The 107,796-nt window shown below is 70.1% G+C and carries 99 protein-coding genes, 1 tRNA gene, 3 pseudogenes and 1 riboswitch; of the genes and pseudogenes, 49 read left to right on the top strand and 54 right to left on the bottom strand.

Annotation, left to right across the window (positions count from 1 at the left end; translation table 11 throughout):
- Nucleotides 1-1,902, top strand: a pseudogene (locus ACFP2T_RS20155) (DUF5941 domain-containing protein); the annotation flags it as partial.
- Nucleotides 1,903-2,150: 248 nt separating this feature from the next.
- Nucleotides 2,151-4,460 carry a bifunctional glycosyltransferase/CDP-glycerol:glycerophosphate glycerophosphotransferase gene (locus tag ACFP2T_RS20150; protein WP_377424087.1) on the top strand — a complete coding sequence of 770 codons (2,310 nt, stop codon included), beginning with the start codon at nucleotides 2,151-2,153 and terminating at the stop codon, nucleotides 4,458-4,460.
- Nucleotides 4,461-4,499: 39 nt separating this feature from the next.
- On the opposite strand, the gene ACFP2T_RS20145 is transcribed toward ACFP2T_RS20150, so the two are convergent.
- Nucleotides 4,500-4,856 (bottom strand): winged helix-turn-helix transcriptional regulator, encoded by a 357-nt coding sequence (locus ACFP2T_RS20145; RefSeq protein ID WP_377424085.1) that lies wholly within the window; start codon nucleotides 4,854-4,856, stop codon nucleotides 4,500-4,502.
- Between the two features lie 124 nt (nucleotides 4,857-4,980).
- On the opposite strand from ACFP2T_RS20145, the gene ACFP2T_RS20140 reads away from it, so the two are divergent.
- Nucleotides 4,981-6,096, top strand: a complete 1,116-nt coding sequence (locus ACFP2T_RS20140) for an NAD(P)/FAD-dependent oxidoreductase (RefSeq protein ID WP_377424083.1) — start codon at nucleotides 4,981-4,983, stop codon at nucleotides 6,094-6,096.
- 83 nt (nucleotides 6,097-6,179) lie between these two features.
- On the opposite strand, the gene ACFP2T_RS20135 is transcribed toward ACFP2T_RS20140, so the two are convergent.
- Nucleotides 6,180-7,832: a glycosyltransferase family 2 protein gene (locus ACFP2T_RS20135; RefSeq protein ID WP_377424081.1), complete on the bottom strand. Its 1,653-nt coding sequence runs from the start codon at nucleotides 7,830-7,832 to the stop codon at nucleotides 6,180-6,182.
- A 156-nt stretch (nucleotides 7,833-7,988) separates the two neighbouring features.
- On the opposite strand from ACFP2T_RS20135, the gene ACFP2T_RS20130 reads away from it, so the two are divergent.
- The 6 genes from ACFP2T_RS20130 (at nucleotide 7,989) to ACFP2T_RS20105 (ending at nucleotide 17,238) form a co-directional block, all read left to right on the top strand.
- Nucleotides 7,989-10,226, top strand: a complete 2,238-nt coding sequence (locus ACFP2T_RS20130) for a glycosyltransferase family 2 protein (RefSeq protein WP_377424078.1) — start codon at nucleotides 7,989-7,991, stop codon at nucleotides 10,224-10,226.
- Nucleotides 10,227-10,383: 157 nt separating this feature from the next.
- Nucleotides 10,384-11,697, top strand: coding sequence for an ABC transporter ATP-binding protein (locus ACFP2T_RS20125; protein WP_377424501.1), 1,314 nt, complete (start codon nucleotides 10,384-10,386; stop codon nucleotides 11,695-11,697).
- Between the two features lie 102 nt (nucleotides 11,698-11,799).
- Nucleotides 11,800-12,264 (top strand): DUF4442 domain-containing protein, encoded by a 465-nt coding sequence (locus tag ACFP2T_RS20120; protein ID WP_377424076.1) that lies wholly within the window; start codon nucleotides 11,800-11,802, stop codon nucleotides 12,262-12,264.
- Between the two features lie 139 nt (nucleotides 12,265-12,403).
- Nucleotides 12,404-13,927: a multicopper oxidase family protein gene (locus ACFP2T_RS20115; RefSeq protein ID WP_377424074.1), complete on the top strand. Its 1,524-nt coding sequence runs from the start codon at nucleotides 12,404-12,406 to the stop codon at nucleotides 13,925-13,927.
- A gap of 112 nt (nucleotides 13,928-14,039) precedes the next feature.
- On the top strand, nucleotides 14,040-14,807 hold the full coding sequence (locus ACFP2T_RS20110; RefSeq protein ID WP_377424072.1) for a beta-phosphoglucomutase family hydrolase: 768 nt from the start codon (nucleotides 14,040-14,042) through the stop codon (nucleotides 14,805-14,807).
- 58 nt (nucleotides 14,808-14,865) lie between these two features.
- The gene (locus ACFP2T_RS20105; RefSeq protein WP_377424070.1) at nucleotides 14,866-17,238 is read left to right on the top strand and encodes a glycoside hydrolase family 65 protein; all 2,373 of its coding nucleotides are present in this window, start codon (nucleotides 14,866-14,868) and stop codon (nucleotides 17,236-17,238) included.
- Nucleotides 17,239-17,271: 33 nt separating this feature from the next.
- Here ACFP2T_RS20105 and ACFP2T_RS20100 read toward each other — a convergent pair whose 3' ends face one another.
- The 7 genes from ACFP2T_RS20100 to ACFP2T_RS20070 all read right to left on the bottom strand — a co-directional run bounded on the left by ACFP2T_RS20100 (nucleotide 17,272) and on the right by ACFP2T_RS20070 (nucleotide 21,309).
- Nucleotides 17,272-18,300 carry a coiled-coil domain-containing protein gene (locus ACFP2T_RS20100; protein ID WP_377424069.1) on the bottom strand — a complete coding sequence of 343 codons (1,029 nt, stop codon included), beginning with the start codon at nucleotides 18,298-18,300 and terminating at the stop codon, nucleotides 17,272-17,274.
- A gap of 3 nt (nucleotides 18,301-18,303) precedes the next feature.
- A riboswitch (cyclic di-AMP (ydaO/yuaA leader) is annotated at nucleotides 18,304-18,434 on the bottom strand.
- Between the two features lie 420 nt (nucleotides 18,435-18,854).
- Complete coding sequence (locus tag ACFP2T_RS20095; RefSeq protein WP_377424500.1) at nucleotides 18,855-19,076, bottom strand: transposase family protein; 222 nt, start codon at nucleotides 19,074-19,076, stop codon at nucleotides 18,855-18,857.
- Between the two features lie 220 nt (nucleotides 19,077-19,296).
- A complete protein-coding gene (locus tag ACFP2T_RS20090) occupies nucleotides 19,297-19,722 on the bottom strand; it encodes a hypothetical protein (protein ID WP_377424067.1) in 426 nt (141 codons plus the stop codon).
- The gene (locus ACFP2T_RS20085; protein WP_377424065.1) at nucleotides 19,697-20,356 is read right to left on the bottom strand and encodes a hypothetical protein; all 660 of its coding nucleotides are present in this window, start codon (nucleotides 20,354-20,356) and stop codon (nucleotides 19,697-19,699) included. Before ACFP2T_RS20085 ends, ACFP2T_RS20090 begins: the two co-directional genes overlap by 26 nt.
- On the bottom strand, nucleotides 20,353-20,613 hold the full coding sequence (locus ACFP2T_RS20080; protein WP_377424062.1) for a hypothetical protein: 261 nt from the start codon (nucleotides 20,611-20,613) through the stop codon (nucleotides 20,353-20,355). The genes ACFP2T_RS20085 and ACFP2T_RS20080 overlap by 4 nt, the downstream gene beginning before the upstream one ends.
- A gap of 17 nt (nucleotides 20,614-20,630) precedes the next feature.
- Nucleotides 20,631-20,894 (bottom strand): hypothetical protein, encoded by a 264-nt coding sequence (locus tag ACFP2T_RS20075; protein ID WP_377424060.1) that lies wholly within the window; start codon nucleotides 20,892-20,894, stop codon nucleotides 20,631-20,633.
- 187 nt (nucleotides 20,895-21,081) lie between these two features.
- Entirely contained in the window at nucleotides 21,082-21,309 is a 228-nt protein-coding gene (locus ACFP2T_RS20070) for a winged helix-turn-helix domain-containing protein (protein ID WP_377424058.1), read from the bottom strand.
- Between the two features lie 387 nt (nucleotides 21,310-21,696).
- On the opposite strand from ACFP2T_RS20070, the gene ACFP2T_RS20065 reads away from it, so the two are divergent.
- The 3 genes from ACFP2T_RS20065 to ACFP2T_RS20055 are packed head-to-tail and all read left to right on the top strand — an operon-like array spanning nucleotide 21,697 to nucleotide 24,337.
- Nucleotides 21,697-22,008, top strand: a complete 312-nt coding sequence (locus tag ACFP2T_RS20065; protein WP_377424056.1) for a DivIVA domain-containing protein — start codon at nucleotides 21,697-21,699, stop codon at nucleotides 22,006-22,008.
- A complete protein-coding gene (locus tag ACFP2T_RS20060) occupies nucleotides 22,005-22,271 on the top strand; it encodes a hypothetical protein (RefSeq protein ID WP_377424054.1) in 267 nt (88 codons plus the stop codon). Before ACFP2T_RS20065 ends, ACFP2T_RS20060 begins: the two co-directional genes overlap by 4 nt.
- Nucleotides 22,268-24,337, top strand: a complete 2,070-nt coding sequence (locus ACFP2T_RS20055) for a hypothetical protein (protein WP_377424052.1) — start codon at nucleotides 22,268-22,270, stop codon at nucleotides 24,335-24,337. The genes ACFP2T_RS20060 and ACFP2T_RS20055 overlap by 4 nt, the downstream gene beginning before the upstream one ends.
- Before the next feature lie 22 nt (nucleotides 24,338-24,359).
- Here the strand turns inward: ACFP2T_RS20055 and ACFP2T_RS20050 are convergent, their stop codons facing one another.
- Nucleotides 24,360-24,566, bottom strand: coding sequence for a hypothetical protein (locus ACFP2T_RS20050; protein ID WP_377424049.1), 207 nt, complete (start codon nucleotides 24,564-24,566; stop codon nucleotides 24,360-24,362).
- Nucleotides 24,567-24,782: 216 nt separating this feature from the next.
- Between ACFP2T_RS20050 and ACFP2T_RS20045 the strand changes: the two genes are divergently transcribed.
- On the top strand, nucleotides 24,783-25,448 hold the full coding sequence (locus ACFP2T_RS20045; protein WP_377424047.1) for a dienelactone hydrolase family protein: 666 nt from the start codon (nucleotides 24,783-24,785) through the stop codon (nucleotides 25,446-25,448).
- A gap of 38 nt (nucleotides 25,449-25,486) precedes the next feature.
- Nucleotides 25,487-26,182 carry a TIGR04222 domain-containing membrane protein gene (locus ACFP2T_RS20040; RefSeq protein WP_377424045.1) on the top strand — a complete coding sequence of 232 codons (696 nt, stop codon included), beginning with the start codon at nucleotides 25,487-25,489 and terminating at the stop codon, nucleotides 26,180-26,182.
- 8 nt (nucleotides 26,183-26,190) lie between these two features.
- Here ACFP2T_RS20040 and ACFP2T_RS20035 read toward each other — a convergent pair whose 3' ends face one another.
- Genes ACFP2T_RS20035 through ACFP2T_RS20025 form a run of 3 tightly spaced genes read right to left on the bottom strand, consistent with a single transcriptional unit; the run spans nucleotide 26,191 to nucleotide 29,096 of the window.
- Nucleotides 26,191-26,985, bottom strand: a complete 795-nt coding sequence (locus tag ACFP2T_RS20035) for an FAD:protein FMN transferase (protein WP_377424499.1) — start codon at nucleotides 26,983-26,985, stop codon at nucleotides 26,191-26,193.
- A gap of 40 nt (nucleotides 26,986-27,025) precedes the next feature.
- Nucleotides 27,026-27,520 carry an FMN-binding protein gene (locus ACFP2T_RS20030; RefSeq protein ID WP_377424043.1) on the bottom strand — a complete coding sequence of 165 codons (495 nt, stop codon included), beginning with the start codon at nucleotides 27,518-27,520 and terminating at the stop codon, nucleotides 27,026-27,028.
- A 34-nt stretch (nucleotides 27,521-27,554) separates the two neighbouring features.
- The gene (locus ACFP2T_RS20025) at nucleotides 27,555-29,096 is read right to left on the bottom strand and encodes a ferredoxin reductase family protein (protein WP_377424042.1); all 1,542 of its coding nucleotides are present in this window, start codon (nucleotides 29,094-29,096) and stop codon (nucleotides 27,555-27,557) included.
- Nucleotides 29,097-29,695: 599 nt separating this feature from the next.
- On the opposite strand from ACFP2T_RS20025, the gene ACFP2T_RS20020 reads away from it, so the two are divergent.
- From ACFP2T_RS20020 to ACFP2T_RS20010, 3 genes are all read left to right on the top strand, one after another.
- Nucleotides 29,696-32,797 carry an AfsR/SARP family transcriptional regulator gene (locus ACFP2T_RS20020; RefSeq protein WP_377424039.1) on the top strand — a complete coding sequence of 1,034 codons (3,102 nt, stop codon included), beginning with the start codon at nucleotides 29,696-29,698 and terminating at the stop codon, nucleotides 32,795-32,797.
- 58 nt (nucleotides 32,798-32,855) lie between these two features.
- The gene (locus tag ACFP2T_RS20015) at nucleotides 32,856-33,605 is read left to right on the top strand and encodes a helix-turn-helix transcriptional regulator (protein ID WP_377424037.1); all 750 of its coding nucleotides are present in this window, start codon (nucleotides 32,856-32,858) and stop codon (nucleotides 33,603-33,605) included.
- A gap of 93 nt (nucleotides 33,606-33,698) precedes the next feature.
- Nucleotides 33,699-34,148, top strand: a complete 450-nt coding sequence (locus tag ACFP2T_RS20010; protein ID WP_377424034.1) for a nuclear transport factor 2 family protein — start codon at nucleotides 33,699-33,701, stop codon at nucleotides 34,146-34,148.
- Nucleotides 34,149-34,196: 48 nt separating this feature from the next.
- On the opposite strand, the gene ACFP2T_RS20005 is transcribed toward ACFP2T_RS20010, so the two are convergent.
- Together ACFP2T_RS20005 and ACFP2T_RS20000 are read right to left on the bottom strand one after the other, a co-directional pair.
- Nucleotides 34,197-34,607: a VOC family protein gene (locus ACFP2T_RS20005; RefSeq protein ID WP_377424032.1), complete on the bottom strand. Its 411-nt coding sequence runs from the start codon at nucleotides 34,605-34,607 to the stop codon at nucleotides 34,197-34,199.
- Complete coding sequence (locus tag ACFP2T_RS20000) at nucleotides 34,604-35,524, bottom strand: AraC family transcriptional regulator (RefSeq protein WP_377424029.1); 921 nt, start codon at nucleotides 35,522-35,524, stop codon at nucleotides 34,604-34,606. Before ACFP2T_RS20000 ends, ACFP2T_RS20005 begins: the two co-directional genes overlap by 4 nt.
- A 131-nt stretch (nucleotides 35,525-35,655) precedes the next feature.
- Here ACFP2T_RS20000 and ACFP2T_RS19995 point away from each other — a divergent pair, with 131 nt between their 5' ends.
- Nucleotides 35,656-36,282, top strand: coding sequence for an NADPH-dependent F420 reductase (locus ACFP2T_RS19995; protein WP_377424026.1), 627 nt, complete (start codon nucleotides 35,656-35,658; stop codon nucleotides 36,280-36,282).
- A 12-nt stretch (nucleotides 36,283-36,294) separates the two neighbouring features.
- Here the strand turns inward: ACFP2T_RS19995 and ACFP2T_RS19990 are convergent, their stop codons facing one another.
- From ACFP2T_RS19990 to ACFP2T_RS19960, 7 genes are all read right to left on the bottom strand, one after another.
- Entirely contained in the window at nucleotides 36,295-37,527 is a 1,233-nt protein-coding gene (locus ACFP2T_RS19990) for an AI-2E family transporter (RefSeq protein WP_377424024.1), read from the bottom strand.
- A gap of 223 nt (nucleotides 37,528-37,750) precedes the next feature.
- Nucleotides 37,751-38,725, bottom strand: a complete 975-nt coding sequence (locus ACFP2T_RS19985) for a hypothetical protein (RefSeq protein WP_377424021.1) — start codon at nucleotides 38,723-38,725, stop codon at nucleotides 37,751-37,753.
- Between the two features lie 161 nt (nucleotides 38,726-38,886).
- Nucleotides 38,887-39,570, bottom strand: a complete 684-nt coding sequence (locus ACFP2T_RS19980) for a response regulator (RefSeq protein ID WP_377424019.1) — start codon at nucleotides 39,568-39,570, stop codon at nucleotides 38,887-38,889.
- On the bottom strand, nucleotides 39,543-40,697 hold the full coding sequence (locus tag ACFP2T_RS19975; protein ID WP_377424017.1) for a hypothetical protein: 1,155 nt from the start codon (nucleotides 40,695-40,697) through the stop codon (nucleotides 39,543-39,545). Before ACFP2T_RS19975 ends, ACFP2T_RS19980 begins: the two co-directional genes overlap by 28 nt.
- Entirely contained in the window at nucleotides 40,687-41,919 is a 1,233-nt protein-coding gene (locus ACFP2T_RS19970) for a sensor histidine kinase (RefSeq protein WP_377424014.1), read from the bottom strand. The genes ACFP2T_RS19975 and ACFP2T_RS19970 overlap by 11 nt, the downstream gene beginning before the upstream one ends.
- A gap of 190 nt (nucleotides 41,920-42,109) precedes the next feature.
- A complete protein-coding gene (locus ACFP2T_RS19965) occupies nucleotides 42,110-43,156 on the bottom strand; it encodes an L-dopachrome tautomerase-related protein (protein ID WP_377424011.1) in 1,047 nt (348 codons plus the stop codon).
- A 131-nt stretch (nucleotides 43,157-43,287) separates the two neighbouring features.
- On the bottom strand, nucleotides 43,288-43,809 hold the full coding sequence (locus ACFP2T_RS19960) for a winged helix-turn-helix transcriptional regulator (RefSeq protein ID WP_377424007.1): 522 nt from the start codon (nucleotides 43,807-43,809) through the stop codon (nucleotides 43,288-43,290).
- A 65-nt stretch (nucleotides 43,810-43,874) separates the two neighbouring features.
- Between ACFP2T_RS19960 and ACFP2T_RS19955 the strand changes: the two genes are divergently transcribed.
- From ACFP2T_RS19955 to ACFP2T_RS19945, 3 genes are all read left to right on the top strand, one after another.
- A complete protein-coding gene (locus tag ACFP2T_RS19955) occupies nucleotides 43,875-45,284 on the top strand; it encodes an MFS transporter (RefSeq protein WP_377424004.1) in 1,410 nt (469 codons plus the stop codon).
- 31 nt (nucleotides 45,285-45,315) lie between these two features.
- Nucleotides 45,316-45,801, top strand: a complete 486-nt coding sequence (locus tag ACFP2T_RS19950; RefSeq protein ID WP_377424002.1) for an NUDIX domain-containing protein — start codon at nucleotides 45,316-45,318, stop codon at nucleotides 45,799-45,801.
- Nucleotides 45,802-46,036: 235 nt separating this feature from the next.
- Nucleotides 46,037-46,657 (top strand): DedA family protein, encoded by a 621-nt coding sequence (locus tag ACFP2T_RS19945; RefSeq protein WP_377424000.1) that lies wholly within the window; start codon nucleotides 46,037-46,039, stop codon nucleotides 46,655-46,657.
- Nucleotides 46,658-46,669: 12 nt separating this feature from the next.
- Here ACFP2T_RS19945 and ACFP2T_RS19940 read toward each other — a convergent pair whose 3' ends face one another.
- The 6 genes from ACFP2T_RS19940 to ACFP2T_RS19915 all read right to left on the bottom strand — a co-directional run bounded on the left by ACFP2T_RS19940 (nucleotide 46,670) and on the right by ACFP2T_RS19915 (nucleotide 53,194).
- Nucleotides 46,670-46,897 (bottom strand): hypothetical protein, encoded by a 228-nt coding sequence (locus ACFP2T_RS19940; protein ID WP_377423997.1) that lies wholly within the window; start codon nucleotides 46,895-46,897, stop codon nucleotides 46,670-46,672.
- A 92-nt stretch (nucleotides 46,898-46,989) separates the two neighbouring features.
- A complete protein-coding gene (locus tag ACFP2T_RS19935; protein WP_377423994.1) occupies nucleotides 46,990-47,451 on the bottom strand; it encodes a hypothetical protein in 462 nt (153 codons plus the stop codon).
- A 139-nt stretch (nucleotides 47,452-47,590) separates the two neighbouring features.
- Nucleotides 47,591-49,177 carry an alpha/beta hydrolase gene (locus ACFP2T_RS19930; RefSeq protein WP_377423991.1) on the bottom strand — a complete coding sequence of 529 codons (1,587 nt, stop codon included), beginning with the start codon at nucleotides 49,175-49,177 and terminating at the stop codon, nucleotides 47,591-47,593.
- A 267-nt stretch (nucleotides 49,178-49,444) separates the two neighbouring features.
- Nucleotides 49,445-50,848 carry a glycoside hydrolase family 10 protein gene (locus tag ACFP2T_RS19925; RefSeq protein ID WP_377423989.1) on the bottom strand — a complete coding sequence of 468 codons (1,404 nt, stop codon included), beginning with the start codon at nucleotides 50,846-50,848 and terminating at the stop codon, nucleotides 49,445-49,447.
- A 724-nt stretch (nucleotides 50,849-51,572) separates the two neighbouring features.
- Nucleotides 51,573-52,853, bottom strand: coding sequence for an RNA polymerase sigma factor (locus ACFP2T_RS19920; RefSeq protein WP_377423987.1), 1,281 nt, complete (start codon nucleotides 52,851-52,853; stop codon nucleotides 51,573-51,575).
- A complete protein-coding gene (locus ACFP2T_RS19915) occupies nucleotides 52,850-53,194 on the bottom strand; it encodes a YciI family protein (RefSeq protein ID WP_377423985.1) in 345 nt (114 codons plus the stop codon). Before ACFP2T_RS19915 ends, ACFP2T_RS19920 begins: the two co-directional genes overlap by 4 nt.
- 447 nt (nucleotides 53,195-53,641) lie before the next feature.
- Here ACFP2T_RS19915 and ACFP2T_RS19910 point away from each other — a divergent pair, with 447 nt between their 5' ends.
- The 5 genes from ACFP2T_RS19910 (at nucleotide 53,642) to ACFP2T_RS19890 (ending at nucleotide 57,871) form a co-directional block, all read left to right on the top strand.
- Nucleotides 53,642-54,466 (top strand): RraA family protein, encoded by an 825-nt coding sequence (locus ACFP2T_RS19910; RefSeq protein WP_377423983.1) that lies wholly within the window; start codon nucleotides 53,642-53,644, stop codon nucleotides 54,464-54,466.
- Between the two features lie 52 nt (nucleotides 54,467-54,518).
- Nucleotides 54,519-55,523, top strand: coding sequence for a mannonate dehydratase (locus ACFP2T_RS19905; protein ID WP_377423981.1), 1,005 nt, complete (start codon nucleotides 54,519-54,521; stop codon nucleotides 55,521-55,523).
- Between the two features lies 1 nt (nucleotide 55,524).
- Nucleotides 55,525-56,370: an NAD-dependent epimerase/dehydratase family protein gene (locus ACFP2T_RS19900; protein WP_377423979.1), complete on the top strand. Its 846-nt coding sequence runs from the start codon at nucleotides 55,525-55,527 to the stop codon at nucleotides 56,368-56,370.
- Nucleotides 56,371-56,447: 77 nt separating this feature from the next.
- The gene (locus ACFP2T_RS19895) at nucleotides 56,448-57,056 is read left to right on the top strand and encodes an ArsR/SmtB family transcription factor (protein ID WP_377423977.1); all 609 of its coding nucleotides are present in this window, start codon (nucleotides 56,448-56,450) and stop codon (nucleotides 57,054-57,056) included.
- 56 nt (nucleotides 57,057-57,112) lie between these two features.
- Nucleotides 57,113-57,871, top strand: coding sequence for an SRPBCC family protein (locus ACFP2T_RS19890; protein ID WP_377423974.1), 759 nt, complete (start codon nucleotides 57,113-57,115; stop codon nucleotides 57,869-57,871).
- On the opposite strand, the gene ACFP2T_RS19885 is transcribed toward ACFP2T_RS19890, so the two are convergent.
- Complete coding sequence (locus tag ACFP2T_RS19885; RefSeq protein WP_377423972.1) at nucleotides 57,849-58,331, bottom strand: MerR family transcriptional regulator; 483 nt, start codon at nucleotides 58,329-58,331, stop codon at nucleotides 57,849-57,851. The genes ACFP2T_RS19890 and ACFP2T_RS19885 overlap by 23 nt on opposite strands.
- A gap of 55 nt (nucleotides 58,332-58,386) precedes the next feature.
- On the opposite strand from ACFP2T_RS19885, the gene ACFP2T_RS19880 reads away from it, so the two are divergent.
- Both ACFP2T_RS19880 and ACFP2T_RS19875 read left to right on the top strand, forming a co-directional pair.
- Nucleotides 58,387-59,364: an SDR family NAD(P)-dependent oxidoreductase gene (locus ACFP2T_RS19880; protein WP_377423970.1), complete on the top strand. Its 978-nt coding sequence runs from the start codon at nucleotides 58,387-58,389 to the stop codon at nucleotides 59,362-59,364.
- Between the two features lie 50 nt (nucleotides 59,365-59,414).
- Nucleotides 59,415-60,200: a protein phosphatase 2C domain-containing protein gene (locus ACFP2T_RS19875; protein WP_377424497.1), complete on the top strand. Its 786-nt coding sequence runs from the start codon at nucleotides 59,415-59,417 to the stop codon at nucleotides 60,198-60,200.
- Between the two features lie 84 nt (nucleotides 60,201-60,284).
- On the opposite strand, the gene ACFP2T_RS19870 is transcribed toward ACFP2T_RS19875, so the two are convergent.
- Complete coding sequence (locus tag ACFP2T_RS19870; RefSeq protein WP_377423968.1) at nucleotides 60,285-62,825, bottom strand: ABC transporter permease; 2,541 nt, start codon at nucleotides 62,823-62,825, stop codon at nucleotides 60,285-60,287.
- Nucleotides 62,822-63,604, bottom strand: a complete 783-nt coding sequence (locus tag ACFP2T_RS19865; RefSeq protein WP_377423965.1) for an ABC transporter ATP-binding protein — start codon at nucleotides 63,602-63,604, stop codon at nucleotides 62,822-62,824. Before ACFP2T_RS19865 ends, ACFP2T_RS19870 begins: the two co-directional genes overlap by 4 nt.
- A 110-nt stretch (nucleotides 63,605-63,714) precedes the next feature.
- On the opposite strand from ACFP2T_RS19865, the gene ACFP2T_RS19860 reads away from it, so the two are divergent.
- The 3 genes from ACFP2T_RS19860 to ACFP2T_RS19850 all read left to right on the top strand — a co-directional run bounded on the left by ACFP2T_RS19860 (nucleotide 63,715) and on the right by ACFP2T_RS19850 (nucleotide 66,385).
- Nucleotides 63,715-65,034: a sensor histidine kinase gene (locus tag ACFP2T_RS19860; protein WP_377423963.1), complete on the top strand. Its 1,320-nt coding sequence runs from the start codon at nucleotides 63,715-63,717 to the stop codon at nucleotides 65,032-65,034.
- Nucleotides 65,016-65,672, top strand: coding sequence for a response regulator transcription factor (locus ACFP2T_RS19855; RefSeq protein WP_377424496.1), 657 nt, complete (start codon nucleotides 65,016-65,018; stop codon nucleotides 65,670-65,672). The genes ACFP2T_RS19860 and ACFP2T_RS19855 overlap by 19 nt, the downstream gene beginning before the upstream one ends.
- A 74-nt stretch (nucleotides 65,673-65,746) precedes the next feature.
- Nucleotides 65,747-66,385 (top strand): RICIN domain-containing protein, encoded by a 639-nt coding sequence (locus ACFP2T_RS19850; RefSeq protein WP_377423961.1) that lies wholly within the window; start codon nucleotides 65,747-65,749, stop codon nucleotides 66,383-66,385.
- Nucleotides 66,386-66,446: 61 nt separating this feature from the next.
- Here the strand turns inward: ACFP2T_RS19850 and ACFP2T_RS19845 are convergent, their stop codons facing one another.
- On the bottom strand, nucleotides 66,447-67,445 hold the full coding sequence (locus ACFP2T_RS19845) for a zinc-dependent alcohol dehydrogenase family protein (protein WP_377423959.1): 999 nt from the start codon (nucleotides 67,443-67,445) through the stop codon (nucleotides 66,447-66,449).
- A 102-nt stretch (nucleotides 67,446-67,547) separates the two neighbouring features.
- Here ACFP2T_RS19845 and ACFP2T_RS19840 point away from each other — a divergent pair, with 102 nt between their 5' ends.
- Nucleotides 67,548-68,480 carry an AraC family transcriptional regulator gene (locus ACFP2T_RS19840; RefSeq protein ID WP_377423957.1) on the top strand — a complete coding sequence of 311 codons (933 nt, stop codon included), beginning with the start codon at nucleotides 67,548-67,550 and terminating at the stop codon, nucleotides 68,478-68,480.
- Between the two features lie 67 nt (nucleotides 68,481-68,547).
- Here the strand turns inward: ACFP2T_RS19840 and ACFP2T_RS19835 are convergent, their stop codons facing one another.
- A complete protein-coding gene (locus tag ACFP2T_RS19835) occupies nucleotides 68,548-69,414 on the bottom strand; it encodes an EamA family transporter (RefSeq protein ID WP_377423956.1) in 867 nt (288 codons plus the stop codon).
- A 447-nt stretch (nucleotides 69,415-69,861) separates the two neighbouring features.
- Between ACFP2T_RS19835 and ACFP2T_RS19830 the strand changes: the two genes are divergently transcribed.
- From ACFP2T_RS19830 to ACFP2T_RS19815, 4 genes are all read left to right on the top strand, one after another.
- The gene (locus ACFP2T_RS19830; protein WP_377423954.1) at nucleotides 69,862-71,670 is read left to right on the top strand and encodes an IPT/TIG domain-containing protein; all 1,809 of its coding nucleotides are present in this window, start codon (nucleotides 69,862-69,864) and stop codon (nucleotides 71,668-71,670) included.
- 188 nt (nucleotides 71,671-71,858) lie between these two features.
- Entirely contained in the window at nucleotides 71,859-72,974 is a 1,116-nt protein-coding gene (locus tag ACFP2T_RS19825; RefSeq protein ID WP_377423952.1) for an Ig-like domain-containing protein, read from the top strand.
- Nucleotides 72,975-73,074: 100 nt separating this feature from the next.
- Complete coding sequence (locus ACFP2T_RS19820) at nucleotides 73,075-73,467, top strand: hypothetical protein (protein ID WP_377423950.1); 393 nt, start codon at nucleotides 73,075-73,077, stop codon at nucleotides 73,465-73,467.
- A 3-nt stretch (nucleotides 73,468-73,470) separates the two neighbouring features.
- Entirely contained in the window at nucleotides 73,471-74,313 is an 843-nt protein-coding gene (locus tag ACFP2T_RS19815; protein ID WP_377423947.1) for a PhzF family phenazine biosynthesis protein, read from the top strand.
- Between the two features lie 182 nt (nucleotides 74,314-74,495).
- Here ACFP2T_RS19815 and ACFP2T_RS19810 read toward each other — a convergent pair whose 3' ends face one another.
- Nucleotides 74,496-75,014: a polyketide cyclase gene (locus ACFP2T_RS19810; RefSeq protein ID WP_377423945.1), complete on the bottom strand. Its 519-nt coding sequence runs from the start codon at nucleotides 75,012-75,014 to the stop codon at nucleotides 74,496-74,498.
- Nucleotides 75,015-75,589: 575 nt separating this feature from the next.
- Here ACFP2T_RS19810 and ACFP2T_RS19805 point away from each other — a divergent pair.
- Together ACFP2T_RS19805 and ACFP2T_RS19800 are read left to right on the top strand one after the other, a co-directional pair.
- The gene (locus ACFP2T_RS19805; protein ID WP_377423943.1) at nucleotides 75,590-76,330 is read left to right on the top strand and encodes a VOC family protein; all 741 of its coding nucleotides are present in this window, start codon (nucleotides 75,590-75,592) and stop codon (nucleotides 76,328-76,330) included.
- Between the two features lie 175 nt (nucleotides 76,331-76,505).
- Nucleotides 76,506-77,168 carry a Type 1 glutamine amidotransferase-like domain-containing protein gene (locus tag ACFP2T_RS19800; RefSeq protein WP_377423941.1) on the top strand — a complete coding sequence of 221 codons (663 nt, stop codon included), beginning with the start codon at nucleotides 76,506-76,508 and terminating at the stop codon, nucleotides 77,166-77,168.
- A gap of 171 nt (nucleotides 77,169-77,339) precedes the next feature.
- On the opposite strand, the gene ACFP2T_RS19795 is transcribed toward ACFP2T_RS19800, so the two are convergent.
- Nucleotides 77,340-77,696 carry a VOC family protein gene (locus ACFP2T_RS19795; RefSeq protein WP_377423938.1) on the bottom strand — a complete coding sequence of 119 codons (357 nt, stop codon included), beginning with the start codon at nucleotides 77,694-77,696 and terminating at the stop codon, nucleotides 77,340-77,342.
- A 178-nt stretch (nucleotides 77,697-77,874) separates the two neighbouring features.
- On the bottom strand, nucleotides 77,875-79,005 hold the full coding sequence (locus ACFP2T_RS19790) for an FAD-dependent oxidoreductase (protein WP_377423935.1): 1,131 nt from the start codon (nucleotides 79,003-79,005) through the stop codon (nucleotides 77,875-77,877).
- Between the two features lie 24 nt (nucleotides 79,006-79,029).
- On the opposite strand from ACFP2T_RS19790, the gene ACFP2T_RS19785 reads away from it, so the two are divergent.
- From ACFP2T_RS19785 to ACFP2T_RS19770, 4 genes are all read left to right on the top strand, one after another.
- On the top strand, nucleotides 79,030-79,791 hold the full coding sequence (locus ACFP2T_RS19785; RefSeq protein ID WP_377423932.1) for a TetR/AcrR family transcriptional regulator: 762 nt from the start codon (nucleotides 79,030-79,032) through the stop codon (nucleotides 79,789-79,791).
- Between the two features lie 50 nt (nucleotides 79,792-79,841).
- Nucleotides 79,842-80,390, top strand: a complete 549-nt coding sequence (locus tag ACFP2T_RS19780; RefSeq protein ID WP_377423929.1) for a MerR family transcriptional regulator — start codon at nucleotides 79,842-79,844, stop codon at nucleotides 80,388-80,390.
- Nucleotides 80,387-80,638, top strand: a complete 252-nt coding sequence (locus ACFP2T_RS19775; RefSeq protein WP_377423927.1) for a hypothetical protein — start codon at nucleotides 80,387-80,389, stop codon at nucleotides 80,636-80,638. The genes ACFP2T_RS19780 and ACFP2T_RS19775 overlap by 4 nt, the downstream gene beginning before the upstream one ends.
- Before the next feature lie 419 nt (nucleotides 80,639-81,057).
- Nucleotides 81,058-81,130 (top strand) — tRNA-Arg (locus tag ACFP2T_RS19770).
- Nucleotides 81,131-81,328: 198 nt separating this feature from the next.
- Here ACFP2T_RS19770 and ACFP2T_RS19765 read toward each other — a convergent pair.
- The 3 genes from ACFP2T_RS19765 to ACFP2T_RS19755 are packed head-to-tail and all read right to left on the bottom strand — an operon-like array spanning nucleotide 81,329 to nucleotide 84,675.
- The gene (locus ACFP2T_RS19765; protein WP_377423924.1) at nucleotides 81,329-82,714 is read right to left on the bottom strand and encodes a tyrosine-type recombinase/integrase; all 1,386 of its coding nucleotides are present in this window, start codon (nucleotides 82,712-82,714) and stop codon (nucleotides 81,329-81,331) included.
- Complete coding sequence (locus ACFP2T_RS19760) at nucleotides 82,711-82,896, bottom strand: helix-turn-helix transcriptional regulator (RefSeq protein WP_377423921.1); 186 nt, start codon at nucleotides 82,894-82,896, stop codon at nucleotides 82,711-82,713. Before ACFP2T_RS19760 ends, ACFP2T_RS19765 begins: the two co-directional genes overlap by 4 nt.
- Nucleotides 82,897-82,917: 21 nt before the next feature.
- Nucleotides 82,918-84,675, bottom strand: coding sequence for a replication initiator (locus ACFP2T_RS19755; RefSeq protein WP_377423919.1), 1,758 nt, complete (start codon nucleotides 84,673-84,675; stop codon nucleotides 82,918-82,920).
- Nucleotides 84,676-84,716: 41 nt separating this feature from the next.
- Between ACFP2T_RS19755 and ACFP2T_RS19750 the strand changes: the two genes are divergently transcribed.
- Complete coding sequence (locus tag ACFP2T_RS19750; RefSeq protein WP_377423916.1) at nucleotides 84,717-85,073, top strand: CPCC family cysteine-rich protein; 357 nt, start codon at nucleotides 84,717-84,719, stop codon at nucleotides 85,071-85,073.
- A gap of 166 nt (nucleotides 85,074-85,239) precedes the next feature.
- A complete protein-coding gene (locus tag ACFP2T_RS19745) occupies nucleotides 85,240-85,470 on the top strand; it encodes a hypothetical protein (RefSeq protein ID WP_377423914.1) in 231 nt (76 codons plus the stop codon).
- A gap of 392 nt (nucleotides 85,471-85,862) precedes the next feature.
- Here ACFP2T_RS19745 and ACFP2T_RS19740 read toward each other — a convergent pair.
- The 3 genes and pseudogenes from ACFP2T_RS19740 to ACFP2T_RS19730 all read right to left on the bottom strand — a co-directional run.
- Nucleotides 85,863-86,330: pseudogene (locus tag ACFP2T_RS19740) on the bottom strand (FtsK/SpoIIIE domain-containing protein); the annotation flags it as partial.
- A gap of 82 nt (nucleotides 86,331-86,412) precedes the next feature.
- On the bottom strand, nucleotides 86,413-86,835 hold the full coding sequence (locus ACFP2T_RS19735; RefSeq protein WP_377423912.1) for a hypothetical protein: 423 nt from the start codon (nucleotides 86,833-86,835) through the stop codon (nucleotides 86,413-86,415).
- Between the two features lie 124 nt (nucleotides 86,836-86,959).
- On the bottom strand, nucleotides 86,960-87,691 hold the full coding sequence (locus ACFP2T_RS19730; protein ID WP_377423910.1) for a GntR family transcriptional regulator: 732 nt from the start codon (nucleotides 87,689-87,691) through the stop codon (nucleotides 86,960-86,962).
- A 524-nt stretch (nucleotides 87,692-88,215) separates the two neighbouring features.
- On the opposite strand from ACFP2T_RS19730, the gene ACFP2T_RS19725 reads away from it, so the two are divergent.
- Nucleotides 88,216-89,250, top strand: a complete 1,035-nt coding sequence (locus ACFP2T_RS19725; RefSeq protein ID WP_377423907.1) for a hypothetical protein — start codon at nucleotides 88,216-88,218, stop codon at nucleotides 89,248-89,250.
- A 250-nt stretch (nucleotides 89,251-89,500) separates the two neighbouring features.
- On the opposite strand, the gene ACFP2T_RS19720 is transcribed toward ACFP2T_RS19725, so the two are convergent.
- Entirely contained in the window at nucleotides 89,501-89,743 is a 243-nt protein-coding gene (locus ACFP2T_RS19720) for a hypothetical protein (RefSeq protein ID WP_377423905.1), read from the bottom strand.
- The gene (locus ACFP2T_RS19715) at nucleotides 89,736-90,014 is read right to left on the bottom strand and encodes a hypothetical protein (protein WP_377423903.1); all 279 of its coding nucleotides are present in this window, start codon (nucleotides 90,012-90,014) and stop codon (nucleotides 89,736-89,738) included. Before ACFP2T_RS19715 ends, ACFP2T_RS19720 begins: the two co-directional genes overlap by 8 nt.
- Nucleotides 90,015-90,608: 594 nt before the next feature.
- On the opposite strand from ACFP2T_RS19715, the gene ACFP2T_RS19710 reads away from it, so the two are divergent.
- The 3 genes from ACFP2T_RS19710 (at nucleotide 90,609) to ACFP2T_RS19700 (ending at nucleotide 94,952) form a co-directional block, all read left to right on the top strand.
- Nucleotides 90,609-91,919, top strand: a complete 1,311-nt coding sequence (locus ACFP2T_RS19710; protein ID WP_377423900.1) for a hypothetical protein — start codon at nucleotides 90,609-90,611, stop codon at nucleotides 91,917-91,919.
- A gap of 15 nt (nucleotides 91,920-91,934) precedes the next feature.
- A complete protein-coding gene (locus ACFP2T_RS19705; protein ID WP_377423897.1) occupies nucleotides 91,935-92,489 on the top strand; it encodes a GNAT family N-acetyltransferase in 555 nt (184 codons plus the stop codon).
- 906 nt (nucleotides 92,490-93,395) lie between these two features.
- On the top strand, nucleotides 93,396-94,952 hold the full coding sequence (locus tag ACFP2T_RS19700) for a hypothetical protein (RefSeq protein ID WP_377423895.1): 1,557 nt from the start codon (nucleotides 93,396-93,398) through the stop codon (nucleotides 94,950-94,952).
- A 14-nt stretch (nucleotides 94,953-94,966) separates the two neighbouring features.
- Here the strand turns inward: ACFP2T_RS19700 and ACFP2T_RS19695 are convergent, their stop codons facing one another.
- The 9 genes and pseudogenes from ACFP2T_RS19695 to ACFP2T_RS19655 all read right to left on the bottom strand — a co-directional run bounded on the left by ACFP2T_RS19695 (nucleotide 94,967) and on the right by ACFP2T_RS19655 (nucleotide 105,628).
- The gene (locus ACFP2T_RS19695; RefSeq protein WP_377423893.1) at nucleotides 94,967-95,866 is read right to left on the bottom strand and encodes a DNA adenine methylase; all 900 of its coding nucleotides are present in this window, start codon (nucleotides 95,864-95,866) and stop codon (nucleotides 94,967-94,969) included.
- A 724-nt stretch (nucleotides 95,867-96,590) separates the two neighbouring features.
- Entirely contained in the window at nucleotides 96,591-97,520 is a 930-nt protein-coding gene (locus ACFP2T_RS19690; protein WP_377423890.1) for a restriction endonuclease, read from the bottom strand.
- A gap of 619 nt (nucleotides 97,521-98,139) precedes the next feature.
- Nucleotides 98,140-98,838: pseudogene (locus ACFP2T_RS19685) on the bottom strand (tyrosine-type recombinase/integrase); the annotation flags it as partial.
- Between the two features lie 514 nt (nucleotides 98,839-99,352).
- On the bottom strand, nucleotides 99,353-100,591 hold the full coding sequence (locus tag ACFP2T_RS19680; protein ID WP_377423888.1) for a hypothetical protein: 1,239 nt from the start codon (nucleotides 100,589-100,591) through the stop codon (nucleotides 99,353-99,355).
- 169 nt (nucleotides 100,592-100,760) lie between these two features.
- Complete coding sequence (locus ACFP2T_RS19675; RefSeq protein ID WP_377424495.1) at nucleotides 100,761-101,042, bottom strand: tyrosine-type recombinase/integrase; 282 nt, start codon at nucleotides 101,040-101,042, stop codon at nucleotides 100,761-100,763.
- A gap of 238 nt (nucleotides 101,043-101,280) precedes the next feature.
- A complete protein-coding gene (locus ACFP2T_RS19670) occupies nucleotides 101,281-101,475 on the bottom strand; it encodes a hypothetical protein (RefSeq protein ID WP_377423886.1) in 195 nt (64 codons plus the stop codon).
- A 566-nt stretch (nucleotides 101,476-102,041) separates the two neighbouring features.
- On the bottom strand, nucleotides 102,042-103,976 hold the full coding sequence (locus ACFP2T_RS19665) for a hypothetical protein (protein WP_377423884.1): 1,935 nt from the start codon (nucleotides 103,974-103,976) through the stop codon (nucleotides 102,042-102,044).
- Nucleotides 103,977-104,012: 36 nt separating this feature from the next.
- On the bottom strand, nucleotides 104,013-105,098 hold the full coding sequence (locus ACFP2T_RS19660) for a CU044_5270 family protein (RefSeq protein ID WP_377423883.1): 1,086 nt from the start codon (nucleotides 105,096-105,098) through the stop codon (nucleotides 104,013-104,015).
- Entirely contained in the window at nucleotides 105,095-105,628 is a 534-nt protein-coding gene (locus tag ACFP2T_RS19655; RefSeq protein ID WP_377423881.1) for an RNA polymerase sigma factor, read from the bottom strand. The genes ACFP2T_RS19660 and ACFP2T_RS19655 overlap by 4 nt, the downstream gene beginning before the upstream one ends.
- Before the next feature lie 278 nt (nucleotides 105,629-105,906).
- Here ACFP2T_RS19655 and ACFP2T_RS19650 point away from each other — a divergent pair, with 278 nt between their 5' ends.
- Complete coding sequence (locus ACFP2T_RS19650) at nucleotides 105,907-106,278, top strand: IS110 family transposase (protein ID WP_465264267.1); 372 nt, start codon at nucleotides 105,907-105,909, stop codon at nucleotides 106,276-106,278.
- A 254-nt stretch (nucleotides 106,279-106,532) separates the two neighbouring features.
- Here ACFP2T_RS19650 and ACFP2T_RS19645 read toward each other — a convergent pair whose 3' ends face one another.
- A complete protein-coding gene (locus ACFP2T_RS19645) occupies nucleotides 106,533-107,684 on the bottom strand; it encodes an epoxide hydrolase family protein (protein WP_377423876.1) in 1,152 nt (383 codons plus the stop codon).
- Nucleotides 107,685-107,796 lie beyond the last annotated feature (112 nt).

The raw sequence follows: 107,796 nt of genomic DNA, 5'->3' as shown, positions 1-107,796 counted from the left end.
CGCGCCGCCGGTGCCCGGGACGTCGTACTCACCGATGACCTGGCGGAGTTGGCCGTGCTGGCCGGCAACGCGCGGGAGCCGGTGCTGCTCTGCTCCGGCGACCTGGTCGCGCACACCGCCGTACTGCGTCATCTCGGCACCAGCCCGATGCCCGGGACGGTGGCCCTGGTGCTGCCCGACCCGGACGCCGGCCCGGTCGCGGTGCTGGAGGACCGGGGCCAGGTGGTCGCCGCCGGGCCCGCCGGGGCACTCGGCGCCGCCCCCACGGGCGCCTCCGGCGGGGCGGTACGGGTCAGCGTGGCCGACCTTCCGGCCCTGGTCGCCGCGGCCCGCACCCTCGCCGAGACCGAGGCACACACCCCCGCCCACCCCGAAAGCGGCGTCGGAACCGTCGCCGTCGGGACCCCCGGCGGTACGGCGCCGGCTCTGGACCGGCTGCTCGCGGAGCTGGCCCGCCCGGACTCCGCGACCGGGCCGGGGATCACGATCTTCGCGTCCCGGGTACGCCTGCTCGTCGCCCGTCGGGTCGCCGATGCCGCCGAGCTGGCCGGCGCCGAGGCCGCGGTGGCCGCGGTCGACTCCGACCGGGCCGAACTACGGCTCTCGGTCAAGGAGAAGGACGACTTCTTCACCACGTACTTCGTCAGCACCTGGTCGCCATGGGTGACCAAGCTGAGTGCCCGGCTCCGGCTCACCCCGACCGGGGTGACCGCGATCTCGGTCGCCTTCGCGGTGGCGGCGGCGGTGCTCTTCGCGCTCGGCGGCCGTCCGGCCCTGGTGACCGGGGCGGTCCTGCTCTACCTGGGCTTCATGCTGGACTGCGTCGACGGGCAGTTGGCGCGCTACACCCGGCACTTCAGCCCCTGGGGCGGCTGGCTGGACACCATCGCCGACCGGGCCAAGGAGTACCTCGTCTACGCCGGCCTCGCGGTCGGGGTCGAGCGGGCCGGTGGCCCCGGCTGGGCGCTGGGCATCGCCGCGATCACCCTCCAGACCGTCCGGCACATGACCGACACCTGGTACGGCGCGTTGCACGACGAGGCGGCCAAGCGGCCCCGTACGGCCGGTCCGGGCGGCACGGGTGGGCTGGGCGACCGGCTCAGCCAGGCGTCGAACCGGGTGCAGGCCGACACCGGCTCGCTGACGTACTGGTTGAAACGGACCGTGGTCTTTCCGATCGGTGAACGGTGGGCCCTGATCGCGCTGACCGTGGCGATCTTCAGTCCGCTGGTCAGCCTGGTCGCCGTACTGGTCTGGGGTGGGCTCGCGGCGGCGTACACGCTGGCGCTGCGTACCCTGCGGGCCCGGTCGATGCGGGTCCCGGTGCTGACCCGGGTGGACACCATGCTGCACCGCGACGACGGGCCGGCGGCGCGCTGGCTGGCGGCGCTCGGCCGGAGCGCGGGCCTGTCCGGGCCGTTGCCGCTGGCCGTGCTCGCGGCCGGAGCCGGTGCGGCCCTGCTCGGGGCGGGCCTGTTCGGGCTCGACAGCGGGTACGCGCGCTGGGCGGTGCCGCTGGCGGTCCTGGTCGTCCTGCTCGCCGGGCTGCCGGCGGCGGCACCACACGCCGGAGCGCTGGACTGGCTGGTGCCGGCCGCGTTGCGGGCCGCCGAGTACCTGTTGGTGATCGCGGCCGGCGTACTGGTCGACGCCGACGGTGCGGTGATCTTCGCACTGCTCTTCGCGCTGGCCCTGCGGCACTACGACCTGACCGCCCGGCTGGAGAAGCGGGAGCGGGCGCCCCTGCTCCGGTCCCTCGGGCTGGGCTGGGACGGACGGCTGATCGTGCTCTCCGCCGCCGTGCTGGTCGGCCCGGCCGCCGGCCGGATCGTGATGCTGCTGCTCGCCGGGTACCTATTGGCGATTTTCGTAGTGAACGCGCTCCGTGGCTGGGTACCCAGGGACGTCCCCGGCCCACGACAGCCGACCGCTGTCGAGACCAGGACGGACGGACAGCCCGGATCCGGCGACGCACTCGCGGTCGCCGGGGCACGCGAGGGCTACGTCCCGGCCTCCGGGGAATGGGACCGGGGTGCCTCCCCGGCGGAACGGGACCGGGACGGATGACGCCGCCGCCGGGGTGATCGGCCACCCCCGACTGGCGGCGCGGGAAAGGGACGGATGACGCTGCCAGCGGGGGACCGGCGCCGATGCCGCTGATCAGCTTCGTCGTGCCGGTCTACCGGGTCCAGGGCTACCTGCGCGAGTGTCTCGACTCGATCCTCGGCCAGCCGGTACGGGACGTCGAGGTGGTCGCGGTCGACGACTGCTCGCCGGACAGCTGTGGCGAGATCATCGCCGAGTACGCCGCCCGGGACCCCCGGGTCCGGGTGGTGACCCTGGACAAGAACGTGGGGCTGGGCGAGGCCCGCAACATCGGCCTCGACCTGGCAACCGGCGACTACGTCTGGTTCCTGGACAGCGACGACTGGCTGGTCGAGGGCTGCCTGGCGGCGGTGGTCGAGCGGCTGCGCCGGGTCGAGCCGGAGGTGCTGATCGTCGACCACGTGCGGGCGTACTGGAACAACCGGACGCTCGGGAGTGGCCTGGACGAGACGATCCCGGACTCCGGTGGTGCCGTCTTCGGGCTGCGGGACCGGCCCGAGGTGATCGGGGTGCTGCACACCGCGTGGAACAAGGTGGTGCGCCGCCGGTTCCTGGTCGACCTCGGCCTGCGCTTCGGTCCCGGCTGGTACGAGGACGTCTCGTTCAGCTATCCGGCACTGCTCGCCGCGCGCCGGATCAGCGTGCTGGACGTGGTCTGCGTCAACTACCGGCAGCGGCGTTCGGGCGCCATCACCCGGACCCTGGACGACCGGCACTTCGAGGTGTTCCCGCACTGGCGGCGGGTGTTCGACCTGATGCGACGGTGGGGACCGGAGTACGACGACCTGCGGCCGATGATCTTCGAGCGGATGGTCTGGCACTACCTGATCGTGCTGGGCAACGGGCGGCGGGTGTCGCCGGAGCTGCGCAGGGCCTTCTTCGAGCAGGTGGTCGCGGACTACCGCCGCTGGCTGCCGCCGGGCGGGTACCGGATGCCGGGCGGGGTGGAGGGGGTGAAGCACCGGCTGGTGGCCGGCGGCCACTGGCGGGCGTACGTCCTGCTCCGTGCACTGCACCGGTCCCGGGGCAGCGCCCGCCGGCTCGCGCGCCGGCCGCTGCCGGGCCCGCGGTCCCGGGCCGTCCGACTGGCCGTGCCACCTTCCCGGGTCACCCGGCTGCCGCTGCCGGCTCCGCTGTCCCGGCTCGTCCGGCTGCCTCCGCCACTGTCCCGGGCCGCCCGGCTGACCCGGGCGGCGCTGCTGCGCGGCTACTACCACGCCCAGTTGCGGGCGCCGCTCGATCCGACGCTGGCCCTGTACGCCTCGTACTGGTACCGGGGCTACGCCTGCAATCCGGCGGCGATCTACGCCAAGGCGCGCGAACTGGCTCCCGGGATCCGGGGTGTGTGGGTGGTCCGGCGGGACCGGGTGTCGAGCCTGCCGGCCGGAGTGCCGTACGTGGTGGCCGGGAGCCGGCCGTACTTCCGGGCGCTGGCCCGGGCGCACTGGCTGATCAACAATGTCAACTTCCCGGATTACGTGCTGAAGCGGCGCGGCTCGGTGCATGTGCAGACCCACCACGGGACCCCGGTCAAGGTGATGGGGTTGGACCAGCAGCGCTATCCGCGTGGTGCGGTCGGGTTGAATTTTCCCGGGCTGCTGCGCCGGATCGACCGCTGGGACTACAGCATCACCGCCAACACCTTCTCCACGCAGATGTGGGAGCGGGCCTATCCGGCGGACTATCTGACCCTGGAGGCCGGCTACCCGCGCAACGACCGGCTGGTGAACGCCGGGCCGGCGGAGGTCGAGGCCGTCCGGGACCGGCTCGGCATCGCACCCGGCGACCGGGTGGTGCTGTACGCGCCGACCCACCGGGAGCACCGTCCCGGCTACTGGCCGCCGTTCGATCCGGGCGCGCTGCTCGACGTTCTCGGGCCGGCAGGCCGACTGCTGATCCGGGGCCACTATCTCGACCCGGGTGCGGTGACCACCGGAGGCGGCGGTTCCGGGACGCCGACGCACGCGAGCGCGCCGGACGTCCGGGGTCGGGTGACGGACGTGACCGGCCATCCGTCGGTAGAGGACCTCTACCTGGCCGCCGACATACTGCTCACCGACTACTCGTCCGTGATGTTCGACTACGGCACGCTGGACCGGCCGATCGTGATCTACGCCCCGGACTGGGACGACTACCGCCGGGAGCGCGGGGTCTACCTGGATGTCCTGGTCGAGGCGCCCGGGGTGGCGGCGACGAGCCTGCCGGACCTGCTCGGCCTGTTCGCCACCGGCGCCGTCGACGGCGCCGGGGCGACCGAGGCCCGCGCGCGGTTCCGGCACCGGTTCTGCGATCTGGACGATGGCCGGGCGGCGGAGCGGGTGGTCCGGCGGATCCTGCTCGACGAGCCCGGCTGACCCTGGACGCCGCTCAGGCGCCGGCCAAGGCCTGGGTGGTCAGGCTTCTTCCTCGGCGGGCAGGTGTTCGGCGGCCCACACCGAGATCTGGCGGAGCGCCGGCATCAGCGCCATGCCACGGTCGGTCAGTTGGTACGAGACCGTGACGGGGGGCCCTTCGTCGACGGTCCGGGCGACGAGCCCGTTACAGGTCAATTCCGACAGACGGTCGGAAAGTACCGAGTCACTGACCCGACCGACGGCCCGGGAGAGCTCACGGAATCCGGCCGGCCCGGAGTTCAGGCTGCCGAGTACGACGGCCGTCCAGCGCTTGCCCAGTACGGCGAAGGCCCGGGTCAGGGCGGCGTCGCTGCGTACGCAGGCCTCCGGGGCCTCCGCACTCGTCCTGGCAGCCATGTCTCCAGCCTAGCAACGGAATGTCGCTAGCATTTTCGAAGTTGCTAGTCTAAGCACTGCAACTCTGTATCTAGTGGCAACTTCTGATCTAGGTACAGCTTCTACTTTGCATACGAGGAGTCTCATGACTGAGCACATCGACTCGCGGCCCAGCGTGGTGGTCGTGGGTGGCGGATACGGCGGGATCAATGCCGCCAAGGCCCTGGACGAGGTCGCCGAGGTGACCCTGGTCGACCCGACCGAGGCGTTCACGCACAACGTGGCGGCCTGGCGGGCGCTGGTCGAGCCGGAGTGGCTGGACCGGATCTTCCTGCCGTACGACCGGCTGCTGAAGAACGGACGCTTCGTGCGGGACCGGGCGGTGGCGGTCGACGGCCGGCAGGTCACCCTGGCCTCCGGCGCGCGGCTCGAGCCGGACTACCTGATCCTGGCCACCGGCTCGTCGTACCCGTTCCCGGCGAAGATCGACGAGATCACCGTCGACACGGCGCGGGCCCGGTTCCGGGAGGCGCACTCGGCCCTGCTCGACGCCGAGCGGGTGCTGCTGGTCGGCGCCGGCCCGTCCGGCCTGGAACTGGCCGGTGAGATCAAGTCGTTCTATCCCGACAAGCACGTGACGGTCGCGGACGTCTCCCCGGACATCCTGCCCGGCCCGTTCGACCAGGAGCTCCGGGAGGAGCTGCGTCGCCAGCTCGACAAGCTCGGTGTCGAACTCAAGCTCGGCAGCCGGCTGCGGGCGCTGCCCGACGCCGCACCGGCCACCCTCGCCCCGATCTCCATCCAGACCGAGGCGGGCGAGGAGTTGACCGCCGACATCTGGTACCGGTGCTTCGGGGTCGCTCCGGCCAGCGACTACCTGGGCGCGTCGATGGCGCAGGTGCGCGACGAGCGGGGCTACCTGCGGGTCGACGGGCAACTGCGGGTCGCCGGCCAGGACCGGGTCTACGCGATCGGCGACGTCTCCGACGCGGACTACAACATGGCTGGCCGGGCCGGCGCCCAGGCGGAGGTCGTGGCGGCCAACATCAAGGCCACGATCACCGGCGACGGCGAGATCGCCGACTACCAGCCGATGCCACCGGTCATCCTCGTGCCGCTCGGGCCCGAGGGCGGCGCCGGACAGCTTCCGGGGATGGACGGCATCGCGGGCCCGGAAGTCGCCGCCGAGTACAAGGGTCGGAACATGCTGGCCGACAGGTTCGCGGTCCTGTTCGACGCCGAGCCGGCCGAGGGTCGCTGACGATCATCCGTGGTCCGATCGGTCGTACACACGTTCTATCCACAGGCTGTGGATAGAACGTGTGTACGACGGTGGACGGCGCTTCAGCCGGTGGGCGGGGGTGGTCGGCGTACCCGCTGCCGGACCCGGTCGGCGGCCAGCCCCGCGTACCGGCCGGCGACGAACCGGGTGGCGGTGGCGAGTGACCTGATGCCGCCGACCGGGATCGTCTCGACCCCGATCAGCGCCGCCCGCCGGGACCGCTTCGCGGGCCGGGTCACCAGGCGCGGCCGGGGCGCCACCCACTGGTTCTCCGGCAACAACCGCAGGTCGAGTACGCCGAAGTCGTTCCCGCTGACCCAGCGCCGGCCAGCCACCTCGGCCACCACCTCGTCGAGTTGCTCCCCGGGCCGCCGGACCCGTCGCGCCCGGGACAGCGCCGAGGTGCGCCACAGCGACATTCCGTCGTCCGGGGAGACCGCCCCGGGCGGCAGCAGCCGGACCAGTCCGACCTGCCACTCGTCGGCGACCGCCACCAGTCGCCGCACGCTGTCCGCGTCGACACCGAGGTGCGGGGCGAGTTCCAGCAGGTACGGCGACGGATATGCGGTCTCCGGAGCCCGCCCGGCCAGTTCCACCCGGGGCTCGGACCGGTAGGTGGCGGCGAGGAGCCGGCGGTCCAGCAGGGGATCGGCGAGCACCGAACGGCGGTCGTCGGACAGTTCCGTCCAGTCGGCCACCAACAACACCCGCAGGTCGGTCTGGTCGCCGGCCAGCAGCCGGTCGACACAGGTCCGGACCAGCTCGTACGGGCCCTCGGCCGGCACCACCGCGACGACCAGCGGTACGGCCCAGCAGCGGTGTGCGGCCGGCCGGAGGTAGCGGGGCTGCGGCATCAGGTCGGCCAGGAACGGGCGGTTGTACCGGCGTAGCGCCTCGCCCCTGGTCATCATGTGCGACGGACCCAGGTGCCAGCTCCGGGCCCGGGGCTCGGGCACGAACACGGCGCCCGCCTGCGCGAGCCGGTAGCCGAACTCGGTGTCCTCACCGAGCCGCAACTCGGGGTTCAGTCCGCCGGTCTCCTCGTACAGCGCCCGGGTGAGCGCGGCGGTGGCGCCCACGTGCGCCCGGAAGTTGAGATGATCCCCGGCCCGGAGCTGGTCGGTGTCGTCGATCAGCCGCTCGACGTACTCGTGGGGCTCGGTCTCCTCGAACCGGAAGAGTCGGTCGAGGGTCCCGGCGACACAGCACTGGGCGACCTGCTCCGGATCCGGCCACTCGCCGTCGGTGAAGCGCTTGTATCCCAGCGTCACCGCCTCGTCGCTGACGTGCTGCCAGCGGGCCTGCGCCGCCACGTGTTCGGGAAAGACGACCATGTCCGCGTCCAGCCAGTGCAGGATCTCACCCTCGCTGCCCAGTGCCCCGGCGTGCAGCGCGGCGGACCGTCCCCAGCCGGCGGAGTGGTCGGCCATCCGTACGACGCGGCAGTTGTCCGGCCGGATCCTCGGCAGGGTCAGGGGTGGATCGCTGCCGTCGTCGACCACCACCACTTCGAGCAGCCCCGCCGGATAGGTCTGGTGGCGCAGGGCGGCCAGGGTGAGGTCCAGGGAGCGCTGACAGTTGCGGGCCGGAACGACCAGTGAGACCGACCGGCTCGGCCGCCAGTCGTCGGGGTCGGGTGGGCGAAGTGGACTCCAGTCGTTCCGGAACAACCGGACCTGGGAACGGGCCGCCGTGGCCCGGGCGCGACTGGACACGCGGCACAGTGTAGTCAGCCGTTCGCCCAGTGCTGACGTTCCACGCGACATGCTTCCGATGTCAGATGAAATCACCGCAAGATGCGGCTACGGTAAGTACCTTCGCGATCGCGATACGTAGGCTGAGGTTCGCCCTCGGTCGATGAAGGGATCGACGTGCCAGGCAGCGTGCGCCCGGAGAGGTACCTCCGTTGGCGGGTCCGGGTCGGTGATCCGGGTGACCGGCGGCACCGACGGTGGCCGCTCGGTCTGCTCGGCTCCGGTCTGACCGAGGTGCCCGAGGAGGGACCTCAGACGGAGTTGCCCGACGGGGGACCTCTGACCGAGGTGCCCGACGGGCAGAGCGGGTCTGCCGGTGGAGCCGGAAGCCGTTCCGCGCGGGCCGGGCGTCGGCGACGGCCCGTCGGGCCATGGCACCAGGTCTTCGTCGGCCGGATGGCCGTCACCGCCCGATCGGTGGACCGGCTGCGCCGGCTGCTCGACCATCCGGTCTCGCTGGCCCGGGTACGCCGGCTCACCGTCGTGGTGGAGGACTGGCGGATTCCCCAACGCGGCTGGTCCGGGCGGCTGGGTCCGCTGCCGCACCTGCTCACCTCGCGGATCGGCACACCCCGCAGCGATCGGGGCCGGGTGGTGGTCGAGATCGAGGTCAGGTGGTCCGTTCCGCTCCGCTCGATGCTGGTCGCCGTCCTGCCGCTGCTCACTCCGATACGCCCGATGCCGACACCGGGCGGCCCGGAGGTGACCGCCCAGGACGTGTTCCCCGACTGGCTTGGCGCGGGGCCACGGCTCGCCGCGATCGCCGGTGAACTGCCCGGCAGCGACGACATCCGCCCGTACGACATCGTGCTCCGGCCCGACGACGCCCCGCCGGGCGCCGCGGGCGGGGCGGCCGGTGCTCCGTACCGGGCGGTGTTCACCGTCGACCGGCATGGTGCCGGTGCCGGTCTCCGGGCCGGCGACGGGATCGGCGTGGGCCGGACGTCGGTGCTGGTCGACCTCGAACACGCCGTACCCGTCGGGCGTTACGGACCCTTCGGCCCCGCCGCGCCCCGGGCGGAGTTGACCTTTCCCTCCGAACCGGACGGTCGGGAGTGGCGGATCGTCGGCCCGGACGGGCCGGGCCACGGCGGCCGGCTGGATCGACCGTGGCTGACCGAGGAGATCCACACGGCGCTCGCCGGGATCGGGCTGGTCGACTGCCGTGCGGTTCCGGGGCGGTACCCCGAGGCGGCGGCGACGCTGCTGCTGCACCTCGTGCTGGCCGGCGTACCGGTGCACGCGCCGGAGCTTCCGAGGGCCTGTGCCGCGCACCTGGCCGACGAGTTGGTCGAGCTGCTCGGCGGCCCGCTGCCCGACCGGCCCGGCGCGTCCCCCGACCCGCACGCGGACCTGGAATGGGAGGCACGGGCGGTACGCCAACGTCGCGCCGCGATGCGCCGGCACGGCCGCGAGTTCGTACTGCCCCGGCTGGCGGCGGGTGCCTTTCCGGGGTTCGGGCGGCTGCCCTCGGTCTCCGCGCTGCTGGTCACCCGTCGGTTGGCGTACGTCCTCGACGCGGTCGCGGCGATCGAGGCGCAGAGCTATCCCGAACTGGAGATCGTGCTCTGCCTGCACGGCGTGGGCCTGCCGGCCGACCTGCGTACCCGGCTGGCGCGCTGCACCCGGCAGTTGGAGATCGTCGAGGTGCCGGCCGGGCAGAGCTTCGGCGAGGCGGTCGGCGCGGCCACCGCCCGGGCCCGGGGCAGCCTGGTGACCAAGTTCGACGACGACGACACGTACGGGCCGGAACACGTCTGGGACCTGGTGCTCGCCCGGCACCACTCCGGCGCGACGCTGGTCGGCAAGCCGGCCGAGTTCGTCTACCTGCAAACCCTGGACACCACGGTCCGGCGGGACGCGGGAGCGCCGGAGAGCTTCGCCCCGGTGGTTGCCGGCGGCACGATGCTGATCGGCCGGGGTGACCTGGAACAGGTCGGTGGTTGGCGGCCGGTGCCCCGGTCGGTCGACCGGGGACTTCTCGACCGGGTCCGGCGGGCCGGTGGACTGATCTACCGGACCCATCCGCTCGGCTACGTCTACCAGCGACGGTCGGCCGGGCACACCTGGGATCCGGGGCTGGAGTACTTTCTCCGGGACGCGGGGGCGCAGTGGTCCGGCCTGCCCCGGCACGGCGAGTTCGGCACCGAGCCCGCCCGGGAGACCACGCCGGACTGCTCCAGCGCCGGTCCGGCCGGTCCTGTGCCGTCCAGCCGTGGCCCGGCCGGACCCGTGCTGACCCGCGCCGATCCGGCCCGGCCTCCCCGGGGCGGCGTCCCGGCCTCCACCGTTGCCGGTGACGAGGGGCCGCGGCGTCGGGGCGGCAGCACGGTCGGTCACCGTCGGCTACTCTGAGGCAAGGTAGCCCCGGCACAGAGCACGTCGCCTGTCGCAACGAGTCTGGTAACCGTTATGTCACAACGTGAACATGGCACGTTTACCCGATGGGCTTTGCTGATGATGCTCGTCACAGTCATTCCGGGGCCGGCCATTACGCTGCGGGGAGGTGACGGTGACCACCGTCGCGCTCAAAGACGTCACGAAGGTGTTCCCTGATGGGACTGTGGCTGTCGACAAGGTGAGTCTCGACGTCAACGACGGCGAGTTCATGGTGCTGCTCGGCCCCTCGGGCTGCGGAAAGTCCACGGTGCTCCGGATGGTTGCCGGCCTGGAAGATCCGACCAGCGGTGCCGTGCTGCTCGACGGCGAACTCGCCAACGACCTGCCGCCGCGCGAACGCGGTATCGCGATGGTATTCCAGGATTTCGCGTTGTATCCGCACATGTCCGTCGGGGCCAACATCGCCTTTCCGCTCCGATTGTCGGGAGTGGAGGAGGGGCCGCGCGGCGAGCGGGTGGCCGACGTGGCGAGCGCCCTGGGCATCGGTGACGTACTCGGGCGCAAGCCCAGCCAACTGTCCGGTGGTCAGCGGCAGCGGGTGGCGATGGGTCGGGCCATCGTCCGCCGCCCGGGGCTCTTCCTGATGGACGAGCCGCTGTCCAACCTGGACAGCGGACTGCGGGCGGAGCTGCGCGCGGAGATCTCCGGACTGGTCCGCGAACTCGGCGTGAGCACGGTCTACGTCACCCACGACCAGGCCGAGGCGCTGACCATGGCGGACCGGGTGGCGATCATGCGTAAGGGCGTACTCCAGGACGTCGGCACGCCGACCCAGGTCTACGGCCGCCCGGCGACGCTGTACGTCGCCGCCTTCCTGGGCAGCCCCCGGATGAACCTGCTGGAGGCGACGGTCTACGTCCACCTGGACCGGTACGTCACGCTCAACTTCGGTGAGCAGGCGCTCTACCTGCCCTGGGACGACATCCGGGCGCGTGCGGTGGCGCACTACCACGGCGAGCGGATCGTGGTCGGGATGCGCGCGGAGGCGCTGACCCCGGTGGCGCCGGACACCCCGGGCGACGTACTGCAGGGGCGGATCCGCTACCTGGAGCATCACGGACACGAGTCGCTGGCCTTCCTCGACATCGGCGCGACCGCGATCGTCGTCGACGATCTCGGGGGCCCGGTGACCGAGGAGCGCACGGCGGGCGCGGGACGGGGGCTCCGCCGGCTCGGACAGGTGATGCAGCGGCTGACCGGGCGGGCGATCAGCGGAGCGGGGCAGCCGGCATCCGAGGCCCGGGGCGGGCGTACCAGCGTGCTGAACGATCCGGGTCGGCACCACCGGCGACCGGCCGAACTGGCGGTACGGCTCGCCCCGTACCCGGCCGTGACCACGGGGCATCCGATGGCGGTCTCGGTACGGATGGACGCGGTGCACTTCTTCGACGAGCGCGGGGACCGGATCGACGTGGGATGGCGGTGAGCACCGGTGTCGGTCCGGCGGCTCGGCGACGCATCCCGGGGGGAGTCCGCTGAGGCCCGACCGGCCTTGCCGGAGCAAGTTACCAACGAGTAGCGTACGGCCATGTCTCCCGACGTGCGGCAGATCGCCGCTGGCCTGCTCGGCTCGGTACCGTTCGCCCGGACCCTCGGCTTCGAACTCGTCGAGGTGACCCCGGACGAGACCGGTGGGGTACGCGCCGTCGTCCGGCTGCCCGACTCGCCCCCGGCGCACAACCATGTCGGCGGTCCGCATGCCGGCGCGCTGTTCACACTCGGCGAGACCGCCTCCGGGGCGGTCGTACTCGGCACGTTCGGTCAGCTCTTCGACCGTGCGGTGCCGCTGGCGGCGCAGGCCGAGATCCGCTACCGGCGACTGGCGATGGGTGCGGTGCGGGCGACCGCCCGGCTGGGTCGCCCGGCCGGCGAGGTGGTCGCCGAGTTCGAGGCCGGCAGCCGGCCGGAGTTCCCGGTGTCGGTCGAGATCGGCACCGAGGACGGCGAGGTGACCACCGAGATGACGGTGTGCTGGACGCTGAAGCGACGGTAGTCGAGGCTCTTCCCGGCGACCCCGGGGCCGGGTACGGGTTCCCCTGAACCGCCCCTGAGTTCCGCCGCCCGGCATGGACGCGCCCCCGATAAGAAGGCAGCCTACATGTAGCTGTCGGAGCTATCGGGGAGGTGCCGGAATGGCGGGCGAGGGATCGCGGCGCTGGAAGAGAGTGCTGGTCGGAGTGCTGTCCGTGGTGCTGCTGCTCTGCGGGGCCGGCGTCGCGTTGGGCACCTGGGCGTGGACCGGCACCGTCGTCGACACCACCGGAAAGGTCGACTTCGTCAACCGGCTCGCCGTGCCACCACTGGCCGAGTCCAGGATCGACGCCCAGGGACGGCGGGTCTTCGACCTGCGCGCGCAGACCGGCGAGCGCGACCTCGGCCAGGGCGGCCGGACCCGTACCTGGGGTTACAACGGCGACTACCTGGGCCCGACGCTGCGGGCGAAGCGCGGCGAAGAGGTGCTGGTGAACGTGGTCAACGGGCTCGACCGACCGACCAGCGTGCACTGGCACGGCATGCACCTGCCGGCGGTGATGGACGGCGGCCCGCACCAGATGGTCCGGCCGGGCGCGACCTGGTCCCCGCACTGGACCGTCAACCAGCCGGCCGCCACCCTCTGGTACCACCCGCACCCGCACGGCGAGACCGAGGAGCACGTCTACCGGGGACTGGCCGGAATGTTCATCCTGGACGACGAGCCGGCGTCGGCGCTGGCGCTACCCCGGCGGTACGGTGTCGACGACATCCCGGTGATCGTCCAGGACCGCGGGTTCGACTCCAACGGGCAGTTCGACGACGGACACAGCCTGCTCGGCGGCGTCGGCATCCTCGGCGACACGCTGCTGGTCAACGGCACCGTCGGGCCGTACCTCGACGTCACTACGGAACGGATCCGGCTGCGGCTGCTCAACGGCTCCAACGCCCGGTCGTACGACTTCGGGTTCGCCGACGGCCGTGGGTTCGCGCTCATCGGCACGGACGGCGGGCTGCTCGCCAGCCCGCACCAGACCGGCCGGATCCGGCTCTCTCCCGGGGAGCGGGCCGAGATCGTGGTGACGATGCGGCCGGCCGAGCGGGTCGTGCTGCGCAGCTTCCCGCCGAACGTGGGCGACGACCTCTTCGGCAGGTTCAGCGGCGGGGACGACTCGTTCGACGTGCTGGAACTGCGGGCCGCCGGAAGCCTCGCACCGGCGCCCGAGGTGCCGTCCCGGCTCGTCCCGATCGACCGACTGGACCCGGCGACGGCCGCCACCACCCGCCGGTTCCAACTTTCCGACCGGAAGATCAACGGCAAGGCGATGGATCCGGAACGGATCGACTTCGCGGTCACCCGGGACACCACCGAGATCTGGGAAATCACCAAACAGGACGGTACGCCGCACAGCCTGCACGTCCACGACGTGCAGTTCCAGGTGCTCTCGGTGGACGGTCGGGAACCGCCACCCGAGCTGCGGGGCTGGAAGGACACCGTGCTGGTGACGCTGAACCGCCCGATCCAGATCATCGCCCGGTTCGCCGACTACGCCGACCCGAACATCCCGTACATGTTCCACTGCCACCTGCTCTACCACGAGGACCAGGGCATGATGGGCCAGTTCGTAGTAGTCAACCCCGGCCAGTCCCCCGGTCGCCCCCCGTCCCATGGGCACCACGGTTAAGAAGGGGGTTAAGAAGGGGCCCTTCTTCTACAGAGAACGATAAGAAGGGGCCCTTCCTTACAGCCCGGCGTGCCCAGGTGCCGGTTGGTGGGGGTGCGGATAGGTTGTATGGGTGTTGGGGCTACCCGCGCAGGTGACCGCCTGCCTGTTCGACCTGGACGGTGTGCTGACCCAGACCGCCCGGGTGCACAACGCGGCCTGGGCGGAGACGTTCGACGACTTCCTCCGGCGGCGCGCGGCGGAGACCGGTGAGCCGTTCCGGGCGTTCGAACCGGGGGACGACTACAACCGGTACGTGGACGGTCGACCCCGCGCCGACGGGGTTCGGACCTTCCTCGCCTCGCGGCAGATCGTCCTGCCCGAGGGGAAGCCCGACGACCCGCCGAGTGCCGAAACCGTGCACGGGCTCGGCAACCGGAAGAACGTTCTGCTGCTCCAGGTGATCAAGCGGGACGGCGTGCAGGCGTACCAGGGGTCGGTGGACTACCTGCACGCCGCGCAGGCGGCCGGGCTGCGCCGGGCGGTCGTCTCGGCCAGCGCCAACGCCGGTGACGTGATCGCGGCGGCGGGGCTCGAGCCGATGGTGGAGGTCCGGGTGGACGGTGTGGTGGCCCGGGAACGGGCGCTGCGCGGCAAGCCCCGTCCGGACACCTTCCTGGCCGCCGCCGACCAACTCGGGGTACGACCCGAGCAGGCGGCGGTGTTCGAGGACGCGCTGGCCGGCGTCGAGGCGGGCCGGGCCGGGAAGTTCGGGTTCGTCGTCGGGGTGGACCGGGTCGGCCAGGCCGACGCGCTGCGCGAACACGGCGCCGACGTGGTGGTCCGGGACCTGTCCGAGTTGCTACCCGGTTCGGTGCCACTGGCGAGGGAACAATCGTGAGTGCGAGGAGTGGGCCGGGTCTGCGAGTCCCGCGGTCACGAACCGAAGGCGAGAACCGATGATCAGGGAACGGGCGTATCCGGTCGAGCCGTGGCACGTCCGGGAGACCCGGCTCGACCTCGACGTGCTGGCCCAGTCCGAGTCGGTGTTCGCGCTCTCCAACGGGCACATCGGGCTGCGCGGCAACCTGGACGAGGGCGAGCCGCACGGCCTGCCCGGTACCTACCTGAACTCCTTCTACGAGCTGCGTCCGCTGCCGTACGCCGAGGCCGGATACGGGTTCCCCGAGTCCGGTCAGACGCTCGTCAACGTCACCAACGGCAAGCCGATCCGGCTGCTCGTCGACGACGAGCCGTTCGACGTCCGGTACGGCGAACTGCTCCACCACGAGCGGGTGCTCGACATGCGGGCCGGCACCCTGCAACGGTCGGTCGAGTGGCGCTCGCCGGCCGGGCGTACGGTGCGGATCCGCAGCACCCGGCTGGTGTCGTTCACCCAGCGCTCGATAGCGGCGATCGAGTACCGGGTGGAGCCGGTCGACGGTCCGATGCGGCTGATCGTGCAGTCGGAACTGGTCGCCAACGAGCAACTGCCGACGCAGAGCCGGGATCCCCGGGTGGCGGCGGTGCTGGAGTCGCCGTTGCAGGCCGAGGAACGCCTGGTGAACAGCGACGGGGCCCTGCTGGTGCACCGCACCAAGGCGAGCGGGCTGCGGCTGGCGGTCTCGATGAGCCACGAGGTGCACGGGCCGGAGCGCAAGGTGGTGGGCAACGAGGCGTACGAGGACTGGGCTCGGACCACCGTCACCTGCGTACTCAAGCCGGGCGAGCGGCTGCGGATGGTCAAGTACGTCGCGTACGGCTGGTCGAGCCGGCGGTCCCGGCCGGGGCTGCGCGATCAGGTTGCGGCGGCGCTGGCCGGTGCCCGGTTCTCCGGCTGGGACGGGCTCTGCGCCGAGCAACGCGGCTACCTCGACACCTTCTGGGACGACTCCGACGTGCAGGTGGAGGGCGACCCGGAGGTGCAGCAGGCGGTCCGGTTCGGGCTCTTCCACGTGCTCCAGGCCGGCGCGCGGGCGGAGTTGCGACCGATCCCGGCCAAGGGCCTGACCGGGCCGGGGTACGACGGTCACGCGTTCTGGGACACCGAGACGTTCGTGCTGCCGGTGCTGACCTACACCCTGCCGTCGGCGGTCGCCTCGGCGCTGCGCTGGCGGCACTCCACGCTGCACCTGGCCCAGGAGCGGGCCAGGACGCTCGGGCTACAGGGCGCCGCCTTTCCCTGGCGGACGATCCGGGGTCAGGAGACCTCCGCGTACTGGCCGGCCGGCACGGCGGGCTTCCACATCGCGGCCGACATCGCCGACGCGGTCCGCCGGTACGTGCAGGCCACCGGGGACGAGCAGTTCGAGCGCGAGGCAGGGCTCGAACTGCTGGTGGAAACCGCCCGACTGTGGCGCTCGCTCGGCCACCACGACCGGCACGGCAAGTTCCACCTGGACGGGGTGACCGGCCCGGACGAGTACACGGCGGTGAAGAACGACAACGTCTACACCAACCTGATGGCCCAGCGGAACCTGCTGGCCGCCGCCGACGCCGCCGCCCGGCACGGCGAGCAGGCGTACCGGTTGGGCGTCGACGACGAGGAGACCGCCGCCTGGCGGGACGCCGCGAACGACATGCACATCCCGTACGACCCGGAACTCGGGGTGCATCCGCAGGTGGAGGGCTTCACCCGGTTCCAGGAGTGGGACTTCGCCGGTACGCCCCCGGAGCAGTACCCGCTGCTGCTCAACTATCCGTACTTCGACCTGTACCGGAAACAGGTGATCAAGCAGGCCGATCTGGTGTTGGCGATGCACTGGCGGGGGGACGCGTTCACCGACGAGGAGAAGGCGGCGAACTTCGCCTACTACGAGCGGCGCACGGTCCGCGACTCGTCGCTGTCGGCGTGCACCCAGGCGGTGCTGGCGGCCGAGGTCGGGCACCTGGAGTTGGCGCACGACTATCTGGGCGAGGCCGCCCTGATGGATCTGCACGACCTCAACCAGAACACCCGGGACGGCGTACACGTCGCCTCGCTGGCCGGCGCCTGGATCGCCCTGGTGGCCGGGTTCGGCGGGCTGCGGGACCACTTCGAGACGCTGGCCTTCACCCCTCGACTGCCGAGCCGGATCGACCGGTTGGAGTTCTCGCTCCGCTGGCGCGGGGTGCACCTGCGGGTGGACGTGCGGTCGCACGAGGCGACGTACGTGCTGCGGGACGGTGATCCCGACGACGTCATGGAGTTGCTGCACCACGGTGAGCTGCTCCGGGTCACCTGCAACAACCCGGTGACCCGGCCGGTGCCGCCGATCGAACCGTCCGGACCACAACCGGCGCAGCCGGCCGGTCGGGCACCGGTGCGACGGACCCCGGAGCACGAGCCGTAGGCCGACCCGGGCGCCGTCCGCCTCCGCCTCCGCCTAGAGCAGCGACAGGTGTACGTGGTTCGTGTGGTCGCTGGACGGGTCCCCGTGCGCACCGCCGTACGACTTCCAGCCGGTCGTCGGCAGCCAGATCTGCCGGTACCAGATGACGTAGAGCACGCCCAGCAGGTCGGCGTTGCGGACGAAGAAGGCGGCGAGGTTGTTGCCGTAGGTCCGGTCGGGTCCCTTGGCGTCCCCGCCGAACCCACCCGGCAGGGCGGAGAAGTCGCAGGCCCGGCCCTTGGGGTGCTCGTACGGCCCGCCGGAGCGGTAGCACGAGGTGAACCGGGTGAAGCCGGCCCGGCGGGCCTCGGTGAACGCGTGCAGCGTGCGTGGGCTGACGCAGCCCGGGGTGGTCGGATCGGGCTGGTTGCACGACTGCGGCGGCCAGGAGCCGTCGCTGTTGCGTGGCGCCGACCGGGCGACCGGTGAGTTGGCCACCACGAAGCCGCCGGTCGAGGCGCCGCCGACCAGCGCCAGCGCGCGTTCGGCCGCCTGCCTCTGCCGCAGCATGATGGAGAGCTGCCTGCGTTCCTCGACGACCTCGGCGTCGAGTGCCAGCTTCGCCCGGGCGGCCCGGTCCCGGGCCTGCCCCAGTCGACGCAGCGTGTCGTTGTCCCGCATGGCCACGACCTCCAGCCCCCGGGCGCGCTCCAGGAACTCGTCGGCCGAGCCGGCGTGCAGCAGCGCCAGCACCGGGCCGATCCGGCCGGTCTGGTACGCGTTGCGGGCGACCAGTTCGATCTGCGGCCTCAGTTCGGCTATCCGGCGCTCGACGCGGACGAGTTCGGCGGCCAGCTTCGCCTGCCGGGCCTTGGCGTTCGCCAGCGCGTTCCTGGCCTGTAGATAGCCTCGTCCGGTGGATTCGAGCACGTCGCGGAGCAGTGGCGTGTCGCCCTCGTCGCCGAGGGTGGCGGGGTTGTGTGCCGCCGCCGCGCCGGGTCGGGCCGCCGCTCCGGCGAGCGCGCCGACCGTGGCGAGCAGTGCCAGGACCAGCGGTAACCGCCGACGTCTGGATCCCGTCATGCATGTCCCTCCGTCGGCCGCCTACCGGGTTAGCTGACGGGTTCGGGACGGAACAAGTCCCTACCGCGGTCGCGGACTCACCCCACCTACCTGGGTCCCCGGCTCACCCGAAGGTGATTCGGCGGCGGTCGCGCCGGCACGGAGGGGACGCCACCGGGCGAAACCGGGGTCAGCTTACCGGACCAACCGGGTCAATGTGGTGGAAGTGAGCGGCCGGGCGTGGAAAATGCGCCTGGTTCGGGTGCCCCTACAACCCCGCCGTCCGATCAACTTTCGCTGCGGTGTGGGTCAGGCGAACGTTGTGGGGCTTGTGCGTCGACGTGGCACCCGGGGGGTGGCTTTCGTGGCGGCTGAAGGACCGAAGTTGACCGGCGCGGCATCAAACCCTCAACCAGATCACGGACCACGCGACCTGACAGCCGGTCGTCCATGGAGGGTCAAAGGGGCGTACGTACCGTTATCTCTCGATGACAGGAGGATGGGAATTGTCAGCTCCCCGCGCTAAAGGATGTCTCGCAACTCGGTGAAAGCGTTGCCTGGCAACGGTGCTGCCGTCACCCCGCGAGGATGATGTTGTGGAGGTGGGCGATACCGGAAGCGGTGTCGGCCAATGTGCGGGCGGCGCGGCGGTAGTCGCGAAGGATCTTGAAGCACTTCATCCTGGTCAGGGCGTGCTCGACCTGCGCTCGGACGGTCCGGTGCTGCTTGTTCAGGTTGGCCTTCCAGTCGGGTAGCTCCCTGCGCTTCGCCGGCTGGTGGAGCTTGAGCCGCAGCAGGCGGACTTGCTGGACAGGATCGTTGCCGGTCTGCAGATCGCCGTCGCGGACCTCACGGCTGCGGCTGTGTTCCCAGTGCCGGCTCGTAGGCCGCACAGAGAATCGTTCGAGCTGGAGACTGGTAGTGACCCTGACGCGCCAGGCCTGTTCTCCTCGCTTCCGTAGAAAGGAAAATTGCCAGGTACTCTTCTTGGACGTGAGGAAGGACTGGCGGAATTCCTTAGCTTTCGGCGAGCTGCTTGGCTCGGCTGAGCAGTGAATCCAGTTCGGCGTCGGAGAGGTTTGCCTCGACTAGGACCTTATGTACGGCGAAGGTTTGCACTCTGCCAAGCATCTCCGGCGGAGCCTCAAGATCCACCGAAGAGTCCAAGACTGCGAAGATGGCGTTCTCGGCCTGCCCGGCATCGATTTGATCGGCTACATCTGCGTTATCGGATCGCAGTTCGGCTACGAACTGCCTGATCGCACGGTCGTCACGCCTCCCGTCGAAATGTAGATCGATTGCGTAGAAGAAGGCGGCGCTTAGGAAAGCAGCAAATCCGTCCCAGCCGTCTTCGTTGAGTTGAGCTTCGATTCGATCATTTGCCGTGTAGTCATCCCGCACGAATGTGCGGATGTAATCAACTATCTGTGGCCTGATCTTCATTTGATCGTTTCCTCTCGCGACGCTTTCTTGCGCTTTGAACAGCCACTCTGGCCGCTAAGGCGATACCTGCAACTGCCAATACGGCATCCGCAATCGGGTGGCCGGACTTAGCTGTCTGTGGAGGCGACGGCGGCGGATGGCTTGGCGTTCCCGTGCTGGCCTGCGCGTCTCCCGGACGAATTCGGTCCTTGACAATCGAGATCGCTTCTCTCGCGGTCGCCTCGATCTTTTTCGCGCCTTCCTCGTGATTTGCGGCCGCCTGCGTAGCTTTCGTGTGGTACCTCGCCGCACGCGACTCTTGATCGGCTGCCTCTCTTACAAGGCGCTCGCCAGACGGCATTACGTCCGGAATCTCAGTGGCGGAGCCCGGAGCGATGGTGTTGATGTATTTGACGAGGTATTTCTGTGATTCGTTCAGCAGTCGGGCGATCTTGGCTGACTTGTCACTGGCTGTGCGCGCTTCAACCACCGCCGCACGGATGTCGCGGTGGTTGGTTCCTTTCGAGGCTTCTTCGTAGCGAAGGTGGGCCTCGTCGGCCTCGGCCTTCGCGCGAAGGGCTGTCACGACTGCGTTAGCCAAGTTGTCGCGTACGGCGAGCAGCTGGGCGACAACCGCAGCCATGTCGCCGCTCATCCGAGGGCTCGGACGTAGGCGTCCGCGTGCTCGACGGCAGCAGTAAACCGCCGAAGGGTTACTTCGACCTCACGTGCCAGTCCTGCCATCCCATCAAGCGCTTTCTGTGCATATTCATGCTCGCTGTCGTGGATGGTGACGCGAGCCAGGGCGTCAGCCTCTGCTGCCTCGGAGGCGGCCTGTTCTAAAATTTTCGCGCCGGCCTTAGCGGCGCGGCTGCCCGCGCGGATCGTCGTCTTGACGCCATCAATGTCCATCGCGGCCCGGCCCGATATCAGCCGAGGATGCCGATGTAGTCGCGCGCGGCCTGTGAGCTGCCTTGCGCAAGGGTGGCGGCCTCATCAAGGCGCTGCTTGCTCTGCTCAGCTCGGGCGATCGCCTCGCCGATCTTGGGATGACCGGTGCCGGCAGCGACGACACGGAGCCGGCTCAGCATCTGCTCAACGCCGTTCCGGGCCGCTCTGATCTGGTTAGTAGCGGTGTTGCCCTGCTCGGCGGCTTGGGCGAGCGCCGCCTTCACTTCCTCGATGCTGGCCATGTGGTCCTCCCCTGAACCCTGGGCGCAGGGCCGGAGACGGTGAACTGCTCAAGGTAAGCAGACTGCCGTCCCCCGCGCGTCTGCGTAGTCGGAGGAACACTATCGGAAGTCACTTGTAGACGCAGCCTCGCAGGGACAACCGTTCATGGAGCATCACTCGCTCAGGGTGATGCAGTCCAAGGAATCGCTATCGCCCTCGCTTCTCAGCTACGAACACGCCTCGACCGGGGCGGCCGACCAGCACGCCACGCTTTCGCAACCTGGCCACTGCCCGGGAAACAGTCGACATTGATACGTCGTACTGGTCGGCCAGTTCGCTGGTGGACGGGATCTGGGTGCCGGGTGGAAAGACGCCCTGATGGATGCGTTTAACAAGATCCTCGATCAGTTCGTTCATGGTCGGCGGGATAGGCACAGTTCGCCCCTTGCGGTCGATTGGCCTACCCAGTATCGATCGTGGTCCTCGACGCAGGCAACGCAGGTAACAATATTGACGGTGATTCCGTAGGTGACGTGCTTGACGTAGGTGACGTTGGGCTACTAACGTCGCAGACGGCGGTGGCGCGCCTCTTGCGGTCGGTTGGCACCTCCGCAGGGCAGTGCACTCGCCGGAGCACCAGGTTGGCAGCTACCTCATCCCCCGATCGCCAGCATTCCGCCCGGTCGTCAGTAGTCCGAGCGGCTACCCCGTTGCTGTACCGCCGATTGGGGCTGCGGCGGCGGGGTGGGGTGGTCCGGCCGGACCCGAAACGGCCGGGCCACCCCACCCACCGGACATCTCAGGAGAAAGGACGTACCCGACGTGCGACAACTCCTCCGGCGCATCCTGACAAGATCGAGAAAGGCCCGACGCTGGTACGCGGTGGTCGGTGGGTACCGTTCCGCGTCGTACCGGCCGATCCGGCCCTGGCAGGTGCGGGGCCGGCAGTTCACGGTCACCTGGCGCGGGCTGGATCCCGACGAGGTTGCCGCGTTCCTCGACCGGGTCGGCGACGACCTCGGCGGCGTCTACGCGGAGCTGGCCCGCAGCCGGGAGGAGACGGCGCGGATCAAGGACGCGTTGCGTCGGTGGCAGTCCAGCCAGGCGAGCATGCGTGAGATGGCCCGCCGATGACCATCAACCTGTCGCGGTACGTCATCCACCTGCCGATCGTCACCTCCGACCTGGCTCGGGCCCGCATCCTGGCGCGGACCGCCGCTCGGACGATGGCCTTTCTCGGCGCCGACGCGCGGGGGACCACCGTGTCGGAGGAGCACAATCAGGACGTACGCCATCGGGTGTTCTGTGGCCGGTTGATGGCCGACGGCCGGCGCTGCGGATTGCGGGTCGACCACGACATACCCTGCACCCGGCGGGTACGGCGGCGGTCGATATGACGGTGGTGGTCTGCGCCGACTGTGCCGGGTTGACGTTCACCCTCGACGACTGCCGGTGTATCTGGGGCGGCGACCAGTTCCTTGTCGACGAGCGGCGGCAGGGGAGCGGCGAGCCGTACCGGGAGTGCCTGCTCTGCCGGGGCGACGGCACGATCGCCGGCCCCTGCCAGCGCTGCGACCAGCGGGGGGAGATCCGGGCCCAGTTCGTGCTCACCGTGGTCAACGCCGACACCGGCGGGGTCGCGTCGGTCAGCGTCACGGCCGGTGCACTCGCACCACGACAGAGGTCGAACGAGCGCTGGGAACTCGCGCTCACCCCGGTCATCTCCGACCTTGCCGCCACCGTCGGTGCCACCGCACTGTCCGACATCTCCACCGGGTGGCGTCCGCTCGGCGACGAGTACGTCCTGCTTTCCCGCGAGTGGCGCCCCGACCTGCCCGCCGAGCGCCGGGACGCCCTGGTCGCCGCAGCCCTCACCACCTGTGCACACAACCCGTGGCGGGTCTTCCACGGTCGTAGTGTCGCCGCGCCGCCGCCCGACCTCGACGCCCGGCTCGCCAAGCTCTGCCGGCTCGCCGACCAGCTCTTTCTCGACCTGGTCATCGAGGCCCGCGATTCCGGATACGGTCGGCTGTACTGGGACATCCGCTACGAGACGCCCGGCGTCGCCGTATTACCGGCAACCTCGCGGGTACGCGGCGACGATTTGCCGGCAGCCGTCGCCGCAGTCTCGGTCGCCGACGCCTTCGACGGGTTCGAACCGCACGGCCTCGACGCCCCCGCGCACTATCTCCGGGCCGGCGCTGCGTCACCCGACCTCCCCGAACCCGTCGACTGCGACCAGGTCGAGCGGCGGATGGTCCGCGACTGCGACGGTCGGCCCGGCGCGCAGGCGATCTGGCGAAACGGCCGGTGGTGGCATACCTCGCTGCGCCCCGACCACGTCGTCGAGACCCTTACCGACGAACCGACCGGTCAGGTATCCCGCCGGGTCACCACCGCCCTGGTACGCGGTTGGGAACCGCCCTCGCCGGACTGGCTCGGTGAGCCGATTCCGTACCACGACTGTCCCGACTGCGATCCAGGCAGCCGGCTCCGCGCCTGCTACTGCACCCTCGGCGGCAGCCCGGCCAACCCGTCGTGCGACCGCTGTGCCGGGGCCGGCGCGAGCGCCCAGCACCTGTCCTGCCACACCTGCGGCGACAGTCGGCGGGTGTATCACGGTGCGGTCGTCACCGTGACCGATCTCGCCGGCCGGGTGGTCCACGAGAACTGGGTTCATCGGCAGCCCGGAAACGCACGGGTGGACGCACCACTCGTCGCGACCCAGCCCGGCGGCAAACCCGTCGTCCAACTGCCCGAACGGTACCGGCTCGCCCGCCTGGCCTGGCGGCTCGACCAGCGTCCGGACGACCTCATCGAACTCGACGGCGGCCACCAGCTCAGCCAGGACTTCCGCGACGGCATCGTCACCCTGCGCCATCCCGGCGACGACCCGCTCGCCGAGCAGATCGCCCTCGCCACCCGTGGTCGCCCCGGTGGCCGGCTGGTGCTGGCCGCCCGGCCGGCGGACGCGCCGCCGCTGACCGAGTTGATCGGAATAGCCCTCGGTCTGCACCTGGCCATCGCGATCACGGTGCAGGACCACCGACTGGAAGCTGACAACCCGTTGCGGGTGCACGGCCAGCGGTGGAACGTGGAGATCATCGCCGCAGACCCGGCCGCTCCGCTTACCGACCTGCCGCTGCACCGGAGCCTGCCGGCGGCGGTCGCTGCCTGTGTGACGTACCTCGAAGTGGCCCTCGCCGCGACCGTGCCCGACGATCCGCACCAGCCGATCCCGGTACCGCAGACCCTACGGCCACGCCCGGTCGACGACCCGGGCCGGCTCATCGCGCGGCTCGGGCATCACCATCCCGGCAAACCGGTCACCGTACGCTTCGACCGTGCCGGCTGCACCGTCCACCTGCACGAGTACGGCACCACCCAACTGCTGGCCAAGGCGGTCACCCTGGCTGCGGCGGTCAGCGCGCTCGGATTGCCCGTGACGGACCACCCCCACTGACAGGAGCCGCCTCCCAGACGGCCTACCGGTCGCGCGGGTCTTCGGTGTACCGGTCGCCGCTGGAGGGCAGTCCGGTCGAGTCGCGCGGCGGCATCCGGCGGGGATCGTCGATCGTCCTCGCCTTGGCCGCCTCGTCCGTCCACTCGCTCAGATCGGGGGTCTGCTGCTTGGCGGCATCGCCGGTGCTGGACTGGGAAGACTTCGACTTGCCGGATTTCTGGCGGGCCATAACATCCCTCACGTTCGTCGGCCGGTTGGCGGATTGTCCGTCCGGTGGCTCTCGGGCGTCCGAGGGGCCTTCCCCGGGGCCGCACCGGCAAACCCGGCCGCCGGCGCGGCGACGGTTGACCCCGCCGACGGCGGGTATGGCCGACACCAGAGGCCGGTCCCGGCGTACCCGACCGGGGCGACCGGCCGCACCGGGAACAGGCAGGGAGGCAGCCGGATGGAGATCCGGACGACCGAGACGACGATTCCGACCGGGGGCGTCGAACTGACCGGTGACCTGGTCGTCCCGGCCGGTGCGCGCGGGATCGTGCTGTTCGCGCACGGCAGCGGAAGCTCCCGGCACAGCCCTCGCAACCGGCTGGTCGCCGACGCGCTGAACCGGGCGGCCCTGGCCACCCTGCTGGTGGACCTGCTGACCCGGGACGAGGAGGCGGTCGACGACCGGACCGGCGAGCTGCGGTTCGACATCGACCTGCTCACCGGTCGGCTCGTCGGCATCGTCGACTGGCTGGGCACCGGCACCCCGGCCGGGCCGCTGCCGATCGGACTGTTCGGTGCCAGCACCGGCGCCGCCGCCGCGCTGGCCGCCGCCGCATCCCGACCGGACCAGGTGTACGCGGTCGTCTCCCGGGGCGGGCGTCCGGACCTGGCCGGCCCGAACCTGCCCCGGGTACGGGCCAGCACGCTGCTGCTGGTCGGCGGGCTCGACGACGAGGTGCTCCGACTCAACGAACAGGCGCTCGCCGAAGTGGAGAGCACGGCGGAGCTGCGGGTCGTACCCGGAGCCACCCACCTGTTCTCCGAGGCCGGCACCCTGGAACAGGTGGCCCGGGAGGCGGCCGAGTGGTTCGGCGCCCACCTGCCCGGCCAACCGTCGAGGTAGCCGATAAAGGGGTGCGCGGGGGTTCCATACTGGAAGGTATGACGGACCCATCGGACGCCAGCACGACGGACCTCGGTTACCTGAGCGGCGGCGCGTGGGCCGCTGTCCGGACCGCACTGGTCAAGCTGCACGTCCGGGGTCTGGTGGTCGCCGACCGTCCGGGTGGGCTCCGCCGGACCGGTGTCCTGCCGGCCGGCGTGGAGCCGCTGGAACGCGCCCTGTTCGGCGCGCTCTACGGCTCGATGGCGCCCCGCGAGGTCGCCAACCAGCATCGTGTCCGGCGGGCCCTGGCCGAGCAGCGCGAGGGCCTGATCGGGCTCGGCCTGCTCCGCCCGGCCTGGCACCGGTTCCTGCTTCCGGCGATGCTGGTGCTCGTCCCGCCGATCCTGGTCGGCCGGCTGGTCGCCGGTGACCTGGTCGGCGTCGGCACCGGCCTGGTCATGGTGCTGGCGTTCGGCGTGGTCGCCAGTTGGTTCCTGCCCCGCCGGACCGTCAGCGGTGCCCGGCTGCTCCGCGCCGCCCGGCGCCAGCATCCGTTTCCCGTCGGCGGCGAGCCGAAGCTCGATCCGGGGCTGGCGGTGGCGCTGTACGGCGCGGAGGGAATGCTGACGACGGTGCCGCAGCTCGCCCGGGAGGGCGGCCTGCTCGGTGGCGGCCGCTGGTCCCGATTCCTCGGCGACTCGCCGCTGGACGGCTCCTCGTTGCCGGCGGGCGCCGCCACGGGCGGATTCTGACCGCCGCGCTACCCGATCCTGGGGACCGGCTGATCCACGAGGTCGGCGCGGCCTGGCAACGGTGGCCGTCCCGCCGGTTCGGCCGGCAGCACCGGAAAGCCGTCCGAGCGGAAACTCAGCTCGTCGGAGGTGACGATGCCGACCTCGTAGCCCGGCAGGTCGGCCAGCCACCGCAGCCCGGACTGCCCCATCGCCACCCCGGCGGTGGCGTACGCGTCGGCCCGGCCGAGATCCTTGCCGACCACGGTCACCGACGTCAGCCCGGTCGCCGGCTCGCCCCGGTACGGGTCGATGACGTGGAATCCCCGCTCGTAGGTGCCGGAGGTCGCGATCGCGAAGTCGGTGCTGCCCAGCACCCAGCAGACCTTGTCCGGCTGCCACGGATGCCGGACCCCGATCCGCCACGGTTCGCCGGGGCGGGGGCCGCCATGGGCCCGGATGTCCCCACCGGCGTTGATCCAGTGCGAGCGGCAGCCGGCGGCGAGCAGCCGGTCCGAGGCCACCTGCACCGACCAGCCCTTCACGAAGCCGGACGGATCGAACCGCCCGGTCGCGTACGCGTCGAAGTAGCCGTCGGTGTCCCGCCACAGGTCGGCACAGGCCTCGACGACCAGCCGCATGTCCGCGGAGCAGTCCGCCAGGGCCAGTTCACCCCGGTCGAACCGGTTGACCTCGCTGTCCTCCTTGTAGGTGCTGAACCGCTGGTCCACCTCGCGCAGCCAGTCGAAGACCTCCTCGGCCAGCTCCTCCAGCCGGCGCGCCGGAAGTGGATCGGTGAGCTGCACACTGATCGGCGTACCCATGATCTGCTCGACCCGGCGCAGCCCTGCGGCAGCCATCGGCTCAGGCCTTCGCCTTGTCGAGCGCCGACTGCAACGACGCCTTGTACGCGGCGCTGGTCAGGCTCGCCCCGGAGACCGTGGTTATCTTGCTGGCGCTCTGCGCGGCGAGCACCTGCTGGCGCAGCTTCGGGATGGCGTTCTCGTTGATCCCGGCGCTGGTCGGATCCTCGTCCGGGTAGTCGGCATCGACGTCCGACACCTTGCCGCCCTTGACGGTGATGGTGACCTTGATGGTGCCGTAGTCGTACCTGGCGCCGGCCCCGGCGAAGGTGCCGTCGCGCAGTCCGCTCGCCGGTGGCTTCTTCGCGGGCGGCGCGGTGGTCTTCTTTCCGGCCGGGGCCTTGGCGCTCGCCGTGGGGGTGGCGGCGGTCTCGTCTGCGGGCTCCTCCAGCGCGACCTGGGTGTCGGAACCTGAGGTCGGGGTGCCGAGCTTGGCGCCGATCAGCAGGGCGGTGCCGATGGCGGTGCCGAGTACGGCGAACGCGGCGCGACGCACGGGGTCTACCTCCGTAGGGGGTGGAGCGGAAGGATCAGAATTCGAACGGGTCGAGGTGCATCTGTCGACGGGGCACCCGGAGCTTGCGCATGGTGCGCATCGACACGTCCACCAGGCCGGGCGGTCCACAGAGGTAGATGTCCCGCCGACGTACGTCCGGGACCAGTTCCCGCATGCCCTTGGCGGTGAAGAGGTGCCGGGGCGCCGGGTCCTCCCGGGATCCGATGACGTACCAGACCTGGGCGTTGCGGGCCCGGGCCAGCCAGTCCAACTCGTCCCGGAACAGCAGTTCGTCCTCGCTGCGGGACCGGTAGATCACCACGGTGTGCTCGGGCAGGTCCTCCAGCAGCGCCCGGATCGGCGCGATGCCGCTGCCGCCGGCGATGAGCAGGGCCCGGGGTCGGATCGCGCGGTCGGCGGTGAACACGCCGGACGGGCCCTCGGCGAAGATCCGGGTGCCGGGCTCCAGGTACTGCAGGGACTCGGTGTGGTCGCCGACCACCTTGACGGTCAACCGCAGCCACTGCTCGTTCGGCGCCGCCGAGAGCGAGAACGGGTGCGCCTGCCACCAGCAGCCCTTGGTCAGGAACCGCCAGCGGAAGTACTGCCCCGCCCGGGCGTCGAGCTCGTCGAGCCGGTTTCCCGAGATGTAGATCGACACCATGTCGGGTGCCTCCGGGACGACGTCCTCGACCCGCAGCCGGTGCCGGACGTTGAACGCGATCGGGGAGATGATCCGTCCCCAGAGGACACAGCCGATGACGAAGAAGTACAGGGCCGCCCAGAAGTACCGGCCGAAGCCGGGCTTGGACAACTCCTGCCCGGTGGCGAACTGGTGGCCGTACCCGAACAGCAGCACGAGGTAGGTGCTCAGGTGCAGGTAGTACCAGAGCTCGTAGTTCATCATCCGGCGGATCGCCCGGATGGCGAGCAGGGCGATCCCGATCAGGATGCCGGTGGCCAGCGCCGCGCTGAGCATGTCCTCGTAGGTGTTCAGCAGCCGCCAGGTGCCGGCCACCACCGGCTCGTTGGTGAGCTTGCTGTAGCCGACCGCGATCAGTCCGGCGTGGGCGAGGATGGCGAGGAGCAGGAAGGCGCCGAGTTCCCGGTGCCAGATGAGCAGCGAGTGTGCCCCGATCCAGCGTTCCAGCCAGCGCACCCGGCTCATCAGCAACACCTGGGCGAGCAACAGGAAGCCGCCGACCATGCCGGTGAGCCGGCCACCGGCGATCAGGATGTCGGCGGTTGTGTTGATCGACCCGGACGGGGTGTTCAACCACCACAGCTCGACGCTGGTGGCCAGCGCCGACCAGAAGACGATGTGGAAGAAGAGCCGCCCGCTGCGGTCGTACGGCTCCACCTCCGCGGTTTCCCGGTGGCGGGCGGCATCCAGGCCGCCGCCGGGCCCGGGGCGGTGGTCCGGGGCGTCCTGGGCGTACGAACGCGGCTCACGGCTCCGCGTCGTCGTCGACCACCCGCCGTCCGACCGGGGTGGTTCGGGCGATGGATACGGCTCGAACTCGGGGTCGCGGCCCCGTCCCCCCGTCGGCCGGTCGTAGGGATCTTCGGACGACACCTTTGGCAGCAGACCCGTCACCCACTCGGTGAGCGGCTCCGCCGTATCGACATCCCGACGACGAGTCACGGACAAGGTGTACAGGTTTACCGCGCGGGAAACCAGTCCGAGCGGCCCGCTTAGCCGAGTCTTAAGAATCGCTTCGCGGTGGGCTAAGGAAGTCGGGCCGCGACGATCGAGGAAGTCGGACCGCAACGGGCCGGGAAGTCGGGCCGCAACGGGCCGGGAAGTCGGGCCACAACGGGTTGGGAGGTCGGGCCACAAGCGGCCGGGGAAGTCGGGGCCGCGCGGTGCCGCCCGGGCGTGCGCCCGGTCGGTCACCACGCCCCCCGTTGACCTGGCGGCCCGCCCCCCGACGGGCCGCCCTCACCAACCGGCCGGGTCCGCCGCTTCGGGCGGTCCCGCCTCCCCGTCGGCCGGTCCCGCCCCCCGTCGGCGGACCCGTCCCCCGTGCGGGCCTCTAGCAGCTTGGGCAGGTCCGCCACACAGTTGCCACACGGCCACACCACTCCGGGCGATTTGCGGGTCGGATCCCTGTTCGGGCCCGTAGTACGGTTTCATGTCCGTGATTTGCCGATGGCGGTGCGGGGAGACGGCGAGTGAAGTTCGGGGTTCTCGGGCCGCTGCGGGTCTGCGCGGACACCGGCGCCGAGCTGGTGTTGCGCAGTCGGCACCAGCGGACGGTGCTGGGCGCCCTGCTGGTCGGCGCCGGACAGGTGGTGACGGTCGACCGCCTCGTGGAGGCGTTGTGGGCGGACCGCCCACCGGCGTCGTACGCGTCGAACCTGCAGACCTACGTCTCCCGGCTGCGGGACCGGTTGCCGGGCGCGGCCATCGAACACCGTAGCGACGGTTATCTGCTCCGGGTCGACACCGACGACGTCGACGTGCTGGTGTTCCGGCGCGAGGTCGCCATCGGGCGGGCGGCACTGGCCTCGGGCGATCCGGTCACCGCCGCGGAGCGGTTCCGGCGCGGGCTCCGGCAGTGGCGGGGGCGTCCGCTGGCCGACCTCTCGGTGCCGACCCTGGAGCCCGAACTCGCCCGGTGGGAGCTTGAGCGGGTCGGCGCCCAGGAGGACTGTGTGGACGCCGACCTCGCCGCCGACGGCGACCTCGCTCCGGTGCTCGCCGAGCTGCACCGGCTGGTGGCCGAACATCCGCTGCGGGAGAGGCCGCACGGGCAGCTGATGGTGGCGCTGTGCCGTGCCGGCCGGCGGGCCGACGCGTTGGCCGCCTACCAGCACGCCCGCGAGACGCTGGTCACGGAGCTGGGCATCGAGCCGGGCTCGCAGCTACGCGGGTTGCACCAGGCGATCCTGCGTGGCGACGAGCCGTCGATCGCCCGGTCGCACCGGTCCGAGGCGGTCGCCCGGTCACCGTTTCCGGTCTGCCAGCTCCCTCCGGCGCTGCCGGGGTTCGTCGGCCGTACCGGAAGCCTCCACCGGATCGAGGAGCTGCTGCGGGCGGATGCCGGCGCGGTGCCGGTGGTCGCGGTGTCCGGCCAGCCCGGGGTGGGCAAGAGTGCCCTGGCGGTGGTGACGGCGCACCGGATCCGGGCCAGGTTTCCGGACGGTCAGCTCTTCGTCAATCTCACCGGCGCCTCCGCCGCGCCGCGTGATCCCGCCGCCGTCCTGGCCGACCTGCTGCGCGTGCTGGGCGTACCCGGATCGGCACTGCCACAGAACCTCTCCGCCCTCGCGGCGGCCTACCGGGCCCGGCTCGCCGACCGTCGGGTGCTCGTCGTGCTCGACGACGCCGCGACCGCCGCGCAGGTCAGGCCACTGTTGCCGGGCACGCCCGGCAGCGCCGTGCTGACCACGAGCCGTCGGCGGTTGAGCGGCCTGATCGACGCCCGGCACCTGCCGATCGGTCCCCTCACCGACGAGGAGGCGCGGGACCTGCTGGCCCATGTCGTCGGCCCGGACCGAGTGGCGGAGGAGCCCGGCCACGCGGCCCGGATCGCCGCCGCCTGCGGCAACCTGCCACTCGCGGTACGGATCGCCGGCACCCGGCTCGCCACCCGGTCCTGGCCGTTGGCGATCCTCGCGGACCGGCTCGACGACGAACGGCAGCGCCTCGACGAACTGGCCGCCGGTGACCAGCAGGTCCGGGCCAGTCTCGCGCTCAGCGTGCAGGCCCTCTCCCCGGCTACCCGGGAGGCGTTCGGCCTGCTCGGCTCGCTCGGGCCGGTCAGCTTCGCCGCCTGGGCGGTCGCCGAACTGCTCGACCACCCCGACGTCGACCGCGTACTCGACGAGCTGGTCGAGGCCAGCCTGCTGGAGGTGGACCGTTCGGTGCCCGGCGCCGAGCCGCGCTACCGCCTGCACGACCTGCTGCGGGTCTACGCCGAGGAACTCGCCGGCGCGGACGAGCCGGACCGGTCGTCGGCGGAGGACCGGCCGGCGTTCCGGGACGGCGGGGCGGTGGGGCGGCGGTCGCGGGCCCGGCGTCGGGTGCTGGCGGCGGCCACCGCACTCGCCGGGACCGCCGCCCGTGGACTGCCCCGGACCCTGACCTGGGCCCGTCTGGAGGGACCGCCGGAACCGGTCCGGTCCCGCCATGCCGTCGCCGACCGGATCGCCGTCGACCCGGTCGGCTGGCTCACGGCCGAACTCGACTTCCTTCTCGGCCTGCTCGGCCAGGCAGGGGACGGTGCCGCCGACCGGGACGCGATCGTGCTCGCCGGACGGCTCGCGCCCTTCCTCTGGGTACACGGCCACTGGACGAAGTTGCAGCTCGTCCAGCGGCTGGCCCGACAGTCGGCCGAGCGGTGCGGTGACGACCGGACGGTCGCGCGTACCGAGTTCGTCAGCGGGGTGCTGCGGCTGGCCCGGGGCGATCTGATCGGCGCCGCCGAGCGGTTGGCCAGCGGGCGGGCCCGGTTCGAGCGGCTCGACGACCGGCACGGCCTGGCCTGCCTGCTCAGTGACCAGGCGGTGCTGCACGACTACCAGAACCAGGCCGAGGACGCCGCGCGGACGGCGCGACGGGCGGTCGAGCTGTTCCGGGCCGAGGGCGATCCGCTCGGTGCCCTGCTGGCCGCTCCGGTCCTCTCCGCCGCGTACCGGGGACTGGGCCGGCTCGACGAGGCGCTGGCGGTGGACCAGGCGGCGGTGGAGGAGGCCGGTGAGCTGGGCGCCGCGGAGATCGTTACGGCCCGCTGCCTGAACGCGCTCGCGGTGACCCGGCTGTTGCGCGGCGAGCCGTCGCTCGCGTACGCCGCCGCGGAGCGGGCCGTGGACCTGCTCCGGACGGTGGGCGACCGGTACGTGCTGTTGGCCGCGCTGCGCCATCTCGCCTCGGCGGCGGTCTGCCTGGGCCGGCGTACGGAGGCGGTGCACCGGCTCCAGCAGAGTCACGACCTGGCGGTGCAGTTGGGGGACCGGCCGTGGGCCACCGGTCTGGCCCGGGACCTCGCGGTCAGTTGGATCGGCGAGGGGCGTGCGGCGGCCGCCGTCGAGGTGCTGCGCCGCTGCGCCGGGACCTTCGAGCAGATGAGCATGCCGTCGGCGCGGGCGGCGACCCTCGCCATGCTGGCCCGGGCGTACGACGAGGTCGGCGACTCCGACGCCGCGCGGGACGCCCGGTTCTGGGCGGACATCCTCAGCGATCCCCGGGACACCCGGACTCCCGCGCTGGCGAACATCGTGCTGCGGCTCGCCGACGCCCCCGGTCTGGTGGGCAGCCCGGGACCGTCCTGACCGGGTCCCGACGCGGTTGGCCGGCGGAAACGTCGTACCCCATCGATAGTGTCGGCAGGTGAACCGTACCGATCGGCTTTACGCCCTGGTGGAAGAGTTGCGTGCGGTCGCACCCAGACCGCGCAGCGCGCGCTGGCTCGCCGAACGTTTCGAGGTTGACGCGCGCACGATCCGGCGGGACATCGGTGCCCTGCAGGAGTCCGGCGTACCCATCTATCCGGAACTCGGCCGGCGTGGCGGATACGCGCTGGACCGGGCCTACACGCTACCGCCGGTCAACATCACCCCGCGCGAGGCGATCGCCGCGGCCGTCGCGCTGGAGACGATGGTCGACACTCCGTTCCTCGACGCGGCGCGTTCGGTCCTCTACAAGATCCTCGCTGTGATGTCGCGGTCCGATGTGGAGGCGGTCCGCGAGGTCGCGGACCGGATCCGTCTGACCCCGTCCGGTCCGGAGCCCGCACCGGCCCGACAGGTGCTGCGGACCGCCGGGGACGCGGTGCTGAGCCGCACGGTGCTGTCGATCGAGTACGTCGACCGGCACGGAACGGCGTCCTCCCGGCTCATCGAGCCGGTGGAACTGCTCGGCGCCGGTCGCCTGTGGTATCTCGTCGGCTGGTGTCGGCTCCGGCAGGAGGTGCGGGGGTTCCGGCTGGACCGGATGCGTCAGGCGGCGGTCACCGACGAGGTCGCGCCGCGCCGGTCGATCGACCGGGTCTGGCAGGTGGGACTCGACCTGCCGGCGACCCGCCTCCAGTTGCCCGGAGGTGCGGATTCGTCGAGAAAAGCGGACAGGATGCTGTCCTGACCACCCACGAGAATGGTGCTGACGAGATCGGCCCGAGCCGCCGCCGTGACGGTGAGCCGGGCCGGACCACCGCCCACGGGAGGAACTCTCGCGATGACCATCAACACCAACCACAGCTCGGCCCTTGCTCCGGTCGACTTCCGGCCGATGCTCTGGGCGAACTGGATGGCGCTGCGCAACGGCGACCTGTCGCTCGTCGAGGAGGTCCTCGCCCCCACGGTGGCCGCCCACCTGCCGGCAACCGTTGACGGCCCGGAACACCTCGACGGGCGTCAGGCGCTCGTCACCTGGCTGTCGGCGCGACACGACCGCCACCCGGAAGCGCGGCTGACCGTCGAGGTCGGTCCCATCATCGGGCCCGAACTGATCGCCGGCCGCTGGACCCGTACCGGCGGTGGCGACGGGCTTCGTCCGGATCGGAAGACGGATGCGTCGGTCGCCGGAGTGGACATCATCCGGATCGACGGCGACCGGATCGCCGAGTACTGGGGGCACGACGACAGCTACCAGCTGGAGCGCTGCCTGGCGTACAACGCCGCGTAGGCCGACCCGGGGCGGGGCGGGCAGTCGACCCGCCCCGCCCCGTGACGGTCAGGACTGGTACGGCTCGCCCCGATAGGTGCCGAACGACCAGCGGTTGCCCTCCGGATCCCGGACCAGGAAGTCACGCGAGCCGTAGTCGGTGTCCCGTACCTCCTGGACCAGTTCGGCGCCGGCCGCGACCGCCCGCGCGCAGAGCGCGTCCGGGTCGTCCGTGACCACGTAGCCGCCGAAGGTGCCCGGCTGGAGCGGCCACGGGTCCTCCGGATCGTCGCGGACGCTGCCCAGCATGATCCCGCCGCCGGGCGGCCAGCGGAGTTGGGCGTGGTGTACGAGGTCACCCTCGGCGCTGACCATGACCTCCTCGAAGCCGAAGGCGTCGACGAGGAACCGGATCAGTCCCCGGGCGTCCCTGGCGCGGAGCGTGGGCCAGACCTGCGGAGGTGGCGGATCAACTGTCATGCCGTCGAGTCTGGTGCTCCGGGCGGCGGCTCGGCTTGGACGTTTCGGAACTCCTCTGGGACGCCCTGGTCGTCGGCGGCTCGGAACTCCTCGGCGGCTCGGAACTCCTCGGCGAGCCAGCGGCTCGGCGGACAGCCGGCGAAGACCCGGAAGTCCCGGTCGAGATGTGCCTGGTCGTAGTAGCCCGTGGTGGCGGCCACCTCGGCCAGCCCGCCGGACCGGCCCGCGCCGACCCGGCGTTGGAGCAGCCGGCGGGCGCGGTCGAATCGCACCACCCGGGCGGCCCGCTTCGGACTCAGCCCGATCTCCACCCCGAAGCACCGGCTCAGGTACCGCGAACTCCAACCGATCTCCCGGGCCAGTTCCGACACCGACACGCCGCCCCCGGTCGCCAGCAGCCGTCGCCAGGCCCACACCAGTTCGGCGGGAAGACTGCTCTCGACGTCGAGGCGTCGCAGGAGCAGCCGGTCCAGCACCGCGAACCGGTCGGCCCAGGTCCGGGCGGTACGAATCCGTTCGTGGAGTTCCCCGGCGAGCGGGCCGAGCAGGGTGCCGGCGTCGAGATCGGTGTTGGTCAGTTCGCCGGCCGGCAGACCGAGCAACGTCCGTGCGCCGAGCGGTGACAGCGCCAGCTGGACACCGGACTGGCGGCCGTCGTGTGCGATCAGCGCGGGTGCCGTGTGCAGGCCGCCGACGAGCGTGTCGTACCGGCCGGGTGGGGTGGCCGGGTCCGGGTGCGCGGCAACGACGAGCGGCTCGTCGAGGGTGACGATCATCGTCAGGTACGGCGACGGCAGGCCCCGGTGCCGGCCCGGCGGAATTCCCACCTCCCGGTACCCGACGTACCCGGCGAGGAACGGGCGCAGCGCCGGAGCCGGACGTTGCGCGACGAAGTGCGAAATCGGCTCGCTCGCCATCCGTCACCCCCTCGGCCGGCACGGGCCCGCGGCACTGCTCAAGCCTATGCGCCGGGTGGGCCGACCGCGGTGCAGGTGTTTGACCGGTGCCTGCCCGGGTAGCCGCCCGGACGTCGGAGGGAGGGACGGTCGTGCGGATCGGCATCGTCGGCACCGGCCACGTCGGGGGCACCCTGGCCCGGCTGTTCGGCAAGGCTGGCCACGAGGTGGCGGTGGCCAACTCGCGGGGGCCGGAGACGCTTCGCGGCCTGACCGAGGAGCTGGTTGGGCAGGTGCACGCCGCCACCGTCGAGGAGGCGGCCCGGTTCGGCGACGTGGTGGTGGTCTCGGTGCCGTTCGGGCGGTATGCCGAAGTGCCCGCCGATCCGCTGTCCGGAAAGACCGTTATCGATACCGGGAACTACTACCCGGAGCGAGACGGGCACTATCCCGAACTGGACGAGGACCGGACCACCTCCAGCGAGCTGCTCCAGCGGCACCTCGGAGGCGCCCGGGTGGTCAAGACGTTCAACACGATGCGCTGGGACCACCTGCGCGAGTACGGCCGACAGTCCTCCGCCATGCAGCGGTACGGCATGCCGGTCTCCGGCGACGACGTCGATGCGAAGCGACGGGTCTCCGACCTGATCGAGCAGGTCGGGTTCGAGCCGGTCGACGCCGGAGGGCTCGCCGACGGGCGCCGGCAGCAGCCCGGCTCTCCGATCTACCTCGCCGACCTGACCGGCGGCGAACTGCACGAGCGGCTCGGCGCACCCTGAACCCGGCCGGGCCTACGCCTCGCGTGCCGCCGACGCGTCTCCGTCGTCCCGCGCCGCCGGGCCGGTGGCCCGGGCACCGAAGCCGCCCGACCCGTCAGCGGCATCGGAGTTCCCGCCGGCCTCGTCAGCGGCGTCGGAGTTCTCGCCGGGCCCGTCAGCGGTGCCGGGTGCGGCTCTGGACCGGCGATCGGTGGCGATGGTGCTGACCACGTTGTAGATCACCGCCGTGATCGGTACCGAGACGAACGCCCCGACGATGCCACCGAGCAGTGTGCCGGCGGTGACCGCGATCAGCACCACGACGGGGTGCAGCCGGACCTGCCGTTTCATGATCAGCGGTTCGAGGAGGTTGCCCTCCAGTTGTTGGACCGTGATCACCGCGGCCAGGACGAGCAGGGCGGTGGTCGGCCCCTTGGCGGCGAGCGCGACGAGCACCGCGATGCTGCCGGCGACGGTGGCACCGATGATCGGCACGAAGCCGCCGAGGAAGGTGATCACCGTGAGCGGCAGAGCCAGTGGCACCCGCAGCACGACCAGGGCGATCCCGATCCCGATCGCGTCGATCGCGGCGATCATCATCGTGCCCCGGGTGTAGGCGCCCAACGTACGCCAACCGGCGCGGCCGGCCCGCTCGGTCCGGCGGCGGATCCCCTCGGAGGTCCACCCCAGGACCCACCGCCACATCGGGCGGCCGTCCTTCAACAGGAAGAACAGCAGCACCAGGACGAGCAGGAGTCCGCCGGCCGCCTCGGCGACGGTGGCCGCGCCGCTGATCGGATCGGGCGCGGACTTCTGCAACCCGCTCTGGACCCGTCCGGCCCACTGGTCCAGTTGCTCGCGGCTGACCGGCAGCGCCGAGGTGAGGAAGTCCCGGGTCCGGTCCAGCCCCTGGTCGAGCTGCTGGGCCAGGTCGGAGAACTGGTCGGCGGTCAGCCGCCAGATCAGCACCACGGCGCCGCCGAGCAGGCCCAGCAACAGCAGCAGGGCGGCCAGCGCGGCGAGCGCGGGCGGCACCCGGTGCCGGCGCAGTCGACTGGACACCGGGTCGAGCAGCGCGGCCAGGAACAGGGTGGCGGCGAGCGCGATGCTCAGCGGGGCGAGCCGGATCGCGATCTGCGCGAGGACGTACGCCCCGGCGGTGACGATGAGCAGGCAGGCGCTGGCCAGCACGACCCAGCGGAGCAGCCAGGGGAGACGGTCCAGAGGTCGGCCGTACCCGTTCGACCGGTCGGCCGGCTCGTCCATGTCCGCCTCCTCGACGTTGGCGTCCCCGGGTACCCAGCCGACGCCCCGGCGACACCTGCCGGCTTACGCCGATGTCGGCGGTCTGGGCGGCGGCGGCCGGCGCGGGTCCCGGTGTCCGGGTCCCCGCGCAGCGTGGGGCCGTTCGGATCCCGCCCGACGCGGCGACGGCGACGGTGCCGGGCGGGGCGGGGCCGGGCGGGAGCCGAACGTGGGATGTCTGGGGTCAGGAGGCGGAGCCGGGCTGCCGGTCCGTCCAGCGGCTCTGTGCGGCGGTGAGCCGGCTCGGTGCCGACGCGTTCCGGTTCGACGGCGACTGGTTCCGGTTCGACGTCGGCGCGTTCGCCCCCGGCACCGTCGAGTTCGCGCCCGGCGCCGCGGGGTTCGCCCCGGACGTCGGCGAGTTCGCACCGGGCGTCGACACACTCCGGCTCGGCGCCGGTGCGTTGCGGCGCCGCAGCGACCGGCGGTAGTAGTCGTCCCGGTGGGCGAACTCGACCGGCAGCGCGCCGGGCAGGTCGATGCCGCGGCGGGGATCGGCGAGGGCCTCGGCGAACAGCGCCAGCCCGGCCCGGGCAATCAGTGCGTCCCACTCCGGTGGGGCGAGTTCCACCATGGCGGGATTGGCGAGCCGGAACCCGGCCACCGCTCGTCGGATCACGGTTGCCAGCCGCCGCAGGCTCTGTGCCGATCCGAGCGGACCTCCGGACAGCGCGAGGGCGGGCCGACCGGTCGCCCGGACCGCGTCGCAGACCACGAGCAGGCGTTCGGCGCCGTCCCGCCCGGGCCCGCCACCGGTCCCGGTCGTCGACGGGACGATCCGGAGCGCTGACGGCCACTGCCAGCGGATCTGGCCGGTCACCACCCGGGTGCCGACCGGACCGGTGCGGCGCCGGTGCCTCGGGTCCGCCCGGAATCCCGGCGCGGGTCCGATGTGGCAGTCCGCGCAGACGTACGTCAGCCGTCGGTCCGTGACCACGACCTCGGCCTGCCGGGGCAGGGTCCAGGCCAGTTCGTCGACACCGCCGCCGGGGGTGAGCAGGTACCCGGTGACCTCGATCTGGTCGTGCCACAGCACCTGCTCGTCGCTGTCGAGCACAAGTCGGCGGCGCCAGTCGAGGCGGGGGAAGTAGGTGTCGTCGGGGTCCGGGTCATCGAAGCGGTAGGGCCGGATGAAGAACGGGGACGCGTTCTCGGTCATTGCGGGGGCCTCCCGTTTCGGGACGTCTTACCCAATAGGCTGGCGGACTTCGGATCGCCTGTCACGACGGTTGTTAGGGGGTCGGACGCTCGGCTGATCCGGGGGACTACCGATGGGCGATGCAGGGGGGATCTACCGGCCGCGCCCGTGCTACGAAACCTCTAGTTGCCTATCTCATCGGCCCGGACGAGGCCGTCCTCGATCGCCCGGGCGAGCAGGGCGGCCTTGGTCGCCGCGGGCCGACCGGCTCGGGCGTACTTGATGCGGGCCCGGTCGACGTACTGCTTGACGGTGTGTTCGCTGATGTTCATCCGCCGCGCCACGGACGCCTTCGACATCGACTGGAACCAGAGCAGCAGCGCCTCGCGTTCCTTGTCGGACAGTACCGGTCGGCCGGAGCGCCGGTCACCGACGATCGCACCGGCGAGCGCCGGCGGCACGTACGGACGGTCGCTCGCCGCCGCGAGAACGGTCTGTACGCAGTGCTCCCGCCCCTCGTGCTTGGCCAGGAAGGCGACCGCGCCCGCGTCGAGGACGGCCAGGATGGTGTCGGAGTCGGTGTGCTCGGAGTAGACCACGACCCGCCGGCCGGCGCCGCTGAGCTCGGCGACCTTGTCGATCACCATCCGCCCGTGCAGCCGCAGGTCGAGCAGGATCACGTCGGCCTGCGGCTGGCCGGCGGCCAGCACCACGTCCGGGTCCTCGCCGGTCGCGACCACCGCAAATCGGGACTCGGTGGCCAGCCACGAGCGGATTCCCTCGATGACCACGGGATGGTCGTCGACGATCGCGACGGTGATCCGCGATCCCTCCGGGGTCACGCCCGCCACCGGGTCTGCACCCATACCAATTCCTCGTCCTCCTCGTAGACGTACTCGACCTGGCCGCCGGACTGATCACCGTCGGGTGTGCCGATGGTGTCACCGACGCCGTCGGCCGGCTCGGATGTCATCGCCGACGTGCTGGCCGTGGTCAGACTCACCACGACCTCCTCCGGCTGGGCCACCACGGTCAGCCGGGCCCACCGGGTCGCGGCGGCCAGGGTCGTGGTGAGTGGCTCGGCGAGCTGTCGGCGGATCTCCACCGGAAGCGGCGGAAGGGTGCCCACGGCCACGAAGTCGACCGGTACGCCGTTGCGTTCCGCGACGTCGGCGCAGGCCCGCAGCTCGTGCAGCAACGGATCCGGTACGTCGTCGGACTCGGCGATCAGCCGGCGCAGCCGGGACGCCTCCAACGCACACCGTCGCTGGACGACCGGGTCTGCCGGATCCGCCCGCCCTTCGGCCAGTTCGACCAGGATCGCGCCCGCGGTCCGGTCGAGTGCGGCCAGCCGGTCTCGGCGGGCCCGGTGCATCCGGCCGGCGGCGGCCCGCTCGGTCTCGATCGCCGTCCGGGCGGCAGCCGCCTGGGCGGTACTGCCGGCCAGGGCGCTGAGCAGATTCACCGCGATCATCATCGCGACGGGCAGCGTGGCGGTGCCGTAGACGTACATGGCGTACCGGCTCAGGTCGGCCGGGGCGCCGCCCCGGACGGACAGCACCGCCACCAGCGCGATGGCCGCGCCGACCGCCAGCACCGCGACCAGCGCCGGGATCCGGCGACCCCAGAGCAGGAGTACGACGAACCAGCCGAGCGTGGCCCAGCCGAAGTTCGCGGAGTCGAACAGCGCCGACGCCGGGGTGCAGGCGAAGACCGCCACGTCGACGAGGAGCAGCACCCCGATCAGTGGCCACGCCGGCGCGGGGGTGCCGTGCAACAGGTTCGCGGCGGCGATCAGCCCGACCACGGTGAAGATCAGCCAACCGGCGCCGACGACCCAGGGCAGCCGGTAGTAGGGCCACTGCGCCAGCACGGCCGGAAGGTTGATGACGACGTGCCAGCCGAAGGCGATGACCACCGCCGCGATCCGGGGTCCCCGTTCCACGGTGGTGGCGACCTCACCGGCGGCCCGCCCGGCCAGCTCAGTCGACATCGGGCCACTCCAGCCGGATCCGGGTGCCTCGTCCGGGCGCGGAATCGACCTCGGCCCGGCCGCCGACCGTCGCCATCCTGCCGTGCACGGACTCGCGTAGGCCGTAGCGGTGACGCGGCACCGTTTCCGGGTCGAAGCCGGGGCCGTCGTCGACCACCTCGACCGACACCGTGTGTCCGGCCCGGGTCAGCCGCACCGAGGCGGTCGCGCCCGGCGCGTGTCGCAGCACATTGGACAGCGCCTCGGCGGCACTGTGCGCCACCGCCTCGGCGACCGGCGCGGGTACCTCGCACGGCTCCAGTGCCACCTGCGCACGCAGTTCCGGCAGCCGGCCGAGGAGTACGCGCAGCCGTTGGTCCAGGGCGGTGACCTGACCTCCGCCCAGCGGTTCGGCGCCGGGCGTCGACCCGTACGCCGGTTCCCGGCTTCCGGCCAGTGCGGCGAGGGTACGCAGGTCGGACGCGGCCCGGTCGCGCAGCAGCGGCGACTGGCCGGCGACCGCGCCGAGACCGACCACGGTCAGGGTGGACAGGACGGTGTCGTGCAGGTCCCGGTTCTGCTGGCGCTCGGCCTCCCGGGCCGCCCGCGCGGTCAGGGCAGCTCTGGCGGCCTGCTGGTATCCGGCGAACGCGGCGTCGGCGAGCCGGCTGCTGCGCCGGGCCACGTTGGCGAGGGCGGCGGTGGAGCCGGTCTGCACGGTGAGGGTGACCAGGTGGCCGATCGCCTCGTCGTCGTTGCCCGCGAGATGCGCGCCCAGGCCGTACGCGGCGGCCACCAGCAGCCCGGCCGGCACCGACCGGCTCATCGGCAGGACGAACTGGGCGATGATGACGGAGGTGCTGGCCTGGATGGCCACCCAGCTCACCTCGCCGGGCAGCACCTCGCTGGCCACCAGGTGCCGGATCAGCAGGCAGGTGCCGACGGTCAGGCCGATGTCGACGGCCATCGCGAGACCCCGGGCGTCACGCCACACCATCCAGCCGGCGAACAGCAGCGACCAGCCGGTCAGCAGGGTCACCACGACGATCAGCAGTGGCGTGGAGACCGGCGGGGTACGCACCGCGAGCGCCACCACCGCGCAGGCGACTCCGCAGGTCAGCCGGAGCATGGCCGGGAACACCGTGTACACCCAGCCGAGGGCGCTGGCCGCCGGCATCTCCGTGACGAGCGGCGGGGACGCCTCCGTGACGAGCGGCGGGGACGGCTCCACGGGCTCCGGCATTCGGGGAGCGGGCACGACAGACATACGCCCCGACCCTCCCCGTCGAGTCCGCCACAGCAGTGCCACGTCTCCACTACGGCAGAGCCACGCCGAACTGGACCGTACCCCTACATATCGAAGCAGAAGAATAGCAGAGGCATAACGGCCGGTTTCTGGCGGATCGCTGTGGGTGGGACCGCCGTGGGCGGGATCAGCTGTGGTCGTTGGGCGGCGGCACGGCGTTGACCGCGAGCCGGTAGACCCAGACCGGGTAGTCGACGCTGGACCGGCCGCCGGCCAGGCCCGGAGTCCGGTTGAGCTGGGCGGCCGGGATCCAGAGCTGACCCGTACCGTCGAGCCACATCGCGTCCCCCCAGACCAGCCGGGGGTCGGCGATCAGCGTCTCGATCTTCCGGTCGAGCCCGATCGCCAGGATCCGGCGCCGGTCCACATCGCTCAGGTAGATCACCCCGGCGGCGTCGATCGCGGTGCCGCCGGTGGTCGGGGTGTCCACCCAGGGCTCGACCCGTTCGGCCACCACCTCGGCCGGGATGGCCGGGTCGTCGAGGCAGCGGGTCTCGATCCGGTGCATCGGTCCCGACGCGGGCTGGAAGTAGAGGTACCGGCCATCCGGCGACACCTCCAGCTGGTCGGCGTGGATGCGCAACTCCTTGCCGTCCGCGTCACGCAGCATCTCCCCGTCGGCCCGCAGTGGCCGGCGGGCGACGGTGCTGGGATGCCCGTCGAGCAGCCGCCGGCAGGTCCCGGTCTCCAGGTCCAGCACGACCAGACCGGGCGCGCCCGCGTCGGTCAGGTAGCCCATCCGGCCGTTGAAGCGGAGGTCGTCGACGTAGCTGCGGTCCCGGAGCGCCGGAGAGAGGTCGTAGATCCGGACGACCGTCGCGGTGTCGGTGTCGACCACGATCAGCCGGGGGCCGCCGGGTACGACGGGCAGGCCGATCCCCGGGCTGCCGGCGTCGATGATCCAGAGGTTACCGTCCGGCCCGATCCGCAGCCCGTTCACGTGCACGAAGGCGCCGTCCGGATTGTGGTCGTCCCGTGCCTCGTTCCAGGTCTCGTCCGGGAAGGGGGCGATCCGGCCGTCGGAGACGACCTCCCCGACCTGGACCCCGGGGCCGTCGGCGGAGGGGAAGCTCACGAACACCCGCCCGTCGCCCGTGGTCGTCACGCCGGTCCAGACCCGGTCCGCGGCGGTCACCGGGCGCAGCCGGGGATCCTCGTCGATGCTGGCGCGCACGTAGCCGAGCCTATCGTCGGAAAAGCCCCGACAAGACGGTTTCGAGGACGTACTGGCCTATCCAGTCCGCTCTCGAATGGTACCGACCGGTATCACCCTGTTCCTGGTTGACAGGGCCGGACGGCGGGACGTCAGAGCAGCGGTTCGAGCAGTCGGTGTGGCCGGCGCAGCGCCTCGGTCACCGGATCGTCGCGCAGGTCGGACTGGTCGCCCGGTCCGGGGCGTACCTCGACCTCCTCCGGCGGGGCGACCCGGCCGCACCCCCGGCAGGCGCCGGTCGGGTCGAGCAGGTCGCCGCAGGCGGCGTGCGCGAACAGTCGCCGGGGCCCGGCGGTCGAGAGGTGTCGCTCGCCCCACTGGGCCAGGGGGTAGAAGACGCTCCACAGCTCCCGGCCGCGGTCGGTCAGCAGGTACTCGTCCCGGGGTGGTGAGTCCGAGTAGCGGTGCCGGGTCAGCACTCCGGCCTCGGTCAGGGTGCGGAGCCGTTCGGCCAGCACCGCCCGGGGGATGTCCAGGTGGGCGAGGAAGTCGGCGTACCGGCGTACGCCGTAGAAGGCGTCCCGGACCAGGAGCAGGGTCCAGCGCTCGCCCAGCAACTCCAGTGCGCGGGCGAACGAGCAGTCCTGACGCTCGTAGTTCTTCCCTAGGGCCACGCGTCGATGCTACCCCGCAGTTGGTTCGGTCAGTGAATTTACCTGGTAGGGTGCGAGTTCGTTGATTGAACCTGGAGGTGGAGATGGGTGTGCTGGCGGCCGTACCCGGGCACCGGGCCGAACCCCGACGGGACCTCGCGACCCTGCTCGTGGTTTGCGCGGGCACCCTGCTGGCCCTGATGACCTACACCGCCCCGATGATCGTGCTGCCGCAGACGGCGGCCGGTCTCGGCGCCGGGCCCGGGGCACAGGTCTGGCTGCTCAACGGGATCGCGCTCGGCCTCGCGGCGACGCTGCTGGTGGTCGGGAGCATCGCGGACAACCACGGCCGGCGACGCGTCTTCGCCGTCGGTACGGCCCTGCTGGCCCTCGGCAGCGTCGGCTGCGCCGTGGCCCAGGAGCCGGTGCTCTTCACCGCCGCCCGGGTGCTCCAGGGCGCCGCGAGCGCCGCGATCATCGCGGCCGGACTCGGACTGCTCGGGCACGCCTTCCGTTCGGGGCCGGACCGGGCGAAGGCCACCGGCCGCTGGGGCGCCACGCTCGGCGCCGGAATCGCACTGGGCCCGGTCGCCTCGGCCGGCCTGACCGAGGTCGCCGGCTGGCGGGCGTACTACGTGCTGGCGGCGGTGGCCGCCACCGGCGTCGCGCTCTTCGGCAGCCGGACCCTGGCCGAGTCGCGGTCGACCCGGTCGCGCCGGATCGACTGGTCGGGCACCGCGACCCTGGCGGTCGGGGTGACCCTGCTGCTCGTCGCGTTCACCGCCGCGCGGAGCGGCTGGCTGCGTCCCGCCGTCGGGATCCCACTGGCGGTCGGCGTACTGCTGCTGGGGGCGTTCGTCCTGGTCGAGCATCGGGGGCGCCAGCCGATGCTGGAGCTCGCCCTGTTCCGCTCGCCGATGTTCCGGCTCTCCATCCTCGGCGGCCTCAGTACCGGGCTGGCGGTGATCGGGCCGATGAGCTTCCTGCCCACGCTGCTGCAACGGACGATGGGACTGGGTCCGCTGCTCACCGCCGGAGTCTTCGCCGTCTGGGCCGGTACGTCGTTCGTCGTCTCGTTGCAGATGCGCCGGCTCGGTGCCGGCCGGGCGCTGTGGGGGCTACTCGTGCTCGGTCTGCTGCTCGCGGCGGCCGGTGATCTCGCACTGCTCGGCCTGGTGGCGTCGGGCACCTGGCTGCGGGCGCTACCCGGCCTGTTCGTGGCCGGCATCGGCAGCGGCGTGCTGAACGCGACGCTGGCCAGGTTGGCGGTCGAGAGCGTGCCGTCCGACCACATCGCGATGGGATCCGGCGCCAGCAACACCGCCCGGTACGTCGGTTCGGCGCTCGGACTGGCCCTGGTCGTCTCCGTCGCGTCCGGGGGCCTCCGGCTCGGCGACCCGGCCGACGTGGCGGTGGGCGCGGGCGCGGTCCTCGCCGTGCTCGGTGCCGTCCTCGCCGCCACACAGCGCCGCCGCGAACCGGTACCCGCGCACTGACCCGGACCGCCGGCGGCCGTACGGTTGCGGTATGCCAGTTCCGCCGCACATCGCCCGGCTGCGTGCCGCCGTCGGGTCCGAGTTGTTGCTTCTCCCATCCGCCTCGGTGCTGCCGGTCGACGACGCGGACCGGCTGCTGCTGGTACGGCATCGCGGACACCACGACGGGTGGGGGCTGGTGGGCGGCGCGGTCGAGTTCGGAGAGTCGCCCGCCGAGGCGGCCGTCCGGGAAGCCCGTGAGGAGATCGGGGTCGAGATCCGGTTGCGCCGACTCCTCGACGTGCTGGGTGGCCCGGACTACGAGGTCAGCTATCCGCACGGCGACCAGGTCGCGTACGTCACCGCCGTCTACGAGGCCGAGATCGTCGCCGGAACTCCGGTGGCCGACGGCGACGAACTCAGCGATGTCGGATGGTTCGATCGGCGGGAGCTCTCCGACCTGCCGCTGAGCCGGTTCGCCGGGGCGGTACTCCGGGCCACCGGACAGTTCCGGGCCGGAACGTCGGGCGCTGTCTGACCGGATCCGGGTCGGGACCTGCCCACCGGCTCCGCGTGCCGGTCTCCGCCTCCGAACCCGCCGTGCCGGTCTTCCGCCTCCGGGCCTCCGGTCCGCCCGGCCATCTCCGGTCGTCAGGTCGGGCATTTCCGGCGTTTCATACCATCTTCTCGGGCACGATGACCAGGTGGATCTCGCAACGGCCGGAAAGCCCGCATGTCGCCGGCTGGCCGGCGCCGCCTGACGGGCGGCCCGGTTGGACGGCGTCGTCGACAGCCTCACCGCACTCTCCGGTTGGCCCGCGCTCCTGGTGGTCGGTGCGCTCGCCTTCGGGGAGTCCGCCGCGTTCATCGGGTTGTTCCTGCCGGGTGAGACCGCGTTGCTGCTCGGCGGCGCGCTCGCCGCGACCGGTCGGGTCAGCCTTCCGGCGATGGTCATCGTCTCGACGGTCGCCGCCATCGGCGGGGACAGCGTCGGATACGAGATCGGCCGCTGGTCCGGCGTGCCGCTACGACGTAGCCGGCCCGGCCGCTGGGTGGGTGAGCAGCGCTGGGCCCGGGCGGAGCAGTTCATCGCCCGGCACGGGCCGCTGGCGGTACTGCTGGGCAGGTGGGTCGGGGTGCTCCGGACCCTCGTACCGGCGCTGGCCGGAATGAACCGGATGCCCTACCGCCGGTTCCTGCTCTTCAACGCCCTCGGCGGCGCGGCCTGGGCGACCACCGTCGTGATGCTCGGGTACCTGGCCGGTGCCTCCTGGCGCCGGCTGGAGGACCATGTCGGCGAGGCCGGCGCCGGCCTCGCCGCACTGGTGGTGATCGGACTGGTGATCTGGTGGGCGATCCGTCGGCGCCGACGCCACCGGGACGCACGGCAGTAGCGGGACGCCGACTCAGCGGGCGCCGACCGGGACGTTGCTGATAGCCGCCAGCAACTCCTGTGCGCGTTGGGCCCGGTCGATGTCCTCGCGCTGGATGCGCTCGATGAACTGCCGGATGTCGTCGTGACCCTCGGCGTCGCTCTTGTACCGTTCGTACACCTGACCGCCCTTGAGGGCGTGGTACTGGATCGAGACCAGGTCGTAGACGATGTTGTCGGCGTGGCCGTGGATCTTACCCATGCTGGTTCCCCTTCCTTGACCGTTCGCTCCGGCTACCCCTTTGCTCGGGCGTTAGGCCCGACGACGTGCAGGTCAGCCCCCAATCCGAGGGGTCAGTCCGCGAGCGGCCAGGGTGCGGCGGCCACCACCGTTCCGTACAACAGGTGGTCGGCGAGCAGGGCCAGTTGCTCCCGGGTGCCGTGCCGGCGCTGGTCGATGCCGAACACCGGGGAGACACCGGCCTCGAACACGGCCCAGAAGACGAAGCCGTACACCGGGCCGATCCAGCCCCGCCGGCGGATGCGCCGGGGCAGCAGCCCGAAGAGCACCCCACCGGCCGCGCCGTAGGTCCAGTGGACGAGTTCGACCAGGGCCGGGCGGCGATGCACCGGCACCCGGCGGAACAGGTTCGGCGCGGTCTGCAGCAGCATCGACTCGGGCGGCGTCCGCTGTACGAGTTCCAGGGCGGTGGTCACCTGGCGGAAGCCGGACATGGCCATCGCGGCGACCCCGCCACGGGCGCCACCGCGCACCACCGCTGCCACGAGGGCGTGCCGTCGTCGTGGGTCGGTCACCTCGGCTCCTTCCCCGACCGCCACTCCCAGCCGTCGCTCGTGCCACGGCTACCCCGGGACGGCGCCGGGAAACCGGGCGGTGCGAGGAACCGGGCGGTGCGAGGAACCGGAACCCGGCCCCCCGCACCGTTGTGAACGGTCAGGACCGGGCGCTCGACCAGGTGGGGCCGGACGGTGGGGCGGAAGACGGGCCCCGGGTCGCGGGGGCCGGCTGCGTCGGCGGTGCGGCGGCCCGGCAGGAGGCACCGGCCGGCGGGAGCTGCCGGTCGATCAGGTACCGGTCGACGTGGCCGACGGTGCAGGGCGTACGCAGGTAGGCGCCGTGCCCCGCGCCCTCGTAGCTGACGAGCCGGCCCCTGCCTCCCAACTGGTCGGCGACGTTCACCGCCCAGCGGTGCGGGGTGGCCGGATCGATCCTGGAATTGATCAGCAACAGTGGCACCGAAGTGCGCACCCGCAGCCGGTGCTGCGGATTGTGCACCTTGCCGTCCCAGCCGGCGCAGAACATCGTGGGCTCGACGGCGCCCACCGACATCCGCAGCCGGGGTGCGGCAGCCCTGGAGATCTCGAGGTAGCGGGCCAGTTCGGCATCGTCGTCGACGGGCAGGGACCAGTCCTGGCAGAACACCGGGAAGGGGTGCTCGGTCACCGGTGGTCCGGGCGCCGGTGTCGGGGGCGCCGCTCCGGTCCCGGGCGACTTCCACGCGCCCTCGGCGGACGGCGGCGTGGACCTGGCGAGCGTGTCCAGCCGGCCGGCCAGACCGGGCCAGTCCGGCCCGTAGAGGTGGCGGAACGCCTCGCCGCTCAGGTCGAACCAGGACAGCCTGGTGCCGCGAGCCGGATCGACCAGGGTGCCGATCTCGGCCCGGCGCATCAGGTCGTCGTAGACGGCGCCGACATCCTGACCGTGTAGCGCGCAGGATCCGGTCCGGCCGCACCACGCGACGAACTCGTCGAACGAGTCCTCGACACCGGCCGCCTGGTCACGCAGGAATGCCGCGGTCCCCACGCTGTGGTCCAGCACGCTGTCCAGCGCCATCGCCCGGACCCGATCCGGAAAGCGCTCCGCGTACGTCTGGCCGAGCAGGGTGCCGTAGGACACGCCGTAGAAGCTGATCCGCCGTTCGCCGAGGGCGGCCCGGATGGCGTCCACGTCGCGGGCCACACTCTCCGTGTCGACGTGGTCGAACAGCGGACCGGTGCGTGCCCGGCAGTCGTCGTAGAGCCGGTGGTTGAAGGCGATCCGCTGGGCGTACTCCACCTCGCCGGCCGGTACGGGAAAGGGCTGCTGGGCGAGCAAGGAGTTCGAGCAGACCGCTCGGCTGCTCCGCGCCACGCCGCGCGCGTCGAAACCGATGACGTCGAACCGCCGGAGGATCTCCGGGCTGAGGTGCTGACCGGCCTCGGCGACGTGATCCACCCCGGACAGGCCGGGGCCGCCCGTGCCGAACACCAGCGGGCCGATTCGGGCCCGGGGATCGCTCGCGGCCCGCCTGGTTATCGCCAGCGGAAAGGTCGCCCCGTTCGGCCGGTCCCAGTCGATCGGAAGGTCGAGTGTGGCGCACCGTAGTCCGGCCTCGTTCGGACGATCAGGGCACGACTTCCAGTCGACGGAATGGGCCCGCCAACCGCTCGGTCCGATGTGGGCCGTGCGGCTGGTTCCGTCGCCGGCGGAGGCGGCCGTCGCGGCCGTGGAACCGAGCAGGACCACGACGACTGTTCCCATACCGACGGCAACCCGGATTGGTATTCGCATGAAGGGGCAACTCCATTCCATGATGGATGAGCTGCCGCACATTCGAGCACGCGCCGGGTCCGGCGAGAGGTAACCGCCACCGGTGCCGGGGTGATCTCCGGGATGACCCTGAGCATGACCGTCCTGACTGCTGGGAGATCGCCCTTACGACGGACGGTCGCCATTTACCCGAATGAAAGGTGCGGAGGACCGTCGTGGTCCTCCGCACCCCGGGGCCGTGCGTGGGTGTTGCGTGGGTCAGCTAGCGGTACAGGATGGTGTCATTCCCGTTCCGCTGCCGGAGCCCTGGAAACCGAACTCGGTCGACTGTCCGGCGGCGATCCGGCCGTTGTAGGCCACGTTGGTGAAGGTGACCGCGCCACTGTTGCCGCTGCGGTTAGTGTTCCAGGCGTTGGTGACCGTGGCACCGGACGGCAGCGTCACGCCGACCGACCAGCCGTTGGTGCCCGACGAACCGGCTGTCACCCGTACCGTGGCCACGAAGCCGCCGGTCCAGGAGTTCAGCGACACCGAGGCCGTACAGCCGGCGCCGCCACCACCGGGCGTGGTCGTCGGGGGGATCGGCGGGGTGGTCGGGTTGCCGGTCGGTCCGCCGGTCGGCGGGGTCGTCGTCGGCGGCGTGGGCGTGGTGCCGTTGTTCAGGGCGGAGAGCACCGCGTCGTACGCGGGCTTCTTGTTACCGCTGCCGTCGAAGAGGAGCGGGGTGCCGCTGGCCCGCCACGAGTCGGTGTCCCGGATGCCCCAGACGGTGATGCCGGTGCAGCGCGCGACGGCGAGGCAGTCGTTGACCACGTTGCGGTAGGTGTTCGCCTGGGTGGTGCCGGAGCCCTCGATGTCGAGTTCGGTGATCTGTACGTCGACGCCGAGCGCGGCGAAGCTGGACAGCGTGGTCCGGTAGTTGCTCGGGTACGGGGAACCGCTGTTGAAGTGGGACTGCAGGCCGACGCAGTCGATCGGCACGCCCCGGGTCTTGAAGTCCTGGACCATCCGGTAGACGGCCTGGGTCTTGTCCCAGGTCCAGTTGTCGGTGTTGTAGTCGTTGTAGCAGAGCTTGGCGTTCGGGTCGGCGGCGTCCGCGGCCCGGAAGGCGGCCTCGATCCAGTCGTTGCCGGTGCGCTGGAGGTTGGAGTCGCGGCGGGCGCCACCGTTTCCGTCGGCGAACGCCTCGTTCACGACGTCCCAGGCGACGACCTGACCCCGGAAGTGGGTGGCGACCTGGGTGACGTGGTTGAGCATGGCGGAGCGCAGGGCGCTACCGCTCATGTTCTGCATCCAGCCCGGTTGCTGCGAGTGCCAGGCCAGGGTGTGGCCGCGGACCTGCATGTTACGGCTGCGGGCGTGGCTGACGAGCCGGTCGGCGTTGGTGTAGTTGAACTGGTTCTGCTGCGGCTCGAGGGCGTCCTGCTTCATTTCGTTCTCGGCGGTCACGCTGTTGAACTCGCGGTTCAGGATCGTGACGTACGCGTTGTCGCTGAGCTTGTTCACGGCCACCGCCGTGCCGAAGTAACGGCCCCGCTCCGCCGCCGACGCACCGAGCGTCGTCGCGGCGCTGGCGGAGGGCGCGAAGGTGATCGCCACACCAGCGGCGAGGACGCCTACCGCGAGCGACACCAGCGCGGCGCGCGGTCCTCGTCTCGCCATCGGGCGCCATCTGTCATGGACGGTTTCGCTGCTCATAACCTGTTGCCTCTCGGTTCCTGATGTTGATGGTGGGGGTGCGTATCGAGCTACCGCCTGCCGTGGTGACGGCTCAGCAGGCGGTGTCCGCGTGGCCGACCAACCCGGGTCGCCAGGACAGTTGGGGGTAGGTGCCTCCGGCCGATGGGTCCTCCTCATGGCTGGCTCGGGTCGGGCGAGGTGGAGTACGACGGCACACCTGGCTGGTGGACCAGATCCCACCGGTCTCTGCGGTCGTGGCGCTGGCGCAGCCACGGCGCGGCCCGGTACCCGGCGCCGACCGCCGAGGCGGTGTCCGGCTGGAGGTGGGTGCCTCCGGCGCCAGCAGGACGTGAGCCCGTCTCACTGACATGAGACTCCGATCAGGCAACGACAATCTTACCGTCCGACATCGACACTATTCGATTTTGAAGGTTAACGGAAACATTCCGAAACTTCAATGACGGAACTCTAGCTGCATCGATGCCTGGTGGCATGTCGATGGGTCCGGGGGAGGCGCGCGCTCACTCGTTCCTCGACGCTCAATGCCTGGTCAAGAGCTTTGGTGACCGAAAATCACCACTTCATTGGCGGAGAGTGACTCGGCGAAACTTTCCGAAAACACTTCACACCGGCGGTGATCGGTCCACCGTGGGCGAACACCGATATAGAGCCAGGAATGGCACCGAGCCAGCCATGTCGTAGTCAACTAGTTCCCTTCCTCGACGGCCGCGAGCCGGCGTCGCAGAAACGCCCGTTCCGGCTCGTTGCCCACCAGGTCGAGCGCCCGGCGGTACGCCACCGAGGCCTCGGCCCGGCGGCCCAGCCGGCACAGCAGGTCCGCGCGGGCGGCCGGCAGCAGGTGGTACGCGTCCAGCCGACCGCTCCGGTCGAGCGCGTCGAGCAGTACGAGCCCGGCCGCCGGCCCGTCGCGCAGGGCGACCGCCACCGCCCGGTTCAGTTCCACAAGTGGGGAGGGAGCGACCCGGGCCAGCACGTCGTAGAGCGCCAAGACCTGGGGCCAGTCCGTGGTGGCCACGTCGGCGGCCTCGTTGTGCAGTGCGGCGATGGCGGCCTGTAGGGCGTACGGGCCGGGCAGGCGACCGGACGGCGTCTCCGCGCTCAGGGCGCGTACCACGAGTTGCCGGCCCTCCTCGACCTGTTCGCGGTCCCAGCGCGTACGGTCCTGCTCGTCGAGGAGGACGAGCTCGCCCTCGGGGGTGGTCCGGGCGGCCCGGCGCGCGTCCACCAGGAGCAGCAGCGCGAGCAGTCCCGTGACCTCCCGTTCCCGGGGCAGCAGCCGGTGCAGGAGCCGGGCCAGCCGGATCGCCTCGGCGGCGAGGTCGGTGCGGACCAGGTCCGGCCCACCGCTCGCCGCGTACCCCTCGGTGAAGATCAGGTAGATCACCCGGAGGACGCCGGGCAGCCGACCCGGTAGTTCGTCGACGTCCGGCACCCGGAACGGAATCCGTGCCTCCCGGATCTTCTTCTTCGCCCGCGCGATCCGCTGGGCCATCGTCGGTACGGGCACCAGGAACGCCCGCGCCACCTCGGGGGTGGAGAGCCCGGCCAGGCACCGCAGGGTCAGTGCGATCCGGGCCTCGCCGGCCAGCGCCGGGTGGCAGCAGGTGAAGAAGAGTCGCAGCCGCTCGTCCGGGACATCGCCGTCGCCGTCGCCGTCGCCCGAGGGCGTCGCCGCCGGGCCGTCCCGGACGGCCTCGGCCTGGAGTACGGCCAGCCGGACGGCGTACGCCCGATCGCGGCGGAGCCGGTCGACGGCGCGGCGGCGGGCGGTGGTGAGCAGCCAGGCCGCCGGGCGGCTCGGCACACCCTGGACCGGCCAGTGCAGCAGCGCGGCCTCGATGGCGTCCGAGGCGACCTCCTCGGCGAGATCCAGGTCGCCGAACTGCCGGACGAGACTGGCGAGCAGTCGGCCGTGTTCCTCCCGGAAGACGGTCTCGACGGTGTCCCGGCCGTCCGCCCCGGTCACGGCTCCTCGAACTCCATGATCGGTCGAACCTCGACCTTCCCGTTCCGCGCGCCCGGACAGCGGGCGGCCCAGTCGACGGCCGAGTCGAGGTCCGGCAGGTCGACCAGGTAGTAGCCACCGAGGATCTCGCGGGTTTCCGCGAACGGTCCGTCGGTCACGGTACGGGCACCGTCCGCGCCGACCTGCACCGTCGTCGCGGTGCCGGTGCCCTGGAGGGCGTTGCTGGCGACCAGCGCGCCGACGTCGGCGAGCGCCCTGTCGTACGCCCAGTAGGCATCGATCTCCGACTGGTCGGAGTCGGGCGCGGTCGCGTCGATGTAGATCAGGAACATGTACCTCATGTCGGTTCCGTCCGTTCGTCCGGTGCCGCAGGGGGCCTGCCGCACAGGATGACGACGAACGGTGCCACCGGGAATCGACAACCCGGCACAGACTTTCTCGGTGGGGCACCGATCCGAGCGCCCGGCCCTGCCGGTGCCCGGCGCGGAACCGACGGCCCGAAAGCCTGAATCGGTTAAGTCAGCGCTCCGCGCTCCCCGGACACCGAATGCGCCGCTCGCTCGCCCTCCCGGGCAACTGGCGTCGCGCTCGTGCTCATTGCGCCGAGCACGGCCCTGTCGCATTGTCAATCTTGATCTCCTGGTGACCCCATGGTTCTCTGGAGTTCTTCACTTAAACGTTTCATCAGACCCCGGGAACTGATCGGCGATGATGGATCGGTGCCGGAGCGCGGATCAGGTGTCGACCGGTAGCGGAACGGCCTTGGACAGCAGCACGGGAGGTACGACATGCGGGTGCACCCGACCCGACAGGAGATGATCGAGCTGACCGGTGCGTGGCGGGGCGACCGGTTCGACGACGGTCGTCCCCGGGTGCCGGACGACGTGCTCAAGCGACTGCGCGAGGCCACCACCGAACAGGCGTGGAGCGTGCTGCTGGACAACGGCTATCCGCGACAGTTCGCGGGCGGCTGGCGGCAGACCCATCCCGGCACCATCCTGGTCGGACGGGCGGTGACCTCGCAGTTCCTGCCGCACCGGCCGGACTACGACGCGGTGGTGGTGGCGGCCGGCGCCCGCGAGGGGCACCTGGAGCCCGACCGGCAGAACTCCTGGATCATCGAGTCCCTCCAGGAGGGCGATGTCATGGTCACCGACATCTTCGGCAAGGTCGTCGAGGGGACCGTCATCGGCGACAACCTCGGTACGGCGGTGGCCACCCGGACCCACGCCGGTGCGGTGATCGACGGCGGCATCCGCGACTTCCAGGGCCTGACCGGGCTGGAGCGGGTCAACATCTTCTTCCGCGACGTCGACCCGACCCCGATCCGCGACGTCGTCCTCGCCGGGATCAACATCCCGGTACGGATCGGCGGCGCCACCGTACTGCCCGGGGACGTCGTACTCGGCACGCCGAGCGGGCTCAGCTTCATTCCCGCGCACCTCGCGGTACGGGTCGCCGAGGTCAGCGACGACATCCGGGTACGGGACGTGTTCGGCAAGCTGCGGCTCGCCGAGCGCGCCTACACCAGCGCGGAGATCGACGTGCCGACCTGGGCCGGGCACATCGAGCAGGACTTCCAGCAGTGGAAGCGCGACGCGGATCCGGGCTGAGTCGCCGGCGCCGGAGCCGTCGACCCTGGCCACCTCGATCCTGGGAGTCACCATGATCAAAATTGCCGAGATGCTGCCTCTGGACCACTCGGCGCACCAGCTCTGGCGGGTCATCCGGCAGGCCGGCGTCCGGCACGCGGTCGGCGGACTGCCACCCGCCGCCGGTCTCTCCCCGGGCGAGAAGCCCTGGGACTACCTGCCGCTGCTCCGACTCAAGCAGCAGTACGAGAGCTTCGGGTTCCGGCTGGCGGTGCTGGAGAACCGGCCGCCCTACAACCTGGCGAAGCGCGGGCTGCCCGGCCGCGACGAGGAGATCGACGCGATCTGCGTCCTGATCGAGAACATGGGGCGGCTGGGCATCCCGGTCTGGTGCTACGAGTGGATGGCCGATTTCAACTGGCTGCGTACCAACACCGCGATCGAGTCCCGGGGCGGCTCGCTGGTCAGCGGGTACGACCACGCCCTGCTCGCCGACGCCCCGCCGGCCGAACTCGGCCCGCTGAGCGAGGACGAGCTGTGGGCCAACCTGGAATACTTCCTGCGCCGGGTGGTCCCGGTCGCGGAACGCTGGAACGTGCGGCTGGCCATGCACCCCGACGATCCGCCGCTGTCGCCGATCCGGGGCGTCGGGCGCGTCATGCGCAGCGTCGAGAACTACGAACGGCTGCTCGACCTGGTGCCCAGCCCGGTCAACGGGATCACCCTGTGCCAGGGCAACTTCCGGCTGATGACCGACGACATCCCGGCCGTCATCCGCCGGTTCGGGGACAGGATCTTCTTCGTACACCTGCGGGACGTCCGGGGCACGGCGCGGAAGTTCGAGGAGACCTGGCACGACGACGGACCCACCGACCTGCTGGAGTGCCTGCGCGCGTACCGTGAGGTGGGCTTCGACGGGGTGTTACGCCCCGACCACGTGCCCACGGTGGACGGTGACAGCAACGACCGTCCCGGATACTCGATCTTCGGCCGGCTCTTCGCGGTCGGCTACCTGCGCGGACTCCAGCAGGCCGCGTACGCCGACGTGCCGGTCGGGGAGCGGGACGGGGAGTGGTGAGATGCGGATAGCGGTGACCGGCGGCGCCGGCAGGGTCGGGCGGGCCGTGGTCGGGCTGGCGTTGGCCGAGGGCCACACCGTCGTGGAGATCGACCGACCGGAGGTCGCGGCCGGCGCCGGTGAGCCGCCACCCGATCTGGTACGCCGGCCCGCCGACGTCACCGCCTATCCCGAACTGCTGCGGGCGCTGGCCGGCTGCGACGCCCTCGTGCACCTCGCCGCGCATCCGAAGCCGTGGGACCGACCCGACCACGTGGTGCACAACGAGAACGTGACCGCCAGTTACAACGCGCTGCGTGCCGCCGCCGAACTCGGAATCGAGCGGATCTGCCTGGCCTCTAGCGTCAACGCCATCGGCGGCGGATACAGCCGGAACCCCCGCTTCGACTACTTTCCGCTGGACGAGCGGCACCCCAGCTACAACGAGGATCCGTACAGCCTGTCGAAGTGGATCGTCGAGGCCCAGGCGGACAGCTTCGCCCGCCGGTACGAGAACCTGACGATCGCCAGCCTGCGCCTGCACGCCGTACTGGCCAACCGGCCGGCGACCCCGCCGGACCGGGTTCACTCCGACTTCGCCGTCCGGGACCTGTGGGGTTACACGCTGTCCCGGCCGGCGGCCCGGGCCTGCCTGCTCGCCCTCACCGCCGACTTCACCGGCCACGAGGTCTTCTACATCGTGGCGCCGCGGACCTGGCACCCCCGGCCCACCGTGGAACTGTGCCGGGAGCACTATCCGGAGGTGCCGATCCGCGGCGAACTGCGGGGCAACCAGGCGCTCTACGACTGCACGAAGGCCGAGCGGCTGCTCGGCTGGTGCCACGACGACGACGGCCCGGCTCGCTGATCCCGCCGAGCCGGGGCGGGCATGCCGACAGCTCCGTTTTTCTTGACAACATCTCTTGTCGGTGGGACGCTGGGCCCATGTTCGACATCGCAGTGATCGAGGATCCGGCGGCGGCCGAGGCGTCGCTGGACCCGATGCGGGCCCGGCTGCTCGCCGAGCTCGCCGAGCCCGCATCCGCAACGATGCTCGCCGCCCGGGTCGGGCTGGCCCGGCAGAAGGTCAACTACCACCTTCGGGCCCTGGAGCAGCACGGGCTGATCGAGCTGGTCGAGGAGCGGCGCAAGGGCAACGTCACCGAGCGAGTGATGCGGGCCACCGCCGCGTCGTACGTCATCTCGCCGGTCGCGCTCTCCGCCGTCCGGCCCATCGCGGCCCAGCCGCCGGACCGGTTGTCGGCGCGCTGGCTGCTGGCGGTCGCCGCCCGACTCGTCCAGGACGTCGGCTCCCTGATCACCGGGGCGGACCGGGCCAAGAAGCGGGTCGCGACGTTCGCGATCGACGCCCAGGTGCGGTTCGCCTCCGCGACCGACCGGGCCGCGTTCGCCGAGGAGTTGGCCACGACGCTCACCGCCCTGGTCGGCAGGTACCACGACGAGTCCGCGTCCGGCGGCCGCGAGCACCGGGTGGTGATCGCACTGCACCCGAACGTCACCCCGCCCAGCGACAACACCACACCGACCGAGTAGCGCCGGCCCGGACGCCGGCCGGCACCGCCGAAGAGACGAACTGGAGAAAAGTCACTGTGGGACACAAGTTCGAGATGCGCAAGGACATCGAGCTGGATGCGACTCCGGAGCAGGTCTGGGAGGCGATCGCCACCGGTCCCGGTGTCGACTCCTGGTTCATGGGCCGCACCGAGGTGACGCCGGGCGAGGGCAGCCGGGGCAGCTTCACCATCGCCGGAACCACCGAGGAGATGACGGTGACCGGCTGGGAGCCGGCCAAGCGGTTCGCGTACCGCTCCGACCCGGGGCCGGACGATGCCTTCATGGCCATGGAATGGCTCATCGAGGGGCGTGACCAGGGCAGCACCGTGTTGCGCCTGGTGCAGAGCGGGGTCCTCGGCGACAACTGGGAGACCGAGTACGAGGCGATGCAGGTCGGCTGGAACATGTACCTGTCCACCCTGGCGGCGTACCTGACGCACTTCCCCGGCCGGTCCGGCGCGCCGGTCGCCGCGTACCGGCCCGGTGCCGGCGAGCCGGACCGGGTGTGGACGGCCGTGGCCTCGGCGTTCGGCATCACCGGCCCGGTCACCGAGGGCGCGCCGGCCCGGCTCCACATCGACGGGCTGCCGCCGATCGACGGCGTCGTCGACCTCGCCTGCCTGCCCACGTACCTCGGGGTGCGCACCTCCGACGCGCTCTACCGGTTCATCCACTCCGGAACGGACCGGGGCAACGTCCTGGTGCTCGGCCACCACCTCTTCGCCGACGACCAGGATCCGGCGCGGGCCGAGCAGGCCTGGCAGGAGTGGGTCACCCGCCTACCGATCGGCTGACGGCTGGCGGAACCGGCCCGTCCGTCCCGGACGGAAGGGCCGGTTCGGCTGACGGAGTGCTCCAGAGGTTGCCGGCGGTACCCCGGGACAGGTGCGCCTCGTAGACCTCGACCTTGTTCCTGATCAGGTCGAGACACTCGTGGAGTTCCGCGATCTGGTCGAGGATCCGTTGCTGGTGACGGCGCAGCAGTTCCAGGCGCTCGTCCTCGTTGCCCGGCCCCTGACCGACCAGCTCGGCGAGGCGGCGGATCGTGGCCAGCGGCATTCCGGACGCGCGGAACTTCGTACAGTTGGAGAGCCACTGCACGTCCCACTCGCTGTAGACGCGACGGCCGTTGGTCCTCCGTCGTACCTCGGTGGCGAGCAGTCCCTCACGTTCGTAGAGCCGGAGGGTGTGCACGCTCAAGCCGGTCCGTTCCGCGACCTGCCCGATGCTCAGTTCCGCCGCGGTGTCGCGCATGACGCGGAGCATACGCGTTGACCTAGACCACGCTCCAGCATCTAGCTTCGCTCCCATGGATGCGTCGCAGGTCAACAATGGTTCGACGTTCGGTGCCCGAAGCACGGCGGTGGAGGTGCTGCGGGGGATCGACCTCTCCGGGAAGACCGCCCTCGTCACCGGCGGCTATTCGGGCCTCGGGCTGGAGACGACCCGGGCGCTCGCCGGTGCCGGCGCCCGGGTCGTCGTCCCCGCGCGGCGACGGGCGACCGCCGAAACGGCGCTCGACGGAATCGACGGCGTCGAGGTCGACGAGCTGGACCTGTCCGACCTCGCCAGTGTCGGTGGATTCGCGGAACGGTTCCTGAAGTCCGATCGCGACATCGACATCGTCATCAACAATGCCGGGATCATGGCCTGCCCCCAGACCCAGGTCGGTCCGGGCTGGGAGGCACAGTTCGCCGTCAACCACCTTGGACACTACGCGCTCGTCAATCTGCTCTGGGCGTCGATCGCGCGTACCGGCGCCGCCCGCGTCGTGGCGGTCTCCTCGGGGGTCGGCCCGGTGTCGGCGATGCGCTGGGACGACCCGCACTTCGCGCGCGGCTACGACAAGTGGCAGGCGTACGCCCAGGCGAAGGAGGCGAACAGGCTGTTCGCGGCGCGGCTCGACGTACTCGGTCGGGACGTCGGGGTGCGCGCGTTCTCGGTGCATCCCGGATACATCCTCACCCCGCTGCAACGCCACCTCGCGACGGCGGAGATGGTCGCCGCCGGCTGGATCGACGAGCACGGCAACCCGACGAACGCCGAGTTCAAGACGCCGGCCCAGGGCGCGGCGACGCAGGTCTGGGCGGCCACCTCGCCCCAGCTGGCGGGAACGGGCGGGGTGTACTGCAAGGACTGCGCCATCGTCACCCCGGACCCGCCGGGAACGGAGCCCGGCATCGGTGCGCGTACGGCCGACGCGGACGACGCCGTACGCCTGTGGGCGCTGTCCGCCGAACTCACCGGCATCGATGCCTTCGCGTCGCGTACGGGTGCCGGTTGTTAGAGTCGACGCCCTGATCGGCGGGAGGGCGGCGGCAGGACGTGCGGGTGACGATGACGAGCGTCGCGGCGGTACGGACCGGACGGGTGAACGAGGACTTCACCGGCGCCGTACCGACGGCGGCGGTGCTGATCGACGGCGCCGGCATCCCCGGCGCCGAGTCGATCTGCCGACACGGCGTGGCCTGGTACGCCAGCCGCCTGGGAGGCAGCCTGCTCGGCCTCCTGTCACTCGTGCGGGACCGCAGCCTTTCGGCACTGCTTGCCGACGCCATCGAGCAGGTGACGGGCGACCACCGGGACACCTGCGACGTCGCCGATCCCATCAGTCCGTCGGCGACGGTGGCCATCCTGCGCCTGTCCGACGGTCTCGTCGAGCATCTGGTGCTCGGTGACTCCGTCCTCGTACTCGACCGGGCGGACGGTGCGCCGCTGGTCGTCTCCGACCCCCGGGAGGTGGTCATCAGCCGGTCGTACCAGGCCGCGCTCGGGGCCACCGTCGAGGGTGGCGACGAGTACCACCGACTTCTCCGGGAGCTGCGCGCCAACCGGAACCGGCCGGGCGGCTTCTGGGTGGCCAAGGACGACCCGGGGGCGGCGGACGAGGCGATCACGGGAAGCTGTCCGGTCTCCGAGCTGACCGGTGCCGTACTGCTCAGCAATGGGGCCAGCCGCATCGTGGACCGGTTCCGGCTCGCCGACTGGCCAGGGGTCATGGCCGTCCTGGCGTCGAGCGGACCCGCCGAGATCATCCGTCGGGTCCGGCAGGCGGAGGCCCGCCACGCGGTGCCGGCGGACGATGCGACGATCGCGCACTGTACCGACCTCGGCGCGGGATGACCGGCGGCATCGGAGCGTACCGCCGACGGCACCGACCACGACGGCGTCGATCCTGTCGGCGTCGGCAGTAGCGGTGAGCTGCTCCTACTCGTACGCCAACGCGCGGAGCACGTCGAGCCGGGCGGCCCGGACCGCCGGCAGTATCGCGGCGACCACCCCGATCACCGCGCCGGCCAGCAGGTAGGTCGCCATGAAGGTCCAGGGCAGCGCGAGCCGGTCGACGCCCTCGTCGGCCAGGGCGCGGACCACGGCCGCGCCGATGCCCGTCCCGACCACCACGCCGAGCAGGGCCCCGAACGTCGAGATCAGCACCGCCTCCACGGTCACCATCCGGACCGCCTGCCGCCGGCTCAGCCCGATCGCGCGGAGCAGCCCCAACTCCCGGGTCCGTTCCAGCCCGGACAGGGCGAGGGTGTTCACGATGCCCAGCACGGCGATCAGCATCGCCAGCGCCAACAGCGCCTGCACCATCAGCAGGATCGAGTCGAAGCCGCTGGTCGCCAGGTCCATCACGCCGGCCGGGTCGGTCACGGTGATCTCCGGGTTGCCGGCCAGCAGCGCGGCGATCTCGCGCCGGATGTCGGCCTCGGGTGCCTCCGGAGCCAGCCGCACGAGTGCCTCCGACGGCTCCCGTACGCGCAGATCGGGCACCACCGAGTCGGACAGGTACCAGCCCGAGCTCCAATCGCCGGCGTAGGTGCCGGCGACGGTCATGGTGCGGCTTCGCCCGCTGCCGAACTCGACGTCCACGGCGGAGCCGATCCGCAGGCCCCGCCGGTTCGCGGTGTCCACGTCCACCAGCACCTGGTCGGGGCCGAGCGAGAACGAGCCGGCCACGGGCGTCACCGCGACCATCGACGGCAGCGCCGACGCGTTGTCGACCGCCGTGACGTGGGTGACGTCGCCGTCGATGACCGCGCCGTCGTGGTACTCGCCGACCACGCCCTGCACGCCCGGCATGGCCCGGATCCGGTCCAGCACCACCCGGTCGAACGTCGGCGGACGCTCGGTGCTCTCGATCCAGGTGATGACGAGGTCCGCGTGGATCTGCTCGGGTGCGGTCGACCTGAGACTGACCGTGGCGGACGTCAGGACGATGTTCAGGCCGGTGACCAGAGCGATCCCGACCATGAGCGCGGCCGCCGTGGTGGCGACCCGGCGCGGGTTGCGGCGGGAGTTGAGCCGGCCGAGCCGGCCGGGTACCGACCAGGAGAAGAGCCGGCCGATCAGGCCCACGGCCGGGCGGGCGACGGCGGGGGTGAGCAGGGCCGCGCCGACGAGGCTCGCCAGGACGCCGCCGAGCACCGGGCCCACGGGCAACTCGTCCGAACCGCCGGCCAGGCCGTATCCCAGGAACGCGACCCCGGCCACCCCGATGACCGCGCCGGCCACGGTCAGCCTGGTGAGCGGGCGGTCCGGGGTGGCCGCCTCCTGCAACATGGCAACCGGTGGGACCCGTGCCGCCCGGACCGCCGGCACCAGGGCCGCCACCACCGTCACCAGCGGGCCGACGGTGAACGCGGCGTACGCGGCGGCGGCCGGCACGCCGAACCCGGCCACGTCCAGCGCGCCGCCGCCGACGCGGTCGAACACCCGGGCCAGCAGTGTGCCGGCGCCGACACCGAGGACCAGCCCGAGCGCCGAGGCGATCAGCCCGATCACCGCCGCCTCCGACAGCACCGATCCGATCACCTGGCGGCGACCGGCGCCGAGGGCCCGCAGCAGTGCCAGTTCCCGGGTCCGCTGGGCGATGATGATCGAGAACGTGTTGAGGATCAGGAAGACGCCGACGAACAGCGCCACCCCGGCGAACCCGAGCAGAATGTCGTTGAGGAAGCCGAGATCCTCCTCGGCCGCGGCGGCCTGCTCCCGGCGCAGCTCCGCGCTCGTACGCACCTCGTAGTCCCCACCGAGCGCCGCGCGCAACTCCTCGCGCAGCGCGGCCGGGGCCACCCCCGGTGCCGCCCGGACGTCGATCGATGAGAACACGCCGGCCCGGCCCAGCATCAGCTCGGCCGCCACCGACCCGTGGAAGGCGATCTCGTGCGCACCGCCGAGGCTGTCCCGGCCGTCGGCGCCGTACTCCAGGATGCCGACCACGGTGAACGCACGCCTGGGTTGAAGGGTCAGCACCCCGACCCGGTCGCCGACATCGAGGTCGCCGCGGTCGGCCAACGCCGCGCTGATCGCGATCTCGTCGGCGTTCACCGGACCGCGTCCGGCGCGCAGCCGGGTCAGGCCGGTCTCGCCGACCCAGTTGGTGCCCAGCCGGGGACGGCCGAGAGTGGTGACCACCTTGCCGTCCGAGCCGATCATCCGGGCGCCGTCCTCGCTCACCAGCCCGGTGACCTCGGCGACGCCGGGCAACGCGGCGGCGCGGTCGACCAGCCCGGCCGGCACCGTCACGGTCGCGGGCGCCTCCGACTCGGTACGCGGCGGCGTGGCCCGGATCCGGACGTCGGTGTCCGCGTACACGTCGGCGTACATGGTGTCGAAGGACCGGCCGAGGGTGTCGGTGAGGACGAGGGCGCCGGAGACGAACATGACGCCGAGGACGACGGCCAGGCCGGTCAGGACCAGGCGCAGTTTGCGGGACAGGATGCCCCGGAGCGTCGCGCGGATCACGGGGTGGCCTCGGCGCTGGTCCGCTGGACGTCGAGGCCCTTGAGCCGGTCGAGGACCGCGTCGGAGGTGGGTTGGCGCATCTCGTCGACGATGCGGCCGTCGGCGAGGAAGATGACGCGGTCGGCGTAGCCGGCGGCGTTGGGGTCGTGGGTGACCAGGACGATGGTCTGGCCGAAGTCGCGTACGGAGTCGCGTAGGAAGCCGAGGACCTCGGCGCCGGAGCGGGAGTCGAGGTTGCCGGTGGGTTCGTCGGCGAAGACGACCTGGGGTCTGGCGACGAGGGCGCGGGCGCAGGCGACGCGTTGTTGTTGGCCGCCGGACAGTTGGCTGGGACGGTGGCGGAGCCGGTCGCCCAGGCCGACGGTGGCGATGACGGACTCGTACCACTGCTTGTCGGGTTTGCGGCCGGCGATGGCCAGGGGCAGGAGGATGTTCTCCTCGGCGGTGAGCGTGGGTAGGAGGTTGAACTGCTGGAAGACGAAGCCGATGCGGTCGCGGCGTAGCCGGGTGAGGCCGGCGTCGGACAGGCCCGTGACCCGGGTGTCGCCGATCTGGACGTGACCACGGGTGACGGAGTCGAGGCCGGCGAGGCAGTGCATGAGGGTGGATTTGCCGGATCCGGAGGGGCCCATGACGGCGGTGAGCTGGCCTCGTTCGAATGCGACGTCGACCCCGCGCAGGGCGACGACCTGAGCCTCGCCGGCGCCGTACACCTTCCACACGTCCGTTGCACGGGCCGCGACCGGAATCGTCGATGCCGTCGTGGGCGTTCTCGTCATGTAGCCAAGCCAACCGGGCGGTGACGGTGGGCACATTGGCGCAGGGTGGAGTCCGCAGGGTATATCCAGCACTACCGTGCCGCCCGACGGCCGCCGGTACCGTGACAGGCATGCCGGCCCGTACCGCGTTGGAGGCGCTCACGATGCGTCCCGGCCGGTTCCTGCGCAGCGTGTGGCCCTGGCGATCGGGCGCGTACCTGGCCGGAGGTGCCCTGGTCGGCTGCGTCACGCTCGGCCCCGCCGTCCTGCTCGCCGACCGGGGCCCCACCCCGTCCGCCGTCCTGGCCGTCCTGGCCGCGGCGCTGGTGGTGCTCGTCGGCGGGGTCGCACTCGCCGGGCTGGAGCGTCGACGGCTGCGCCTCGTCGACCGCGACCCGATCGACGATCCGCACCGGCCGCTCGACGGTCGGGGCTGGCGGCAGCAACTGTCGGTCCGGCTGCGCGAGGACGTCACCCGCCGGGAGATCGTGTACGCCGTCGTCTCCAGCACGCTGTTGGGCTGGATGGACGCGGTCGTACTGCTCTGCGTGGTGTGGGCCCCGGTGACGTTTCTGCTGGCCCCGATCCGTGAGCCCGAGCACGCGGGCTGGCAGCAGCTCATCGTCACGGTGACGGGCGCGGCGCTGCTGGCCTGCGCGCCGTACCCGGTGACCGCCTGGGCCGGTGCGCGTGCCGCGATGGCCCGGGCCATCCTCGGCCCGCGAGCCACCGACGACCTCGGCGAGCGGTTGGTCGAGGTCACCAGGTCGCGGGCCCGGCTGGTGGACGCGTTCGAGATCGAGCGGCGCAGGATCGAGCGGGACCTGCACGACGGCGCCCAACAGCGGCTGGTGGCGCTCACCATGCAGCTCGGCCTCGCCCGGCTGGAGGTGTCACCCGACTCGCCGGTCGACGAGCCGCTGGCGAAGGCGCACGACCTGGCCAAGCAGGCGCTCACCGAGTTGCGCGAGCTGATCCGTGGCGTACATCCGCAGGTGCTCACCGGTCGGGGGCTGGCCGCGGCGGTCCAGGACGTCGCCGGTCGTTCCCCGGTACCGGTCGACGTCGACATCCGGCTGTCCGGGCGGCTGCCGACCTCGATCGAGGTGACCGCGTACTTCGTGGTCGTGGAGGCGCTGGCGAACCTCGCCAAGCACAGCGGGGCGACCCGGGCGGCGGTGACCGCGTCGATGGTCGACGGCCGGCTGGTGCTGCGCGTCCGCGACGACGGCATCGGCGGGGCGGACCCGGCCGCCGGCACCGGCCTCGCCGGCCTGGCGGACCGGGTCGCGGCCGTCGACGGAACGGTGGCCCTGTCCAGCCCGGCCGGCGGGCCAACCGTGCTACAGGTCGAGTTCGCCGGCGAGCCGTTCGCCGCCCGGCCGGCCCGGGACGGGTCGGCGCGGGGCGGACCGGTGCGGGAGGGGTCGACATCGACGGCCGGCGGGTGATCGTGGCGGAGGACGACGTCCTCGTCCGGGAGGGGATCACCGTCCTGCTCAACCGGTTCGGGCACCGGGTGGTCGCCGCGGTCGGGGACGCCGACGCGCTCGTCGACGCGGTACGGGAGCACACGCCGGACGTCGTCGTGACCGACGTACGGATGCCGCCGACCCTGACCGACGAGGGGCTGCAGGCCGCGATCCGGCTCCGGCGTGCGGACCCGGGCCTGCCGATCCTCGTCCTGTCCCAGTACGTCGAGCAGACGTACGCGGCGGAGCTGCTGGAGACGGCACGGCCCGGCACGGCCGGCATCGGTTACCTGTTGAAGGACCGCATCGGCGACGTCGCCGAGTTCGTCGAGGCACTCGACCGGGTGGCGGCCGGACACACGGTGGTCGACCCGGAGGTCGTACGGCAGATGCTCGTCCGCCGCCGCGACCCGCTCGCCCGGCTCACGCCCCGGGAACGGGAGGTGCTCGGCCTGATGGCGGAGGGCCGGTCCAACGCGGCGATCGCCCGGACGCTCGTGGTGACCGAGGCGGCCGTGGCCAAGCACATCGGCAGCCTGCTGGCGAAGCTGGACCTGCCGCCGGACGAGGACGACCACCGCCGGGTCCGGGCGGTCCTGGCCTACCTGAAAGGCTGATCCGGTGGCTTCCGGCACGGCGTCCATGTTGACTACCCGGGACAGGCGCCCGGGTGTGGTGTGAGGAGTACGGCATGTCCAAGGCGAACTGGGTCACCCGGGCGGCGATGCTGGCCTGCGCCGGTGCGCTGGGGGCGTGCGGGGACGGCGCGGGCACACCTTCGGACGCCGGGGCGGGCACGACACCCCCGACGCCGACGGTGACGACGCCACCGCCGCCCACCGGAACACCGTCGGCGCCGGCAGGTGCGAGCGCCGTACTGTCCGGCCAGCGTGAGGTCACCATCGTGCGGGTGCAGGCGTCCGAGTCCGGGCTGTCGCTCGACAACGGCGAACTCGTCGAGGTCGACGACGACAGCGGCCGCCAGTTGTTCGTTCCGACGCCGCTCGGCGGTGACAGGTACCTGATCAAGGCGTACGGCGAGGCCAACGGCCATCCCGCCAACGACGAGGCGTCGTGCTGGCAGGTGGACGACCCGGGCAGCTCGGAGTCGCTGAGTGTCGAGGGGGCCGTCTGCGACGCCGAAAACCCGGCCCAGCGGTTCACGATCAGGGCCAGCGGCAAGGGGGCGTACTCGATCAGCAACGATTCGGCCTTCCTGCAGTACTCCGCCAGGGGTGGCCTGATCCTGGAGGAGTTGGGCGACGCGCCGCTGCGTAGCACGTTCCGGTTCGTCGACAACGGCCCGGCCCGCCGTCCGGCCGGTGGCTGACCGCGTTCGCGAAAGTCCCCGGCCGAGGACGGGCGGGCGGGCCACCGGTGCGGGCGGCCCGTCAATGGTCCACGGTGACGACGATCTTCCCGATGTGCGTGTTCGACTCCATCAGCCGATGCGCGTCCACGATCCGGTCCAGGCCGTCGAAGACCTCCCCGATCACGGGGCGAATGCCGCCGTCCCGGAGACCGCTCTCGACGAACCGGTTGATCCGCCGCCGCCCGGCAGCGGTGGCGGAGAGGTGCCCGTTGGCGTACATGTGGACGGTCAGTGGCCAGTTGTGCGGCATCACCGTGGGTTTCCCGGCGAGCCAGCCGTAGAGGACGATCGTGCCCGGAGAGGCCGCCGCCCGGGCCAGCGCGGGGAGCTCGGGGCCGCCGATCGGATCAAAGATCAGCTCGGCTCCACGGTCGCCGGTCAGCCGTTGTACCTCGTCCGGCACGTCCTCCTCATGGGCGGCGATGACGTGCGCCGCGCCAACCTCCAGAAGTCGCTGCCGCTTGGCACCGGTCCGGGTGACCGCGATGGGGACGGCCCCGATCCGCAGCGCGGTCTGGACCGCCGCGGTGCCGACACCGCTGGACGCTGCCGTGATCAGCACGTGGTCACCTGGGCGCAGCCCACCGGTCTCCAGCAACCCTCCGTACGCGGTCGCGTAGGCGAGCCAGGTGGCCGCTCCGGTCACCGCCTCGACCGAACCCGGACGTGGAACCACCGACTCGACGGGGAGCACGATCCGATCGCCGTAGACTCCCTGGGCGCTCATCTCGATCTGTGGCCCGGTCAGCACCGGATCGCCCGGAGCAAACTCGGTGACTCCTTCGCCGACGGACTCGACGACCCCGGCCGCCTCGTAGCCGAGCCGGGAACCGGGGAGGGTCGGCTGGTAGTAGTAGGTGCCGGCCCGGAAGAGAGCCTCGGCCCGGTTCAACCCGAGGGCGTCCACCCGGATCCGGACCTCACCCGGGCCCGGGTCGTCGAGCCGGACCTCCTCGATCGTCAGCACGGCGGGACCGCCGGTTTCGTGGAACAGCACTGCGCGGGCCTGTGTGGTCATAGAAAGACGGTATGGAGCATTGTGGAAGATCCTCCATGGCTTCCAGTCTTCCACTTTTGTCCAATCGTCTCTGTGGATGGATGTACGGCTAAGCTGAGCCGGATGGACGTGCTCAGCGACGCGATCACCGCGATGCGGACCGGGCTGCCCCACTCCTCCCGTACCGCCAAATCCGCACCCTGGGGACTACGGTTCGGCGCCTCCGACGGGGCCGGCTTCCACGTCGTACTCCAGGGCTCCTGCTGGCTCATCCCGCCCGACGGACCGGGACCGGTCGCGCTCGCCCCCGGGGACGTCGTGTTCCTCCCGCACGGGCGCGGGCACGGGCTCGCGGATGATCCCGCGACACCTCTGGTCGACGTCGTCCAGGGACCGGACCGGGCCTGGGTGCTCAGCGAGGACGTGCCGCCGGGCGCCGGCCCGACCACTCTGATGCTCTGCGGCGCCTACCAGCTCAACCGGTCGCGGTTCCATCCGCTGCTCACCGGCCTGCCCGACGTCGTACACCTGCCGGCCCGGATCGGCGCGCATCCGGCGCTGCGCGCGGCGGTGGATCTGCTCGGCGGCGAGTTGGAGCGACCGGGGCCCGGCTCGGACGCGGTGGTGCCGGCGCTGCTCGACACGCTGCTGCTCTACATCCTGCGCGCCTGGCTCCAGGACCATGCCGTCGCGGCCACCGGCTGGGCCGCCGCCCTCGGCGATCCGGCGATCGCCGAGGCGCTGCACGCGATGCACCACGATCCCGCCCAGCCGTGGACCGTGGAAGAACTCGGCGCGCGGGCCGGTCTTTCCCGGGCGGCCTTCGCCCGACGGTTCACGACGCTGGTCGGACAGCCTCCGCTGGCGTACCTGACCTGGTGGCGGATGACCATCGCCAGCCGGCTGCTGGCCGCGAACGGCGACATCACGCTACGGCTGGTCGCCCAGCGCAGCGGCTACTCGTCGGAATTCGCCTTCGCCAAGGCGTTCACCCGGGAGTTCGGCACGCCACCCGGAAGATACCGCAGAGATCGCGACGGCCGGGCCGCGAAGTAGCTTCCCGCCAACGGTCCGTCGTTTCGGCAGCTCCACGTCCACCACGTGAGTTCGGGCCGGGTGGGCGTCATTCGCGGGGGAGGGCCTCGGGGGCCGGCTCCGTGCGGGCGGCGCCCACGCTCGCGGCCGTCACACACGCGATCGCCAGCAGTTGCAGGGGTGTGAGCCACTCGCTGAGCAGGACCGCGGCGGCGAGGGCGCCGGCGGCCGGTTCCAGGCTCATCAGGACGCCGAACACCCGGGGCGGCATGGTGCGCAGCGCCACCATTTCGAGGCTGTAGGGGACCACCGAACTCAGCAGACCGACCAGCGCCCCCCACGCCAGCAGACGAGGCTCGAGCAGCCGCTCGCCCGCCGCCACCACCGCGAACGGTGCGATCGCCAGCGTGGCGATGGTGCTGGCCACGGCCAGCCCCTCGACGCCCGCCCAGCGGCGCCCGGTGGCCGCCGTCGAGACGACGTACAGCGCCCAGCAGCCCCCGGCGAGCAGTGCCAGACCGAACCCGACGGCGTCGACCCTGGTGGGGCCGACGCCGAACAGGGTGATGCCGAGGGCGGCCAGGCCCACCCACACCAGGTCGCGGGGCCGGCGGCTGCCGACCGCGGCCAGCAGCAGCGGACCCACGAACTCGACGGCTACCGCCACACCGAGCGGGATGCGGGCGAACGACTCGTAGAACGCCCAGTTCATCGCGCCGAGCGCGAACCCCAGCGCCAGCACCGGCCACCAGTCGGTGACCGGCCGGCCGCGCAGCCGCGGCCGGACAAAGACGAGCAGGATCAGGGAAGTGGTGATCAGCCGGAGGAACACCATCCCCACCGGGGGAATCTCGCCGAACAGGCCTTTGGAGACCACCGCACCGAACTGCACCGAGAGGATGCCGACCAGAACGAGCCATACCGGAGACAGGCGTGGCGTGGACGCGCGGTTCACGCTCAAGAGCCTGCTGAAGAACGCCCGAACCGCCCCGGCACGGCAACATTCGGCAGTCCGCCGTCCGTCTCCGGGTCGAGCCACTCCCGCGCGTCATCCCACAGAAGATCAGGCACACCACATGCTGCCGGCCGGACACGCCACCGCGCAACCCGGATTCGACCGCACCGATGCCGCTTCGGACTGCGAGGCGAGCACGAGAGCATGATCAGTCGCAGCGCAATGGGCTCTGGCTAGCGGTTTCTACTGGACCAGGCGCCCGAGCGCCGTGATTGTCCCGTTTTCATCGTAACTGACTACTTTGTGCCTTCGTTACAGAGATCGGGTTCGCTAGTTCTTCTCGGTCGTCGAGAGGACTCCGATGTGATCTGAGACGAGGCAATGACGGTGCGTCCTATCTGGCGAAACACATCAGCAGGCATCCTGACCCTCGCGGTCGTCGGTGCCGTGACGCTGGGACTGGCGTCGCCCGCGCTCGCGGCGGCCGGCGACGCGAGCGCGCGTGGGGTCGTGTCCGATCTCGACGCCGCCGTGCTCGGCGTCACGGTGATCAGCGCGAACGGCACGTCCGGTACGGCGACCGCACCGGCCGGTTTCGGTACGGACAGCGAAACCGCCGTGCCGATCGCCGTGCCGGGCCCGGTCGGCGTGGTGTTCGGCGGCACGGTGGACGTCAGCGCCACCCGTGCGCCGGGCATCTCCACCGCCTCGTCCACGATCAACGGTCTCTCGGTCGGCATCCTCGGCATCCCCGCGATCACCGCGGAGGAGATCTCCGCGGACGTGACCTGCCCGGCCGTCGGCGCCCAGACCGCCGACACCCTGGTGACCGGCCTGGAGGTCTTCGGCGTACCGACCGTCGTGCCCGTCAACGCCCCGGGGGTGGTCGTCAGCTCCCCGGTCATCGTCCCCGGCGTCGCCGACGCGGCCCTCAACATCACGCTGACCAGGATCGAGACGGTGACTCCGACCGGGGCGACCGCGACCGGCATCCTCGCCACCGTCACCCTCACCGGCACGGCGGTGGTGCCGATCAACATCGACGTGGGCAGCCTGATCCTGGCCGAGGCCACCTGCGAGCGGGCGTTGCCGGTGGCGGCACCGACCGCCGCCTCGATCAACCCGAACTCCGGCCCGCAGTCCGGTGGGCAGCAGGTGACCATCACCGGCACGAACTTCATTCCCGGCGCCACCACGGTCACCTTCGACGGCGTGCCGGCCACCGACGTGGTCGTCGCCCCCGGCGGTACCTCGCTGACCGCGACCACGCCGGCCGGCGAGGTCGGACCGGCGTCGGTCGTGGTCAGCACCACGAGCGGGGCGTCCGACTCGCTGGCGTACACGTACATCGCCGACGGTAGCGACGCGGTGGTCACCGACCTGACCCCGACCTCCGGCCCCACCGCCGGCGGCACGCCGGTCACCATCACCGGCAGCGGGTTCGAGGGCGTCACCGGGGTGACCTTCGACGGGATCCCGGGCACCGGCTTCACCGTGAACCCCGCGGCCACCGAGATCACGGTGGTGACCCCGAGTAACGACGCCGGCCCGGCCACGGTCAACCTGGTCTTCCCGGCCGGTACCGCCGCCGCACCGGTATTCACCTTCGTCGCGCCGACGATCAGCGATGTCGCGCCAGATCAGGGCCCGACCTCGGGTGGCACCAGCGTGACGATCACCGGCACGGGCTTCACCGGGGCCACCGGCGTGACCTTCGGTGGCAATCTCGGCACCAACCTGGTGGTGAACCCGGCCGGCACCTCGCTGACCGTCACCACCCCGGCCGGACCTGCCGGACCGGTCGACGTGGTCGTGCTGCTGCCCGGACCGGACGCCACCGCGGCGGACGGCTTCACCTACCTGCTGGCCGCGCCGACGATCAGCGACATCGACCCGGACCGGGGGCCCGCCGGTGGCGGCACGACCGTCACGGTCAACGGCAGTGGGTTCGTGCCGGGCGGGACCACCGTCAACATCTGCGGGCGGTCGATCGCGGCCAGCTCGGTCACGGTCAGTCCGGACGGCCTGTCGCTGACCTTCGTCACGCCGCCGTGCGCCGCTGGGGACACCACGGTCACGGTCACCACCAGCGAAGGCACCTCCAACGGCGTGACCTTCCGCTACCTCGCGAGTGGGCTGCCGGTCACCGGCGCCCCGACGAGCACCCTGTTCACCATCGCGCTGGTGCTGATCGGAGTCGGTGCCATCGCGCTGGTGCTGATCCGCCGCCGCGGGCGTATCACCTTCACCGTCTGATCCGTCGATAGCCGATTCGGGCTCCGGGGCACCTGCCCCGGAGCCCGAATCGGGTTGCCGATCCACTACAGACATCACTTGATGTGTCTGTAGAACTACCAATAGCAGTGGGGGGCTTGCTGCAATAGGGTCTAACACTATAAATCGGACCCCTCCGATGGCCGACCAAGTTACAAGCAGGTGTTGCCATGCGAATCAAGCGTCTTGCCGCGATCGTTGCGTTGATGACGGTGGCCGGGCTCGGGGCGGCGGCACCCGGCGCCCAGGCCGGCGTACGCGGGGAGCCCCTGTACGGCGACTTCAACAATGACGGTCTGGTCGATTCGGCCGTCCTCGGCGTGGTCGAACCGAACCTCTGCTCGACCATCGTCGTATACGGCAGCGGACCCGGCGTCTTCCTACCACCGGTCGCCTACACCTACCCGAAGCCCGGCGGCGGCACGGTCTACACCGACTGCCCCGACATAGGCGTGGCGGTCGACATGGACGACGACCCGGAGGACGAAGTCTGGGTGGGTTGGACTCCCGGCCCACCACCCCCGGCGAATTTCACCCTGGTGGTGCTGCAACCGCCCAACTTCGCCCCGTCGGCCAGCTTCAACTCGCACATCGCCCAGCCGGTCTTCATGGGCAGTGGCAGGTTCAGTGGCGGCGGCCGGTTCAGCCCCTACACGGTGGGCCCCGGTGGGGTGCAGAACTTCATCGTCGACGGCACCTCGGTGATACCCGGCCCGATCGACTACTGCTCGGTCGACACCCCGACGGTGGAACTGGCCGACTGGAACCGCGACGGCACCGACGGCGCTCTGGTCTCCTACACCAACGGCTGCACCGACCACAGCAACGGCGTGCTGCGGATCCGCAAGGACGGCTCCATCCAGCAACTCCAGATCGACCCGACCGGCCAGACGAGCTGGGACGCCAAGGTGGTGAACGTCAACAGCGACAGGTACCTGGACGTACGCACCATGAACAAGATCACCGGCGAGGTCAACTACTTCATCAACGATGCCCTGAACATGGTCGGGGTACTGGTCCGGTCACCCGACGCCAACACCGACGCTGTCGTGCTGACCAAACCCAAGGCAATCACGATCGACGTACTCGCCAACGACTACGCCAGCCGCTACGCCGAGATCATCATCACCAGCCCGCCGCGCTACGGCACCGTGCAGGTCCTCTCCGACCGGCGGATCGTCTACCGCCCGAACCCGACCCACGGCCGCACCGACCGGTTCACCTACCAACTCGTCGAAGGCAGCCGGCGGAGCAGCGCGACCGTCAGCGTCAAGTACCCGGTCTGACCGCACCGCGCCGGGTGGGGGATGTCAGGTGGCCGGCTCCCGGGGAACACGGTGATCGACGCACGGACGGCAGACCCGGCCGTGGCTCGGAAAGACCGGGATGACGGCGGCGAGCAGCCTGTTCATCCTCGGCTGTGTCATCACGTTCCTCATCACGTACGGGAACGGTCACTTCATGGCGGAACCCGGCCAGCTCGCCCGCTGCGCGGCGATCGTGGCGATCCTGGTACTGGTCGCAATCCGCCTGCCGAAGGCGGATCGGCGGACCTCCCGGCCGGACGGTTGGGTGCCGGACCCGTGGCTGCTGTTCGCGATCACCATGGTCGCCGACGTGGTATTCCGGCCGACAGAACCGAGCCCGCAAGCGCCGGAAAGTAGCGGGCCACCACCCCGGCACCCGTCGTGGTGGCCGTTCCGCTCGACGATGGCGAGCCGCGGGACCGCTGCTTCCGGATTGGCCTTAACGGCAATGTGCCGTCGCCCGTACGGTTGACCCGTGGAAATCCTGCGCTACACGGCGTTCAGCAACGATCCGGAGGGCGGTAATCCGGCAGGTGTGGTGCTCGACGCCACCGGTGCGGACGACGCGCAGATGCTTCGGGTGGCCGCCGACCTCGGATACTCCGAGTCGGCGTTCTTCATTCCTCGAGGCACCGGGCGATTCGAGGCGCGCTACTTCAGCCCGCTCGCTGAAGTGTCGTTCTGCGGCCACGCCACCATCGCATCCGCGGTGGCGTACGCCGAGCGGCAGGGCCCCGGCCTACTGCGTCTGGACACCCGAGCCGGTCGGGTCGAGGTCACCACCACTGTTGAGCCGGACGGCACGACCAGCGCCACGCTGATCTCCGTACCCCCGCGAACCACACCGATCGCCCCCACCGACCTCGCGACGCTGCTCGAGCTACTGCACTGGTCACCGGACGACCTCGATCCGGCGCTACCACCGCGCGTCGCGTTCGCCGGAGCCTGGCATCCGATCCTGGTCGCCGCGACGCGGGAGCGCCTCGCGGACCTCGCATACGAGATGGACGCCCTCGCAACGCTCATGGGGCAGCGGGACTGGACAACCGTCGATCTGGTCTGGCGCGAGTCCCGGCACGTATTCCACGCCCGTAACCCGTTCCCACCGGGCGGCGTTGTCGAGGATCCGGCCACTGGCGCGGCCGCCGCGGCGTTCGGCGGATACCTACGCGAACTCGGACTGGTCACACCGCCGGCCACCGTAACCGTGAAGCAAGGTGAGGACCTGGGTCGTCCCAGCCTGTTGACGGTAGGTATCCGCCCTGGACAGGAGATCGGCATCGAGGTGACCGGCACCGCCGTTCCACTCGTTAGATAGCGGCGCCTGCGGCGGGGCGAAGAGGTGCATGAGCTCGACAACGGCGACAGCCTCCGGTCCGGCGCCGTCGCGCCGGGTGTCTTTCGGCGTACGGGGAACGAGCCGGGTCGGGTTCGGGAGGCGCGGCGATGGTGGGCGGACGCGTGTGGGGGACTGCCACCGATGAGTACCCGGGTTGATCCTCAATCTGCGACTTCGCCCTGGTGTTGGTGACGCTCGGCGAGGTGCTTCAGGTTCAGTAACTGCCGTCGGGCCATGATCAGATCGCCGACGGACAGCCCGAGGGCGGCCAGGCGGGTGGTCCGCATGACGACCTTGAGCAGTAACCGCGTCCTGTCCTGCTCCTGTGGCACGAGGACATAGGACATGAAGGCGCCCATGATGGTGCCCGTCAACTGCGTCCCTGGATCGACCGAGACGATCCGGCCCAGCTTCCGCCCGCCAGCGGTGGAGAACGTCTCTCCGACCTGAGGTTCGGGAAGGCCGACCAGCCTTCGAGGCGATCGGCGGCCCAGATTGTCGATCCAGTCGTACGAGTACGGGGCAAGCCTCACCTGTGCGACCCACGGCCACACCGCGTCGGCGGGCGCCCTCACACACACGGCCCGCCACGCGCGCAGTTCGGGCGACACGACAAACTCGTCGCACGGGTAGGAGCGCGATACCTCGCTGTCAGTCACTCCCCATCGATCACCGATCATGTCCCATCCTCCATGGGGCGAGCGGGAATCCCTGTTTTTGGTCGACAAACGTGTCGGGCAATCCCCGGCCGCCCAGTTGGTCCCAACCGTTCTACCTGCGATCGGCGGTGTCATCCGTCAGATCAAACCAAGACCACGTCGTAGTCGTATCCGACATCAGCCGGCCGGCGCGTCGTCGTAGTGTCCGGGTCACCGCCCAACCGGCGTAGCACGTCCTCCACTGTCAACGGCGTCCGGTGAGGGCGAACCACCGCCAACACATGGACTCCTCGAAGTCCGCCGGAGCCTCCCTGAGCTGCTCGAACATTCGCACGTAGTGGTCGATTCGCTCGGGTGTCGGACCCGCCATGACACCCCCTACAGTCAACGGTCGCCCGACCGTACCGCCGACAGTGGTTGGCCCGGCACAACGCCCACGACCAGCCTTGCTCCTGGACCAAACGCGGTTCGCCAACATCGCCGTCCACGGCGTCGACCGCCTCATAACGAAGCGGACCTCGGCCTTCAACCTCTTGTACCTGCACCGACCCGTTAATGCCTTGTTGTCATGCCGGGGCGGTGTCTACGGTCTGGTGATGCGTTCGCGACTGCTGGCAGTGACCTTCGAGGCGCAGGACCCGGCTCGTTCGGCACAGTTCTGGGCCGCTCTGCTCGGTCGGGAGGTCATCGAGGATGCCGTGGGTGTGCTCTTGCCGGGCGATGACACCCAGCTCGGTCTCTGTTTCGTTCCGGGCCGCGCGGGCCAACTCGGGGCGAACCGCATGCACCTGCACCTGACCAGCGCCGATCTCGACGAGCAGCAGCGCACGGTGGCGATGGCACTGAAGCTTGGTGGCCGCCACCTCGACGTTGGGCAGCGGCCTGAGGACGGGCACGTCGTGCTGGCCGACCCCGCAGGCTACGTGTTCTGCGTGATCGAGCCCGGCAACGCCTACCTCGCCGGGTGCGGCTTCCTCGGCGAGCTCACCTGTGAAGGCACCCGGGAAGTCGGCCTGTTCTGGAGCAAGGCGCTGGGCTGGCCGCTGGTATGGGACCAGGACGAGGAGACCGCGATCCAGTCACCGGGCGGCGGCACCAAGGTCGCATGGGCAGGCCCGCCCGTGGCCCCGAAAAAGGAGCCGAACCAGCAGCGCTTCGAGCTCATCTCGGCCGCCGGCGACCAGCAAGCGGCGGTCGACGAGCTGATCTCCCTCGGGGCCAGTCGGCTCGAGATCGGTACGGACAGCGCGGTCATGATGGCAGATCCAGACGGCAACGAGTTCTGCGTCAGGGGGACCGACCACAGCCCTGCCGGATCGTCCATCCTGCGAGTGTGACCTGTGGTGACCTGCTGCCCGATGATTTCCTCGCGTCCGGGCCGCTGCGTTTAGTGGGCAGTCGCGCCCGCCGACCTGCGGGATCTCCGAAGACGTTGCCCGAACTACGCTGAGTCCCAGCACGGTCCCGGGCCTTCAGGCACGCCCACCTTCCGCGCGCGATTTTGGAGGCACCTTGAAGCTCTTGCTTACGTCAGGCGGCGTCACGAACCCGAGCATCCACTCGACGCTCGTGCAGCTTCTCGGCAAGCCGATCGCCGAGTGCCACGCCCTCTGCGTCCCGACAGCGCAGTGGGGCCACCCGATGTGCGGTCCGACATCGGTGCGGGGCTTCGTAGCCGCCGAGCCCGAGTGGCAGCACCTGTCCGGCCTGGGCTGGGCGTCGCTCGGTGTCCTCGAGCTCACCGCACTGCCCACCATCGGCGCGGAGCGATGGATCCCCTGGGTCCGGGAGGCCGACGTGCTTCTGGTCGACGGCGGCGACGCGACGTACCTGTGCCACTGGATGCGGGAGTCCGGGCTGGCCGATCTGCTGCCTTCGCTGCCCGACACGGTCTGGGTGGGAGTCAGTGCCGGAAGCATGGTGATGACGCCCCGGATCGGAACGTATTTCGTCGAGTGGCCGTCCGCGCCGGACGACCGCACGCTCGGAGTCGTCGACTTCTCGATCTTCCCGCACCTGGACGCTTTCCCGACGAACACCCTGCCTGACGCAGAGCGGTGGGCCGCCGAAATCGGCGTCCCGGCCTACGCCATCGACGAACAGACGGCCATCAAGGTCGTCGACGGCTCCGTCGAGGTGGTCTCCGAAGGGAAATGGACGAAGTTCGGGTCATAGGGCCATCCTGATCTGCTGCCGGTAGAGCGCCCTGCGGCCAGCGCGCCCGTGACGGTTGGTAGCCGTCGATCGTGGCGCCTGCAGGACCGAGCATGCCCGGACGTGCCGATGAGCGCGAACATCACGCCGAGCCGCCCAGGGCTTGTTGCGATTGAGGATTGCCCGTCCGGATCAGTTTGTGCAGAGGCAGAAGGGGTGACCTGCCGGGTCGAGGAAGACCCGGAAAGACGTACCGGGTTGGTGTGGGTGTTTGGATGCGCCTAGATCGAGCACTGCCGCCTCGGCGGCATCGAGGTCGTCAACGATCACATCGAGGTGCATCTGCTGGGGCAGTTCCTGGGTTGGCCACGTCGGCGGGCTGTACCCGTCCACCTGCTGGAACGAGATGCACTGACCGTACTCCGCGCGGACCTCAGCCCAGTCGGAGGAGACGTCGACCTTCCAATCCAACATCGCGCCGTAGAACCTTGCCAGCGCACCAGGGTCGGGACAGTCGATGACGATGCTGGGAAAGCGAGCGATGGCCATGTCGGCCATGGTAGGGGCGGTTCCGGACGATCCACGTCCGGATTGATTCGGTGACGTCCCTGCGTTGTTGGCCGTCGAACGTCCTTCCATGCCGCTGTCCGTGCGCGCCAGCCAGCCGAGAGCCGTCACGCCGCGTGGTCGGCACCCCGTAGGGCGAGGCCGGCTGCGTTGCGCGTTGTCAGTCTGCGGGTGCCGGCTCGGTGGGCCGCGGCGTGAAGAAGCGGACGATGTCGTCGGCTGCGGTGGGGGACAGCATCATTGCTTGGACTCGTGCGGACATCTCGGCGATCGGGTGGATTCTGGTGAACATCGCCTCCTCGTACGTCTGGATCGCCGAGTCGGGGTCGGCGGGATTGGCGGCGAGTGCGGCGGCGAGTTCGGCGGCGTCGAGCATGGCTTGGTTAGCGCCCTCGCCGACCGGCGGCATGAGGTGCGCGGCGTCACCGATGAGGGTGATGCCCGGTTGGTGGGCCCAGCGTGTACCGGTGGGCATCGCCTCGATCCTGCGTGGGGTCGGCGGGCTGTCGCCGGCTTCGATGAGTGCGGTGAGGCTGGGGTCCCAGCCATCGAATATGTCCAGCAGAGCCCGCTTGCTGCGGTAGGCGTCCAGGTGGCGATCGTCCGCAGGCAGGGAGATCCCGACTCGGATGCTGTCGTCGCCGAGGCGTTGTGCTGCCAGGATCTGGCTCACGCCGATGCACCAGAGGTTTCCGGGGCCGACCAGCTCGGCGAGATCCGGGTGGCGTCGGTCGGCGTCGCTGATGCTGAGCTCGACCAAGGTGGCCACGGAGGACAGTGTCGCGTCGATCAGCAGCGCTCGGACGACCGAGCGTGCGCCGTCCGCGCCGATGAGGACGTCGCAGTCGGCGCTGTGGCCGCCATCGAACGCCAGCCCGAAGCCTCCGTCGGGTTGTGGCGTCGCCGCGACGAGCCGGTGCTGCCAGGCCACCGCGTCGCCGGGGAGCGAATCGAGCAGAAGGTCACGCAGTGCCCTGCGGTCGATCTCGGGGCGTCCGGAGAATGAGCCGGGTTGTGGCTTGTGGTGCACGAGGATGCGTCCGGCCGGATCGAGGATGCGATGTTCCTCGCCCTCCGGCCGTGCCTCGGACCGGAATCGGTCGGCGAGGCCCGCATCGGCCAGGGCCTGTTGCCCGGACTCCGGGTGCAGATCGAGCATTCCGCCCTGTGATCGCGCGGATCGGCTTGCCTCGCGTTCGTACACCACTGCGTCGATGCCGTGCCGGTGCAGTATTCGGGCCAGCGTCAGGCCGCCGAGGCCACCACCGGCGATCGCAATTCGCATCATCATCTCCGTTACCGTACGCTGTACCTCATGGATACGGCGTACGGTAGCGTACCGCTGCCCGTCTGGGAACGGCCCGAGCCTCAATCGCGGGCGGCGCCGGTGCCGCTGAGCCGCGCGAAGATCGCCGCCACGGCGATCCGGATCGCGGACGAACACGGCCTCGACGGGCTGTCGGTACGCAAGATCGCCAAAGAACTCGGCGTCGGTCCGATGCGGCTCTACGACTACGTGACCAACAGATCCGAACTGCTCGATCTGATGGTCGACGCCGTGTATGCCCAGATCGCCGAGGCCGGCCAGCACTCCGAGGCCAGCCAGCACTCCGAGGCCGGCCAGCACTCCGAGTGGCGCGCCACGGTGCTGGTCATCGTTCACCGGACCCGCGATGCCGCTCTTGATCATGAATGGTTCGCCGACCTGCTCGGCGCAAGGCCACACCTAGGACCTCACGCGCTCGCCGTCGGCGAATCGACCGCGGCGGCGCTCAGCCAGGCCCCTGGCGTGCGCGGCATCGACGATCTTCAGCGGGCCTTGGGTGCCCTCAACGCGTTCATCGTCGGAGCGCTCCGCAGGGAGATCACCGAGCGACGCACCGCCCGTTCAACCGGCACTGACGTGTCCGCTTGGCAGGCCGCCCTCGGGCCCTACCTGACACGCATGCTCGAAACAGGCCGCTACCCCACCGTCGCCCGGCTCGTCATCGACGGCACCCACCTCAACGCCGAGGAAACCTTCCACCACAACCTGATCACCATCCTGGACGGCATTACCAGCCATCCCCGCACGTGACCTACTGCCTCGCAGGCCAGTACCGGCCGAACACCGATACACCTCGCGAGATGTGTCACCCGTCGCCCCAGGCCCTGCGCTTCTACCACGCCGAGGGCTTACTCGTGCCGGCCGAGATCGACGAGCGGACCGGCTACCGCTCGTACGCGTTCGAGCAGGTGGAACAGGCCATGTTGATCGCTCTTCTGAGGGACACCGGGATGAGCGTCAAGGTCGTCCGGCACGCCCTCGACGAACCGGACCGGGTGGTTGCCTTACTCGACCGGCACAGCGACGAGGTCTACCGGCAGCGCAAGGTCCAGGACGAGGCAATCCAGGCCGCTCGGACCGTCTTCGAAACGCAGCCGGAACCGCAGTTGCGGCACGTGCCGGCGATGACCGTGGTGGCCAAGCTGGTACACGGCACACCGCTCGGACGTAACGCGCAAGAGTGGGACAAGGCCGAGGACACCATCGAGGCGAACGTGACCGAACTGGTCGAAGCGGTGCAGGAGGCCGGCGTCACGTGCCTGGGCAGGCCGTGGCGGACCCTGGCGCTGAACAGGACCGGCGCGTCCTCGACGGTGAGGGCCCCTTCTGGATCGCGAAGGTCCCGGTGACCGCACCCGCGACAGTGCTGGCCGCTCTGCCCGCAGACCTCCTCGTACAGGCGCAGGACGCACGCGACGAGCTGTCGATTTTCATGCCGGGCCGCAACACCATGGTCAAGTACTGCACGATGATCCTGCGCCTGCTCAACGCCTACCCGCTCGATGGCGAGAGGTTCGTCAACGTCGCGCGTCTGCGCCAGGAGATCCATGACGACGGGGTCTTGAGCAGCGCCCCCGTCGAGCGACGACCGGAATGACCAACTTTAGGGGTGCTCGGTGGAACGATCCTGATCCTGGAAATTTCGGACGACGTGCCCAGACCCAGACTTCGCGGGGACAGGCCCGTACACAAAGCGCCGCTCGACCAGGTCCGACGATCGGCTGCACACACCTGCCGCCGAGCGGCCGGTGACAGGTCGTCTACAAGCTACGCAGGGTGACGGCTCCCGTTGACGCATGGCAAGTTGGCTTCAATCGGTGTGCGCGATGCATGCTGCGTTGCGGTGATCAACGGTGAGTGACGTTGAGCGATCATGTTGGCTGTGGCGGTCAGTCGGACGAGATCCCGGTCGTTTGCGGTCGGTGTGCGATCCGCCGATGGCACCACCAGCGCTGACCGCCGTTGGGGCTCCCTGCGGTACGCTGACAGCCGCCGCTAGGTAGTGTGGATCACCGCGCCCTCGTAGCTCAGGGGATAGAGCATCGGTTTCCTAAACCGTGTGTCGCAGGTTCGAATCCTGCCGGGGGCACCTCGAAGATCAGCCAAAACGGCGGCCGACCAGCGGATATAGCGTTTCGTCGTTGGGTCGCTGTGCGCAGCGGAGTGCCGCCGATAGTCGCCGTTTGTCGCCATCCACGGACTATTCACGGATTGATCTTGGGGCTGTTTGCCCAGGTCACGGTGGCCGGCTCCACCAAGAATCGGACTGGCGTCCGGTGGCACGAGGCTACTCATCGGAGCCCCGCAACGCGTCCTCGATCCGCTGGTTGACCGTCGCCTCCTGGCCGTCGATGCACTTCGCGTACACCTTCAACAGAACGTCGACCGAGTGGCCGGCGCGGTCGGCGACCTCGGTTGCCGGTACGCCAGCGTTCAGCCAGAGCGACACCGCCGCGTGCCGCAGGTCGTACGGCCGACCCGCTAGCGGCGAGGCCACCTGATGTGGAGTCAGCGCCAGGCCCCGCGCCTCCTCCCACACCCGGGAGTAGGTTGACGCACCCACCACGTTGCCCCGGTCGCTGTGAAAGAGCCGGCCGTCCTTGGCGACCCCGTACCGGTCGATGTGATGCCGAAGGATCAAGACCAGGTCTGGTGGAATCGGTACGCCCCGTGGCTCTGTCTCGGCGCGATGCTTGAGCCCGCGCTTGTCGTGCGCCTCGCCGCTGTCGGTCCAGCGCTTCCCCGACTGCGGCCGGCTCCCGACCAACGTGAGCCGCCCCCACCCCTTTGCCGGAAGGTGGCAGTCCTGCTCACGTAACGCCAACGCCTCACTGGGCCGCAGCGCACCGAAGTACATGCAGGCGAAGAACGCCACCAGCCGCTCACCCCGCCGGAACCGGCCACGCTGCCCGACGTACGACAGGGCGGTCAGCAATTCCTCAGCCTGACGCGGATTGACCACCACCCGCCGGTCGATCACTACGGCAACCTTCTTTCGCGTGGACCGAACCCGTAGCTTGTCGACCGGGTTGAACTCCAGCGCCTCCAGCTCCACCGCGTATTGCAGCACGTTGTAGAACACCGATCGCTTGCGGCGAGCCGTTGTCGCGGCGGCCGGTCGACCGTCGAGGGTGAGCGCCAGGGCGTCGAGCGCTCCCCGGACCGTGGCCGCCTGGCTAACCTCGGTCAGCGGGAGCGATGCCCGACGCAGCCACCGCAGCGCGGGCGCCAACTCCGGTGGCACGTCCCGTTGCCGAAAGGCGGGCGGCAACACATAGTCGATCAGCACGCGCCGCAGGTCCGCCAGTTCGGGCCGGCTAGCCGGGTCACCTGCCAGCGCCGGGGTGACGGTGGCCAGGGCGTCGACCAGGCTCGCCCGGGACTTCGCGGCGGCGCCGGGCCACTTCATATCGAGATATTTCTGTACGAACTCCAGCCACGTCGCTGCCTCCTTGGCCTCCACCATCGAATCGGGCAGTCCCGTCGCGGGATCGAACGCCTCGCCCCGATTGATGCCCTGCATCAGGTCCGAGCGGAAGTTGTCAGCTAGGGCCCGGGTGGCGAAGTTTCGCGACTTCTCACGGCCGGCGACGATCCACCGAACCGTGTACGTCTTCTTCTTGCCGCTCTTGTTGACGCGGATGTTCCACACCCGCACAGCCCGCGACTTCACGCCGCCTCCCGATGCTGCTCCAGCCAGACCCGTAGGTCGCGCCGTTCGATACGCAGCTCACCATTCGGAAGCTTGATGCACTCCGGCGCGACGCCCAGCTCACGCCACCGGTAAAAGGTTCGTCGCGATACGCCATTGAGCGCGGCGAGCACCTGAGGAACGGTCAACAACTCGTTGTCCATAGGGGTGATGCCCTCCGGGGATCAGGCTGCGGGGGAGAGGGTTGGCGCGGTTGCCGAAAGACCGTGGGCCGCCCGTTGTCGGGCCGCGTCGAGGTCTGTTCGCCACCGGATGCGGGCGGAGACGGCGCGCAGGATCCGGTGTTCCAGCGGCAGCACGTCGGGGTCTTCGGGGCGGGCGAGTTCGAACCGGTACCGCTGCGGGTTGTCGGCCGCCGCCTGGTCGTGCTCGTCGCCCTGGCCGTCCGGGTCGGTGTCGGCCATGCCTCCGGCGAGGACGGCGCGGATCCATGCGCGGTTATCGGCGCGGTGGTCGGCCAGGGTCTTGCCGGACCATTGCCGAGAGACGAGGACGCGGCGGCCGGTGAAGCCGAGCGTGGAGCGTTGGTGGACCTTCCCGGTACACCGGCCGGGGGTCAAGCCCGCCTTTACCCCGTCGGGCTGGACGCCGTACAGGAGCCAGTTGGCGCAGGTCGGGGAGCAGGGCAGTATGGAGAGTTCGGCGTGGAGCCGGTCGAAGTGCGCCTTCTGCGGGTCGGACCTGGCTTTGGCTTGGTCGGTCAGGTCCTTGGTGACGTACTTGGTCACGTACCGGATCGACCGTTCGGCGTCACGGGTGCCCTGCTCGATCCCGCGCGCGTCAATCCGGCCGAGTCGGGCGACGTACGCCGGTCGGGAGTCGGGTTCCTCCAGTTCGTCGAGCGCGTACGCCCACGGGGTCAGCGGCTTCCGCGTCTTGGGGTCGACGTACACCTGTTGCTCGACGTCCCAGACCGGTGGCTTGTCGACGGTGTAGGTCGGTTCGTTGAAGGCTGGCCACCAGACCTGGTGGTAGGTCGCGGCGGCGATCTGCTTGAGGAGCCGCCTGGGGAGGGTGCCCCGGATGGCGAAGTGCGCGTGTGGGGCGAGTCGGCGTTGGAGTTCGACGGCTCCGGCGTATTGGACGTTCCAGCCGGCGGCGCGGCGGACGTTCTGCCACCATCGGTCCAGGACCCGGGCGAAGTGGATCGCGTCCAGGGCCGCCCGCCGGTAGTCGTAGCTGGTCGGGTCGACCGGGGTACCGAGCACGTCATCGTGTGGACCGTGGCGCTGGCCGCACTCGCAGGGGGCGGTGTAGGCGCCCCGTCGGAAGTGGGAGTGCACCGGGCCGTGCGAGTCGAGGGTGAGCGTTACCAGCATCGAAGGCCGGTACGTCTTCCCGGCACGGCCGCTGTAGGCCCGGCCGACGGTGCGCGGGTCGACGGGCAGCCGGGGCAGGTTGGGCGAGTCCTGCCGCCGTTTCGTGGACCGTTTCCGGCGTGGCCGGTCGGTCCGCTCGCGGGGGGTGAGGTGCCCCCGCAGGTCTGTTTCCCCCAGGGCCTCATCCAGCTCCGTGATACCGGCGTCGAGGTCGGCGACTTGGGCGGCCCGCTCGTCGGGGTGCATCGGTTGGTACTGGAGTGCTTCCCGTTCGAACTCCATGTGCGCCCGCACCCGGACTAGGGAGAGAACGTCCTCGCTCGGGTGCTCGGGCCGGATCACGGGTTCGTCGGCGAGGTGCCAGCCCTCCCGGATCTGCTGAATCCGCAACCGCCGTCCGCGTTCAGCGCAGGGCTTGCACTTGGCCGCCAGGGTCGCCCCGCCGGGCACCTCGACGACCTCGGTCACCCCGTTTTCCGTGTCGGTACGCCGCAACGCTAGGGGGCGAACGCAGACGCCATGCTGCTCGGCAAGCTGTCGCAGCGCGTCCTTGGCCAGTGGCTTGCGCATCCGGTCCGCGCGGGACCCCGGACGCGGTTCCATCGTGACGAGGGCAGCCGGAACGGGTTCGGGTCGCCTCATCGTTGGCCCTGCCCGCGCCGGTCCATGACAGGCTGGTCGATGTGACGGCCGATCAAGGAATTTTCTATAACGTGCGGCGCCCGCCCGAGGAGGGGCCACACCCCTGCCCATGTTGCGGATACCTGACGCTCGACTCGCGCGGCGAATATGAGATTTGCCCCGTCTGCTTCTGGGAGGACGACGGGCAGGACGAGCACGACGCCGGCCAGGTACGTGGCGGCGCCAATCGCGGCCTGAGTCTGCTCGACGGCCGCCGGAACTTCGCCGAGTTCGGCGCCAGCGAAGCCCGACGCCTCCCACTGGTCCGGCCGCCGCACCCCGAGGAACACCCCTTGAAAGATCATGACGGTGCCCCCTGACCGACCGTCGCGCCGTTACGGCTCGCAAACGCCGCCGCCGGCACGGGGACGAGCGCTGGCGGTCCGGTTCGCGGATCAGCCGCAGTAGTTCCGAAGCAGTCCCATTGGCGACCCGCAGCGCCGCCCGGAGTTCGTCGCGGGTGATCGCCCTGCCAGTCGCGGCCCGATGCTCGGTCGCGCATTGTCGGGCGAGCCGCACCAGATCGACACTCGGCGCCTGGCCGTCGTCCTGCGGCTCGTACCGGCCGTCCTGACGATCCGCCCCGCCGTCCTCACCGGCTCCGGTCCCGTCCTGGCCGTCCTGATCGCTGACCTGGGCCGGTACGAGCCGGGGACGCGTTTCGTCTTCAGCCGCGGGCGGGGTCGACTCCGGCACGACCGTCGGGGACGGCTGTGAGGACGCGGCCGAAGCGGGCTTGGTGCTGAGGACGAGCTTGGACAGGCCGAGGAACGCCAGGGCAGGGACGGCGGACAGCAACCATCCGGACAGGCCCGGCTTGGCCACCGCCAGTTGCGCCGACAGCGACAGAGCCACGGCGGCGACGAGGAGGAACATCGGGTAGCCGATTGGCCCACCCGCGCGGCGCCGACGCCGGATGGTGAGGAGCGCGGCGAGGGGGATGAGTTCGGAGATCGCGGCGTTGGCCCACCCGAACCATTTCCCCGTACCGGCCGGCGAGTTCGCCATGGTCCAGTCGTGAACATGGGTGAACGACGCCGCCCCTGCCAACCCGCCGACGACAAGGAGGATGGCGACCAGGAGCAGACCTTCCACCCGTTCGCTTCGTGTCATGCCGACACCTCCGTCTGCTGGTCGCTGTCGCAGGCCCGGCGGTAGCTGCTGCCGAGTTCGCGGATGTCGGTGTCGGTTAGGTAGGAGAAGCGGACCCGGACCGGTTCCCGGACGCCGTCCAGGGCGACGTAGCCGACGCCAGCCGCCGATTCAGGGATCTGGTCACAGACGGCTCCCCGGTCGCGGGCACCATCCGCAAGGACGAGGTCACATTGCTCCGGTTCGGTGAGCCGAAGCCCGATCCGGGTCGGGAACAGGTCCCGGAACGGCAGCACGTCCTTGCGCGGGTCCTGCAACGCCGCGACCACATGCACCCCGACCGCACGGCCCTGCGACAGCAGCAGGGACAACGCGTCCTTGATCCGTTCCTTGACCTTCCGGTCGGAGATGTACGCGGTCAGCGACGCCAGCTCGTCAACGACAACGACGATCAGCGGGTCGTCAACGGTCGGGGTGTGCTGCCGGGGTCGATCGGGTTGGGAAGCGCGGGACGGGCCGGAATCTTTGGACGGACGAAGGCCCGCCCCGCGCGTTCGTTACAGGTGGTCAGGCAGCAGCGGTGTTCGCCGTGGCCGAGACGATCCCGGTAGCGCGCACCGAGTACGCCATGCGCGCCCTGCACTGCCCGGACGCCTTACAGCGCTGCGAATCCACGTACGGCGTGATGGTCAGACCCTCGAACTGGATCGCCGCCGGGTAGCCCGGCACGGCCGACGCCGGCGGGACCGGCTGATGCGGGCCGACGACCTTCACCTTGATCTCGGTGGAGCGACCGAACTTGCCCGCCTCCGGGTCCAGGTCCATCACCCGGACAACCCAGACCCGCTCCCCGGTTTCCTTGTCCCGCGCTTGGTCGTCCGACTCGCCCCGCCGCTCGAAGTCGACCTGTGGGCCGACGCCGAGGAAGAGCGCCCCGGCCGGGAACGCGTACTCGAACGGGACCGGGACCTTGATCGAACCAGGGACCACGTAGCGCCTCCCCTTCGTGAACTGGTCGAGGAGTGGATAGCAACTCAACCAGTTGACTTGTTAAGTTGCTCCAAAGGTAGGCCGGGCGACTTAACTTGTCAAGTGATCGAGCGAGGGAGTTCGATCAGTCGAGCGGGTACACGTCTTCGAGATCGTGACGGGACGCCGGCAGCAGCAGGTCAACCGCGAGTTGCGGCGCCCCGGTCCGGTCGCAAATGGACAACAGGACGGTCAGCATCGGATCGAAGCGATCGACTCCCAGTAGCGAGGCTTCGTCCTCCGACGGCAGCCGGGCGGAGATCCGCTCGGTGACATGGTCGAAGCGGACCGCCTTCCGGGCCGCGATGTGGCGCAACAGTCCATCGGACAGCGGATCGGTCTTGCCGAGATCGGTACCGTCGGCCAGGTCGATGGGCACGAATACGGTCCCCAGCTCGACCGGTCCTAACTCGTCGACGACCACCAGGCGCCGCCGGGCAAGAACCGGAGTCCCAGGCTCGATGTTCAGCGCGGAGGCCGCCCGTGGGGGAGCGGGTAGCACCTCGGCGCCGAGCACCGTCGAATCGGTCTCCTCGGCACTGTCCAGAGCCGCGTACGCCCGCTCCCGGCTCCGCTGCCCCGCCCGTCCCGGTCGCCCGAGGACAAAGCGGCCCTTGCCCTGCCGACTCTCGATCCACCCGTCCTGCCGCAGCAGGTCCAGCGCCCGGACGACGACCGGGCGGGACGCCTTGAACTCCCGGATCAGCTCCGTCTCGCTGGGCAGCGTCGACCCCAGGGCGTACGCCCCGCTCTCGATCCGCTCTTGCAGCGCGTTCACGATCACGACGTACTTCGGCGTGGCGACCTCGATTGGCACGCGTACCCACATCCCCACTCAACAACTCATCTTGCCAAGAGGCTATCGGTGCTGCTGGCGCCCTGTCCATCGCCCTCCGGTGGCCTAATGCCGTTCACCAGACCTGCTCCCATCGGCCGATCATGCGATGCGGTACCTACCGGCTCCACCGCCACAAACCGGAAGCCCTGACCAGGTCAGATCGGGATGCACCAGGCAGGCGACGAGGTAGGCGCCGGCGGTGAAAGGCAGGTAGCGTCGCAAACCGCTGCTGGCAGGGGCGACCTCTCTTCCAGAGGGACAGTGCCCGCCCACGCTCGACTCCATGTTCCGCTCAACTCGGTCTGCGGTGATTTGGCACCTTGAGCAGGCACCAAGTCATCCGCTCATGCCGATGAGCGGATGCGGGACGAATTACCGTCGATGTGGCGGATCGATCACATACGTTCGCACAGGACGCTTGTACAAGTGCATCAGTTGCGAAACCATGCGATGATTGATGATGGTATTGAGGAATGTGACTACGCGTCATAACAGGGGGTATCTTGATCAAGATCGCGGAGGAGTGGCTTCGAGTCGAGTATGCCGGCGCGCAAGTGCCGGCGCGCCTTATCATTCCCCTCGTGTTCGAGCGAGGAAAGCACAAGAATGTCAGGATTCGCATTACCCCAAGAGACGGCGTTCGACTCGGCACTTCGGTTGAAGCAGGAAGCGCCCTTCAGCAGACGTTTACCAAAGGCTGGACGAAGACTGCGGGAGCGAGTTTTTTCGGTTCTACGACCATCGAACGAGCCGACGGCGCCACCAAGCCTCAATACTCCGTCTTTTTGAGTCCTGATTTCAGGTCTGTCGTTTTCGACCTGCTCAGATTTGACACCCCGGAGCCGATCGGCATTCAGATCGCATTTCCGGTTGATCATTACGATCCGAATCCGACTGCTATCACCTTCGCGACAATTGATGTGGAGGTTGGCGGCGCCTCACTGATGCACGCGGTGGTGCCCCAGGAAGTTCACCCCAAGGCTGCGCTTGTCGGCGTAGTTGCCGGGCTTGAGGAGTCTGGCTACGCAGGGGCCCTTAACGATCGCTTGGGGCCATTCATGCTCACGGCCGGAGTACTCAACCATCCGACTTCTGACGTCGAGGTGCGGGACTTCATAGCGAGGGGTTATGACATACTTCATTTTGAATGTCTTCAAGTCGATCCAGTGACAATAATTATGAGAAACAACGTCCGCATTTCAATCAGCGAGTTCTTCAATGCGGTCGACCGGGGGTCCATCAAGGTGGTGGTACTAGCGACTTGTAATTCCGTTGCGGCTGTCACCGAATTCAGGCGATCGAATGCATTCGCATTAGTAGCGGCAACCGAAAACTTGTTCGTGGACTACTGGAGTTTCTTCGAGAGAGCTTTCTACGGTCGAATTGCCATGGGGAAGTCAGTTTCAGATGCTTTTGCTGCGACCCGCGATGAGGCTGCCGCAAATGGACTAACCCACAGGATTGCCCTTCGGAGTGGACCATACGAGCCAATGTTCCTAGACCTTAAGAGGGATGTAGCGTTTGGTGCAGAGTGGTAGAGGTCGGCATTTTTTGGTGCAGGCAACCAATTTCCCCCGATGCTCTTGAAGCAAGAGCTGTAATATCTGCGCTTAGCGGCTGGCTTCCAAGGGGATGCCGAAACAACATGCCGATCACCGATATCGCGGCACGTAACAGTCGACCGTCTTGTAGGGAGTTGGTGCCGGGAGACCATCGATGAGGTATCCGTGCAGGTGTCGGATCAGTGTGCGGTGCACGTTGTTCCGTCCAGAGCCGAACAGGTGGAGGCTATCGGTTGGTGCGGTGCGGGGCGAGGAACGACGCGCGGACGAGGATCTGTGTTGACTTGCCGGACTGGCCGTCGTGCATGATCTGGACGCCTTCGAGCCAGACCCATTCATCTCGTTCGGGCCGGTTCAGGGCGAGGCGTACGCCGGTCACCCACAGCGCGATGGGCCCCGCCTCTGGCCGGAACCGGTCTGCGGCGGTTAGTCGGATTACCGCGCCGAGCTGCACCCGGACGTCAAGCACGACGACTCTCCACCGGACGCCGCGCCGACACCGCCGGCCGGGACGGCCTCGGACTTGGAACCGGCACCAGGCCGGCGGGTTGTACGAAGATTTTCCGCCGCTCCACCGCCTCGCCTGTCCGGTTGAGGACGTACCCGGCGATCCACGCCCAGCCGTAGTACGTCGGTTTCGGGTCGACCGCCAGGACTCGGAACATCAGTGCCCGCGTACCGGCGAACTGCACCGACGTCCGGCCGGTGACGCGTACCAGGTCTCCTGCCTTCGGCACCACGGAAGGTGTCCCTTCGCTTGGGTGGCGCCGAGGTGGGCGGGTTCTATGGACCGGCCGCCGTCGGGTCGACGACACAGGTCACTGCCCAGCACCCACCCCGGGCCCATCTCACCCGGCCGGCTCCCCGTCCACGCCGGGAACCTACGAACCGCTCACACCGGTACCGCCGCAGTCGAAGCAGCGCCGCCGCTGCACCCGTCCGGGATGAGCCGGAGCACGCAGCGCACGGCGAGGACTGGCCACCTTCCAGCCGTGGCCCCCGCACCCCCGGCACCACACCGTCGGACCGACCCCGACGTCGCCCGGGGACGAGAGCCGGATCGCGGTCGGACACCGCAACGCCGGCTCTCGCATCCGGATCACGACGTGAACCCGCCAGGCCCCGGAACCGTCCTCGGTTCGGGATAGCCTCGAATCATCGGTTGCGTTGTGTGGAGCGGTCACACACAGATCGTGGATTGATCGACACGGACCGTTCGAGGACCGTATCGACATGTGTGGAGGACATCGGGCGGACACCCGAGGGACCTGTATTGATGCAAGGACCTGGGTGGGTCAGCGTAGGGACAAGCCCAACCAACGGGAGGCGGCACGATGGCCCGAGAGCGGCGCGAACCCCGCACCCTGCTGGAGTACCTGATTCAGCAGAGTGACCGCACGTACGAGGAACTGGCCGAGGAGTTCTCCCGGCTCGACTCTCGCGCGGCGATCAGCGCCCGCCACCTCGGCCGTCTGGCGCGCGGCGAACGGGACCTGTCCGGTTCGACACCGGCAACCCGCCGTGCTCTGCAAGCGATGTTCGGCCGACCGGTCGACGAGCTGCAACGCCCCTGGGCTCCCGAGAACCCCTCCAGTGTCCCGGAGCAGCGCGGCCCCCTCGCCCTGCCCGGTACCGGTCCGGAAAGGACGATCCTCGCCATGGCCGCTCAACGTGCTCGCAAGTACGCCATGCTCGCCGCCGAAGCCACCACCCCCGCCGCGATCCAACAACTCGCCGAAGACGTCCAACGGCTCGCCCTGGCCTACCCGCAGCAGCCGGTCAACCAGCTCATCGGCGACCTCGCCGAAACGCAGGACACCCTGTTCACCCTGCTGGAGCGTCGCCAGCCGCCGAACCAGTCCCGGGATCTGCACTTCGTCGCCGGCATCACGAGCGGTCTGCTCGCGAAGGTGTCGCACGACCTGGCCGACCCTCACGCCGCGATGCTGCAAACCCGCACCGCCGTACTCTGCGCCGAACAGGCCGGACACCCCGGCCTGCAAGCCTGGCTACGCGGCATGCAATCCCTCGTCGCCTACTGGGCCGGCCGGTACGCCGAAGCCGTCCGCTACGCCGAAGCCGGCCGCGAACACGCGACCGAAGCCGGCGGCACCACCGCGGTCTGGCTCCCCGCCAACGCCGCCCGCGCCTACGCCGCCCTCGGCAACGCCGAACAAGCCAAAGCCGCGATCAGCGAGGCCGAACAGGCATGGACCCGGGTACGCCCCGACGACCTGGACGCCATGGGCGGCATCTGCACCTTCAACCAGTCCCGCACCCTCTACTACGCCGCCGACGCCCTGGCCTGGCTCCCCGACCAGGCCACCGCCGCCGAGGACTACGCCACCCGCGCCGTCGCCGCCTACGCCGACCCCCACGACCCCGCATGGGCATTCGGCGACCAGGCCGGCTCCCACACCGACCTAGCCATCGCCCGGATCGCCGGCCGCGACCTCGACGCCGCCACCGACGCACTCACCCCGGTGCTGGAGCTGCCCGCCGAACAGCGGATCAACGGCATCGTGCACTCCGTCCGCCGCGTCCACCAGGCCGTCACCCGCGCGGGACTTACCGCCGACGCCCGGGACCTGGTCGACGGGATCGAGCACTTCACCCACACCCCCGCCAACGCCCTACCCCGATAGGCCAGGATCAGACACGTGTACCCGATCGACACCATCAACGGCAGCCTGGTCAACCTCCGCGACTTCCGCCCCGACGACGTAGCCGACACCCTGGCCCTCGTCGGCGACGACCGCGTCACCCGGTGGCTGTCCTACGACAGCCGCAGCCACGACCAGGCCGCTGCGATGATCGAAGGCGCCATCCAACGCGCCCAGGCCGAGCCCCGCATGGAGTACTACCTAGCCATCACCAACAAGGAAGACCGGATGATCGGCTTCGGCAGGCTCGGCCTCGGTGGAGTCAAAGCCGCCAAACTCGGCTACGCCATCCACGCCGACTACTGGGGCCACGGCTACGCCACCGACGCCGCCCGCACCCTCATCACCTACGGCTTCAACACCCTCCAACTGCACCGCATCACCGCAGCCATCGGCCCCGAAAACGCCGCCTCCATCGCTGTAGCCAAACGACTCGGCATGCAGTACGAAGGTCACCTCCGCGACCACGTCTACACCAACGGCGCATGGCGAGACTCCCTGCTCTACTCCACCCTCGCACACGAATGGACCGCCAACACGGCCCAGCCGTAGCCCTCCCCCCACCGTGGCTCAGCCGGGTCGAGACGGGGAGATCACCATCCGATGCAGGTCTGTAGCATTCGGACATGCGCGACGCAGCCACGCCCCTGGACGACGGCCACGATGCGCACCCTCACACCACGTCCCAGGAGCGCGCAGCCGCCATCCGTGCAGCTGCTGCCGAGGTCCTCATTCGTGTGCAGGAGTGGCGCCACCGGCCGAGCTGGCGTGACGATGGCACCAACCGCCGCCGGTACCAGCTCACGCAGGAATCCCTTGCCGCACTCGACAGGCTGCCCGACCCCGAAACACATGGGGCTGTCTCCACGCTAGTTGACGCCGTTCGCCCCATCCTCGCCGCATGGCGACCCGACCGCCCAGGTCCCGAACAAGCCATCAACGTTGCCGTAGAGCGCCTTCGACGTGCGGTCAGCTAGACGCCGGTAGCGCCCGTGGGTCTGTGCCTAGTGATCGTGACGATCTTCCTTACGTCTTCAAGGCGGTCCGCTTCGCAGGCCGCATGCGCCGCCGACGCCGTGCCGCTTCGCTCTCGGCGTCGGCGGTAGAGCCCCGCCGGCGGCGCGGAACATGACGAGGCTCCGGGCCGCCAGGATCAGCAGCATCGGGCGGAAGAACCAAGGCTCCGGGACGTTGGATGACCACCCCGCCTACCGGCGACCCAGGCGCGAAGCCGAGCAGGCCAGGTTCAGGGCCGAGGCCGTTCGTCCAATAGGACCCTCCACCTTGCCGCCCTAAACCTGGCCCGCTCGCACGAGGCGTGGGTCGACGGCATACGGGATGGTAACAGTTTCATCGATCGAGTACGGTAACCAAACTGAGATGTAGTACTTAGCAACAGGCAGCTGTCCATTGACTATTCGGCGGAGCCCCCGATTCGCCGAGGAAGTGTGGAGAGATATGGCTAAGCAGTGGCCGATCGAGGAACGCGACCTTGCCAACCTGGATCTTGATCTTCGCAATGTGCGAATCCCAGCCGAAGATCTTGATCAATCCGCAATCGCCAACTACCTCGTTGAGGCCGAAGATCTACTGGAGTTGATTCGCGGCATCCTTCGCGACGGCTATCTGGACAACGAGTTACCCGTGGTGGTGGCAGAAGACGAGCGGTGTGTCGTCCTAGAAGGTAATAGAAGAATCACAGCACTGAAAGCCATTCATCGTCCGGAACTGGTGGGCAAGTCCGCGCCAAGGATAGAACGATTGCTCAGTCGATATCCCGACGCTGAGACGCCGACCACGGTGCGGGTGATGTTCGCACCCTCCCGCGAGGCAGCTCAGCCGCTATTGGCGCGGCTTCACACTGGTAAACCGAAGAAGTCATGGCTCCGCGAGCAGCAGGCCGTCTTCTACCATGCGCAACTGTCCCCTACAGTCACCGTCAACGATCTGCGAAGGCTGTATCCTGCCGAGGCCCCGTCGGTGATCGCAAGCTTTATCCGAATGGGCGAAATGCGTGAGCTGATCCGCAAGATGAGGTATGACGACCCAAGTCTTGAGGACTTCGTCAAAAACAGCCAGCTAAAGATGACGTCGTTTGAATACGCCTACGAATTGCCAAAAATTCAAGCGGCTCTGGGAATATCCTTCGATAAGGATGGGCTGCTTACGTCTAAACGGCTTTCGGAAGGGCAACACCGTGGCTTGACCTACTTGCTGAACCGTTTCCGGGCCAAGCCGCCGCTCACACTTAATACCCGGTCCCCCGAACTGAAAGCTAGGAACCGCGAACACGACCTCTTCGCGGAGCAGTTGCTCCAACTGGTAGCCGGCGTCGAGGGCGGTGCGCCTGGAGGCGAGGCCACCGACAGGGGGAGTGGAGGCTCGACAGGGTCAAGCAACAGGGCCGGGGGTAACCAGCCCGATAGCTCCGGCATGGCGCCCGGAAGGCCCAGAGGTGAAGCCGGTCCTGGAGCAGGACCGACTGGCGGTGGAAACCCGACTGGCCCAGGAGTAGGCCCACCGGGCGGCGGTAATCAACCTGGTTCGACAGGGCAGCCCAGCTTGCGTGGTCCCAACCGTGGTGAGACACGATCCAGGCTGAGCATGGAGGGCTTCGAGTACAAGGGTTCTTCGTCAGGGCTAAGGCGACGGTTCGAGGAGCTGAAGCGTCTGGACGTCCGGGACTTCCCGAATGGCGCCTATGATCTATTGCGGACCGTGCTGGAATGCTCCATCAAAGATCATTTTGTAAGCGTCCGGAACAAGCGATTGACAGGTAAGCAAATTGGCGCCTGCATAATCGAACTCGTTGCGGCATACCAGCAGGATCAACGCATGACTTCGCTCATCAACGCCGTGAACCGGAAGGGCGTGATGCATGCGGGCCAGTACGCCGGAACCACTGCGTCCTTGAACGCAAGCAACCATGAACCCGACACGTTCGCCACGGCTAAGGACGTACACGAGGCATGGGACCGCATTAAGCCGATTCTAATCGAGATCGTCGGAAAGTAGACGCCAACCGACACTTATGCCGGTCCACGCTTTACCGGCGGTAGATGGCGGGAGACAGGACGTGACGCGATGAATAGTTCGTGTGCCTTACCCGTTCGGTGGGCGCTGTAACTGAGCTGAAATTCTCTGACGTCGTGTTTCCGGTAGAGCTGTCTAATCAGGTCTGACGGATCGTAGGTCACCACCCACTTCCTTTCGGGGTGCTGGTCGAGGACTGCCGCCAGTTCAGAATGATCCCGGTGGGTAAGCGCGTTCAGATAGAGGCTGCTGCCCATCTCGACATAGGGGGGGTCGATGTATATAAATGTCGAGCTATCACCCACGAACTCTTTAACGACCGACATTCCGTCGCGGCTAAGCACAGTTATGCGCGTGGCGAGCGCTCCGATGGCCGCCACGCGCTCGGCAAGTTGGTCGCGATTAAACCTGGCATCGATCTTGTAGTTGCCGTTTTGGCGAACGCCCCCGATCGGGCCAGCGTGAAGAATGCCAGAGCGATTCGTTCGGTTGAGATAGAAGAACGCAAAGCCCAACGAGAAGGGGTCCGACTCATCGCTCTCGCGGTAGATCTGTTTTTGTGCCCGCCACTCGTCCACATTCAGTGGCGTATCGGAGATTTTCGAAGCAAACTCCTGCGGCTGGCTAGTCACTGCGAGCCAGAAGCAGTAGACCGCTGGATCAATGTCATTGATAACCAGTTCCTGCACCACATCTTGCTTAAGCAGAACGATCCCCGCGCCCGCGCCGCCGGCGTAGGGTTCGACATAACGTGTGGACTCGGTGCCGGGGCGGCCGATAAGCTCATTGAAGAGGTTGGCCAGTGCGGCCTTGCCGCCCGGGTACCGTAGCGGACTCACCGCCGCCGTCCTTCCCCACGCTCTGACTTCCAGGGGTGCCGACGTCGGTGTTGTCACCTGCAACCTCCATGAGCGGCTCTGCCGCACGGGACGGCCCAGCGGCAGCCCGAGCGGTGGAATACACCGAGGTGCGGGCATGGAACAAACCCGCCTAGCACACAGACTGGTGGATCTTCCCCGGTTGCCGCAAGTGTTCGCCTCTCGAACCTCCGATCCCGCCCGCCAGCCAGGCCCGCAGGCTCGTCGAACTCCGAGAGGCCCTCCGCGCCGCCCGCCCGCACTCCCGCAGGTCAGCCGCACGGGAGGCCCGGTTCCTGTCGGTCTCGATCTCCCCGAGGTGCACGGGGTTCAAATCCCCAGAGGCGGTGTCACCGGGAGGGAGTGGGAGTCCGGGCGACCGGTGTGGCTTCGGACTGCCGAATACCTCTCTATTGGATCAAGGGCGCCGCGCAAGCGCGGCGCCGGCGCCGCCGCACTCGGCCTGCTGGCGGCCTCCGGCCGGCATCGGCCGGCGCGGCGGCCCTCGGTCCAGGCAGTACATCGCTCTAGCTCCGGATGGAGCGGAGGCCAAGTTCCCGTTCGTGCTGGCAGAAGTCAGCTAGCCGATGTACGACGGTCAGCACTCACCCGTGCCGCGGGCGAGGCCGTGACGATCGCGAGGGTGATCGGCCGGCGCTGGGGTAGGGGCGATCGGCTGCCGCGCCGCTGCGCGGCTTGCCAACGAGTGGCGTGCACCAGGCTACGGTCGCCGGGCAACAGGGAGCCTGGCTTGGCGGAAGGGTCAGGCGGGTTCGAAGAAGTCTTCGTCCACTCTCTTGATAGTGAAGGTCTGTTCGTCCTGTACGCCAACGTTGTGCAAGACCATCAGCGCGGTAAGTCGTAGGCCATCGATGAGAACCAGGCGTGCCGGCACGCGGTCTGCGTAGTCCCGTGCGTCATCCGTAAAGCGGCTCGTGGTGATGAAAACACCTCGGTCTGCCTGCGCGCCGTGCAACGCCCCTACGAAGGCTTGAATCTCGGGCCGGCCGACCGGGTGGTCTGCGCCGTATCTCTTAGCTTGTACGTAGACTCGGTCGAGTCCCAAGGCGTCCTGCCTTATGACCCCGTCCAACCCTTGGTCGCCGCTTCGGCCGAGGTGCTCAGCAGCTCCGGCCCTGCCTCCGTATCCCATGGCGGTCAGTAGCTGGAGCACCAACTGCTCCAGGAACGTCGGTTCCCGATCACGGATCCGGTTGAGTAGTTCAGCGGCGACAGCAGCGTTTGCTTCCTCTACCGCATCGGCCAGTTGCTCGCGGGGTGTTCCCGAGCTGGTGCTATGAGGTGCTGGCGTGGTGGCCGCTCCCGTGGGAACGTCCTGCTGCCTCTCTCGAGCCCGCATCTTGAACTCGAGAAACTCCGGGTAGCGGGAGAGTAGGACGTTGTCCACCGACGACGGCTCTTCGGCCAACACCTCCCGTCCGCGCTCAGTCAACTCCACCACGGCGCGCTTGGTCCGACGAAGCAGGCCCGCTTGGACCATGTACGTCACTGCCCAATGAACCCGGTTGTCGAAGACCGGGGCTCCGCTCCGGATCCTCAGGGCAAGGTCCTCGTCAGTGAGCCCGAGGTGTTCGGCCAGCAACCTTCGTACGTCGGCAAGACGGTGCTCGTTGCCATCAGCAACAGCACGAAGGACCGGCAACATCAGACTCTGGTAGTCAGGCACTGTCACGGGGATCACTCTAGGTCCAAGCCTCACTACGCCGTCTCAGCGGTGATCCGGACGACGCCTGGGAAGCCGAGCTGCACCGGTCGCTCCCTGGCTAGCCGTGATCAACTGGATTCCTATCAGGCGCGGCGTCAGCAAAAAGGTCAGCGAACGCCCTACCGTGCGGCTAGGCGACGATCGTGCGCCACGGCACGACCACTCGGTCTGACCACGCGGTCGGCACTCGATCGCACTCGACGCTACGGCTGATCACTCTCCCCCGACGGGGGTCGTCGCCATCGGGGTTGGCTCAGCACCGGCGTTGCCCGAGTCCCGTGACCGCCCTTCGACCGTCACGGACTATGTACGGACTGATCTTGCAGGTCCGAGTGCTTACCCGATTGGTCGCCGCAGGTAGGGGCCTTGGAGGCGGGCTGATTCGTACTCCATTCCTAAACCGTGTGTCGCAGGTTCGAATCCTGCCGGGGGCACCAGCATGAGGCCCTGACCAGCAGAAAGCTAGCCAGGGCCTCGACGTTTATCTATGCGATTTTGATTCGCCCCCCGAAAACCCCCAATAACACCCTGGGGCGATCGGATTATGACCGTCCCGCCGGGGGTGCCGGCCGCCTTCTCCGCGCGCCTATCCGGTCTGGCGTCGGTCGTGGTCGCGGCGCGTGGGCTCAGTTGTCGGCAGGCCACCGCCGAGCTGTTCGAGGATGCCGGAGCCGTCCGGGGCGAGGGCGGGCTTAACGATGTAGTGCTTGTTTGTGACCTGCTCGGTGGCGTGCCCGAGCTGGGCTGCGGCGCTCTTGGCGTCGGCCTCCTTGTCGATGAGGGTGGCGACGGTCTTGCGGAAGGTGTGCGGGATGACCCATTCGAGGCCGGCGTCGGCGCGGGCTTGCCGCCACTGGCGGCGCACGTTCTGCGGGGACAGCCAGGTGCCGCGCCGGGAGGCAAAGATTGCATCATGGGGGTTGTCGGCGGCGACGATCTTCCGGGTCATCAGCATCCCGACCGCGAATCGAGGCAGAACAACCGTCCGGAAACCGGCGTCGGACCTCGTCCACTTCTGGCGAAAGAAGCCCTTGCCCTTCAGGTAGATGATCGTGCCGCAGATGGTGAGTGTCGGGTGTTCGGCAGCGAGGTCCAGGTCTTCCCAGTGCAGCGCCAGGATCTCGCCGATGCGGCCGCCGGTGGCCAGCATCAGGTCAACGATGTCAGCCAGGTCGTCGGTGTGTCGAGGCCCGGGTTTACCGGGGATGGGCTGCTGCCACCTCCGGATGGCCGATCGGACGCCTTCTAGTTGCGTGACTTCCAGAGCGACCACCTTGCGGCGCGGGCGATGCCCAGTGAGGGTATTCAAGGAGATGAGTTGGCCGCCTACGTTCCGCTCGACACGTACGACAAGGACGAACGTGGGATCGCTACGGGACGCGAGTCCTATGGCGACGGAGGCCCCGTAATAGTCGCAGGAGTCACGACCTGCCAAGGAGTCCGGGAGAGCCGGAAGCAGGGCGAAGGGGCCAGGTGACTGGACACCACCAACCCGGGAGGTAGGCGAAATGCCGAGCGCCGAACGGTACTGGGTGTCCTGCGTGGAGGCGTAGGCAGCCCGCCATCACTGTACTCCCGTAGCAGTCACTGGAGAGTCCGTTGCTGGGCAATCTGGCACGGCGGGTTCGGGCCGGGGGCCGCTGGAAAAGGACCTGAGCAGGCACCTCGCCAGCGGCCTACCGGTACCGCACCTGATCTCGGTCGACGCGCGGACGTCTGACCGTTTGACCCGATGACCGGAGGCGGCGTCGGGTGCGCGTCGACCAGTGCGGCGTCCGTCGGTCGCTCTCGTGGACGGCTCAGGTTTCGTCGAAGAGTTCTTCGGCGACCGCAGCTGTGTACGGCACCTCGCTGCAGGTGAGCCAGCGCTCGATTTCGTCGGGATGACTGCCGAGGGCGGTCGCGGTGGCGACGGCGTCGACCGCGTCCGGCGGTGGCGTGACCCCGTCCCGTGTCACCAAAGCCAGTGGCCACGCCGGCCGCACTCGACGGCCGTCGGCGTAGAACAGGAACGGCGGTACGAATTGCAGTCGGTGACCGTCCGCGTCGTCGACAACGTCACCGGAGCACAGCGCACCGTATGGGCGGTGCAGCAGTTTCATCTCAATCGGGGCACGCTCCAGCCACACGTGTGCTGCGGCCGCGTAGCCGCTGCCGGCTGGCAGCAGTGCGATGCTCGCTGTGCGTCTCGGCAGGAAGCCGTCGTCCCTTGGCGGGTCGTATCGGTCGGATCGCATCACGTAGCACCGCATCGGCGGTATGCCGACCAGGCACCGGTCGCCCTCGTCGAGCTCGGCCGCCGGCGGACGCAGCTGGTACGGCCACCACGGCTCGCTGGACTCGTCGACGGGAAAGGCGAAGCTGCCGTTCGGCCGGTACGCCGAGTCGGGATCGAGCACGGCCCACGGCCAGCGCACCGCCGCGTGGTATTTGCCGCGGCGCGTGGTCACCGTGGGGGTCCACGGGCACGACACCGCCACCACGTCACCGACCTGGTATGGCAGGTCGGGCGGGGGTATCACGATCTCCGGTCGCTTCGGGTCGGCGTTTAGCAGGCCGTGGTTGGCAAGTCCGGCCGCCCATTCGGCACCGAGCCGGGCGGAGAGTATCCGGATGTGGGCCGAAGCCTCCGCCGGACGCTGCTGCGTCATCGCCAGGGTGTCCCGCTGCGCCTGCGCCTCCCGCTCGCCCCAGTCCTCGTCCTCGGGCCCCAGCTCCGACCAGAGGTCCACCGTCCACGCGACAAGCTGTTCCATGGGTCCGGCGGTGGGCTGCCGAGTAGTTTTGGCCGCCCCGACGACAGCTCCGAGGATCTGCGCCTCGATGCTGTCCTCGTACAGGTCGCGGAGCTTCGCGCCGACTGCCGCGATCCGCTCCGCGTCGGGCGCGGCGAGCTCGCCGTGCCCGGTCCAGTACGCGTCGACGCTGTTTCGATAGAACGCGGCCGCTCGTGGCGTGCAGGACGCTCGCACGTACGGTGCGAGACGCTCGAGGCAACCCGCCATCCAGAGACCCGCCTGCCAGGGCAGAAGCGTCATACCAGGCATTGCACCGCACCCCCGTGAATACGCGCGGAACAGTGGACCATGCCCGACTGGGTCCGTCAACCACGGTTCACCCTGTTCTCTGGGCGAGGCGAGCCCTTCATCCATAGGCGTCGGTTCGCTACCGACGCACTACTTTCGGCAGATCCGCTTGCTGGGGTCGCTACGTTCCGGAGGCCATGTAAGCAGCGAGGATGTAGTTGGGGTGCCGGTCGAGGTTCTTGCGGGCCCGGTCGTAGCGCATGGTGGTTCGCGGGTCGGCGTGGCGGGCGGCGATCTGCACGTCGCGCAGGCTGACTCCGGCGTCGAGCATGGTCGTCACGAACGTGCGGCGCAGAATGTGGGGGTGCATCCTCGGCATCCGGATTCCGGCGGCGTGGGCGAGGTGCTTGAGCCGGCGGGTGGCGGCGTGCCGGTCCATCCGCACGCCGAGGGTGTTGCGCAGAATCGGCCCGTGACGCGGTGGTCGACGGCCCGGTCGATGGCTGGGGCGACCGCGGGTGGCAGTGGGATGAGCACGACCTTGCCGCCCTTGCCGCGCACGCGTAGTACCCGGTGGCGGTGTTCCTCGCCCAGGTCGGCGATGCTGGCCCCGCAGGCTTAGAAGATCCGTAGGCCGAGCAGGCCCAGAAGCGCGACCAGGGTGAAGTCGTTTGGGTTGGTCGACAGCCGGGCGGTGGTGATCAACGCCTCGAACTGCAGGTGACCAGCCCGAGGGTCGGCGATTCGGCCGGCACCGTAGGTCGGCGGACGTAGTCGGCTGGCGAGTGATCCAGGATGGCGTCGATGACGCAGACCCGATAGAACCCGACCACGACGGACAGGCGCCGGGAGACCGTCGAGGGCTGGTACCGGCGTACGTCCTGCAGCCAGCGCACGTACCGCTCGATGTCCACCCGTGCCGCAGCCAGCGGGTCTAGGTCTTGGTCGGTGCACCAGCGTAGGAAGATTCGCAGGTCGGAGTCGGTATGGATGCGAGTCTGGCCACGGTAGCGGCCGAGGAGAGCCGACGCTGCGGCGCGCAAGACGAGCTGATCGGCAGCTACGAGACCGGAAGCAGGAACAGGTAAGGCAGCCATACATCACCGTGCGTCACCAGCCGCGATGAACACCAGCACACGCGGAGCGGCATGACAGTGCGTTGATCTTGTTCACGTCGAACGGCAATGGCGCGGGCCGGCCGGACTGGGCATGCCAGGGCGGCGTCGGTGATCGAGCCGACGCTCATGAGTGCCCGGCCGCCGTGGCGGTCCAGCCGTCGCCCGAGCGGTACGGCCCTCCCCGTTCCGGCGAGACGGCCCAGGCCGTCTCCCGCCGATGGGGCGTAGTGGCCATGCTCTGTGGGTGATGCTCGCGGTTGGTCAGATGGAGGGTGACGGCCGGGCTGTGACCGGGCGTGTGGCGCCCCGGCCGCCTTCGGCGGCGGCGCCACACGCCGTCGCCGCTACCCGGCGGCCAACCGGTAGGCGCGAAGAATCGTCTCGGTCACGGTGGCCCCGGTGGCGTCGGCGGCCGTGGCCCGGAGCGATGCGAACCTGGCGCCGGCCGGGTGCCGGACCATGGCGGTCCAGCCGGCCGGTGCCGCCTGGAGCGACGCCTTCGACCAGGTCGTGCCGTCGTCGTAGGAGATCTCAACGGTCAGCTTGGTGGTCCGCGCCGGGGGTGCGCCGGGCTGTCCCTCGACGGTCACCGGCAGGTTGAAGGCGCGGCCCGCCGGCGCGGCGTTGTCCGCGTCCAGGGCCGGGGTGAACCGCACCGCCGACAGGGGCAACCGGACCGGCCCGTCGCCGCCGGCGTGACCCGAGCGGAACGTCCATGCCGCGCTGAGCCGGGTGGTCAGTTCTCCGGCACTGCGGGTGTCGGCGACCTCGAGGCGGTAGTCGGCGGTCTCGGGCGGCACGGTGAAGGATCCGCGCCCGGACCGGGGGAACTCGCCGACTAGATCACCGTCGCGATACAGCGCGGTGCGGGAACTGTCGGTCGGCACGAGCGACCCGGCGTGCCCGGCCCGGTCGCCGTAAAGAGGGAGGGCCACGTCGATCTCGTCGCCGGTGCGGCTCGCCCACTGCCACGCCGACTCGCCCTCCTGCCCGAAGGCGGGACCGGCCGGGCTCGCGTTCCACTGGTCCCGGTAGGCTCGGCCGGCCTGATAGGCCGTCGGCTGCCGGTACAGCTTGCCCTGTGCGACGAAATAACCGCCGTCGTCGCGGGTGCCCGGTGACAGTTCCGCCGTCCAGCGCACGCCGGTCTGGTGGTACTCCACCCGCGTGCCGGGCAGCGTGGTCGGGACGATCAGCGCGGAGACGCCGGCAATCGGCGGCGTGAAGGACGGGGTCACCGTGCGCATCGCGGTCTGCCCCGGCGCTGTCGCGGCGAAGCGCTGGTGTACGGCTCCGAAGTCGCCGGCGCGGTAGTCCCGAGTGAACCCGTTCGGCAGGCTGCCGGGGAACGTCTCCGCCACCGAGTACAGGTAGGGGCTGTCGGTGAAGTCGTCCGCGCCATCGGGCTTCGCCCACTGCGCGGCCACGGTGCCGATCATCGCGTTGGGTGCCGCGGGGGCGCCGACCTGCCCGATGCGTACGCCCGACACGCGGTCGCCGCTCAGGAGCATGCCCGCCGGCCAGGACTGGTACGACGGATAGAAGCTGAACCCGGCGTCGAGGAAGCCCATCCGGGCGGACCGCGCGGGCACGGTCAGTGCCACCGGCCCGGCCGCCCGGGCGTCCAGGGTGACGGTGAGGTCCCGGGTCAGGTCGACTACCGGCTGGACCAGCAGGGCAGTGTCCGGCCCGGAGCCGAGGTAGCCGCCCAGGTTGTAGCGGCCCTTGGGCAGCCGCACGGTGGAGGTCCCGCCGGCGTCCACCGGGGGCCAGTCCGCCACGTTGCGATCCCAGCCCGACACGACCGCGAACGCGTCCTGGGTGGGCGAGCCGTTCCGGTCGAGATAGCGGATGGTCAGGTCGTAGCTCTCGTCGTCCGCGCCCGCTGGGGCGGGCTGGACGCCGGCCGGGACCTGCGGAACGCCCCGGTATTGGGCCCGGACCAGGCTCGCGACGTCGAACTGTCGCTTGTCGACAGCACCGGCGCGGACTTGCGCCATCGTGTCCCGGGGAAGCACGTACACGCTGCCGCCGGTCCGTACGACGGCGAACCGCATGCCGGCGCGGCCGGGGCCGGGCCGTACCGACAGGGTGCTCCCGGCCGGGTCGGCGACCGTGACCTGGTCGCCGGTCCGCAGAGTCACCGTGTACGGCCCCGAGGGGATCTCCGCCGCCGCGGGCGCCGTCGTCGTGCCGGCCTCGCCGTTACCGGCCGCAGCCAGGGCCAGCGCCGCGCCGATGGCGATCACCCCGGCCACATATTTGGTCGATCTGGTCAAGGTCAAGCTCCTTGCGAGTCGAGTGGTGAGGGTCGGTCAGGACCGGGGCGGCGCGGCGTCCGAGAACCGGGCGTCCAGCAGCAGTGACGCGTCCGACTTATGCTCGTGCGCGAGCAGCGACCCCGAGTCGGGGTCGATGACCAACCGAGTCTCGACGGAGCTGCCGTCCGCGTTGCGGTAGGCGTAGCTGATCCCGGCCCCGGTCCGGTTCCTAGCGTCCCGGACGTTCTCGGTGACGGTCAGCCCCGGCAGTCCGGCCAGCATCCGGTAGGGCGCGGCGCGCACCGCTGGGGGCACCGGCAGTTGGCTCAGCAGCGTCCAGGACTGCGTGAAAAGCATCTCCACCCTCCACTTCGCGATCTCGTCCGGAGTCCAGTTGCCGTCCTTGCCCGCAGCGTCGTCCAGCTTGACGAGGTAGGCCTTGAGCTTGTCCGGGTCGGTGGGCAGCGCCCGGACCTGGGCGAACGTGAGGAGCGAGCCGCCGATGTCGAAGCTGACGCCGGGCACGGTGGAAACCTTGCGCGGACTGGGCGCGGCCGGCAGATCCCGGCCCCCGCTCTGCTTACCTTCCGGCCCGGTCAGGGACCACGTCGTCGGCGACCCCGCGGCTCGGCAGGCGACCTTGTCGGCGTCGGTGGCCGGGGCTGCGCCGAGCCACCGGACCACGGAGACGACGTCCCCGCCGGATCGCAGCGAGTACCAAGTCTCCACCTCGCTGCGCCCGAGGACGTGGTAGTCACCGACGTCGTAGACGTGGTCGAGTTCGATCTTGGTTACCCAGTAGCCCTCGGTCGCCGGGACGGCGGTGGCGGTCTTCTCGGCCGCGGCCAGCAGGATGCCCCGGGCCGTGACCGGCTGGGCCGGCGCGTTGGACCGGGCCGTGGGCGGCGACTCGGCCGGCGGGTTCGACGTCGACACGATGACGGCCACCCCGGCGACCACGGCGACGGCGACCGTGGGCACGAGCCCGGCCAGGAACAGTCGGCGGCTGGCGTGCCCGGCGGCGGACCGCATCGGCGCGGACTGGTCGGGCAAGGCCGGAGCAGGCCGGTCGGGCGCGTGGTCGAGCAGCGCGGGGCGCGCCTCGGCAATCAGCTGCAACGCGCGATGATGGCGGTTCATCTGCGGACCTCCTCTGCGGAACGGGACGGGGCGACGACGGCCGACTGATCGGCGAGAGCGTGCTCGAAGCGCTCACGGGCCCGGTGCAGCCGCACCAGGAAGGTGGCCGTGGCGCAGCCCACCACTTGCGCGGCCTCCCGAGCTGCCAGGCCATGCCACCCGACCAGCGTGAGAAGTTCCCGGTCCGCGGCGCCGAGCGCGTCAAGGGCCGTAAGCGTCGCCGCCCGTTCCGCCACCGCCACCGCGACGTCGCCCTCGACCGCAGCCGGGGCCGGTGCCAGCGTCAGCAAGCTGAGCTGGCGGGCCGCGTCCCGGTGCCACTGCAGCACGACGTTGCGCGCCACGCCAAGCAGCCATGGGAGTGGGTCGGCGGGGACGGCGTCGAGCCGCCGCCACGCCACGAGGAAGGTGCCGCTCACAATGTCGTCCGCGAGGTCGCGCCCGGCCCGGCTCACCGCGTAGGCGTACACCTGGCAATGATGCTGGCCGAAGAGCGCGGCGAACCGGTCGCGCGCTGAAGGGTGTGTCACTGGCGCCGCTCCTTGGGGAAGGTCAGCCGTCGACCAGTAATGACAGCGGAAGCGCGATTCTTACCGGCGATCGCAAGAAAAGTCGTCAGAGCACGGTGTGCACGATCGCGGCCCCGACCAGCGTGCCGGCAGGGCCGGGCCGGCGCCCAGATCGTGGGGTAGATTCCGCCGGCTTCGCGACTCGACCGGGCCGGTGCCGCGACCCCGGCCGCCGTCACGATCGCCCTACGGTCGCTGGCCCGCTCTGCGGCGTCGCCCCAATCCCCGCCTCCTCCGAGATGTCCGCCCGGCACCGACTCAACCGCGGCGCCGGGTCACCGGCGGTGTCGACACCCACAAGGACACCCCACCACGGCGCTGTGGTTCTCATGAACGGTCGCCGGCTCGCGGACGCGGAGTTTCCGGCCACCGCGGCCGGTCACGCGGATCTCCTGAAGTGGATGCGATCGTTCGGCACCCTGCATGCCGTCGGCGTGGAGGGCACCGGCTCCTACGGCGCCGGCCTGACCCGGCACCTACTCAGCAACAAGATCCAGGTCATCGAGGTAGATCGCCCGGTCCGGCGACAACGCCGGACCAAGGGCAAGTCCGACCCACTCGACGCGTACGCCGCTGCCGACGCTGTGCTCTCCGGCCGGGCGCGGGCTTGACGAAGACCCGGTGCCAGCCGGCGGCCCGCATCGGGCGGCCGGAGCATGTCGTGGTTCGGCTGGGAGGCAGGACGTTCCGTCGCCCTCGGCGAGTATCCATCACGAGCGTCGACCAGCTTCCAGCGTCCGCTCGTGCCGAGTTGAGGGCGGTATGCAGCTGTGTGGAAGGGACGGCATTCACAGGTAGCTTCTCGAGTGATGTATGTGGTAACCGGGCAGGGAGCCGGGCCGGTATAACCCGGCTCCCTTGCTGATCAGTACGGGCGAAGCGAGGTGAAGAATTGCGTCAGTTCGGCGGCGAGCAGGTCCGGTTCCTCCAGCGGCATGAAGTGTCCGCCCCTACCTGGTTCGCTCCAGTGCCGGATATCGGTGCAGGCGCGTTCGGCGATCTCGCGGGGGAAGTTGGCATGCGAGGGTTCGGTGCTCACCGTGAACGCGGCGGGCACGGTGATGTTGGGTCGTGGGCTGTTGTGGTGGAAGTCGAAGTACTGCCGGAACGACGAGCCGATGGCGCCGCTGGTCCAGTACAGGGTGATGATCGTGAGCAGGGTGTCCCGATCGAAGCGGCTTTCCAGGTCCCCGTGGTTGTCGCTCCAGTCTCGGTACTTGTCGACGAGCCAGGCGGCCAGCCCGGCTGGAGAGTCATTCAAGGCTGCGGCGATGGTGTCCGGCCGGGTTCCCATGATGGCGCCGTAGCCGCCATCGGACTCGTCGTACGCCGCTTCGGCATCGAGATATGCCTGCTCGGCGGGTGACATCGGGTGGGAGTCGAAGCTGGCCGGGAACGGTGGGTGGATCATGTGAACGCCCGCTACCTGCTCGGGGTACAGCGCGCCCAGCCAACCGGTGACCACGCCGCCGACATCGCCACCGAAGGCGCCGTAGCGCTGGTAGCCAAGCACGTCGGTCATCAACAGGTGCAGCGTCTGCGCCATCGAAGCTCGGGTGAGCGGGCCCTTCGGCAGTTCCGAGTAGAGGAAGCCCGGCAGCGAGGGAACCACCACGTCGAACGCGTCGGCGGGGTCGTTCCCGTACTTCGCGGGGTCGGTCAGGCGATCGACCAGCGGCAGCATCTCCACGAAGCTGCTGGGCCAGCCGTGGCTCAGGATCAGCGGCAGCGGTGCGGGTGCGCCGGCCGGACGCGCGCCGGGCACGCGAAGGAAGTGCATGCGCCGGCCGCCGATCTTTGCCTGGTAATGCGGCAACGCGTTGAGTTCGGCCTCGCGAGCCCGCCAGTCGAACCCGTCGACCCAGTAGGACACCAGGTGTCGCAGGTAGTCGGGGTCCGCGCCGGCCTGCCACGGCTGATCGCCGCTGCGGTCCGTGAAGCGGGTTCGGGCCAATCTTGCCCGCAGGTCGTCGAGTACCTCGTCGGATACGTCGATACGGAACGGGGAGAAGGTCATTGTTCCTCCGGTTAGGCGGGCGCAACGGTGACGCCGTCTGGGTTCTCTGCGTAAGCTGACCGATAATCTGTGGTGTTACGATCGATAATCTGGTTGTTATGGGGGTTGGGGT

The organism is Plantactinospora solaniradicis, assembly GCF_042658085.1.
Taxonomy (GTDB): Bacteria; Actinomycetota; Actinomycetes; order Mycobacteriales; family Micromonosporaceae; genus Plantactinospora; species Plantactinospora solaniradicis.
Note: the sequence above shows the minus strand (reverse complement) of the source record. Positions and strands in the feature narration are given on the sequence as shown.

Excerpts from the sequence above, each read along its gene's own strand:
- ACFP2T_RS19680 (WP_377423888.1), bottom strand. The coding sequence starts at position 100,591 with ATGACGCTTCTGCCCTGGCAGGCGGGTCTCTGGATGGCGGGTTGCCTC.
- ACFP2T_RS19850 (WP_377423961.1), top strand. The coding sequence starts at position 65,747 with ATGTCCAAGGCGAACTGGGTCACCCGGGCGGCGATGCTGGCCTGCGCC.
- ACFP2T_RS19755 (WP_377423919.1), bottom strand. The coding sequence starts at position 84,675 with ATGGAACCGCGTCCGGGGTCCCGCGCGGACCGGATGCGCAAGCCACTG.
- ACFP2T_RS19820 (WP_377423950.1), top strand. The coding sequence starts at position 73,075 with ATGACGGCGGCGAGCAGCCTGTTCATCCTCGGCTGTGTCATCACGTTC.
- ACFP2T_RS20140 (WP_377424083.1), top strand. The coding sequence starts at position 4,981 with ATGACTGAGCACATCGACTCGCGGCCCAGCGTGGTGGTCGTGGGTGGC.
- ACFP2T_RS20010 (WP_377424034.1), top strand. The coding sequence starts at position 33,699 with ATGACCATCAACACCAACCACAGCTCGGCCCTTGCTCCGGTCGACTTC.
- ACFP2T_RS19900 (WP_377423979.1), top strand. The coding sequence starts at position 55,525 with ATGCGGATAGCGGTGACCGGCGGCGCCGGCAGGGTCGGGCGGGCCGTG.
- ACFP2T_RS20080 (WP_377424062.1), bottom strand. The coding sequence starts at position 20,613 with ATGGACATTGATGGCGTCAAGACGACGATCCGCGCGGGCAGCCGCGCC.
- ACFP2T_RS20055 (WP_377424052.1), top strand. The coding sequence starts at position 22,268 with ATGACGGTGGTGGTCTGCGCCGACTGTGCCGGGTTGACGTTCACCCTC.
- ACFP2T_RS19760 (WP_377423921.1), bottom strand. The coding sequence starts at position 82,896 with ATGGACAACGAGTTGTTGACCGTTCCTCAGGTGCTCGCCGCGCTCAAT.
- ACFP2T_RS20090 (WP_377424067.1), bottom strand. The coding sequence starts at position 19,722 with ATGAAGATCAGGCCACAGATAGTTGATTACATCCGCACATTCGTGCGG.
- ACFP2T_RS19940 (WP_377423997.1), bottom strand. The coding sequence starts at position 46,897 with ATGGGTAAGATCCACGGCCACGCCGACAACATCGTCTACGACCTGGTC.
- ACFP2T_RS19660 (WP_377423883.1), bottom strand. The coding sequence starts at position 105,098 with ATGAACCGCCATCATCGCGCGTTGCAGCTGATTGCCGAGGCGCGCCCC.
- ACFP2T_RS20035 (WP_377424499.1), bottom strand. The coding sequence starts at position 26,985 with ATGGGTACGCCGATCAGTGTGCAGCTCACCGATCCACTTCCGGCGCGC.
- ACFP2T_RS19895 (WP_377423977.1), top strand. The coding sequence starts at position 56,448 with ATGTTCGACATCGCAGTGATCGAGGATCCGGCGGCGGCCGAGGCGTCG.
- ACFP2T_RS19840 (WP_377423957.1), top strand. The coding sequence starts at position 67,548 with ATGGACGTGCTCAGCGACGCGATCACCGCGATGCGGACCGGGCTGCCC.
- ACFP2T_RS19985 (WP_377424021.1), bottom strand. The coding sequence starts at position 38,725 with ATGACCGAGAACGCGTCCCCGTTCTTCATCCGGCCCTACCGCTTCGAT.
- ACFP2T_RS20085 (WP_377424065.1), bottom strand. The coding sequence starts at position 20,356 with ATGAGCGGCGACATGGCTGCGGTTGTCGCCCAGCTGCTCGCCGTACGC.
- ACFP2T_RS19990 (WP_377424024.1), bottom strand. The coding sequence starts at position 37,527 with ATGGACGAGCCGGCCGACCGGTCGAACGGGTACGGCCGACCTCTGGAC.
- ACFP2T_RS19650 (WP_465264267.1), top strand. The coding sequence starts at position 105,907 with ATGTCCGCCCGGCACCGACTCAACCGCGGCGCCGGGTCACCGGCGGTG.
- ACFP2T_RS20075 (WP_377424060.1), bottom strand. The coding sequence starts at position 20,894 with ATGGCCAGCATCGAGGAAGTGAAGGCGGCGCTCGCCCAAGCCGCCGAG.
- ACFP2T_RS19970 (WP_377424014.1), bottom strand. The coding sequence starts at position 41,919 with ATGCCGGAGCCCGTGGAGCCGTCCCCGCCGCTCGTCACGGAGGCGTCC.
- ACFP2T_RS20045 (WP_377424047.1), top strand. The coding sequence starts at position 24,783 with ATGGAGATCCGGACGACCGAGACGACGATTCCGACCGGGGGCGTCGAA.
- ACFP2T_RS20105 (WP_377424070.1), top strand. The coding sequence starts at position 14,866 with ATGATCAGGGAACGGGCGTATCCGGTCGAGCCGTGGCACGTCCGGGAG.
- ACFP2T_RS19745 (WP_377423914.1), top strand. The coding sequence starts at position 85,240 with ATGCTCGGTCGCGCATTGTCGGGCGAGCCGCACCAGATCGACACTCGG.
- ACFP2T_RS19885 (WP_377423972.1), bottom strand. The coding sequence starts at position 58,331 with ATGCGCGACACCGCGGCGGAACTGAGCATCGGGCAGGTCGCGGAACGG.
- ACFP2T_RS20100 (WP_377424069.1), bottom strand. The coding sequence starts at position 18,300 with ATGACGGGATCCAGACGTCGGCGGTTACCGCTGGTCCTGGCACTGCTC.
- ACFP2T_RS19780 (WP_377423929.1), top strand. The coding sequence starts at position 79,842 with ATGTGTCACCCGTCGCCCCAGGCCCTGCGCTTCTACCACGCCGAGGGC.
- ACFP2T_RS19645 (WP_377423876.1), bottom strand. The coding sequence starts at position 107,684 with ATGACCTTCTCCCCGTTCCGTATCGACGTATCCGACGAGGTACTCGAC.
- ACFP2T_RS20120 (WP_377424076.1), top strand. The coding sequence starts at position 11,800 with ATGTCTCCCGACGTGCGGCAGATCGCCGCTGGCCTGCTCGGCTCGGTA.
- ACFP2T_RS20005 (WP_377424032.1), bottom strand. The coding sequence starts at position 34,607 with ATGACAGTTGATCCGCCACCTCCGCAGGTCTGGCCCACGCTCCGCGCC.
- ACFP2T_RS19710 (WP_377423900.1), top strand. The coding sequence starts at position 90,609 with ATGGCCCGAGAGCGGCGCGAACCCCGCACCCTGCTGGAGTACCTGATT.
- ACFP2T_RS19880 (WP_377423970.1), top strand. The coding sequence starts at position 58,387 with ATGGATGCGTCGCAGGTCAACAATGGTTCGACGTTCGGTGCCCGAAGC.
- ACFP2T_RS19795 (WP_377423938.1), bottom strand. The coding sequence starts at position 77,696 with ATGGCCATCGCTCGCTTTCCCAGCATCGTCATCGACTGTCCCGACCCT.
- ACFP2T_RS20000 (WP_377424029.1), bottom strand. The coding sequence starts at position 35,524 with ATGGCGAGCGAGCCGATTTCGCACTTCGTCGCGCAACGTCCGGCTCCG.
- ACFP2T_RS19905 (WP_377423981.1), top strand. The coding sequence starts at position 54,519 with ATGATCAAAATTGCCGAGATGCTGCCTCTGGACCACTCGGCGCACCAG.
- ACFP2T_RS20145 (WP_377424085.1), bottom strand. The coding sequence starts at position 4,856 with ATGGCTGCCAGGACGAGTGCGGAGGCCCCGGAGGCCTGCGTACGCAGC.
- ACFP2T_RS19865 (WP_377423965.1), bottom strand. The coding sequence starts at position 63,604 with ATGACGAGAACGCCCACGACGGCATCGACGATTCCGGTCGCGGCCCGT.
- ACFP2T_RS19925 (WP_377423989.1), bottom strand. The coding sequence starts at position 50,848 with ATGGCGAGACGAGGACCGCGCGCCGCGCTGGTGTCGCTCGCGGTAGGC.
- ACFP2T_RS19805 (WP_377423943.1), top strand. The coding sequence starts at position 75,590 with ATGCGTTCGCGACTGCTGGCAGTGACCTTCGAGGCGCAGGACCCGGCT.
- ACFP2T_RS19700 (WP_377423895.1), top strand. The coding sequence starts at position 93,396 with ATGGCTAAGCAGTGGCCGATCGAGGAACGCGACCTTGCCAACCTGGAT.
- ACFP2T_RS19975 (WP_377424017.1), bottom strand. The coding sequence starts at position 40,697 with ATGTCGACTGAGCTGGCCGGGCGGGCCGCCGGTGAGGTCGCCACCACC.
- ACFP2T_RS19950 (WP_377424002.1), top strand. The coding sequence starts at position 45,316 with ATGCCAGTTCCGCCGCACATCGCCCGGCTGCGTGCCGCCGTCGGGTCC.
- ACFP2T_RS19910 (WP_377423983.1), top strand. The coding sequence starts at position 53,642 with ATGCGGGTGCACCCGACCCGACAGGAGATGATCGAGCTGACCGGTGCG.
- ACFP2T_RS19810 (WP_377423945.1), bottom strand. The coding sequence starts at position 75,014 with ATGATCGGTGATCGATGGGGAGTGACTGACAGCGAGGTATCGCGCTCC.
- ACFP2T_RS19860 (WP_377423963.1), top strand. The coding sequence starts at position 63,715 with ATGCCGGCCCGTACCGCGTTGGAGGCGCTCACGATGCGTCCCGGCCGG.
- ACFP2T_RS19930 (WP_377423991.1), bottom strand. The coding sequence starts at position 49,177 with ATGGGAACAGTCGTCGTGGTCCTGCTCGGTTCCACGGCCGCGACGGCC.
- ACFP2T_RS19825 (WP_377423952.1), top strand. The coding sequence starts at position 71,859 with ATGCGAATCAAGCGTCTTGCCGCGATCGTTGCGTTGATGACGGTGGCC.
- ACFP2T_RS20040 (WP_377424045.1), top strand. The coding sequence starts at position 25,487 with ATGACGGACCCATCGGACGCCAGCACGACGGACCTCGGTTACCTGAGC.
- ACFP2T_RS19875 (WP_377424497.1), top strand. The coding sequence starts at position 59,415 with ATGACGAGCGTCGCGGCGGTACGGACCGGACGGGTGAACGAGGACTTC.
- ACFP2T_RS19785 (WP_377423932.1), top strand. The coding sequence starts at position 79,030 with ATGGATACGGCGTACGGTAGCGTACCGCTGCCCGTCTGGGAACGGCCC.
- ACFP2T_RS20150 (WP_377424087.1), top strand. The coding sequence starts at position 2,151 with ATGCCGCTGATCAGCTTCGTCGTGCCGGTCTACCGGGTCCAGGGCTAC.
- ACFP2T_RS20050 (WP_377424049.1), bottom strand. The coding sequence starts at position 24,566 with ATGGCCCGCCAGAAATCCGGCAAGTCGAAGTCTTCCCAGTCCAGCACC.
- ACFP2T_RS19845 (WP_377423959.1), bottom strand. The coding sequence starts at position 67,445 with ATGACCACACAGGCCCGCGCAGTGCTGTTCCACGAAACCGGCGGTCCC.
- ACFP2T_RS19790 (WP_377423935.1), bottom strand. The coding sequence starts at position 79,005 with ATGATGATGCGAATTGCGATCGCCGGTGGTGGCCTCGGCGGCCTGACG.
- ACFP2T_RS20115 (WP_377424074.1), top strand. The coding sequence starts at position 12,404 with ATGGCGGGCGAGGGATCGCGGCGCTGGAAGAGAGTGCTGGTCGGAGTG.
- ACFP2T_RS19980 (WP_377424019.1), bottom strand. The coding sequence starts at position 39,570 with ATGGGTGCAGACCCGGTGGCGGGCGTGACCCCGGAGGGATCGCGGATC.
- ACFP2T_RS19915 (WP_377423985.1), bottom strand. The coding sequence starts at position 53,194 with ATGAGGTACATGTTCCTGATCTACATCGACGCGACCGCGCCCGACTCC.
- ACFP2T_RS20060 (WP_377424054.1), top strand. The coding sequence starts at position 22,005 with ATGACCATCAACCTGTCGCGGTACGTCATCCACCTGCCGATCGTCACC.